Source organism: Burkholderia vietnamiensis LMG 10929, assembly GCF_000959445.1.
GTDB classification, from domain to species: domain Bacteria; phylum Pseudomonadota; class Gammaproteobacteria; order Burkholderiales; family Burkholderiaceae; genus Burkholderia; species Burkholderia vietnamiensis.
Genome location: NZ_CP009632.1, coordinates 57,672 through 172,741, shown reverse-complemented (window position 1 = coordinate 172,741; position 115,070 = coordinate 57,672). Strand labels below are relative to the sequence as shown.

The 115,070-nt window shown below is 68.1% G+C and carries 98 protein-coding genes, 5 pseudogenes and 2 riboswitches (2 of these 105 cut by a window edge); of the genes and pseudogenes, 31 read left to right on the top strand and 72 right to left on the bottom strand.

The window, feature by feature from the left end; translation table 11 throughout:
* The 3 genes from AK36_RS25670 to AK36_RS25660 form a co-directional block, all read left to right on the top strand.
* Positions 1-760, top strand: the 3' portion of a protein-coding gene (locus AK36_RS25670) for a hypothetical protein (RefSeq protein ID WP_011879800.1). 647 nt of this gene lie to the left of the window's left edge; the window shows 760 of its 1,407 coding nt (coding positions 648-1,407); its start codon lies beyond the left edge, outside the window; it ends in the stop codon at positions 758-760.
* 433 nt (positions 761-1,193) lie between these two features.
* Entirely contained in the window at positions 1,194-3,362 is a 2,169-nt protein-coding gene (locus AK36_RS25665) for a PA5441 family protein (protein WP_011879799.1), read from the top strand.
* 7 nt (positions 3,363-3,369) lie between these two features.
* Positions 3,370-4,077, top strand: a complete 708-nt coding sequence (locus AK36_RS25660; RefSeq protein WP_011879798.1) for a DUF3142 domain-containing protein — start codon at positions 3,370-3,372, stop codon at positions 4,075-4,077.
* 60 nt (positions 4,078-4,137) lie between these two features.
* Here the strand turns inward: AK36_RS25660 and AK36_RS25655 are convergent, their stop codons facing one another.
* Positions 4,138-4,974 carry an alpha/beta fold hydrolase gene (locus AK36_RS25655; RefSeq protein ID WP_011879797.1) on the bottom strand — a complete coding sequence of 279 codons (837 nt, stop codon included), beginning with the start codon at positions 4,972-4,974 and terminating at the stop codon, positions 4,138-4,140.
* Positions 4,975-5,234: 260 nt separating this feature from the next.
* Positions 5,235-6,068, bottom strand: coding sequence for an oxidoreductase (locus AK36_RS25650; RefSeq protein WP_011879796.1), 834 nt, complete (start codon positions 6,066-6,068; stop codon positions 5,235-5,237).
* 94 nt (positions 6,069-6,162) lie between these two features.
* On the opposite strand from AK36_RS25650, the gene AK36_RS25645 reads away from it, so the two are divergent.
* Complete coding sequence (locus tag AK36_RS25645; protein WP_043292581.1) at positions 6,163-7,137, top strand: AraC family transcriptional regulator; 975 nt, start codon at positions 6,163-6,165, stop codon at positions 7,135-7,137.
* Positions 7,138-7,174: 37 nt separating this feature from the next.
* Here AK36_RS25645 and AK36_RS25640 read toward each other — a convergent pair whose 3' ends face one another.
* The 5 genes from AK36_RS25640 to AK36_RS25620 all read right to left on the bottom strand — a co-directional run bounded on the left by AK36_RS25640 (position 7,175) and on the right by AK36_RS25620 (position 14,131).
* Complete coding sequence (locus tag AK36_RS25640; protein WP_011879794.1) at positions 7,175-8,356, bottom strand: aldose epimerase family protein; 1,182 nt, start codon at positions 8,354-8,356, stop codon at positions 7,175-7,177.
* Between the two features lie 140 nt (positions 8,357-8,496).
* Entirely contained in the window at positions 8,497-9,351 is an 855-nt protein-coding gene (locus AK36_RS25635; RefSeq protein ID WP_011879793.1) for a 3-hydroxybutyryl-CoA dehydrogenase, read from the bottom strand.
* A gap of 39 nt (positions 9,352-9,390) precedes the next feature.
* The gene (bktB, locus tag AK36_RS25630; protein ID WP_011879792.1) at positions 9,391-10,584 is read right to left on the bottom strand and encodes a beta-ketothiolase BktB; all 1,194 of its coding nucleotides are present in this window, start codon (positions 10,582-10,584) and stop codon (positions 9,391-9,393) included.
* A gap of 48 nt (positions 10,585-10,632) precedes the next feature.
* Positions 10,633-12,261 (bottom strand): electron transfer flavoprotein-ubiquinone oxidoreductase, encoded by a 1,629-nt coding sequence (locus tag AK36_RS25625; RefSeq protein ID WP_410719677.1) that lies wholly within the window; start codon positions 12,259-12,261, stop codon positions 10,633-10,635.
* Between the two features lie 79 nt (positions 12,262-12,340).
* Complete coding sequence (locus AK36_RS25620; protein WP_045579545.1) at positions 12,341-14,131, bottom strand: acyl-CoA dehydrogenase; 1,791 nt, start codon at positions 14,129-14,131, stop codon at positions 12,341-12,343.
* Between the two features lie 637 nt (positions 14,132-14,768).
* Between AK36_RS25620 and AK36_RS25610 the strand changes: the two genes are divergently transcribed.
* Positions 14,769-16,370, top strand: coding sequence for a Re/Si-specific NAD(P)(+) transhydrogenase subunit alpha (locus AK36_RS25610; RefSeq protein ID WP_011879789.1), 1,602 nt, complete (start codon positions 14,769-14,771; stop codon positions 16,368-16,370).
* Positions 16,371-16,383: 13 nt separating this feature from the next.
* Positions 16,384-17,796 (top strand): Re/Si-specific NAD(P)(+) transhydrogenase subunit beta, encoded by a 1,413-nt coding sequence (gene pntB, locus AK36_RS25605; RefSeq protein WP_011879788.1) that lies wholly within the window; start codon positions 16,384-16,386, stop codon positions 17,794-17,796.
* Between the two features lie 192 nt (positions 17,797-17,988).
* On the opposite strand, the gene AK36_RS25600 is transcribed toward pntB, so the two are convergent.
* Both AK36_RS25600 and AK36_RS25595 read right to left on the bottom strand, forming a co-directional pair.
* Complete coding sequence (locus tag AK36_RS25600) at positions 17,989-19,035, bottom strand: AraC family transcriptional regulator (RefSeq protein ID WP_011879787.1); 1,047 nt, start codon at positions 19,033-19,035, stop codon at positions 17,989-17,991.
* A gap of 113 nt (positions 19,036-19,148) precedes the next feature.
* Positions 19,149-20,783 (bottom strand): AMP-binding protein, encoded by a 1,635-nt coding sequence (locus AK36_RS25595; protein WP_011879786.1) that lies wholly within the window; start codon positions 20,781-20,783, stop codon positions 19,149-19,151.
* Between the two features lie 311 nt (positions 20,784-21,094).
* On the opposite strand from AK36_RS25595, the gene AK36_RS25590 reads away from it, so the two are divergent.
* Positions 21,095-22,195, top strand: coding sequence for an AraC family transcriptional regulator (locus tag AK36_RS25590; protein WP_011879785.1), 1,101 nt, complete (start codon positions 21,095-21,097; stop codon positions 22,193-22,195).
* 51 nt (positions 22,196-22,246) lie between these two features.
* Here the strand turns inward: AK36_RS25590 and AK36_RS25585 are convergent, their stop codons facing one another.
* Entirely contained in the window at positions 22,247-23,740 is a 1,494-nt protein-coding gene (locus tag AK36_RS25585) for a sensor histidine kinase (RefSeq protein WP_045579544.1), read from the bottom strand.
* Positions 23,740-24,459, bottom strand: coding sequence for a response regulator transcription factor (locus AK36_RS25580; protein ID WP_011879783.1), 720 nt, complete (start codon positions 24,457-24,459; stop codon positions 23,740-23,742). The genes AK36_RS25585 and AK36_RS25580 overlap by 1 nt, the downstream gene beginning before the upstream one ends.
* Positions 24,460-25,016: 557 nt before the next feature.
* Between AK36_RS25580 and AK36_RS25575 the strand changes: the two genes are divergently transcribed.
* On the top strand, positions 25,017-25,271 hold the full coding sequence (locus AK36_RS25575; RefSeq protein ID WP_043292576.1) for an energy transducer TonB family protein: 255 nt from the start codon (positions 25,017-25,019) through the stop codon (positions 25,269-25,271).
* A gap of 114 nt (positions 25,272-25,385) precedes the next feature.
* Positions 25,386-25,634: a hypothetical protein gene (locus AK36_RS25570; RefSeq protein ID WP_043292574.1), complete on the top strand. Its 249-nt coding sequence runs from the start codon at positions 25,386-25,388 to the stop codon at positions 25,632-25,634.
* A 54-nt stretch (positions 25,635-25,688) separates the two neighbouring features.
* On the opposite strand, the gene AK36_RS25565 is transcribed toward AK36_RS25570, so the two are convergent.
* Complete coding sequence (locus tag AK36_RS25565; protein WP_011879779.1) at positions 25,689-26,726, bottom strand: AraC family transcriptional regulator; 1,038 nt, start codon at positions 26,724-26,726, stop codon at positions 25,689-25,691.
* A gap of 72 nt (positions 26,727-26,798) precedes the next feature.
* On the opposite strand from AK36_RS25565, the gene AK36_RS25560 reads away from it, so the two are divergent.
* On the top strand, positions 26,799-27,335 hold the full coding sequence (locus AK36_RS25560) for a carboxymuconolactone decarboxylase family protein (RefSeq protein WP_011879778.1): 537 nt from the start codon (positions 26,799-26,801) through the stop codon (positions 27,333-27,335).
* Between the two features lie 358 nt (positions 27,336-27,693).
* Here the strand turns inward: AK36_RS25560 and AK36_RS25555 are convergent, their stop codons facing one another.
* From AK36_RS25555 to AK36_RS25545, 3 genes are read right to left on the bottom strand one after another with little or no spacing between them, the layout of a single operon-like run.
* Entirely contained in the window at positions 27,694-28,311 is a 618-nt protein-coding gene (locus tag AK36_RS25555; RefSeq protein ID WP_011879777.1) for a PqiC family protein, read from the bottom strand.
* A complete protein-coding gene (locus tag AK36_RS25550; RefSeq protein ID WP_011879776.1) occupies positions 28,308-29,603 on the bottom strand; it encodes an MlaD family protein in 1,296 nt (431 codons plus the stop codon). The genes AK36_RS25555 and AK36_RS25550 overlap by 4 nt, the downstream gene beginning before the upstream one ends.
* On the bottom strand, positions 29,600-30,808 hold the full coding sequence (locus tag AK36_RS25545; protein ID WP_011879775.1) for a paraquat-inducible protein A: 1,209 nt from the start codon (positions 30,806-30,808) through the stop codon (positions 29,600-29,602). The genes AK36_RS25550 and AK36_RS25545 overlap by 4 nt, the downstream gene beginning before the upstream one ends.
* Before the next feature lie 657 nt (positions 30,809-31,465).
* Here AK36_RS25545 and AK36_RS31920 point away from each other — a divergent pair.
* Positions 31,466-32,283 (top strand): IS5-like element ISBvi5 family transposase gene (locus tag AK36_RS31920; RefSeq protein ID WP_106919368.1). Its coding sequence is split into 2 segments (ribosomal slippage): positions 31,466-31,814 and positions 31,814-32,283, totalling 819 coding nucleotides; the frame shifts between segments, so codons are not numbered across the junction.
* Positions 32,284-32,292: 9 nt separating this feature from the next.
* On the opposite strand, the gene AK36_RS34420 is transcribed toward AK36_RS31920, so the two are convergent.
* The 19 genes from AK36_RS34420 to AK36_RS33390 form a co-directional block, all read right to left on the bottom strand.
* Complete coding sequence (locus tag AK36_RS34420) at positions 32,293-32,499, bottom strand: hypothetical protein (protein WP_224383402.1); 207 nt, start codon at positions 32,497-32,499, stop codon at positions 32,293-32,295.
* 175 nt (positions 32,500-32,674) lie between these two features.
* Positions 32,675-33,148, bottom strand: a complete 474-nt coding sequence (locus AK36_RS25535) for an RES family NAD+ phosphorylase (RefSeq protein WP_011879773.1) — start codon at positions 33,146-33,148, stop codon at positions 32,675-32,677.
* A complete protein-coding gene (locus AK36_RS25530; protein ID WP_011879772.1) occupies positions 33,145-33,573 on the bottom strand; it encodes an antitoxin Xre/MbcA/ParS toxin-binding domain-containing protein in 429 nt (142 codons plus the stop codon). Before AK36_RS25530 ends, AK36_RS25535 begins: the two co-directional genes overlap by 4 nt.
* A 504-nt stretch (positions 33,574-34,077) precedes the next feature.
* A complete protein-coding gene (locus tag AK36_RS25525) occupies positions 34,078-34,935 on the bottom strand; it encodes an IclR family transcriptional regulator (protein WP_011879771.1) in 858 nt (285 codons plus the stop codon).
* Positions 34,936-35,019: 84 nt separating this feature from the next.
* A complete protein-coding gene (locus AK36_RS25520) occupies positions 35,020-35,346 on the bottom strand; it encodes an H-NS histone family protein (protein ID WP_011879770.1) in 327 nt (108 codons plus the stop codon).
* A 1-nt stretch (position 35,347) separates the two neighbouring features.
* On the bottom strand, positions 35,348-37,999 hold the full coding sequence (locus tag AK36_RS25515) for a polysaccharide pyruvyl transferase family protein (RefSeq protein WP_045579543.1): 2,652 nt from the start codon (positions 37,997-37,999) through the stop codon (positions 35,348-35,350).
* Positions 37,996-40,311, bottom strand: a complete 2,316-nt coding sequence (locus AK36_RS25510; protein WP_045579542.1) for a DUF4838 domain-containing protein — start codon at positions 40,309-40,311, stop codon at positions 37,996-37,998. The genes AK36_RS25515 and AK36_RS25510 overlap by 4 nt, the downstream gene beginning before the upstream one ends.
* Positions 40,308-41,138 (bottom strand): glycosyltransferase family 2 protein, encoded by an 831-nt coding sequence (locus AK36_RS25505; protein ID WP_011879767.1) that lies wholly within the window; start codon positions 41,136-41,138, stop codon positions 40,308-40,310. The genes AK36_RS25510 and AK36_RS25505 overlap by 4 nt, the downstream gene beginning before the upstream one ends.
* Positions 41,139-41,204: 66 nt before the next feature.
* Positions 41,205-42,308, bottom strand: coding sequence for a glycosyltransferase family 4 protein (locus AK36_RS25500; protein WP_045579541.1), 1,104 nt, complete (start codon positions 42,306-42,308; stop codon positions 41,205-41,207).
* 3 nt (positions 42,309-42,311) lie between these two features.
* Positions 42,312-43,148 carry a glycosyltransferase family 2 protein gene (locus AK36_RS25495; RefSeq protein WP_011879765.1) on the bottom strand — a complete coding sequence of 279 codons (837 nt, stop codon included), beginning with the start codon at positions 43,146-43,148 and terminating at the stop codon, positions 42,312-42,314.
* Positions 43,145-44,356: a hypothetical protein gene (locus tag AK36_RS25490; protein WP_011879764.1), complete on the bottom strand. Its 1,212-nt coding sequence runs from the start codon at positions 44,354-44,356 to the stop codon at positions 43,145-43,147. The genes AK36_RS25495 and AK36_RS25490 overlap by 4 nt, the downstream gene beginning before the upstream one ends.
* The gene (locus AK36_RS25485; protein WP_011879763.1) at positions 44,353-45,888 is read right to left on the bottom strand and encodes an oligosaccharide flippase family protein; all 1,536 of its coding nucleotides are present in this window, start codon (positions 45,886-45,888) and stop codon (positions 44,353-44,355) included. Before AK36_RS25485 ends, AK36_RS25490 begins: the two co-directional genes overlap by 4 nt.
* Entirely contained in the window at positions 45,872-48,103 is a 2,232-nt protein-coding gene (locus AK36_RS25480) for a polysaccharide biosynthesis tyrosine autokinase (protein ID WP_011879762.1), read from the bottom strand. Before AK36_RS25480 ends, AK36_RS25485 begins: the two co-directional genes overlap by 17 nt.
* Before the next feature lie 54 nt (positions 48,104-48,157).
* Positions 48,158-49,360, bottom strand: a complete 1,203-nt coding sequence (locus tag AK36_RS25475; RefSeq protein ID WP_045579540.1) for a polysaccharide biosynthesis/export family protein — start codon at positions 49,358-49,360, stop codon at positions 48,158-48,160.
* Between the two features lie 118 nt (positions 49,361-49,478).
* Complete coding sequence (locus AK36_RS25470) at positions 49,479-49,871, bottom strand: hypothetical protein (RefSeq protein ID WP_011879760.1); 393 nt, start codon at positions 49,869-49,871, stop codon at positions 49,479-49,481.
* Positions 49,871-50,323 carry an arsenate reductase/protein-tyrosine-phosphatase family protein gene (locus AK36_RS25465; RefSeq protein WP_011879759.1) on the bottom strand — a complete coding sequence of 151 codons (453 nt, stop codon included), beginning with the start codon at positions 50,321-50,323 and terminating at the stop codon, positions 49,871-49,873. Before AK36_RS25465 ends, AK36_RS25470 begins: the two co-directional genes overlap by 1 nt.
* 8 nt (positions 50,324-50,331) lie before the next feature.
* Positions 50,332-51,702: an undecaprenyl-phosphate glucose phosphotransferase gene (locus tag AK36_RS25460; RefSeq protein WP_045579926.1), complete on the bottom strand. Its 1,371-nt coding sequence runs from the start codon at positions 51,700-51,702 to the stop codon at positions 50,332-50,334.
* Positions 51,703-51,743: 41 nt separating this feature from the next.
* Positions 51,744-53,270 (bottom strand): mannose-1-phosphate guanylyltransferase/mannose-6-phosphate isomerase, encoded by a 1,527-nt coding sequence (locus AK36_RS25455; RefSeq protein ID WP_011879757.1) that lies wholly within the window; start codon positions 53,268-53,270, stop codon positions 51,744-51,746.
* A 652-nt stretch (positions 53,271-53,922) separates the two neighbouring features.
* On the bottom strand, positions 53,923-54,204 hold the full coding sequence (locus tag AK36_RS33390; RefSeq protein ID WP_124259724.1) for a hypothetical protein: 282 nt from the start codon (positions 54,202-54,204) through the stop codon (positions 53,923-53,925).
* Positions 54,205-54,206: 2 nt separating this feature from the next.
* On the opposite strand from AK36_RS33390, the gene AK36_RS25450 reads away from it, so the two are divergent.
* The 4 genes from AK36_RS25450 to tcuC all read left to right on the top strand — a co-directional run bounded on the left by AK36_RS25450 (position 54,207) and on the right by tcuC (position 59,220).
* Positions 54,207-55,130: a LysR family transcriptional regulator gene (locus tag AK36_RS25450; RefSeq protein ID WP_011879756.1), complete on the top strand. Its 924-nt coding sequence runs from the start codon at positions 54,207-54,209 to the stop codon at positions 55,128-55,130.
* A 97-nt stretch (positions 55,131-55,227) separates the two neighbouring features.
* Positions 55,228-56,634, top strand: a complete 1,407-nt coding sequence (gene tcuA / locus AK36_RS25445) for an FAD-dependent tricarballylate dehydrogenase TcuA (RefSeq protein WP_011879755.1) — start codon at positions 55,228-55,230, stop codon at positions 56,632-56,634.
* Positions 56,621-57,838 carry a tricarballylate utilization 4Fe-4S protein TcuB gene (gene tcuB / locus AK36_RS25440; RefSeq protein ID WP_045579539.1) on the top strand — a complete coding sequence of 406 codons (1,218 nt, stop codon included), beginning with the start codon at positions 56,621-56,623 and terminating at the stop codon, positions 57,836-57,838. Before tcuA ends, tcuB begins: the two co-directional genes overlap by 14 nt.
* 65 nt (positions 57,839-57,903) lie before the next feature.
* Positions 57,904-59,220: an MFS transporter gene (tcuC, locus tag AK36_RS25435; RefSeq protein WP_011879753.1), complete on the top strand. Its 1,317-nt coding sequence runs from the start codon at positions 57,904-57,906 to the stop codon at positions 59,218-59,220.
* A 69-nt stretch (positions 59,221-59,289) separates the two neighbouring features.
* On the opposite strand, the gene AK36_RS25430 is transcribed toward tcuC, so the two are convergent.
* Positions 59,290-60,636, bottom strand: a complete 1,347-nt coding sequence (locus AK36_RS25430; RefSeq protein ID WP_011879752.1) for an MFS transporter — start codon at positions 60,634-60,636, stop codon at positions 59,290-59,292.
* A 298-nt stretch (positions 60,637-60,934) separates the two neighbouring features.
* Between AK36_RS25430 and AK36_RS25425 the strand changes: the two genes are divergently transcribed.
* The 3 genes from AK36_RS25425 to AK36_RS25415 all read left to right on the top strand — a co-directional run bounded on the left by AK36_RS25425 (position 60,935) and on the right by AK36_RS25415 (position 65,230).
* On the top strand, positions 60,935-61,972 hold the full coding sequence (locus AK36_RS25425; protein WP_043292734.1) for a LacI family DNA-binding transcriptional regulator: 1,038 nt from the start codon (positions 60,935-60,937) through the stop codon (positions 61,970-61,972).
* 253 nt (positions 61,973-62,225) lie between these two features.
* Entirely contained in the window at positions 62,226-64,007 is a 1,782-nt protein-coding gene (locus AK36_RS25420) for an IlvD/Edd family dehydratase (RefSeq protein WP_011879750.1), read from the top strand.
* A 32-nt stretch (positions 64,008-64,039) separates the two neighbouring features.
* Positions 64,040-65,230 carry a fumarylacetoacetate hydrolase family protein gene (locus tag AK36_RS25415; protein WP_011879749.1) on the top strand — a complete coding sequence of 397 codons (1,191 nt, stop codon included), beginning with the start codon at positions 64,040-64,042 and terminating at the stop codon, positions 65,228-65,230.
* A 30-nt stretch (positions 65,231-65,260) separates the two neighbouring features.
* Here the strand turns inward: AK36_RS25415 and AK36_RS25410 are convergent, their stop codons facing one another.
* Positions 65,261-66,574, bottom strand: a complete 1,314-nt coding sequence (locus AK36_RS25410) for an MFS transporter (protein WP_043292570.1) — start codon at positions 66,572-66,574, stop codon at positions 65,261-65,263.
* Between the two features lie 851 nt (positions 66,575-67,425).
* Between AK36_RS25410 and AK36_RS25405 the strand changes: the two genes are divergently transcribed.
* The 6 genes from AK36_RS25405 (at position 67,426) to AK36_RS25380 (ending at position 75,339) form a co-directional block, all read left to right on the top strand.
* Positions 67,426-68,370: a helix-turn-helix domain-containing protein gene (locus tag AK36_RS25405; protein WP_041494420.1), complete on the top strand. Its 945-nt coding sequence runs from the start codon at positions 67,426-67,428 to the stop codon at positions 68,368-68,370.
* Between the two features lie 288 nt (positions 68,371-68,658).
* Positions 68,659-70,098, top strand: a complete 1,440-nt coding sequence (locus AK36_RS25400) for an APC family permease (protein WP_011879746.1) — start codon at positions 68,659-68,661, stop codon at positions 70,096-70,098.
* A 288-nt stretch (positions 70,099-70,386) separates the two neighbouring features.
* Positions 70,387-71,850 (top strand): aldehyde dehydrogenase family protein, encoded by a 1,464-nt coding sequence (locus AK36_RS25395; protein ID WP_045579538.1) that lies wholly within the window; start codon positions 70,387-70,389, stop codon positions 71,848-71,850.
* Between the two features lie 55 nt (positions 71,851-71,905).
* The gene (locus AK36_RS25390; RefSeq protein WP_011879744.1) at positions 71,906-73,270 is read left to right on the top strand and encodes an aspartate aminotransferase family protein; all 1,365 of its coding nucleotides are present in this window, start codon (positions 71,906-71,908) and stop codon (positions 73,268-73,270) included.
* A 163-nt stretch (positions 73,271-73,433) separates the two neighbouring features.
* Entirely contained in the window at positions 73,434-73,997 is a 564-nt protein-coding gene (locus tag AK36_RS25385) for a cytochrome b (protein ID WP_011879743.1), read from the top strand.
* A 184-nt stretch (positions 73,998-74,181) separates the two neighbouring features.
* Positions 74,182-75,339: a porin gene (locus AK36_RS25380; RefSeq protein ID WP_011879742.1), complete on the top strand. Its 1,158-nt coding sequence runs from the start codon at positions 74,182-74,184 to the stop codon at positions 75,337-75,339.
* Between the two features lie 60 nt (positions 75,340-75,399).
* Here AK36_RS25380 and AK36_RS25375 read toward each other — a convergent pair whose 3' ends face one another.
* Complete coding sequence (locus AK36_RS25375; RefSeq protein ID WP_045579537.1) at positions 75,400-76,455, bottom strand: porin; 1,056 nt, start codon at positions 76,453-76,455, stop codon at positions 75,400-75,402.
* A gap of 211 nt (positions 76,456-76,666) precedes the next feature.
* Here AK36_RS25375 and AK36_RS25370 point away from each other — a divergent pair, with 211 nt between their 5' ends.
* Positions 76,667-77,395, top strand: a complete 729-nt coding sequence (locus AK36_RS25370) for an IclR family transcriptional regulator (protein ID WP_011879740.1) — start codon at positions 76,667-76,669, stop codon at positions 77,393-77,395.
* Between the two features lie 43 nt (positions 77,396-77,438).
* Here AK36_RS25370 and AK36_RS25365 read toward each other — a convergent pair whose 3' ends face one another.
* From AK36_RS25365 to AK36_RS25295, 16 genes are all read right to left on the bottom strand, one after another.
* Positions 77,439-78,890, bottom strand: a complete 1,452-nt coding sequence (locus tag AK36_RS25365) for an NAD-dependent succinate-semialdehyde dehydrogenase (RefSeq protein ID WP_011879739.1) — start codon at positions 78,888-78,890, stop codon at positions 77,439-77,441.
* A gap of 106 nt (positions 78,891-78,996) precedes the next feature.
* A complete protein-coding gene (locus AK36_RS25360) occupies positions 78,997-79,329 on the bottom strand; it encodes an NIPSNAP family protein (RefSeq protein WP_011879738.1) in 333 nt (110 codons plus the stop codon).
* Positions 79,319-80,959: a bifunctional 3-(3-hydroxy-phenyl)propionate/3-hydroxycinnamic acid hydroxylase gene (locus tag AK36_RS25355; RefSeq protein WP_045579925.1), complete on the bottom strand. Its 1,641-nt coding sequence runs from the start codon at positions 80,957-80,959 to the stop codon at positions 79,319-79,321. Before AK36_RS25355 ends, AK36_RS25360 begins: the two co-directional genes overlap by 11 nt.
* Positions 80,956-81,843, bottom strand: a complete 888-nt coding sequence (locus AK36_RS25350; protein WP_045579924.1) for an alpha/beta fold hydrolase — start codon at positions 81,841-81,843, stop codon at positions 80,956-80,958. The genes AK36_RS25355 and AK36_RS25350 overlap by 4 nt, the downstream gene beginning before the upstream one ends.
* A gap of 27 nt (positions 81,844-81,870) precedes the next feature.
* Complete coding sequence (locus AK36_RS25345) at positions 81,871-82,476, bottom strand: amino acid synthesis family protein (RefSeq protein WP_011879735.1); 606 nt, start codon at positions 82,474-82,476, stop codon at positions 81,871-81,873.
* 63 nt (positions 82,477-82,539) lie between these two features.
* Positions 82,540-83,055, bottom strand: a complete 516-nt coding sequence (locus AK36_RS25340; RefSeq protein ID WP_011879734.1) for a VOC family protein — start codon at positions 83,053-83,055, stop codon at positions 82,540-82,542.
* 12 nt (positions 83,056-83,067) lie between these two features.
* Positions 83,068-84,105, bottom strand: a complete 1,038-nt coding sequence (locus tag AK36_RS25335; protein ID WP_011879733.1) for a WD40/YVTN/BNR-like repeat-containing protein — start codon at positions 84,103-84,105, stop codon at positions 83,068-83,070.
* Positions 84,106-84,146: 41 nt separating this feature from the next.
* Positions 84,147-84,959, bottom strand: coding sequence for an SDR family NAD(P)-dependent oxidoreductase (locus tag AK36_RS25330; RefSeq protein WP_011879732.1), 813 nt, complete (start codon positions 84,957-84,959; stop codon positions 84,147-84,149).
* 48 nt (positions 84,960-85,007) lie between these two features.
* Entirely contained in the window at positions 85,008-86,600 is a 1,593-nt protein-coding gene (locus AK36_RS25325) for an acetolactate synthase large subunit (protein ID WP_045579536.1), read from the bottom strand.
* Between the two features lie 133 nt (positions 86,601-86,733).
* On the bottom strand, positions 86,734-86,868 hold the full coding sequence (locus AK36_RS34580) for a hypothetical protein (RefSeq protein ID WP_257785818.1): 135 nt from the start codon (positions 86,866-86,868) through the stop codon (positions 86,734-86,736).
* A 687-nt stretch (positions 86,869-87,555) separates the two neighbouring features.
* Entirely contained in the window at positions 87,556-88,467 is a 912-nt protein-coding gene (locus AK36_RS25320) for an ABC transporter ATP-binding protein (RefSeq protein ID WP_011879729.1), read from the bottom strand.
* A 45-nt stretch (positions 88,468-88,512) separates the two neighbouring features.
* Positions 88,513-89,487 carry an ABC transporter permease gene (locus AK36_RS25315; RefSeq protein WP_011879728.1) on the bottom strand — a complete coding sequence of 325 codons (975 nt, stop codon included), beginning with the start codon at positions 89,485-89,487 and terminating at the stop codon, positions 88,513-88,515.
* A gap of 63 nt (positions 89,488-89,550) precedes the next feature.
* Positions 89,551-91,443, bottom strand: coding sequence for an allophanate hydrolase (gene atzF / locus AK36_RS25310; protein WP_045579535.1), 1,893 nt, complete (start codon positions 91,441-91,443; stop codon positions 89,551-89,553).
* A complete protein-coding gene (gene uca, locus AK36_RS25305; RefSeq protein ID WP_045579534.1) occupies positions 91,440-95,153 on the bottom strand; it encodes an urea carboxylase in 3,714 nt (1,237 codons plus the stop codon). The genes atzF and uca overlap by 4 nt, the downstream gene beginning before the upstream one ends.
* Positions 95,154-95,280: 127 nt before the next feature.
* Entirely contained in the window at positions 95,281-95,937 is a 657-nt protein-coding gene (locus AK36_RS25300) for an urea amidolyase associated protein UAAP2 (protein WP_045579533.1), read from the bottom strand.
* 11 nt (positions 95,938-95,948) lie between these two features.
* A complete protein-coding gene (locus AK36_RS25295) occupies positions 95,949-96,704 on the bottom strand; it encodes an urea amidolyase associated protein UAAP1 (RefSeq protein WP_045579532.1) in 756 nt (251 codons plus the stop codon).
* A 57-nt stretch (positions 96,705-96,761) separates the two neighbouring features.
* Positions 96,762-96,897: riboswitch (guanidine-I (ykkC/yxkD leader) on the bottom strand.
* A gap of 232 nt (positions 96,898-97,129) precedes the next feature.
* Here AK36_RS25295 and AK36_RS33740 point away from each other — a divergent pair.
* Together AK36_RS33740 and AK36_RS25290 are read left to right on the top strand one after the other, a co-directional pair.
* Complete coding sequence (locus AK36_RS33740) at positions 97,130-97,273, top strand: hypothetical protein (RefSeq protein ID WP_155625165.1); 144 nt, start codon at positions 97,130-97,132, stop codon at positions 97,271-97,273.
* Positions 97,274-97,372: 99 nt separating this feature from the next.
* Positions 97,373-97,494, top strand: a riboswitch (guanidine-I (ykkC/yxkD leader).
* Positions 97,495-97,633: 139 nt separating this feature from the next.
* Complete coding sequence (locus AK36_RS25290) at positions 97,634-98,656, top strand: ABC transporter substrate-binding protein (RefSeq protein WP_011879723.1); 1,023 nt, start codon at positions 97,634-97,636, stop codon at positions 98,654-98,656.
* A gap of 111 nt (positions 98,657-98,767) precedes the next feature.
* On the opposite strand, the gene hutC is transcribed toward AK36_RS25290, so the two are convergent.
* From hutC to AK36_RS25255, 7 genes and pseudogenes are all read right to left on the bottom strand, one after another.
* Positions 98,768-99,523, bottom strand: a complete 756-nt coding sequence (gene hutC / locus AK36_RS25285; protein ID WP_011879722.1) for a histidine utilization repressor — start codon at positions 99,521-99,523, stop codon at positions 98,768-98,770.
* Between the two features lie 44 nt (positions 99,524-99,567).
* Positions 99,568-101,061: an aromatic amino acid ammonia-lyase gene (locus tag AK36_RS25280; RefSeq protein ID WP_011879721.1), complete on the bottom strand. Its 1,494-nt coding sequence runs from the start codon at positions 101,059-101,061 to the stop codon at positions 99,568-99,570.
* 7 nt (positions 101,062-101,068) lie between these two features.
* Positions 101,069-101,860 carry an ABC transporter ATP-binding protein gene (locus AK36_RS25275; protein WP_011879720.1) on the bottom strand — a complete coding sequence of 264 codons (792 nt, stop codon included), beginning with the start codon at positions 101,858-101,860 and terminating at the stop codon, positions 101,069-101,071.
* Between the two features lie 27 nt (positions 101,861-101,887).
* Complete coding sequence (locus tag AK36_RS25270; RefSeq protein ID WP_011879719.1) at positions 101,888-102,634, bottom strand: ABC transporter permease; 747 nt, start codon at positions 102,632-102,634, stop codon at positions 101,888-101,890.
* Between the two features lie 12 nt (positions 102,635-102,646).
* A complete protein-coding gene (locus AK36_RS25265) occupies positions 102,647-103,369 on the bottom strand; it encodes an ABC transporter permease (RefSeq protein WP_011879718.1) in 723 nt (240 codons plus the stop codon).
* Between the two features lie 92 nt (positions 103,370-103,461).
* Entirely contained in the window at positions 103,462-104,322 is an 861-nt protein-coding gene (locus AK36_RS25260) for a transporter substrate-binding domain-containing protein (protein WP_045579531.1), read from the bottom strand.
* Positions 104,323-104,631: 309 nt separating this feature from the next.
* Positions 104,632-104,841, bottom strand: a pseudogene (locus tag AK36_RS25255) (PDDEXK nuclease domain-containing protein); the annotation flags it as partial.
* Positions 104,842-104,854: 13 nt separating this feature from the next.
* Here AK36_RS25255 and AK36_RS34415 point away from each other — a divergent pair.
* Positions 104,855-105,013 (top strand): annotated as a pseudogene (locus AK36_RS34415) (IS3 family transposase); the annotation flags it as partial.
* Here AK36_RS34415 and AK36_RS33385 read toward each other — a convergent pair.
* From AK36_RS33385 to AK36_RS25235, 6 genes are all read right to left on the bottom strand, one after another.
* Complete coding sequence (locus AK36_RS33385) at positions 105,006-105,197, bottom strand: hypothetical protein (protein ID WP_124259719.1); 192 nt, start codon at positions 105,195-105,197, stop codon at positions 105,006-105,008. The pseudogene AK36_RS34415 and the gene AK36_RS33385 sit on opposite strands and share 8 nt — an antisense overlap.
* Positions 105,198-105,281: 84 nt before the next feature.
* Complete coding sequence (locus AK36_RS25250; RefSeq protein WP_043292729.1) at positions 105,282-105,467, bottom strand: hypothetical protein; 186 nt, start codon at positions 105,465-105,467, stop codon at positions 105,282-105,284.
* Positions 105,468-105,508: 41 nt separating this feature from the next.
* Positions 105,509-106,399, bottom strand: a complete 891-nt coding sequence (locus tag AK36_RS25245) for a hypothetical protein (RefSeq protein WP_144410678.1) — start codon at positions 106,397-106,399, stop codon at positions 105,509-105,511.
* Positions 106,371-106,616 (bottom strand): hypothetical protein, encoded by a 246-nt coding sequence (locus AK36_RS33380; protein ID WP_131754457.1) that lies wholly within the window; start codon positions 106,614-106,616, stop codon positions 106,371-106,373. Before AK36_RS33380 ends, AK36_RS25245 begins: the two co-directional genes overlap by 29 nt.
* A 527-nt stretch (positions 106,617-107,143) precedes the next feature.
* Entirely contained in the window at positions 107,144-107,464 is a 321-nt protein-coding gene (locus tag AK36_RS25240) for a type II toxin-antitoxin system PemK/MazF family toxin (RefSeq protein WP_011879712.1), read from the bottom strand.
* On the bottom strand, positions 107,458-107,706 hold the full coding sequence (locus AK36_RS25235) for an AbrB/MazE/SpoVT family DNA-binding domain-containing protein (RefSeq protein ID WP_045579168.1): 249 nt from the start codon (positions 107,704-107,706) through the stop codon (positions 107,458-107,460). Before AK36_RS25235 ends, AK36_RS25240 begins: the two co-directional genes overlap by 7 nt.
* A 207-nt stretch (positions 107,707-107,913) precedes the next feature.
* On the opposite strand from AK36_RS25235, the gene AK36_RS25225 reads away from it, so the two are divergent.
* A protein-coding gene (locus AK36_RS25225; RefSeq protein ID WP_155744937.1) for an IS3 family transposase occupies positions 107,914-109,103 on the top strand; the annotation gives its coding sequence in 2 pieces (ribosomal slippage) (positions 107,914-108,223 and positions 108,223-109,103; 1,191 coding nt in all).
* Positions 109,104-109,250: 147 nt separating this feature from the next.
* On the opposite strand, the gene AK36_RS25220 is transcribed toward AK36_RS25225, so the two are convergent.
* The 5 genes and pseudogenes from AK36_RS25220 to AK36_RS31905 form a co-directional block, all read right to left on the bottom strand.
* Positions 109,251-110,360 (bottom strand): ArsO family NAD(P)H-dependent flavin-containing monooxygenase, encoded by a 1,110-nt coding sequence (locus AK36_RS25220; RefSeq protein WP_011879708.1) that lies wholly within the window; start codon positions 110,358-110,360, stop codon positions 109,251-109,253.
* Positions 110,361-110,397: 37 nt separating this feature from the next.
* Positions 110,398-110,790, bottom strand: a complete 393-nt coding sequence (locus AK36_RS25215) for a DUF2703 domain-containing protein (protein ID WP_011879707.1) — start codon at positions 110,788-110,790, stop codon at positions 110,398-110,400.
* A gap of 20 nt (positions 110,791-110,810) precedes the next feature.
* The gene (locus AK36_RS25210) at positions 110,811-111,143 is read right to left on the bottom strand and encodes an ArsA-related P-loop ATPase (RefSeq protein ID WP_230459693.1); all 333 of its coding nucleotides are present in this window, start codon (positions 111,141-111,143) and stop codon (positions 110,811-110,813) included.
* A 222-nt stretch (positions 111,144-111,365) separates the two neighbouring features.
* A pseudogene (locus AK36_RS31910) lies at positions 111,366-111,509 on the bottom strand (helix-turn-helix domain-containing protein); the annotation flags it as partial.
* Complete coding sequence (locus tag AK36_RS31905; RefSeq protein WP_043292565.1) at positions 111,510-111,953, bottom strand: hypothetical protein; 444 nt, start codon at positions 111,951-111,953, stop codon at positions 111,510-111,512. It abuts the pseudogene before it with no gap.
* 230 nt (positions 111,954-112,183) lie between these two features.
* On the opposite strand from AK36_RS31905, the pseudogene AK36_RS25205 reads away from it, so the two are divergent.
* Positions 112,184-113,163: pseudogene (locus AK36_RS25205) on the top strand (IS5 family transposase).
* Positions 113,164-113,502: 339 nt separating this feature from the next.
* Here the strand turns inward: AK36_RS25205 and AK36_RS25200 are convergent.
* A pseudogene (locus AK36_RS25200) lies at positions 113,503-114,726 on the bottom strand (methyl-accepting chemotaxis protein); the annotation flags it as partial.
* An 86-nt stretch (positions 114,727-114,812) separates the two neighbouring features.
* Here AK36_RS25200 and AK36_RS25195 point away from each other — a divergent pair.
* Positions 114,813-115,070: the start of an IS5 family transposase gene (locus tag AK36_RS25195; RefSeq protein ID WP_080938796.1), read on the top strand. 837 nt of this gene lie beyond the right edge of the window; only the first 258 of its 1,095 coding nucleotides appear in the window; it begins with the start codon at positions 114,813-114,815; its stop codon lies off the right edge, out of view.

Below are 115,070 nucleotides of genomic sequence, written 5' to 3'. Positions count from 1 at the left end.
GCCCGAAGGCAGCGCGCTGGCCGTCGCGCAAGGCGCGACGTCGCAACGGCGCGGCGCGGCGGTCGAAGCGCTGGCCGCGCTGGCCCTCGGGACGCTGGCCGACCAGCTCGACGCGATCGACGCGCAGCGCACGTATCGGGTCGTCACGTCGATGCGCGTGCCGGCGTCGATTCCGGGCAAGCACGACCGCGCGAAGACCGAATGGGACGCGGTGCTGCTCGAGCGCGCGCGCGGCGGCGATCCGTCGACCGCGTGGAACATGCGGTTCCTCGTCGAGGCGAAGGCATCCGCGGATGCGGCCACGTCCGATCTGCCGCGCCTGCTGCGCGGGCTGAGCCTGCTCGCGCAAGCCGATCCGCATACCGTCTACGCGTTCGACACGCGTGAAGGCTCGATACGCGTGCACGGCGCGTCGCTGCACGCGCTGACGATCGACGATGCGGCATTGCAGCGCGAGGTGCTGTACTGCTGCGATGCGTCGGCCGACCCGACGCCGCGGCTGCTCGGCGCGGCCAGCCGGATGCAGCTGCTGTCGACGCCGGCGAGCCTCGCGTATGCGAGCGCGCTGGCGCAGCACGGGGACGCCGACACGGCCATCCTGCAGGCCGTCTGGGAAGCGTTGCTGACGCAACCGTCGTGGCGGCCGGTGCTGCACCAGTACGAATCGCTACGGCAGGTGCGCGCGCTGATGGTCGGCGTCGACGATCTGCTGGCCGCGATCGACGGCGACCAGGCCGACAACGCCGTGAACGATGCGTGACGCGTTACTCGACGCATCGCGTCGCGCGTTGATGCGCGCCGCATAAGCGGTCGGCAGGCTCAACGAGCCTGTGCGGCTCCAGCGCGGCGCGGTCGTCCCAGCCCACGCGCGATTGCGCCGTCCGTCTGCGCTTCGTCTACAACGCTCAAGAGCTTCATCGACCATTCGACGGTCGACGCCATTCGCGCTGCCAGCCGCGCCATCCAATGCGCGGCCGGCAGCGGGTACACGGTTCGGACCGTCGCGACGCGCGGTGTCCGGCCGAGCCCGACATCGCCGTCACTTTCGGCATCGGCATCGGCATCGTTCTCACCGCAGGCACCAGCGCCCCGCGAAGTCCCCAACTCCCCGCCACACGTGATGTACGATACGCGCCGAGGCGAAATCCTCCTGAGAGAACCGGCCGTCGCGCCCCCATCCAAGCACAAGAAAAATGCCAATCACCCTGACGCTGCACCGCAACCTGCTCGCCGCGCTGACGGCCAGCCTGCTTTGCGTTCCCGCCGCCCATGCCAGCTCCGACGACACCTGCGACGTGCAGCTCACGCTGCGGCAGGGCGCCTACTCGTGCGGCAACGTGCCGATGCTGAGCCCCGGCAACGACACGCGGATCAACGCGCTGCTGATGATGGTCGAAAGCCGCAAGGTCGCGCAGGTATTCCCGGACCCGAAGACGATCCCGGCGAAGGAGCGGATCAACCAGATCGTCGTGCCGTTCCCGATGGATTTTTCCGGCTGGATCGATATCGGCCAGAAGTCGCCCGACAAGACCGGCGACGGACAGGACGCCGATCCATCGTCGAACCGCTACGCCGACGGCGAAGGCAGCATCTGCCGCAGCATGGAGTCGGGCGCGCAAGCGTTCAACGACGCCCTGAGCGGAGCGGCCGGCCTTCCCGCCGACGAAGCCGCGCGCCTGCGCGCCGCCCGCGCCGACATCGCGCAGAAGACCTGCGCCGCGGGCGGCGCGACCGCTTCCTGGACGCGACCGCCGGTCAAATCGGCGCTCGCCCGCGACTTCGCGACCTACCTCGACGGCACCAACGCGTTCTATCGCGCCGACTTCCTCACCGCGACGCGCGCGTTCGCGAGCGCGTCGCACGGCGCGAACCCGTGGCTGAAGGAAACCGCGCTCTACATGACCGGGCGCGCGCAGCTGAACGCCGCGCAGGCCAACGCATTCGACAACGACAACCCGGCGCCGTCGCGCGCACGCGTGACGAAGGTGTCGCTCGACGCCGCCGACACCGTGTTTCGCACCTACCTGAAGATCTATCCGCAGGGCGACTACGCGGTGTCCGCGACCGGGCTGTTGCGGCGCATCGCGTGGCTCGGCGGCAACGTCACGCAACAGGCCGACCTGTACGGTCACGCGCTCGCGCGCTGGTCGCCCGCGACGTCGAACGTGCCGCTGATACAGCTCGCAAACGAACTCGACAGCAAGCTGCTGTTCGGGCCAGAATTCGACGCGAGCCGGATCCAGTCGCCGACCGTGCTCGCGACCGTCGACCTGCTGCGCATGCGCACGTCGGACAGCACGGACCCGAGCCGCAACAAGCCGCTGACGCTGGACGATCTGCAGGCGCAGAAGCCGCGCTTCGCGAACGCGCCGGCGCTGTACGACTATCTGGTCGCGACCTGGTATCTGCAGATCGGGCACAAGCCCGATGCCGCGCTCGCACTGCTGCCGCAGGCGCCGGCCGCGCCGCTCGACTACTTCGGACTGAGCCAGCAGGCGCTGCGCGGCTTCGCGCTGGAGGACAGCGGCAAGGCCGATCAGGCGCGGCAGCTGTGGCGCGACCTGATCCCGCTCGCGACCCTGCGCTTCCAGCGCGAGGCGCTCGAACTCGCGCTCGCGATCAATCTCGAACAGGCCGGGCGCGTCGACGACGCGTTCGCCGCCGATTCGCCGGTGCAGAATGCGGCGATCCGCGCCGTGCTGTTGCAGCGTACGGCCGGGGCGGCGCTGCTGCGCACGCAGGCGCAGAACCCAGCGACCAGCGCGGCGCTGCGCGACACTGCGCTGTACACGCTGCTGTACAAGGAGCTCACGCGCGGCCGCTACGCCGACTTCGTCGCCGATACCGCGCTGGTGTCCGGTGCGCCGGCCGAGCCGCTGAAGCCGTTCGTCGCGTCCGGCGCGCGCAATGCGGACGGCTACGTGTGCCCGTCCGCGCGCGACATCGCCGCGGCGCTGCAGCAAAACCCCGCCGACGCACCAGCGCTCAACTGCCTTGCGGACTTCGTGCGCCTTCATCCGCCCGCAGCCGGCATCGAAAGCTATGCGACCCCGGCGTGGCTGCGCAGCGCGCCGGCCGCCGCCACGCGCGTGCCGCCGACGCTCGGTGACGCGCCGTCGCAGTTCGCGGGCAAGCCGTACGAGCGGATGTCGAGCTACGTGACGGTGATCGCCGATGCGCAGGCGAACCCGAACGATCGCGCGTATGCGCTGTACCGGGCGATCAACTGCTATGCGCCGGCCGGCTCCAACGAATGCGGCGGCAAGGACGTACCGAAGAGCGCGCGCAAGCGCTGGTTCGACACGCTGAAGACCAGCTATGCGGGCACGCCTTGGGCGCGCAAGCTGCGCTACTACTGGTGAGCGCCGCATGAGGCGGCTCGCGTGCGTCGCGCTGCTGCTGGCGGCCCGCGCGGCGCTGGGCGGCACCGTCGATGCGCGCGACTACGACGCGTTCTGGCTGTGGGCCGGCGTGAAGCCGCAGCCGGTGGTGAGTGGCGCGCGCACCGTGTACGTGCTGCTCGGGCAGATCGAAGCGTCGCCGCGCGACGACTCGCAGGTGCGCGTCATCGCGCAGGGCGTCGCGCTGCCGCGCGCGCCGAACGCGCGCGTGTGGCTCGTCTACCGCGCACACACGCTGCGCTGGACGCCGCGCGTGTCGCAGATCATGCTCGCGCAGCTCGAACGCTGGCGCGCGTCGGGCCGCACCATCGCCGGCATCCAGATCGACTTCGACGCACGCACGCGCCATCTGCAGGACTACGTCGAATTTCTGCGGACGCTGCGCCAAACGCTGCCCGCCGAATGCCAGCTCAGCATCACCGGGCTGCTCGACTGGAGCAGCCGCATCGATACCGATCAGGTCAACCAGCTTAGGGGAATCGTCGACGAGGTGGTCGTGCAGACGTATCAGAGGCGCAGCACGATCCCCGATTACGCCGCATACCTGCCGCGCGTCGCGCGGCTCGCGCTGCCGTTTCGCATCGGCGTGATCCAGGGCGGCGAGTGGGACGCGCCGCCGTACCTCGCGGCCAATCCGTGGTTCCGCGGCTACGTCGTGTTTCTGCGCAACGGCTAACGCGCGGCTATGCGGCGGTGGCGCCGCCCGCGTGGGCAGTGCCGCGCCGCCGCTAGCTGATTACGCCTGGACGAACGCCAGCAGGTCGGCGTTGAGGACGTCCGCGTTGACCGTCAGCATCCCGTGCGAATAGCCGGGATAGGTTTTCAGCGTGCCGTTCTTCAGCAGCTTGATCGACTTCAGTGCGGCATCCGCGATCGGCACGATCTGGTCGTCCTCGCCATGCAGCACCAGCGTCGGCACCGAGATCGACCGCAGGTCTTCCGTCTGGTCGGTTTCGGAGAACGCCTTGATCCCGTCGTAGTGCGCCTTCGCGCTGCCGATCATCCCCTGACGCCACCAGTTCTGGATCACGCCCTGATGCACCGTCGCCCCGGGCCGGTTGAAGCCGTAGAACGGGCCGGACGGCACGTCGAGGTAGAACTGCGCGCGGTTGTCGGCGAGCGCCTTGCGGAAGCCGTCGAAGACCTCGAGCGGCAGCCCCGCCGGATTCGCGTCGGTCTTGAGCATCAGCGGCGGCACCGCGCTGACCAGCACCGCCTTCGCGACGCGGCCGGCCGGCTCGCCGTGCCGCGCCACATAGCGCGCGACCTCGCCGCCGCCGGTCGAGTGGCCGACGTGCACCGCGTTGCGCAGGTCGAGCGCTTCGACCACCGCGAACGCATCGGCCGCGTAGTGATCCATGTCGTGGCCGTCCGACACCTGCGTCGAGCGGCCGTGGCCACGGCGGTCGTGCGCGATCACGCGAAAGCCGCGTTGCACGAAGAACAGCATCTGCGCATCCCAGTCGTCGGAAGACAGCGGCCAGCCGTGGTGGAACATGATCGGCTGGGCGTCCCTCGCGCCCCAGTCCTTGTAGAAGATGTCGACGTGGTCCTTCGTAGTGATGTACGGCATGGCTGCAGGCTCCTTTGGGGTAGGTGGACGTCGCATGCCGGCGGGCCATCCTGGCGGATGGCGGGATCGAGTTGCGGCGCGGCGCCAGCATGCCGCGCCGCTCGATTCGGCACCTCTTCGTTGTAGCGGAAAACTGCGACCGCGTCATGAAGCCAAATACATGAGCGCACGCAGCGGCGCCCGACAGCGCGCCAGCGCACACTCTTTTGCGCAACTAACCGTGTGAATTCGCGACGCTCGCGCGGCGGCGTGCCCGCGCATCAGCCGTCGGTCGACACGGTCAGCGGCTCCCATGCGCGGATGTCGTCCTGCAACGCCGCCCATTTGGCGCGCACGAGGCGCAGCGCGTCGCTGCCGAGCAGCAGATGGGCCGGCGGAGCATCGGCTTCGATGACGGCGAGCATCGCCTGCGCGGCCTTCACGGGATCGCCCAATTGCCGGCCGCTGTTGCGTTCGCGCGCCTGCCGGACCGGATCGAACAGCGCGTCGTAATCGGCGATCGAGCGCGGCGTCCGCGTCATCGAACGGCCGGCCCAGTCGGTGCGGAACGAGCCCGGTGCGACGGCCGTCACCGCGACGCCGAACGGCGCGAGTTCCTTGCCGAGCGCTTCGGAGATGCCTTCGAGCGCGAACTTGCTGCCGCAGTAGTAGGCGATGCCCGGCATCGTGATGTGCCCGCCCATCGACGTGATGTTCAGGATGCGGCCGCGCCGGCGGGTGCGCATGAACGGCACGACGGCCTTCATCATCGCGACGGCGCCGAACACATTCACGTCGAATTGCCGGCGCAGCTCCGCCAGCGGCGACTCCTCCACGATGCCTTCGTGTCCGTAGCCGGCATTGTTGACCAGCACGTCGACGGGCCCGACGCTCGCCTCGAGCTCCGCGACCACGCGGTCGATGCGCTCGAAGTCGGTCACGTCGAGCACGCGGCCGATGGCCGCCTGCGGGGACAGCGCTTCGAACGCGCGCCGCGCATCGTCGCTTCTCACGGTGCCGACCACCGTGTACCCCGCCGCCAACGCCTGCTGCGCCAACGCCCGGCCGAAGCCGCTGCTCACGCCGGTGATGAGCATGATGGTGCCTGATGCCATGTGAAGTTCTCCAGAAAGTCGATCACGGCATGCATGCTAGTCTGAGGGCCTGCGACGAATAATGCCGATTCCGCTGAGATTCTTGCCTAAAGCTATGAGCGCCATCATCACGTCACTGCCATCGCCGTCGTCGCCGCCGGCGCAGCGCCGCGCGCGGCTGATCGCGCTGCTGCGCGCGCTGGCGCCGCACGAAGGCTACAACGCGACCGCGCTGCCGAGCGTGCGCATCCTGCGCTCGGACCGTGCGCTGTCGCGTACGCCGGTGCTGTACGATCCTGGCATCGTGATCGTGTGCCAGGGCCGCAAGCGCGGCTACTTCGGCGGCGAATGCTATCTGTACGACGAGGACCATTACCTGGCCGTGTCGGTGCCCGTGCCGTTCAGCATGGAAACCGACGCCACCGTAGAGCGCCCGCTGCTCGCGCTGTACCTGCACGTCGATTTGACGATAGCCGCCGAGCTGGCGGCGCAGATCGATCGCGAAGGCGGCGCGGCGCCCGTAGAGGCGCCCAGGAGCATGATGTCGACGCCGATGGACGAAGCGATGCACGCGAGCGTGCTGCGTTTCGTCGACGCGATGCACCGGCCGCTCGAAGCGGCGGTGCTCGGGCCGGCGCTGCTGCGCGAGCTGTACTTCCGCGTGCTGACCGGCGCGCAGGGCGGCGCGCTGAGAAGCGCGCTGGCGATGCGCGGACAGTTCGGCCGCATCGGCCGATCGCTGCATGTAATTCACGCCGACTATGCGCGCGCGCTCGACGTGCGGCGGCTTGCGGCCAAGGCCGGCATGAGCGTGCCGAGCTTTCACAGCCACTTCAAGGCGATCACACATGCGTCGCCGATGCAGTACCTGAAATCGACGCGGCTGCATCAGGCGCGTCTGCTGATGGTGCGTCAGGACCTGACGGCGGAAGCGGCGGCCTATGCGGTCGGTTATACGAGCCCGTCGCAGTTCAGCCGCGAGTTCAAACGGCTGTTCGGACTGACGCCCGCGCAGGAAGCGAAGCGCATGCGCGCGAGCTTCGCGCTGCCCGAGCCGTTCGACGGTGCGGTGTTCGTGGCGTCGCATTGAGCAACGCATGCGACGCAGCTGCCCGATCGCCGCCCCTTCACCGCGCCCCCACCCTCCACACCGTCACCTCATGCAGCGTCTCGCCGGGTTTGAGCACGGTCGTCGGGAACGCCGGCCGGTTCGGCGAATCGGGAAAATGCTCGGCCTCCAGCGCGAACGCGTCGGTCTGCCGGTAAAGCGTGCCGCCCTTGCCGGCGACGCTGCCGTTCAACCCGTTGGACGTATAGAACTGCAGCCCCGGCTGCGTCGTGTAGACCTCCAGAAACCGTCCCGATGCCGGATCGTACGCACGCGCGGCGAACGCCGGCGCGGGCTGGCCGCCGTGGTCGAGCACCCAGTTCTGGTCGTACCCGTGCGCAATGGCGAGCTGCGGATCACGATCGCGCAGACGCGCGCCGATCGGCGTCAGCTGGCGCAGGTCCATCGGCGTGCCGGCCACGCTCGCCAGCGCGCCGGTCGGAATCGACGTCGCATCGGTCGGCGTGAAGCGCGCCGCGGCGATCTCGATCAGTTGCCGTTCGACACTGCCGCCGTCGTGCCCCGCGAGATTGAAATAGCTGTGGTTGGTCAGGTTGACGACCGTGTCCCGGTTCGTCGTCGCGCGATAGTCGATGCGGATCAGGTCGTCGCGCGTCAGCGTGTAGGTCACGTCGGTGGTCAGCGTGCCGGGAAAGCCGTTTTCGCCATCGGGGCTCACGTAACGCAGCGTCACGCTCGAACCGTCGGCGTCGCTGCGCGTGCCCGTCACCGTCCACACCTTCGCGTCGAAACTATTGGGGCCGCCATGCAGCGTATTCGGCGGATCGTTGACCGGCAGCGTCCAGGTCTTGCCGTCGAGCACGAAGCGCCCGCGTGCGATGCGGTTCGCATAGCGGCCGATCAACGCACCGAAATGGATGTTGCCGTTGTGCGCCTCGTAGTCGCGCAGCGAATCGAAGCCGAGCACGATATCGGCGGGCTTGCCGTTGCGGTCCGGCACGTCGAGCGCCGTCACGATGCCGCCGTACGTGATGATCTTCAGCGTCACGCCGTGCGCGTTCGCGAGCGTGTACTGGCTGACCGGCTGGCCGGCCGCGGTGGTGCCGTAATGCGCACGGCTGACGGACACGTCGGGCGCGGCCGCTGCGGCCGATGCCGTCGACGCAGCGTTCGAGCCGAGAGCAAACGTTGCGCATGCACAGATCGCGAGCACCGGCCGCCGTGTCGAGAGCGGGTTCATGGACGACCTCCGAAACGGTTGTGTCCATCGCGCCGCGCAATCCGCATGCCTGCCGGGCGCGCGACGATCGCGCGCGACCACCGCCGCAAACGAAAACGGCCGCCCGAAGGCGGCCGCATCGATCAACCTTAGCGCAGCGCTTACTTGCTGTAGTCGTACACGCCGCGGCCGGTCTTGCGTCCGAGGCGTCCGGCCGACACCATCTCGCGCAGCAGCGGGCACGCGCGATACTTGGTGTCGCCGAAGTCCTTCAGGAACACGTCCATCACCGCGAGGCAGACGTCGAGCCCGACCAGATCGGCCAGCGCGAGCGGCCCGATCGGATGGCTCGCGCCGAGCTTCATGCCGGCGTCGATCTCCTCGGCCGTCGCGATGCCTTCGGCCAGCACGAAGAACGCTTCGTTGATCATCGGCACCAGGATCCGGTTCACGACGAAGCCCGGCGAGTTGCGCACGCCGATCGGCGACTTGTCGAAACGCTCGGTCAGCGCGCGCACCGCGCTCGCGGTCGCGTCGCTCGTCTGCAGCCCGCGGATGATCTCGACGAGCGGCATCAGCGGCACCGGGTTGAAGAAGTGCATGCCGATGAAGCGCGACGAATCGGCGAGCAGCGCGGCGAGCGAGGTGATCGAGATCGACGACGTGTTGGTCGCGATGATCGCGTCGGGCCGTGCGACCGACTCGATCTGCTTCAGGATGCGGCCCTTCAGCTCGACGTTCTCGGTCGCGGCTTCGATCACGATGTCGACCGCAGCCAGCTTCGCGTAATCGGTCGACGTCGTGATGCGCGCGAGCGCCGCGTCGCGCGCGCCGGCCTCGAGCTTGTCCTTCGACACGAGCCGCTCGAGGCTGCCCTTCAGTGTCGCGAGGCCCTTGTCGAGCGCCGCGTCGCTGACGTCGATCATCACGACGTTGAGTCCTGCAACGGCCGCGGTTTGCGCAATGCCGTTGCCCATGGTTCCGGCGCCCACGACGCCGACGGTTTCGATGGTCATGACGATTCCTGTGTGTTCGGGTGCTGTGCGCCCCGATTATCAAATATTCTCGAAGATCGCGGCAATGCCCTGACCGCCGCCGATACACATCGTCACGAGCGCGTAACGGCCGCCGATGCGCTTGAGTTCATACAGCGCCTTGACGGTGATCAATGCGCCGGTCGCGCCGATCGGGTGACCGAGCGAGATGCCCGAGCCGTTCGGGTTCACCTTGGCGGGATCGAGCCCGAGTTCCTGCGTCACCGCGCACGCCTGCGCGGCGAACGCCTCGTTCGCCTCGATCACGTCGAGATCGGCGACCGTCAGGCCGGCGCGCTGGAGCACCTTCTGCGTGGCCGGTACCGGCCCGATGCCCATGTAGGCCGGATCGACGCCCGCATGCGCATACGCAACCAGGCGCGCGAGCGGTTTCGCGCCCTGCGCGCGTGCAGCGTCGGCGCTCATCATCAGCACCGCGGCGGCCGCATCGTTGATGCCCGACGCGTTACCGGCCGTCACCGTGCCCTCTTCCTTGACGAACACCGGCTTGAGCTTCGTGAAATCGTCAGGGCCGGCGTCGTGGCGCACGTGCTCGTCGGTGTCGAACGCGACTTCGCCCTTCTTCGTGCGGATCGAGATCGGCAGGATCTGATCCTTGAAGCGGCCTTCCGCGATCGCGCGCGCCGCGCGGCGATGCGATTCGAGCGCGAGCGCATCCTGCGCGTCGCGCGAGATGCCGTACTTGCGTGCGACGTTCTCGGCCGTCACGCCCATGTGGATCGTCTGGAACGGGTCGTGCAGCGCGCCGAGCATCATGTCGATCAGCTTCGCATCGCCCATGCGCTGCCCGAACCGCGCGGACGGCACGGTGTACGGCGCGCGGCTCATGTTTTCCGAGCCGCCGGCGATCGCGACCTCGGCATCGCCGAGCATGATCGTCTGCGCCGCCGACACGATCGCCTGCAGGCCCGAGCCGCACAGACGGTTCACGGTCAGCGCGGGCGTGTGCTGCGCCACGCCGCCGTTGACCGCCGCCACCCGCGCCAGATACATGTCCTTCGGCTCGGTGTTCACGACGTGGCCGAACACCACGTGGCCGACCGCATCGCCCGGCACGTTGGCGCGCGCCAGCACTTCGCCGACGACCTTCGCGCCGAGATCGGTCGGCGAGAAGTCCTTCAGGCTCCCGCCGAAATCGCCGATCGCGGTACGGACCGCGCTCACCACCACGACTTCCTTCGCTGCATTGCTCATCGTCTCACTCCGGTTCGGTCGCGCCTGCGGGCGCGACCATGAATTGCATTACATGTTCGGATAATTCGGCCCGCCACCGCCTTCCGGCGTGACCCACACGATGTTCTGCGTCGGGTCCTTGATGTCGCAGGTCTTGCAGTGCACGCAGTTCTGCGCGTTGATCACGAGCCGGTCGCTGCCGTCGTCGTTCTTCACGAACTCGTATACCGCCGCCGGGCAGAACCGTCCCTCCGGTCCTGCGTAGGTGCGCAGGTTCACGTTCACCGGCACGCTCGCGTCCTTCAGCGTCAGGTGCGCCGGCTGGTTCTCCTCGTGGTTCGTGTTCGAGATGAACACCGACGACAGCCGGTCGAACGTCAGTTTGCCGTCCGGCTTCGGATACTCGATCGGCGTGCATTGCGATGCCGGCTTCAGCATCTCGTGGTCCGCGTGCTTGTGGTGCAGCGTCCACGGCACGTTGCCGCCCATCACCTTCTGCTCGAGCCCGACCATCAGCGTGCCCAGGTACAGCCCCTTCGCCATCCACTGCTTGAAGTTGCGCGCGCGGTACAGCTCGGTGTACAGCCACGACTGCCGGAATGCGTCCGGGTAGGCGTGCAGCTCGTCCGACTGGCGGCCGGCCTGCACCGCATCGAACGCCGCGTCGGCGGCCAGCATGCCGGTCTTGATCGCCGCGTGGCTGCCCTTGATCCGCGACGCGTTCAAAAAGCCCGCGTCGTCGCCGATCAGCGCGCCGCCCGGGAACACAGTCTTCGGCAGCGACAGCAGCCCGCCCGCGGTGATCGCGCGTGCACCGTACGACACGCGCTTGCCGCCTTCGAGGAATGCGCGGATCGACGGATGCGTCTTGTAGCGCTGGAACTCCTCGAACGGCGACAGGTACGGGTTCGTGTAGCCAAGCCCAACCACGAAGCCGACCACGACCTGGTTGTTGTCCATGTGGTACAGGAACGAACCGCCGTAGGTGTCCGACTTCAGCGGCCAGCCGGCCGTGTGGATCACGAGGCCCGGCTTGTGCTTCGCCGGATCGATCTCCCACAGCTCCTTGATGCCGATCCCATACGCCTGCGGATCGGCGTTCGCGTCGAGCTTGAACTTCGAGATCAGTTGGCGGCCCAGATGGCCGCGGCAGCCTTCGGCGAACAGCGTGTACTTCGCGTGCAGTTCCATGCCGAGCTGGAAGTTCTCGGTCGGCTCGCCGTCCTTGCCCACGCCCATGTTGCCGGTGGCGACGCCCTTCACCGAGCCGTCGTCGTTGTAGAGGATCTCCGCGGCCGGAAAGCCGGGGAAGATCTCGACGCCGAGCGCTTCGGCCTGCGTGCCGAGCCAGCGCGTGACGTTGCCCAGCGAAATCACGTAGTTGCCGTGATTCTTGAAGTTGTCGGGCAACGCCCAGTTCGGCGTCGTGACCGCGCTCTGCTCGGACAGGAACAGGAAGCGGTCCTCGGTCACCTCGACGGTGAGCGGCGCGCCGCGTTCCTTCCAGTCGGGGAACAGCTCGGTGATCGCGCGCGGGTCCATCACCGCGCCCGACAGGATGTGCGCGCCGATCTCGGAACCCTTCTCGAGCACGCACACGCCGATCTCGGTGCCTTTCTCGGCGGCCAGCTGCTTGAGCCGGATCGCCGCCGACAGCCCGGCGGGGCCGCCGCCGACGATCACGACGTCGTATTCCATCGATTCGCGCGGGCCGTATTGCGCGAGCAAGTCCTGGGTGGTCAAAATACTGTCTCCTCCTGCGCTCCGACCGTGGCGGTCAGAACTGGTCTTCCGTCAGCGCGAGCACGCTCTGGTTACCCTTCGCGCCGACGATCGACGCTTCGAGCGCACCGGCCTGCACGAGCACGTGTTCCGCATAGCATTGGGCGATCGCGATCTTCGCGTCGTAGAACGTCACGTCGCTCGCGCGGTTCGCGTCGGCCGCGAGCAGCGCACGCGCCATCTGCCATCCGCACAGCACGACGCCCGCCAGCTTCAGGTAAGGCACGCTGCCCGCGAACACCGCGTTCGGGTCCTGCTTCGCATTGGCGAGCACGTAGTCCACCACCGCCGACAGCGCGCGCGCGCCCTTCTCGAGCTGCGCCTTCATCGATGCGGCGGCCGCGCCGCCGACCTTGCCGAGCGCCGCGACGGTTGCGTCGATCTCCGCGATCAGCGCCTTCGCGACCGCACCGCCGTCGCGCAGCGTCTTGCGGCCGACCAGGTCGTTCGCCTGGATCGCGGTCGTGCCTTCGTAGATCGCGAGGATCCGCCCATCGCGGTAATACTGCGCCGCGCCGGTTTCCTCGATGAAGCCCATCCCGCCGTGCACCTGCACGCCGAGGCTCGCGACGTCGTTGACCATCTCGGTGCTCCAGCCCTTCACGATCGGCACCAGATATTCGTAGATCGCCTGATGGCGCGTGCGCGTCGCGTCGTCCGCATGGCGGTGCGCAATGTCGCTGTGCGCGGCCGCGACGTACGCGAGCGCGCGCGCGCCTTCGGTCAGCGCGCGCATCGTGCCGAGCATCCGGCGCACGTCCGGGTGGTGGATGATGGTCACCGACTGCTTCGCCGATCCGTCGACCGGGCGGCTCTGCACGCGCTCCTTCGCGAAGGCCGCGGCCTTCTGGTACGCGCGGTCGGCCACGCCGATCCCCTGCATGCCGACGCCGAAGCGCGCCGCGTTCATCATGATGAACATGTATTCGAGGCCGCGGTTCTCCTCGCCGACGAGATAACCGATCGCGCCGCCGTGGTCGCCGTATTGCAGCACCGCGGTCGGGCTCGCCTTGATGCCGAGCTTGTGCTCGATCGACACGCAGTGCACGTCGTTGCGGGCGCCGAGCGAGCCGTCTTCGTTGACCAGGAACTTCGGCACGATGAACAGCGAGATGCCCTTCACGCCCTCCGGCGCGTTCGGCGTACGCGCGAGCACCAGGTGGACGATGTTGTCCGCCATGTCGTGCTCGCCCCACGTGATGAAGATCTTGGTGCCGAACACCTTGTACGTGCCGTCGCCCTGCGGCTCGGCGCGCGAGCGCACCAGCGCGAGGTCCGAACCGGCCTGCGGCTCGGTCAGGTTCATCGTGCCCGTCCACTCGCCCGAAATCAGCTTCGGCACGTAGCGCTGCTTCTGCTCGTCGGTGCCGGCCGTCAGCAGCGCTTCAATCGCGCCGTCGGTGAGCAGCGGGCACAACGCGAACGACAGGTTCGCCGCGTTCAGCATCTCGATGCACGGCGTCGCGATCAGCTTCGGCAGCCCCTGACCGTCGTACTCGACCGGGTGTTGCAGGCCCTGCCAGCCGCCTTCGACGAACTGGCGGAACGCGGCGCCGAAACCGGGCGTCGCCGTCACGGCGCCGTCCTTCCAGCTGCTCGGGTTGCGGTCGCCGTCGACGTTCAGCGGCGCCAGCACCTCGCCGCAGAATTTCGCGGACTCGTCCAGCACGGCCTGCGCGGTGTCGTAGCCGGCGTCCTCGAAGCCGGGCAGCTGCGCAACGGTGTCGATGCCCGCGAGTTCCTTCAGCACGAACAGCATGTCCTTGACGGGGGCGTTATAGCTCATGGTCGTTGTTCCAAATCAGGCAGTGAATGAAGCGCGCGGCCCGCGCGGCTGCGGCAAAACCGGCCAGCACCAGGCGACGTCGTGGCCCATCGTAATGCCGACGCGGCCGTTTCCCACTGTCATATCCGGCCCAGATAGTGACAAAACCGGCCACACGATGCGCGCATGCCGACACCCGAACCCGGCCCTTGCGCAGCGTGTGCCGACGCGGATTTCCACGGGGCCGACGCGGCCACGGCACGCCGATCGGGCGGCCGGGGCGGCGCGCCGGTCATCGCGATGGACGCCTTCTATGGGAAAACCCTAGGGCCTGCGCGCGCTGCGCATTTCGCATGCCGGTGCCGCGCTGCACGATGCGCGGCAGACTGGCCGCGTCGGCCGCCGATCCGGATGCCGCGCCGAGACGCGCGCGTCGACGAAACACAGCGGCGCGGCAAAAGACAGCCGCGATGCGACCGCGTGCTGCCCTTGTCCGACGCAGGCGCGCGGCGCCCGGACCGCGTCGGCGCCGCACCGCGAACGACCGTTCATCCTGTGATGCAATCTCGCAACCGGTCCACGAAACACAGGCATGATTCTGGTAACTTGACGCACCGGCCCGAGCGCTTCGCGACGGCCATCACCCATCTTTCATACCATGACACTACAGATTGGGATTCCTCTGGAGACAGCCACCGGCGAACGGCGCGTTGCGACCGTGCCCGAGGTGGTCGAGAAACTGATCAAGCTGGGGTTTGCGGTGGCCGTCCAAAGCGGCGCCGGTGCCGGCGCGAACTTCGACGACGACGCCTATCGCGCGGCCGGCGCGAGCATCGCCGCCACGGCAGCCGAGCTGTGGTCCGGCAGCGACATCGTGTTCAAGGTGCGCCCGCCGAGCGCCGACGAAGTCGCGCTGATGCGCGAAGGCGGCATGCTGATCGGTTTCGTGTGGCCGGCGCAGAACCCCGACCTGATGCAGCAGCTCGCGGCGAAGCGCGCGACCGTGCTCGCGATCGATTCGCTGCCGCGCACGCTGTCGCGCGCGCAGAAGATGGACGCGCTGACGTCGATGGCCGGCATCAGCGGCTACCGCGCGGTGATCGAGGCCGCGCATGCGTTCGGCCGCTTCCTGAACGGGCAGGTCACGGCGGCCGGCAAGATCCCGCCGGCGAAGGTCTTCATCGCCGGCGCGGGCGTGGCCGGCCTCGCCGCGATCGGCACGGCCGCGAGCCTCGGCGCGATCGTGCGTGCGAACGACACGCGCGCCGAAGTGGCCGATCAGGTGAAGTCGCTGGGCGGCGAATTCGTCAAGGTCAACTACGAAGAGGAAGGCTCGGGCGGCGGCGGCTACGCGAAGGTGATGAGCGAAGGCTTCCAGCAGGCGCAGCGCGCGATGTATGCGCAGCAGGCGAAAGACGCCGACATCATCATCACGACCGCGCTGATCCCCGGCAAGCCGGCGCCGAAGCTGATCACCGCCGAGATGGTGCAGTCGATGAAGCCCGGCAGCGTGATCGTCGACATGGCCGCCGAACAGGGCGGCAACTGCGAGCTGACGGTGCCCGGCGAGGCGGTCGTGCGCCACGGCGTGACGATCGTCGGCTATACCGATCTCGCGTCGCGCCTGTCGCGGCAGTCGTCCACGCTGTATGCGACCAACCTGCTGCGCGTGCTCGAGGAGCTGTGCAAGGGCAAGGACGGCACGATCGACGTCGACTTCGACGACGACGCGATCCGCGGCCTGACCGTCATCAAGGAAGGCACCGTCACCTGGCCGGCACCGCCGCTCAAGCAGCCGGCCGTCGCGCCCAAGCCCGCGGCCGGCGCACCCGCCGCGGCCGCGCCGGCGAAGTCCAAGAGCCACGGCCACAGCAGCGAGCCGATGTCGGCCAAGGCGCTCGCGATCGTGTTCGCGGTCGGCGCGCTCGCGTTCCTGCTGGTCGGCCAGTTCGCGCCGGCCAGCTTCCTGTCGCACTTCACGGTGTTCGTGCTCGCGTGCTTCGTCGGCTACATGGTGATCTGGAACGTCACGCCGTCGCTGCACACGCCGCTGATGAGCGTGACCAACGCGATCTCGTCGATCATCGCGATCGGCGCGCTCGTGCAGGTCGCGCCGCCGACGGCCGAGCTGGCCAATGCCGGCGATCGTCCGTCGGGGCTGATCCTCGGCCTCGCGGTCGGCGCGCTGACGCTCACCGCCGTCAACATGTTCGGCGGCTTCGCGGTCACGCGCCGCATGCTCGCGATGTTCCGCAAATAAGGGGACGACAACCATGACTTCCAATCTGACCACCGTCTCCTATATCGGCGCCGCGATCCTGTTCATCCTGAGCCTCGGCGGGCTCGCCAACCCTGAAACCGCGCGCCGCGGCAACCTGCTCGGGATGATCGGCATGCTGATCGCGGTGCTGGCCACCGTCGCCGGGCCGCGCGTGTCGGCAGCGGGCATTCCGTACGTGATCGCCGCGCTTGTCGTCGGCGGCGCGGTCGGCCTCTATGCCGCGAAGAAAGTGCAGATGACGCAGATGCCGGAGCTGGTCGCGCTGATGCACAGCCTGGTCGGCCTCGCCGCATGCCTGGTCGGCTTCGCGAGCTACGTCGACACGTCGCTGCAGTTTGTCGGCGCCGAGAAGGCGATCCACGAGGTGGAGATCTACGTCGGCATCCTGATCGGCGCGATCACCTTCGCGGGCTCGATCGTCGCGTTCGGCAAGCTGTCGGGCAAGATCGGCGGCAAGCCGCTGCTGCTGCCGGCACGGCACTGGCTGAACCTCGCCGCGCTGCTGGTGGTGATCTATTACGGCCGCGCGTTCCTGCATGCGGAAACCATCCAGGACGGCATGCTGCCGCTCGTCGTGATGACGGTGATCGCACTGCTGTTCGGCGTGCACATGGTGATGGCGATCGGCGGCGCCGACATGCCCGTCGTCGTGTCGATGCTCAACAGCTACTCGGGATGGGCCGCGGCCGCGACCGGCTTCATGTTGGGCAACGACCTGCTGATCGTGATCGGCGCGCTGGTCGGCTCGTCCGGTGCGATCCTGTCGTACATCATGTGCCGCGCGATGAACCGCAATTTCATCAGCGTGATCGCGGGCGGCTTCGGCAGCGCCGCGGGCGCACCGGCGGCCGCCGGCGGCGCCGCGCAACCGGCCGGCGAAGCCGTCGCGGTGAGCGCGACGGAGACGGCCGAGCTGCTGCGCGAAGCGAAGCGCGTGATCATCGTACCCGGCTATGGGATGGCGGTGGCGCAGGCGCAGCACACGGTGTTCGAGCTGACCAAGCTGCTGCGCGAGAAGGGCGTCGACGTGCGCTTCGCGATTCACCCGGTCGCGGGCCGCATGCCCGGCCACATGAACGTGCTGCTCGCCGAAGCGAAAGTGCCGTACGACATCGTGCTCGAGATGGACGAGATCAACGACGACTTCCCCGACGCCGACGTGTCGATGGTGATCGGCGCGAACGACATCGTGAACCCGGCCGCGCAGGACGACCCGACGAGCCCGATCGCGGGCATGCCGGTGCTCGAGGTGTGGAAGGCGAAGACGTCGATCGTGATGAAGCGCAGCATGGCGTCCGGCTATGCCGGCGTCGACAATCCGCTGTTCTACAAGGACAACAACCGCATGTTGTTCGGCGACGCGAAGTCGATGCTCAACGAAATCTTCGGCGCGTTGAAAGCCTGATCGCGGCGGCGCGCGCGGCCGGCGGCACGCCGGCTTGCGCCGCGCACGAATGCGATGACCGTCGGCCCGTCCCGCAGCGATGCGCGACGGGCCGACGCGCATGTGCGCCATCGGTACGGGGCCGGCAAGATAGCGGCCCGGCTGGGATGCCGTCCATGGGAGCGCGGCAAGGATGCCGGTTATGGGAAAGCGCTACGCGCGCCGCCGGTACGTGCCCGGCGTACTGCCGGTCCAGTGGCGAAACGCGCGATGGAACGCGCTCGGATCGTCGAAGCCGAGATCGGTGCCGATCGCCGCGATCGTGTCGAGCGTATCGGTGAGCCGCTGGATCGCGATGTCGCGTCGCAGCTCGTCCTTGAGCGCCTGGAACGTCGTGCCTTCGGCGGCCAGATGGCGGCTCAGCGTGCGCACCGAGCAATGCAGATGTTCGGCCGCCCGCTCGATCACCGGCAGCTCGGGCAGCGCCGCCGACAGGTACTGCCGCACGCGGTGGCAGACGAGCTGCTCGCTGAACGATTCGAAGATCCAGTCGCCCGGCGCACGCGCGAGGAACTTGCGCAGGTTGCGTTTGCTCTGCCGGATCGGCACGTCGAGCAGGTCGGCGCTGAAGCGCATCAGCGTGCGCTCGCAGTCGAACTGCACGGAGCCGGAGAAGAAGTACAGATGGTCGATCGCATGCCGCGGACGCGGGCACGCGAATTCGATCCGCAGCAGCGGGATCTTCTGCCCGATCAGCCAGGAACACACGCCGTGCACGAGCTTGAGCATCAGCTCCTGGCCGAGCGCGCCGATCGGGCCGATCGCCGGGTTCGGGCGCAGCAGCACCTGCGCGACCAGGCCGTCGCGCGACGATTCGACGAAGAAGTCGTCGAGCAGCAGATGAAAGAACTGGCCGAAACGATACAGCGCCGTGCCGAGGTTGCGCGCATCGAGCAAGCTCAGGCACAGGTACTTCAGCGTGCCGCGGCGCAGCGGGCGCGAGAAGATGCCGGGCATCTCGTCGTCGAGGTCGATCGCGAGCGTGCGGTACAGCGTCGAGAACTGATCTTCGGTCACGCGCGCATGCGGCTCGCCGAGCAGTTCGAGCGGAATGCCGGCGCCGCGCAGGTAGCGCTCGACCACGTCGCGCTGCGCGCCCGCGCTCGCGAGAAAGCCGTTGACGAGCGAAATCGGCACCGTCGCGCTGGGCGACGGCAGCGCACGCCCAGGCTGGGCGGGAGGTGAATCTGTACCGGTCATCGCGTCCCCGTCGGTCGAACCGCTCGCATTGTACTTGAGCGGCCCATGGCGGGCTTGCGGGGCTTTCCGGTGTTTCGGGGCTTTCGGGACGACCGCGCGGCGCATGCGCACCATCACTGCGCGTGGCTGAGTTCCCGGCGCAGGATCTTGCCGACCGTCGACTTCGGCAGCCGCTCGACCACGCGGATCTGCTTCGGCACCTTGTAGCCGGCGAGGTTCGCACGGCAATGCGCGACGATCTCGGCCTCGCCGACGGTCGCGTCGGGCGCGAGCACCACGAACAGCTTCGGCGCCTCGCCGGTGCGCTCGTCCGGCACGCCGATGCACGCGCATTCGGCCACGCCCGGCAGCGCGGTCACCACCGCTTCGACTTCGTTCGGATACACGTTGAAGCCCGACACGATGATCATGTCCTTCTTGCGGTCGACGATCTTCAGGAAGCCGGCCGCGTCGAACACGCCGATGTCGCCGGTGCGGAAATAGCCGTCCTCGGTGAACGCGGCCGCGTTCGCTTCGGGCTTCTGCCAGTAGCCGCCCATCACCTGCGGCCCGCGCACGCAGATCTCGCCCGCGCCGCCGATCGCGACCTCGCGGTTTTCGTCGTCGAGCAGCTTCACGTCGGTCGACGGCAGCGGCAGGCCGGTCGTGCCCGTGAACCGGTCGACCGACTGCGGATTGAACGTGACGACCGGCGACGTTTCCGACAGCCCGTAGCCTTCGCGGATGAAATTGCCCGTCACCGCCTGCCAGCGCGCGGAGATCACGTCGATCACGGCCGCGCCGCCGCCGGCCGACAGCTTCAGCCGCGACCAGTCGACTTCCTTCAGCCGCGGATGGCCCGCGAGCCCCGCATACAGCGTGTTGACGCCGACGAACACCGACGGCCGCGCGGCCTTCAGCACGTCGATCAGGCCGTCCATGTCGCGCGGATTGGCGACGAGCCAGTTCTGCGCGCCGATCGCGAAGTAGGACAGGAAGTTCACCGTCAGCGCGAAGATGTGGTACAGCGGAATCGCCGTGACGACGACCTCCTCGCCCGGCCGCCGCGCGGCCGGCACGATCGCCGCGAATTGCTCGACGTTCGCGATCAGGTTGCGGTGCGACAGCGCGGCGCCCTTCGACAGCCCGGTCGTGCCGCCCGTGTATTGCAGCAGCAAGAGGTCGCTGCCGTCGAGCGCAACCGGCGCGCGTTGCAGCGCCGCGCCGGCCGCGAACGCGTCGGCGAGCGCGAGCGAGCCGGGCGGCAGCGCCGCGCACGCGCCGGCCGGCGCATCGACGACGCCGAGATCGTCGCGGCCCACGGTCAGCACCGTGCGCACGCGCGTCTTGCCGACCACGTCGGCAAACGTGGCCATCGACCCGCCGCACACGACCGCCACTTCGACGCCCGCGTCGTTGAGCTGATGTTCGAGTTCGTGCGGCGTATAGAGCGGATTCACGTTGACCTGGACCGCGCCGATCCGCGCGAGCGCGACGAACACCACCGGAAACGCCAGCACGTTGGGCAGCATCACGGCCACGCGGTCGCCCTTGCGCACCTGCGCGACCTGCTGCAGGTACGCGGCGAGCGCGGCCGACAGGCGGTCGACGTCCGCATAGGTCAGCGTGCGGTCGGACGCGCGGAACGCCGGATGGCCGGCGAAGCGGCGCATCGCGTCGTCCAGCAGCGCGGTTACGGATGGAAAGCGATCGGGATCGATCTCGGCGGGGATCGAGCCATACGACCCGATCCAGTGTCTCTTCGTCATGTCCTGCTCCTCGGGGGACGGCGCCACGCGGCGCCGTTCGCACGGCGGCCCGCGCATCGGATGCACGCGGGCCGTCGCCTGACCGACGAATATCGCGCGCGCGGCCCGCTTTGAAAATGATTCGCGCGGCCGAAAACATGATCGAAACGGACACACCGGCACGCCAGTCCGTAAACCGCAAACCCGCCTGCCCGGGCAGCGACACAATGCGCACGCAGGCGCCGGATCAGGGTGAACCCTATGGCGCGGCCGCGCGTTCGGGGGCAGAATCGCCAACCCGGAACGGTATCGAATCGGACGTACACCCAGCCATGCCGCGCACCGCGCACCTCACCCCGACGGCCGCCCGCGCGGCGGCGCTGCCCGAGACCCTGCCCGCCCATGCGTTGCGCGACAAGCGCTTTTCGCCGGCGAAGCTCGCCGTGCTCGTCGACGTCGCGCGCGAGCTCGGCCTCGATTCGTCGGCGGTGCTCGCCGGCACGGGCCTGTCGCCGGAGGCCGTCGCCGATCCGTTCACGCTCACGTCGCCGCTGCAGTTCCTGAGCGCCGCGCGCAACGCGCTCGAGCGCTACGACGGCTCCGATCTCGGCGTGCGCGTCGGCCGCCGGCTGCATGCATCGAGCTACGGGATGTACGGCTACGCGATGCTGTGCTCCGAGTCGCTCGCGCGCGCGTTCGATTCGGCCGTCAAATATCACCGGCTCGCGAACGGGATGCTAACGATCCGCTGGATCGAACAGGGCGACACCGCGTCGTGGCTGTTTCCCGACCCGCACGAAGCCGCGCTGGCCGGCCCCGATCTGCCGCTGTACCGCTTTCTGATCGACATGCAGTTCGCGCTGCACGTGACGGTCATCAAGGACGTGATGGGCGCGTGGTGCGTGCCGGCGCGCGCGCAGTTCGCGCAGCCGCGGCCCGCGCACGCGGCGCTGCTCGCCGAGGCGCTCGAATGCCCGATCGCGTTCGACCAGCCGCACCATGTGTTGAGCTACCCGGCTGCCTGGCTCGCCCGCGCGCCACAGCTCGCGAACCCGATCACCGCCGCGCAGGTGTCGTCGCACTGCGCGCATCTGCTCGACGAATTGCGCAGCCAGGCCGACGTCACGCGGCGCGTCTACCAGGAGCTCACGCGCACGCCCGGGCAGTTTCCGGACATCGTCGCGATCGCCGGCACGCTGTGCATGACGTCCCGCACGCTGCGCCGCAAGCTCGACGCCGAAGGCACGTCGTACAGCGAATTGCTGACGAGCGTGCGCAAGGCGCTCGCGATCGACTACCTGAGCACCACCACGCTTAGCACCGAGGACATCGCGCTGACGCTCGGCTTCAGCGACGCGGTCGGGTTCCGCCACGCGTTCAAGCGCTGGACCGGCACGACGCCGACCGAAGTACGGCGCAAGCGCGGCACGTGACGCGCGGGACATGACTCGTGCGCCGCGCCCGTGCGGGCCGCGCATGCACGGTCATTGCGGATCGCCGGGCGCCGGCTGCGCGATCGTGAGCGCGAACTCGAACATCGCGCCGCGCCCGTCCCGGTCGACGAGCCGGATGTCGCTGCCGTTGAGCGCCAGCATCCGGTGCACGATCAGCAGGCCGAGGCCGCCGTTCGTCGCCATGCCGCCGCTGGCGGGCCGCTGCGGTCGCTGGAACAATCCTGCGCGGCGCGCCAGCGGGATCCCTGCGCCGGTGTCCGACACGGTCACCACCACGCGGTCGTCGCGCGGCGTCAGCGCGACTTCGATTGCGCCGTGCTGCGGCGTGTGCCGCAATGCGTTGTCGAGCAGATTGGTCAGCACGCGCTCGATCATCGCGAGATCGGCCGACACGGCCGGCACGCGCGGCGGGATGCGCGCCTGCAACGCGATGCCGCGCGACTGGGCCGCGAGTTCGAACTTCTGGAACACGTCCTGCACGAGATCGACGAGCGAGAACGGCTCGCGCTCGGCCTGCACACTGCCCGACTCGAGCCGCGCGAGCTCGAACAGCGCCTGCGCCAGCCGCCCGACCTTGGTGCTCTGCGCGAGCGCGATCGACAGGTAGCGGCGGCGCTCGGCGTCGGCGAGCGTGTCGGCCTTCAGCGACAGCGTTTCCAGATAGCCGTGCAGCGAGGTCAGCGGCGTGCGCAGATCGTGCGAGATGTTCGTGATCAGCTCGCGCCGCTGCTGGTCCTGACGCGTCAGCGCGCGCCACTGCTCGCCGATCCGGTCGGCCATCTGGGCGAACGCGGACTCGAGCACCGCGAGGTCGTCGCCGCGGCGTCCCGGCGCGGGGCGCGGCACCGGCGGCTGCGTGTCGGGCGCGCCGTTCGCGTCGAAGCGACGCATCGCGTCGGTCAGCCGGCGCAGCGGCCGCGTGATGAAGCTGAACGCGATCAGGCCGGCCACCAGCCCGAGCAGCGCGACGACCGCCATCGACCACAGCGTCGTGCGCAGCACGTTGCCGGCGTCGACGCGCGCGGCCAGCCGGTCGTGCGCTTCGCCGAGCAGCACCACGTAGATGTAGCCGGACGGCGGCTGCCCGGCGCGCTGCAGCGGCGCGGCGCTGAACACCTTGCGCGCGTCGATGCTGCGCGGATCGTCGCCGAGGATCGGCAGCGGCTCGCCTGCGATGAAGCGCTGCACCGGCGCGAGATCGACGCGGGTGCGCTTCACGTGCCCGGGCGGCGCGTCGTCGCCCTCGATGCGCCCCGCGTTGTCGAGCAGGTAGACCTCGACGCTCGGGTTCACGCCCATCAGCTGACCGAACAGCCGGCGCACGGCATCCGGGCGCAGGCCGTTCGCGTCCATCAGCGGCGTGCTGCTGGCGATGTGCGCGGCGAGATCGCGCGACAGCGCCTGCACGACTTCCTTCTCGCGCATGTCGTTCGCGCGGATCTGCAGCCACGCGGACGCGCCCGAACACGCGAGCAGCAGCACCGCGAACACGCACGACAGCCGCTGGGTCAGATTCAGCTTCATCACGCGTCCCGCTGGCCCGGTGCGGCCAGCTTGTAGCCGCGCCCCCACACCGTGAGGATCCGCACGGGCTCGGCGGGATCGGCCTCGATCTTCGCGCGCAGCCGGTTGATGTGCGTGTTCACCGTATGTTCGTAGCCTTCGTGCCGGTAGCCCCATACGGCGTTCAGCAGGTCCATCCGCGAGAACACCTTGCCCGGATGCCGGGCGAAGAAGTACAACAGGTCGAATTCGCGCGGCGTGAGGTCGATGCGCGTGCCGTCGACGCTCGCCTCGCGCGCGATCGGATCGATCGACAGGCCGGCGACGTCGAGCGTGCCGGCGTCGAGGCGCGAGTCGCGCGCGAGCGCGTCGACGCGCCGCAGCAGCGCCTTCACGCGCGCGACCAGCTCCAGCACCGAGAACGGCTTCGCGAGGTAATCGTCGGCGCCGAGTTCGAGGCCGAGAATCCGGTGCACCTCGCTCGAGCGCGCGCTCGTGATGATGATCGGCGTGTAGCGCGTCATCGCGCGGGCGCGCCGGCAGATTTCGAGGCCGTCGACGCCGGGCAGCATCAGATCGAGAATCAGCGCGTCCCAGTTTCCCTGCTCGAGCAGGCGCAGGCCTTCGGCGCCGTCCGCACTGTGGACGACTTCGTAGCGCTCGTCGCGCAGATGCAGGCTCAACACGTCGGCGATGTCGGCGTCGTCTTCGACGATCAGGATGCGTTTGGCGTGATCCATGGCGAACGAGGCAGTGCGTCGGTAAGGGTGTCGGGCGCGCGAGCGCGGTAGTGGCCGCGGGCTGTGGCGGAGCGGCCGAGCGGCGGCGGCCGACACATCGTGCGGCCGCGATGCCGTCATTGTGCAGAATTTTGCGGCGGCGAGGGATCACAAATCGTTTAACTCTGGGGCGGGCCTGGGCCGGCAAGTCGTTCTTCCTTTCGTCCAGGCGCCGGACAGGCGGCAGCGCATGGCGCGATTACGTCGAACACGAGCGATACGCGTCGCGGTTACTGAGGAACCCGATGTCAACACTCTGCCGAAGCGGCATCGTCGATGCGTCTTGTTCGTACCCACAAACGAGCGCGGAAAATCGCAACCGGTTTTGATTCCCGACGCCAAATACCTCCCGGGAGTGCCGATCGTACGTGTACGCTGTTCAGCTATACATCGAGATCGGAAAATCCCGCACCGATCGCGTCGTTCAAGCCCGTACCACGGCCCGTTGGATCAGTCGACTCTCGGTCGACTGGCCGCCGGCTCAAGTCCGGCCGGCCCTATCAATGCAGAGGAATTACATGTCGCTTCTTGACCGCATGCTATCGCGTGCAACACCGCAAACCGGCAACGGCCGCCGAAGGGTCTTGGTGCGCGTCTGGCTCGACGACGAAGGTCGGGTGCGCGACCTGAAGGTCCGCCGAAGTTGTGGCGACCCGGTCGGCGACGAGCGCGCCCTCCATGCAATCGCCGTCATGCGCTTTCCACGCGGTCAGCTGGGTTCAGGAGGCGGCACGTCGCAGCGGTGGCACGATCTCAACTACGACGTCGACTGAGGTGCCGACGTTGCGCGGCATGCTCGTAAGCAGTCGATAAGTATCGTCCGGTCGTGGCCGGATGCGTTTGGCGGCGGTTCATCACGTCAATGCGCCTGGTACTCGCCCTGCCGAATGGACCATACAATTGCGCGCTTCACTGATGGCACTGAGCTTTACCAGGACTTCGTCGTAATTCAGTACGGTATCGATCGCCAGGACGTGACGCAGTTTGCGAATCTGCTTGATGGTCTTGTTGCCGAGCCGGATCGGAGCGGGGCCGCCGTCATCGACTTCGACTGGCCGCGCGCGCTCGACTGCGATGCCGCAGGTTCGCGCGATCGAATCAAGGAGGACCTCCAAGCGTTGCGAGCAGTCGCCTGACTCGATGCTTCCAGCGCGTTCGCCCACGTTATGGATGGATGGTTGCACCGTCCGTCAGGACGACCGCGCTTCCGGCGCCGCGATTCTCGTCGCTTGCATGCGCCACTTCGCCGGCGTCATCCCCACCTGCCGTTTGAACACGCGTTGGAACGCAGCCTCCGACCGATATCCGACCGTCTCGCCGATCTCCGCGACGGACATCGTCGTTTGCGCCAGCTTGCGCCCGGCAAGCGCCATGCGGATTTCCGTCAGCACATCGGTCGCCGAGCGGCTGATCGCCTCGTCGAAGTGGCGTGCGAACGTCGCGCGCGACATGTGGCAGCGCTCCGCCAGCTGCGCCAGCGTCCAGGGCTTTTCCGGCTCGTCGAACATCGCGGTGAGCGCCGGCTGCAGCCGATGGCGTTGCGCCAGCGCGAGCAGCCCACGCGGCGCGTGACCGGACTCGGACGCACTGCGCAGCGTCAACGCGAACAGCGCGCCGGACAGATGATCGACCACCGCCGCGCTGCCGGCACGTTGCTCCAGCGCTTCCTCACGCATCAATTCGATGACCCGCGCAAGCCGCGTGGCGGCAAACGCGGCGTCGCGCGTCTGTCCATCGCCGGCGGCGACGCTGCTCACGATCAGACGCCGAGGCAGATGGTCGCGCAGCAACTGCTGCGGGACGGCCGGCAGCACGAAGCGCCCGCACAGCACGTCGATGCTCGCGTCGGCGCCGCCGTTCGTCGTAATGGTCAGGCCGTTGCGGTGCCGCTCTTGCACCGCGCGCGGCGCGTCGCCGCTGCCGTCGTGCAGCCGGTGCGCACTGCCGGACGGGAACACCACGATGTCGCCGGCCTTCATTCGGAGCGTCGGTTCGTCCGCGCCGCCCGTCTCGCCTTCGACGACAGCCTCGCCGCGCAACAGGATGTGATACGGAAGCTCCCGCTCGTTCGACTCGGGATGGTCGATGCGCCACGGCGAACCGAAATGGCACCGTACGTCCAGCCGGCCGGTGACCGGCATCATCGACAGCAATCGGTCCAGCATGTCCATATGAGACGTTTGAGCATGAATTTGCACAAGTATGGCATTAAAAAACTCGGCCTGCATCCCTACACTGACTCCCATGCCATACGACATGGCTAAGCAGTTCAACCACTCAACTGAACGAAGGAGTCGATCATGTCCCGTCTCACCACCATTCGCCCTGAAGAAGCCACCGGCGCGGCAGCGGAAGTGTTCGCGAAGATCAAGAAGGCCGTCGGCAAGGTGCCCAATGCGTACGCCACCATCGGCACGCACAGCCCCGAAGCCCTCGGCGCGGCGCTCGCGTTCGACGCGGTCGTGGCTGCCGGCACGCTCGGCAAGGCCGACATCGAAGTCATCAAGCTGGCGGTCAGCGAACACGTGGGCTGTGACTATTGTGTCGCCGCGCATACGCTGATGGGCAAGCTGGCCGGACTGTCGAGCGACGCCATGAAGCAGGTGCGCGTCGGCGCGGCCACCGGCGACGCCAAGCGCGACGCGCTGGTGACCTATGTGCGTACGCTGGTCGGCACGCGCGGCACGGTGCCCGAGGCGGCCGTCGACGCCGTGCGCGCCGCCGGTTACACGGAGCGCCAGCTGATCGAGATCAGCCTGGCGATCGCGTCGATCACGTTCACGAACCTGGTCAATCGCGTCAACGATACGACGCTCGATTTCCCGGCCGTGGCGTAATGGCGCGTCGGTGTGCAGGCGCGGCGGTCGAACGCAGTCGATCCGACTGCGTTCGATCGTGAGGCCCGTGTCGCCGGCGGAATGTGCTGGCTGGCGGCGCCGCACTTCGATACCGCCTCTGTCACGCGCTGCGGATCACACAGGTCGATCCGCAAAGTCTCAAACGCCAGTAACGATCAAGACGGGGAACGCTTTCGATCGACGCGCACTGAATTTGCCGCGTGCGTCCCCTGCTGACCGGCCGCCGCAAGCCGATCGTCGCTGCGTGGCGAGCGGCACCGGTGCGGATGTGATCGTTCGATCGGTGTCGGCCCGTCCACCAATGGTCGGGCCACCGTGCAGGCCGGCTCGCGTCCGCTCAGCGTGGCGGCAGCCCGGCCGCGATCTGGTCCGCGAGGCGCCCCAGAATCGCGCTCAGCGCGGCGGCCTGCGCGGCCGCGCCGTGCTGCGTCAACGATGCGGTCAAGGTCGTCTCGCGGCTCGCGCTCACGCGCTCGGGCCGGCCCGCCAACACCGTCCATGCGGCCTCCAACGTCAACGTGCCGCCGTCGTCCGCATGCACGTCCAGCACCGTGACGACGAGCGTGCGCGTGTCGGGCGGCCGCGGCGCATCCGGCAGGACGACGGCTCCCGGCGGCAGGCGCGTCAGCAGGTCCTGCGCGAGCGTGCGCCGCATCATCCGGTCGAGCGGCCCGGCCCAGCGCGCGCCTTCGTCGATCCAGACACGGTTCGCCGAGCGCTGCACGACGACCTCGGGCCGGTCGAGCTCCGCCGGCACGTGCACGGCAGTCAGTTGTACCGGCTCGATGGGCTCGTCCGCGCGGATCGATGTAGCCGGCGTCGCACTCAACGCCACATAGCGCGTCGGCGGGCTGTGCCCGCATCCGGCGAGCACGGCGGCCAGCGCAACGACCGCCCATTTCATCGGGGCCGGCGCCGCTGCGTCGCCGGCCCGTCGCTTCGATCGACGGATCATGGCTTCTCCTTCGCTCTGCCGCGCACGAGCGCTTCGGGATGTCGGTCGAGATAGTCGGCCAGCGCACGCACCGAACGGGCGGTATCGGCGAGTTCGCGCAACACTGCGGGCACGCCGGTCTGCGTGGTGGCGTCGTCGCCGAGCGTCCGGCTGGCTGCGGCTGCGGCCTGGTCGGCGCTGTTCGCGGCGTCGCGCAGCTGCGCGACGAGCGGACCGATCTGCGGCGACACCTGCTGCAGCGTGCGGTCGATCTGCGCGACCGATCGGTCGAGATGCGCGAGGCTGTCGCGGATCTGCGGCGATGCGGTCAGCGCATTGAGCCGCGCCGCGATCGCGCGCACGTCGTCGCCGGTCTCCTTGATCGGCAGCGCGTCGAGCTTGCCGGCGATCGCGTTGGCGCGCGCGGCGATCGCACCGAAGTCGGCCGACGCGACGCTCGGAATCTCCGCCGGGCCGGCGCCACCGGAAAACGCGGCCGCCGAAGCGCCGGCGACGAAATCGAGGCTGACCATGCGCGGGCCGACGAGCGGCGGATCCTGCACCAGCCGCGCGCGCAGCCCGCGGGCGACGAGCCGTTCGAGCATGCCGTCGACGATGGGCCGCCAGTTGCCGTCGGCCGGCGGATGCACGCCGGTGATGCCGAGCGCCGACGGTTCGAGCGCGATCTGCACCGGCGTGCCGAGCTGCCCGGTGGCGGCGTCGTAACTCAGCCGCACGCGCGTGACCGTGCCGACCTGGAAGCCGCGCAGTTTCACCGGCGCGCCGTCCTTCAGCTCGCCGGCCGCACCGGCGAACCGAATCAAGTACGGCACCACCGGCCCATGCTCGGGCGCGAGCGCCGGGCGGCGCTCGGTGCCGTCGAAGTGCCGCGCCGGGGCGCCGGCGCCCGGCTCCATCACGATTTCCGGCCCGACGACGAGCGCGCGCAGCGAGGTCGGGTCGCTCATGTCCGGCTGCGCACCGCGCAGGAAAAAGCGCGTGCCGCTGAGCAGATACTTCTGCTGCGCGCGATCGATCTTCAACTCGACCTCCACATGCCGGCCGTCGGGCGACAACGCGATGCCCGCGACCTTGCCGACCTTCACGCCGCGCAGCGTCACGTCGGTATCGTCGACTTTCATTCCGTGCGCGTCGGAAAACATCACGGTGACGCTTTCCCCGCCCTGCGCGAGCGCCCGTATCCCGAGCCATCCGACCACGGCCAGCGTGGCGACGGGTACCGCCCAGATCAATCCCGGCCAACGACTGTGCCGCACCTCGGCGCGCGAGCGACGGATGCGCGGCGGGTTCATCGAGTCCTCCGGTCGGGGCGGTCCCACATCAGGCGCGGATCGAAGGCGCGCGACGCGAGCATGGTCAGGAACACCACGAGCGCGAATGCGGTGGCGCCGGTAGCCGGCTGCGCGGACGCGACGCCGTCGAAGCGGATCAACGGAACGAACGCCGCGATCGTGAAGACGTCGACGTTCGACCACCGGCCGAGTTCGTCGATCCAGCGGTAGAGGCGCACCTTCAAGCGCAAATGCCGGCGCGATCGCCGCAGCACGGACGCGACGAACCAGCCCATGCCGACGATCTTCGCGACCGGGATCACGATGCTCGTGATGAACGTCAAGATGCCGAACGGCCATAGGCCGACGTGAAAGAGCTGCATGACGCCGTCGACGATGCGGTGCGTGTGCACGCGTCCGAGCTGGATCGACGTTGTCATCGGCAACAGGTTGGCCGGCACGGTCAGCACGAGCGCCGCCAGCGAGAGCGCGCTCGCGCGCGAAAGCGCCGCGACCCGGCGCGCGCGCAGCGTCAGCCCGCAACGCGAACACGACCGCCCGGCGCACGCGTATGGCTGCACCATGTCGCAACCGGCACACGACAGCACGGCCTCGCCGCGCGACGGACGCCGATCGGCTTCGATGGCCCGCCACACGGTGCGCCGGTCGAGCGACGCGCGCGTGAGCATCGACATCAGGCCGACCGCGATCAGGCAATAGCCGCCTGCGCCGATCGAGCCGGTGACACTGTGCGTGACGCGCACGTAGCCGATGATGCAGCCGACGAGGTACACGTCCGGCATTGCCCAAGCGTCGAGTGCGAGCGACCAACGGAACACCGCGCCGATACCGGAGAACCGCCAGCCGAAGCCAATCGCGGCCAGCACCAGCATCAGGCCGCCGAAGCGCGCGAACGGCAGCACGATGCCGAACATCCCGAGCAACACGGCCAGGATCACCCAGCCGTCGTTCCACATCGACACGATGCCCGACGCGAGCACCGAGGAATGCGACGCGCCCAGCATCGTGACCGTCATCAGCGGTGCGAGGTTGGCGGGAAACAACAGCACGAAGGTCGCCGTCGTACAGGCGAGCGCGGCCTCCACGCTGCGGCCGCGGCGGCGTTCGAGCGTCGCGTGGCAACGTCTGCAGCGCGCCAGCGCGTGTGCGTCGATCGGCGGGATATGGTCGAGCGTCCCGCACGTAGGGCAACCGATCGTGGTCATGCGACGGCAGCGCCGGTGGGCGCGCGATGCGCGCAATGACACGCCCGGTGGCAAAACCTGCACGACGCGGGCAGGCGGTCGCGCGTGATGATCGTCGTCATGCGTTCTCCCGTTCGATTAGGTTGCAACAGCGCCGCGGAACCGCGGCGGGTGCGCGTGCCGAGCTCTACCCGTGCGGCGCGAAAATACACGGCGGGCAACGCTGCATGCGCGCCTGCCGTCATTGGGGTGTAGGGCAGCAAGGTATGTACCTGGGGCGTGGCGGTAACCGGTAACCGCTTGCTGGTTGGCGGTGGCGGTGGCGGTGGCGGTGGCGGTGGCGGTGGCTATTACAATCGAACAAGCACGGAGATTTGAACCGAATATGCGTCGTTATGTGGACATGAACCGACTTCAGCACCAACCCGTCGATTGACGTGGACCCGTCGTTGATGAACTCGCTGGCCGCGCCCGCGACGCCGGGCATCGCCCACGACCCTGTCGTCATTTCTAGGCGCAACGATTCATGCGCACGGTCACGCGCCGCTCAATCGATCCAGCCGCGGTCGACCAATCAAGTATTCCGCTAAGAGGCCAGTTCAAAAAGACTCTCGAGGCGCTGTTAACTTCACCGGCGACCTGTTAACCTCAAGCATCTGAGCAACAGGATCATGAGGGATGCAAGCGCCGATCGTTGATGACGAATTGTGGATACTCATCGAGCCATTACTCCCGCCGCCGAAACCGCGGCGAACGAAGAATCCAGGACAGTTTCCGGTTCCGAATCGGGCGACATTGAACGGCATCCTGTTCGTGCTCAAGACCGGCATTCGATGGAACCATCTGCCAACCCAGCTCGGCTTCGGTTCGGGGGCAACCTGTTGGCGCCGACTTCGCGACTGGCACGAAGCCGGTGTGTGGAATCGCCTCCACGAACTATTGCTCGCCAAACTGCAGGCGGCCGGCCAGATCGATTTTTCACGTGCCGCCGTCGATTCATCATCGGTACGGGCTGTTGGGGCGGGCCAAAAACTGGCCCGAACCCCACTGATCGTGCGCGACCCGGCTCCAAGCACCACATCGTCACCGACGCCAACCGCACACCTCTCGCCGCGATCCTGACTGGCGCCAACGTCAACGATGTTACGCAGTTGCTGCCGCTGATCGACGCGATTCCATCGATTCGCGGCCTGCGCGGCCACCCGATTCAACGGCCTCGCGTGGTCTACGCCAATCGCAGATACGACTCCGAGCGGCATCGGCGAGCCCTGCGCAATCGCGGTATCCAGCCAGTGATCGCGAAGCGCCGGACCCGACACGGCAGCGGACTCGGCAAGTATCGTTGGGTGGTCGAACGCACTCACTCCTGGCTCCACAGTTTTCGTCGCCTACGCACTCGCTTCGAGCGGCGGCCTGACATTCACGAAGCATTCCTGAAACTCGGTTGCTCGCTTGTCTGTTGGAACATCTTCAGGCGCATCGAGCAGTCTTTTTGAACTGGCCTCTTAGAAAAGACTCATCTGCCGCGGATCCCGCTCCGGCACCTTGATCGGCATCACATCTTTCGCAGCTATGCGCATGCGTGCAATGAGCGGTACGCCTACCCCGTCAATCGTGAGCCCGAAGCCGTACGCCTCGATGTCGTCTCGCTTCAGCTTCGGGATCGGCTCCCAACTCGGCTTCCAACCGAGCCGTGCGGTGCGAGCCAGCAACTGCCGCTTCGTTAATCCCGGCACGCAATTCGCCACGAATTGCGCGAGCGGCTTAGGAACCCACTCGGGCGGCAAACTGGGTTGGAGTGCGAATGAAACCAGCGGCAACGTCGTAGTCGTTCCTGTCTCCAGGAGAAAGGCGTCGAGGTAAGGTTAGCAGACTGCCATCGTGAATCTAAGACTGCCCGGCCGGTGGCATCACAAAGAGGCGTTCGTCCCACACCACGGGCTGCGGATCAGTCACAACGATTCGCGTTGCATCCGGGTGCGCGGGATTCACCAGCACGTTGAACTCTGCACGGACCACGACCGACGGGACAATCAGGAGCGCGGTACGCATCTCGGTCATCCATGCGTCGCCAAACTGACGTGCTGCCTGAAGTGCCGCCGCGTCCCATCCGTCCGGCAACGTTTCGGCCGTATGGCGTTCGATGCTGACGTCGTCGGGAACACTTGCTTCGACCCATCCGTGTGTTTTCGGCACCTTGCCGATGCGCGCATGCACCAGCACCTCGAGCATCGCACCCGCAAAAGTCGACGCCGCATAGATGACGGGCCGGCCCGGACTGTTGAAGCGGCCACCGACCAGCATCGCGCCGGTGCCGCTCCAGATCGTGCGTCGCGTGTCTGCGATACGGAACAACTTCATGCAGGCAGCCCGTAGAACAGTTTCCAGAGCAGTTCTTCGACCCGGCGCGCACCGAGCTCGGTGAGCGCGACATCGAGCGGCGCCCGCCCTTCAAGTTCAGGGTGCGGCGTCGACAGGAATTCCCGCGCGTCCTCTTCGTCGTTCCAGACGTAGGTGGTCGTCGCGACGATCCGGGCCAGACGCTCCGTCTTCTCCGATTCATCTTGCGTTAGCCGATCGCGGCGGCGCTTGTAGGTCGCTTCGGGGATGATGCGGGCGAGGAGTGCCCGGCGAGCGTCGGCGCCTTGCGTCGCGTGCTCGACGCCGGCGCGCAGCGCGGACTTCGGCAGGCCACCACGCACAAGCGCTTCCAGCTCCGCCAGCGTATGCGGGAGCGGCCGCAGTTCCATGACCGCAGCCACGGCTTCAGGGGTAACAAGTGACATGGCGACTCCCCAACAGGTATCAGTTGATACCCGATTGTAGCGCAAATGATACCTTTTGCAAGATGTTCTTGATCGTCGGGAGGCGCCGCCCCCTCGCCGGTCGCCACGTTGATACGGATCAGTGCTGCTCATTTACCAAAAAATTGGCCGAAAAAATCGTATAAACCCTTGATATATATTCATTTCATCATTCATATCGTCAAATACTGATTCCTAGAATACCGGACGGGAGATGTGCGAGACTTCAGCCATCGACGTATCGGGAGCATTCGATGAACAGCTTGGTCCTCTATGCGAAACGTCAATCTCCGCATCGCCCGATTTCTGTCGAACCAATGAAGCACCACACCCGCATGCTATCGACGGCGAACGCGTGTAGATATCGTAGAACTCTGATTTATGCGGGCCGTCGTGGCGAGCGGCCGCTTGCCGACGATCGTGTCGCCCACGACGGGAAGCCGGCGATCGCGCGCGACCGCCGGCGCACTGCATGTCACGCCGGCATCATGCGCACGTCGCGCGCCGCGCGGGCGTCTCGACCGCCGATTGCATGAACCGCTGGTCGACCGTCGCGGCAATCCGCCGCGCCGTCTCGTACAGTGCGACGCCCACCTGCTCGACCGGCATGGCGCCGGCATCGTCAGGATGCGTCAAGTACGGACATGCGAGGATCGCGATGGCCGCACCGGTCTTGTCGACGATCGGCGTCGCGATATCCGTGACGCCCGCAATGCGCGCGTTCGGGCGGCGGATGCATCCGTCCGCCCAACGCGATGCCGCCGCCTCATCGTGGCCCGACGCGCCCGGCAAGCCGACTGCTCGCGCGCCCGCCCGCAGCAAGCGGGACCGCGCATCATCACCCTGCAGCGCCCCGTACATCTCGCCGGCCGCGCTGCCCTGCAACGGCACGCGCGTGCCGACGCGAACCGCGATGTTCCACTCCGTCTCGGCGTCGGCGGCGGCAATGACGATCATCGTGTCGCCGTCGAACACCGTCAGGTAGCACGACTGCACGGTCTGCAGCGTGAACTCCTGCATTGCCGGCGTGACGAGGGCGCCGAGCGAGCGCGTCGGCGCGTGATGCTGGCCGAGAAAATACAGCTTCATCGTCAGCGCATAGCGGTCGTGGCGATCGATCCGGTAGATGTAGCCGCGCTCCTCGAGCACCTGCATCATCCGGTACAGCTCGCTGCGGCTGCGCTTGAGCGCGCGGCAGATGTCCGCCTGCGCCATGCCGTACTGCCGATCGATCAGCAATTCGAGGATATCGAGCCCCTTCTCGAGCGCCGGCGCGCGATAGTTCACCTTCTTCCGGCGCACCGGATTGCCCGAATCGCTCGGGTCCGTCTCTGGATTGCGCATGTCAGCCATTACCCTTTAAGGTGGTCGTTCGATTCGCACGGCGCGCGGCCGCGCGATACCCGGACATCGGCAGCGGGAGCGCGCTCAAGGCGTTTCCGGCCACCACGGCTGTGGGGTCGTCCTGATCAGGTAGTCGTCGAGATTCTTGCCGGCCAGCCAGCCGGGGCGCGCGCCCTTGCCCGACCACGCGCGGCCGGTGTCGGGATCGTAGTATTTCGCCGGCGCCTTCTGCTTCCCCGCCTTGACGAAACCGGCCGCACGCAGTAGTTCGATTTCGGTGATGCCGAACTCACGCACGTGCGCCGCAATTTCGTTCAGCCGCGCCTGCTTCTCCTTTTGCCGCGCTTCTTCGACGATCAGGTTCAATTGACCGAGCTGCCGCTGCAGCTCGCGTATGGTCGGATGCGTCATGTCATGCGTTCCGGGAAAACTCGACAGGTTGAGGGGCGAGCGCGCCGGTGCTCGTGCGCGGCTTGGAATGGAGACCAACGGGCAAGGCCGCCGCGCACGACGGCTCGATCGCGTCGATCTCGTCGACCTCGCCGATCATGCCGCGCAGATTGCGCAGCGACGCGTCCTTCACGCGCGGCAGCGCGGCACGCACCTGCTCGCGCAGTTGCGGCAGCGCCGCCACGAACCGCTCCAGCACCGCCGCGAGACGCGTCGCGCGCATCGCATCGGCGGGCTTCAGCAGGAAGGCGTCGGACAAGCCGAAATGGCGGAACAGCCCCTGGAACTTGTCCTGATAGGTGAGCGCCGCGACCGGCACGCCCATCCCGAGGCTCGCGATCGCCAGATGCATGCGGCCCGTCACCACGCCGTCTACCTGCCCCGCGATCGCCTTCAGCTGGGCCGCCGACATGCGCGCGCGCGGATAGCAAAGCCGCTCGCCCAACGCCGCGGCCAACGCGCGATGCAGCGGCTCGAGGCACGTGTCGTCGCCGTCGCGGCCGCGATAGTCGTGCGACAGCAGCACGACGCCGAGCCCTCGTTGCGCCGCGATCGCGCGAAGCGCGTGCTGCGCCGCCGCGACCAGCGCGGCGATGTCGGCGTCGCTGGCGCCACGGATCAGCATCGGATGCAGATTGAACGCGATCACGACATCGCCGACCGCGCGCCGTGCGTCGATCCATGCGGCGGTGTCCCGCACGCTGTCCGAAGCGTGATCCGGCTCCAGCATGAACGCCGAATCCGCGACGAGCGTCGCGGGCGCCGAGCTGAAACGCCTGAATCGGTCGAGCGACACGTCGTCACGAACGTTGACCAGCAGCCGCGCGTCGAGGCAATCGAACGCGTGCCGCAACGGCCGGTACGGCCGGGCGTTGAAGCTGAAGCCGAGAATCGTGCCGCGCACGCCGCGCCGAACCAGCAGATCGGCCGTCGCGAGCAGACGCAGCGACGTCATCGGCGAGTAGTAGCCGTCCATCACGTCGGCGCCGATGATGACCAGCGCGCTCGGGCGCAGCGCCGCGAGCCGTTCGACCGTGTCGGTGAGCCGCCACGGCTCGCGCCATGCGTCGACCGCGCGAAAGCCCATCCGCGTCGCGGCCTGCGCGGCCTGCGGCGTGGCCGTGACGACCGAGACCCGCAACGCGCGGTTGGCTGCCCGCAACCGTTCGACCACCGCGCTCAGCATCGCCTCGTCGCCTTTCGAGCCGACCAGCGTCCACGGATCGCACGGCAGTATCAGCAGATGCGCGCCGGCCGCCGCATCGTCGCGCGCGACGCAGCGTGCGGCCTCGCGGCGCCATTGCGCGGTCAATCGCTTCACGTACAGCCACACGCGCAGCCGCTGCTTCAGATCCGCCAGTTTCGACATGTCCGGTTTCCTCTGGATGGTGGAAGGTGCAAGCGCACGCGCGCACGCGCGATGTGCGAGCGTTTCGCGCAGCACGCGCAACTGCGCGTCGTGCCATGCGCGCGCGGCATCGCGCGCCGCCGCGCCCTGTGCGACGCGATGAGCGCGATCCGTCGCGAGACGGACGAGCGCATCGGCGAAAGCGCGCGGGTCCGCATCGGGCACGATCGTGACGCCGCCCGCCGCGTGCTCGCCGAGGCCGCGCGCGCCCGTTTGCGTGCTGACGGTCGGCACGCCGAGCGCCATGCTTTCGAGCAGCTTGATGTTGATGCCGGTGCCGAGCAGCATCGGGTTGATCGAGATCGGCGCGCACGCGAACGCATCGCCGAGCTCGGCGACCGGGCCGCGCTTGACGACGTGCGCGCCGTCGGGCACGGCCGCGGCGATCGTGCCGGCCAGATGCACGCGAAACGCCGGCAGCCGCGCGACAACGTGCGGCAGGATCTCGTCGACGAAATACTGCATGGCGTCGCGATTCGGCTGGTTGTCGCTGCCGACGAAGGTCGCGTCGGCATGCGGCGCGCAGTCCACCTGCGGCGGGAACGCCAGCAAGTGGCTCAGTACCGCGACCGACGGCGCGCCATCGCTGCCCAGGCGCGCGGCCAGCGCGTCGCCTTCGTCGGCTTGGATCGCCAGCGCGACGTGCGCGCGACGCAAGCCTTCGCATTCGCGCTCCGGCGGAATCGAAAACATGTAGCGCTTCGCGCCCGCGCGACCGATAAACGGCACGTGCCGGTCCGCGAAGATGTCGTGCGTGTCGAGCACTTTCACGACCGTGTCGGGGAACGCGTCGAGCGCACGCGAATAAAACACGTATTCGACGAACACGGCGTCGAATGCATGACGGCGCTGCAACGCGCGCAGCTGCGACGAGAAGCTGTCGCTGAACAGTTCGTCGAGCCCCGTGTAGTACGCGTGACGGCTGCCGACCGCCTGCGCCGCCAGCCGACGCACGAGCCATGCGACGCGCTTGAGCCGATAGCACGCGAGCGCGACGCCCGTGCGATGCAGTACCTGCACGTGGTCGGCGCCGAATTCGTCGCGATGCGCGTCGAGGTCCATGCCGCCGGTCTGCCGCGACTCCAGGTAGACGAAGTGCACGTCGCAGCCGAGCGACCGCACCGCGCGCGCCAGATTGAGGATGCGGCTGCGGTTGCCGGCGTTGACCGGAAACAGCGGAACGGGTGAAACGATCGCGACTTTCATGAAGCACTTCCTTTGGGTGGCGCCGGCGGCTGCGCGCCGTCGGGCGCACGATGACGAATGGCGACGAACGCGCCGACCCGCACGGACTGCCCGCGCGCGAAGCCGACGCCATGAACGTAGATGCCGCGTTCGTGATCGACGTCGTGAACGAACGGGCCGCCGAGGACGGGCAGCCAGCGGAACTGCGCGTCGTCGAGCATGCCGGCCGGCGTGTCGGTGTACAGCGTCATCGGCGGATACGCGCCGACGCGCACGGCAGCCGCCGACGCCCCGCGTTCCGGCAGCCGCACCGACGCGTAGAGATCCCAGCGCCCGTCGCGCGGCAGCGTGTCGAGCTTCAGCTGGACCGCCCAGACGCCCGAATCGCCACGAATCGCGATCGCCGCACCCTCGGGCGCAGCGGCGTCGGCCACCAGCCGCGCGCTGTCGTACAGATTCACGCGCGACACCTCGATCGCCCGCCAGTCGGCGGCGGCGACGCCGGCCGCGATCGACGGCGCGACGACCGGATGGCGGTCGATGTCGAGCAATGCATCGAGTGCGGCGAGATCGCCGCTTTGCCGGTACTGGCGCAGGCCGGCCGCCTGAATCGCCGCGTCGAGGCGCGCGCGCCGCGCGCCGAGTGCGAGATCCCAGCCGTCCTGCGCCGCGCGCGCCGCATAACGATCGCGCAGTGCGAGGATCACAAAATCGACGGGCATGCGCGCGGCCCGCACGCGCGCGCCGTGCAGCGCATCGCCGTCGACCACGCGGGCGGCCGCGTCGAAATCGCGTTCCGAGTCGCGCACGAACTCGTACGTGTACATCGACATGCCGAGCGGCGTCTGCTCGGCGAGCACGTCGCCGCTCGCGCGCAGCGCGGCGTGCATGCGGTCGATGTAGCGCACGATGGCGGGGCCGGCCGCGCCGTAATACGCGTCGCAGTATTCGCGCACGAGCGCGCGCGCGTCGGCCGTCGGCGTCCACAGCAGCCGCGCGATCAGCCACACGCGCAGGCTCGCGAACTCGCCGCCGCGCGACTGCCAGTCGCCCTCCGCGAAGTAGCCGTCGACGTGCTGCAACGTCGCGAGCCACGCGATGCTGCGGCCGATCGGATAAAGATTCGGCGTCGGCTGCAGATAGCCGCCGAAGTCCACGACGTGGTCCCACACGGTCACGTGCTGCGCGATCTCGTTCCATCGCACGAGCCCGTCGCGCAGCCGCGCGTTGCGCGCGTCGTTCAGTGCGGCGCTGTAGTCGACCTGGATCGTCATCGGGTACACGCGCACGTGGTCCGGGACGAGCATGCCGTCGGGCGGCGCGAAGCCCCAGTGATAGGCCGGCATCGCGAAGCGCGCGCCGGGCACCTCGGCGCGCACGCGCTCCGACACGTCGCGCACCAGGTCGACGAACGCCGCCGACGGCGCATCGCCATGCGCGTGCGCAAACGCACGGCTCGCGTCGTCGGGGTCCCAGCCCCAGTCCATCGCGTGGATGCCGAACCAGATGCGCGTCGGGTCGGCGCGACGCTTCAGGCGCTTGACGATCTCCGCGGCCATCGTCGCGCGGACCTCGTCCGACATCATCGCGAGTTGCCCGCCGGCATACCACGACGGGTGAGCCGACGCATGACGGTCGCGCGGCACCAGCGTCCAGAAATCGGCCTCGCCGTCGCGCGCGAGCCAGCTGTGATCCCAGATGTCGATACCGGGTGGCGACGGGCGATACGACGGCCCGTGCGATTCGCCGTTCAGCAGATTGTGCGCACGGAACGCCTTGTCCTCGCCCTCGGCGCTCAGCACCTCGCGATACGCGAAGCGCGGGATCTGCAGCACGGGCGTGGTCTCGACCTGCAGCTCGGGCTGCCGCGGCACTTCGGTCGCATCGGGCGCGAGCCATTTCACGCCCAGTCTGCGGTCGAGCCACCAGTACGCGCCGAACAGCGTGCCGCGCACGGTGTCGCCGGCGATCACGAGATCGCTGCCGCTGCGGCAGATCACGAAGCCGTCGCTGCCGAGCGCCGCGTCGCCGCAGCGGCGCGCCGCATGCTCGCCGCCGACGACGATGGCCGGCGTGCGGCCCGGCGCATCGTTCGACACGGCGAACGACGCGCCGCTGATTCGCGACAGGTAATCGGCGATCTCGTCCGCCGCATGACGCGTGACGGCATCCGCCGCGCCGGCGCGCACGACGTAGCGCGCGACGCCGTGCTGCGCGAGCCGGACGTGCGACGCGGGCGCGCGCTGCGCGTGGGCGCTGCCCGACGCGACGCTGCCGCATAGCGCGGCCAGCGCGATGCACGCCGCGATCGCGGCGAACGGCAGGCGCGTCATTGCCGCGCGATCCGCGACACGCCGGGCGGCAACGCGAGCGGCACGTGGAACTTGCGATAGAACCGCCACAGGCTGCGCAGATGATGCCGTCCGGCGCGCGATACGGGGCTCGCGGCCGATTGCCGCTGATGCTCGTGCACGAGCGTGACGCCCGGCATCCCGAGCACGCGATAGCCGGCGAGCCAGGTTCGCGCGCAGAGGTCGACGTCCTCCATGTAGAGGAAATACGCTTCGTCCATCCCGCCGAGCGATTCGAACAGTTCGCGGCGCACCACGAAGCCCGTTCCCATCACCCACTCGGCATCGAACGGATTGCCGCACGCCCACGCGTCGATCATCAGATGCCGGTCGACGCGCGCACGAAAGCGGTCGGAGCGGCCCAGCGCGGTGCGCCGCGCGAGGATGTCGAGCCAGCTGTAGAAGCGGCGCGCCGAATACTGGCGGCGGCCGTCGGGATACTGCAGGTCGAGCCCGACGAGGCCGGCCTGCGGGCACGCGTCGAACAGGTCGAGCACCTTCGCGAGCCCGTTCTCGTCGAAGCGCGTGTCGGGGTTCACGACCAGCACGTAGTCGCGCCGGCACGCGGCCATCCCGAAGTTCACGCCGGAGCCGAAGCCGCGATTACACGCCGCGCGCAGCAGCCGGACGCCGCCCGGCAGTTCGCCGCGCAAGCGCGCGTACGAGTCGTCCGGCGACGCGTTCTCGACGACGACGATGTCGCCGGCATGCGCGACGCGCAACGCGATCAAGGACGCCACGCATCGCAGCGTCATGTCGGGCGTGCCGTAGTTGACGACGATGACGCTGATTCTTCCTTCGGTTTCCATCGTGATACCCCGCGCGTTGGTTGAATGTGCTGGCCGGTGGTCCGGCTCTGTGCGTTGCCGCACGCGTCATCCCGACGCGCCGACCTGCTCGATCAGTTTCCAGAAGCGGCACGCCGAGTCGTCCCAGTTGAAGCGGCGAAGCTGCGCGCGGCCGCGTGCGACGAGCGCCTCGCGGCAGCCGGCATCGGTGCCGAGCCGCCGCATCGCGGCCGCGATGTCGGCGACTGACGCCGGATCGACGAGCATCGCCGCGCTGCCGGCCACCTCGGGCATCGCCGACACGCGCGACGTCAGCACCGGTACGTCCGACGCCATCGCCTCGAGAATCGGCAACCCGAAGCCCTCGTACTGCGACACGAACGCGACGAACAACGCACCGCGATACAGCTTCGGCATCGCATCGTTCGGCACGACGCCGGCGAACGTGAGGGCGTCGGCGCAGCGATGCCGCGCCGCGTGCTCGAGCAGCGCCGGATCGGGTGCGCCGGTCAGCATCAGCCGCACGCCGAGCGCGACGAGCCCGCTCGCGCCGAACGCCTCGATCAGCCGGTGCAGGTTCTTGTAGTTGCGCCGGTTGCCCGGATACAGCACGTACGGAAACGGATGGCCGAGCTTGTCGCGGTTGTGCGCGTACGCGTCGTCGGCGCCGTTGTGGATCACGTGCACGCGCTCGGGCGGCATGCCCGACCACGCGAGGAATTCGTCGCGCGTGAACGCCGACACGCAGACGATGGCCGAGCAGCGGCGGTACAGCGGACGCAGCACGGTGTCGTAGTACAGCCGATGCGCACGCGTATAGAAGTGGCGATGCGTGAGATCGTGCACGACGACGACCGACGGCAGGCCCGGCCACGCGGCCGGTACGAAGCCGGGATTCCAGAACACTGCATTGCGCGCCGGCAGCTTGCGCAGCGCGCGGCTCAGCGCGAGCGGCGACAGCGGATGCGCGACGCCGCCGCCGACCGGCAACGGGGCGATGCGGATGTTGGACGGCGCGCGCGCCGCGTAAGCGGCCATCACGTTGTGGATGCCGGTGGCGGCCGGCCAGCGCGTATCCGTATAGACGGTAACGGGTACGCGGGCGGCGTGATCGGCGCAATCGCTGCGATCCGCGCACGGGGCAACCGCATCGGCCGCCGTCGTCGTCGCAATGGAGAAGGGCGTGCTCATCGCTCAATCCATCCAGCCGAGCAGCCGATGCGACGCCGCGATCCAGTAGTACTTCGCGCGCTGCGGATTGCGGCGCGCGAACGCCAGCGCGCAACCGGCGACGGGCCGCGCGATCATGTACAGCACGTAAGCGAGCGGATAGCGATTGATGCGCAGCACGTGGCCGAAGCCGCGGTTGTAGCGTCGGCCGCGCGCATACGCGTGCTCGTCGAGCACGGCGAGCGGCTCGGGATGATGTACGCGCAACTGCGGGTCGTAGCCGATCCGGCACCCGGCGCGCAACGCACGGACGAGAAAATCCACTTCCTCGCCCGCGCCCCAGCGGCTCGTCGCACCGACGCCCAGCTCGACGTCGAACTGCCCTGCCGCGCTCACCGCCGAGCGGCGCAGGAAGATCGTGTAGGACGTCGCGCAGACCCACACGTTGAAGCGGTTCACGGGCTGCGCCGCGGTGGCCCACCGTCCCTGCGACGGCCGCCCCGCGGCATCGATGCTCATGCCGGTCACGCCGTCGAGCATGCGGTCGGCGGACAGCAGCGCGGCGACCGCGTGGAGCGTGCCGGGCCGATACCAGCAGTCGTCGTCGGGGAACGCGACCACGTCGCCCGTCACCGCCTGCAGCCCGACGTTGGTCGCCCGCGACTTGCCCTTCTCCGAACGCAGATGGACGATGCACAGCCGCTCGCGATACCGCTCGACGATGCGTGCGACGCGCGCGTCCGGGTTCTGGTCGACGACGATGACTTCGAGGTCGGCGTAGGCCTGCTGCAGCAGCGAATCGAGCATGCGTTCGATCTCGTCGCTGCGGCCGAGCGTCGCCATGATCAGGGAGAATTTCATCGGATGGGCACGGAAGGGAACGGGGATCGGAGCCGCGCGGCGGGCGGTGCGGCGCGCACCGTCCGGCGGACCGCGCGCGGCGCGCGGGCGAACGACGCGAGATAGCCGAGGAACAGGAACGACGTTTCGCTCTGGTGCATCGGATTGATCAGCGACCAGGCAGCGATCGGCGCGAGCAGCAGCATCGCGCGCCGCCCCTGGCCGAGGCCGCCGAAGAACACGGCCCACGCGAGCAGCCCGATCGGACCGGCGACCAGCAGCAGGTCCAGCGGCGCGCAAAACACCGCGCTCGTGCCCTCGCCGAGCCCGCGCACGGCGACCGCCGAATGCGAGAAGTAATGCTCGACGAAGCCGAAGCCGTGGCCGATCCAGTCGCGGCCGACGAGTTTGACCGACTCGACGAACGCAAGGCCGCGCTCCTGCTGCAGCCGCACCTGCAGCTGGTCGCCGGTCAGCTCGCGCGTGAACATGTACAGATAGAACGCCGCGCCGGCGGCCATCGTCAGCACCTTCGCGAACAGATGGCCGCGCACCTGCAGCAGGATCACGAGCGCGCACGCGATCAGCACCGTCTTCGATTCGCTCAGCAGCGTCACGACCAGCGCGAGCGCGACGAACTTCGCGACGTCGGACACGCGGCGCGGCGACTGCAGGAAGCACGCGTACGCGCTCAGGAAGAAGAACGCCGCGAACCAGTTGCGCTCCTTGAACGACCCGTGAACGGCGTTCTGCATGAAATCGACTTTCTCGTACAGCACGGGCACGTCGAAGTACTGCAGCGCGTACTGGATCGCGACGAATGCCGCGATCGCGACATAGCCGAATGGCAGCGGCCGCCGGCACGCGCGCGCGCCGTAGTAGCGGCCGATCAGATAGAACGCCGGCATCACGAAGATGAATTTCACGATCTGCTCGGCGGCCTTGAAGCGCGGATAGCCGGACAGGAAGGTGGTCGACAGCGCGGCGCCCGCGAACAGCGCGAACGCCCACACTTCCCATGCGCCGACGTGGATGCGCCGACGCACCAGCAGCACCGGCAGCACCAGCACCGCGAACAGCTGTCCGAGCTGCGCGCCGCCGATCTTCAGGAACTGGATCGAATTCAGCAGCAGCAGCGCCAGCAGGACGGCGTCGGCGACGTCGAAGCGCGCGCGCCGCGCGGGCGTCGGCGCGGCGGAATGCGACAACGGACCAACGACGGCGCTCATGTCGCGCTCCTCGCCGCGCGCAGTGCGATCAGCATCGACACGGTGCGGCGCGCGGTGTCGCGGCGCAGCATCCACGTCGCGCCGACGTACGCGCTCGCGAAGCAGACGATCAGCAGCGGCAACCGGACCAGGACCGGCACGCCGCCGAGATGCGCGCCCGCCTGCCGCACGATCGCCGCGCAGCCGAGGGCGATCAGATACGGCGGCACGAGCCGGCCCAGCAGCCGCGCGCGGTCCACGGCCAGCTCGACGACGACCGCGCCGAAACTGAGCGGCGTGATGCACAGCACCGCGCCGACGTACAGCCATGCGAGCTGCGCGACGCGCTGCGACGGCACGGCCACCATCGTCGCGAGCACCAGCGCGAGCTTGACGAGCGTCAGCCACATCGTCACGTGCGGGCGGCCGCGCGCCGCGAGGAACGCGCCGTTGACGAACTGCACGGTCTGCACCGCTCCGAGCGCCATCAGCGGCGTCATGACCGCGGCGCTGGCGGCCCAGCGCACGCCGAACAGCACGATCGTGATGTCGTGGCTCAACACGGCCATCAGCACGAACAGCGGCGCCGCCGTCATCGCCGCGAGGCCCGTGACGTCGACGTAGGTGGCCGCCATCCGCTCGGCGTCGTGTGCGACGCGCGACAGCACGGCGAGCGCGACGTCGGTCGCCGCGCGGCACAGCAGCTCGAGCGCCGTCTGATAGAGCCGCGCGCCGATCGCATAGATGCCGAGGCCGGCCGCGCCGTACAGCGCGACGACGATCAGGTCGACGGTGCGCGTCGCCCACCAGTCGATCAGCCGCGCGGCGACGACATGCGCGCCGAAGCGCGCGAGCGGCGCGAACGTCGACACGTTGCGGCGGCCGCGCGGACGCCACACCGGCCGGCGCCACAGCCACGCCGCAGACACCGTCATGAAGGTCGCCGCCTGCGCGATCAGGCTCCACGCGCCGGCGCCGGCCACCGCGAGCGCAACGGCCACCGCGCCCGCGACGCTCACCGACACGAGCTGGCGCATCGCGAGCGTCCGGAAATCGAGCCGCCGCTTGTACAGCGCCTCCTGAAACGAGCCGGCCGAGCCGATCGGCACGAACGCGGCGGCCACGCGCAGATACGGCGCGAGCCCCGGCACGCCGAACCATGCTTCGACGCGCGCGGCGAGCGCGAACAGCACGGCCGCGAGCACGACGGCCATGCCGATCGAGAACGCGAACGGCCATTCGAGATCGTCGTCGGCGAGCGCCGCGCGCTGGACCACCGCATCGCCGAGGCCGCCCTCGGCGATCATCAGCACCAGCGACAGCGACAACGTGACCGCCGCGGTAAGGCCGACGTCGGCCGGACCGAGCCAGCGCGCGACCAGCAGATACGTGACGAGCGTGACGAGCTTGCCGCCCCAGGCCTGCACCAGCGCCCACGCGAGGCCGCGCACGGTGCGCGCACCGAGCCGCTCGCCGCCGGGCGACGCGTGCGCATGAGCGGGCACGGGCGCAGGCGCGAACTCGCGCAGCGCCGGCTCAGTGCTCGGTTTCATATGCGTAATTCCGTTCGCCGTACGTGCCGTAGACGGCCTGCCGGCGCGGCACGTCGTTCAGCACCACGCCGCTGATCGCGATGCCCGCGTTGCGCAGGCGTCGCTCCGCCTCGCGGATCTCCGGCATCGAACTGCGGCCGTGCCGCACGCACAGCAGCGTCGTCGCGCCGTGACGGCCGATGGTCGCCGCGTCGTGCAGCGCGAGGATCGGCGCGGTGTCGACGATGACGATGTCGTAGCGCCGCGACGCGGCGTCGAGCACCGTCTTGAAGCGGCCGTCGTTGAACAGCTCGGACGTGCGCGCGACCGCGCCGCGCGGCAGCACGTCGACGCCGGCGATCGACGTGCGCTGCACGCCGCGCTCGAGCGCGCCGCTCGCGATCACGTCGGGCAGCCCCGGCGCGGCCGGCAGGCCGAAGTGCCGATGCGCCTGACCGCGGCGAATGTCCGCGTCGATCAGCAGCACGCGCTTGCCGCCCGACGCGAACAGCGACGCGAGGTTCGCGCACAGGAACGACTTGCCGGCGTTCGGCTGCGGGCTCGTGACCATGATCACGTGGTGGCCCGTCTCGGACAGCGTGAACTGCAGCGTCGTGCGCAGGCTGCGGATTGCGTCGACGGTGACGTCCTCCGGGATCTCGGAGGCGAGCACGTGCGGGCCCTGCGCCGCGCGCTGTTGGCTGCGCACGAGGCGCCGCTGCGCGCGGCTGTGCGGCACCACCGCATAGACCGGCACGCCGAGCGCCTGCTCCAGATGCTCCGAGTGTTCGACGCGGCCCCACACGGCGCGCTGCGCGAACGGCGCGGCCACGCCGAGCGCGATGCCGACGCACAGCGACAGCGCGATCACGAGCAAGCGCTTGGGCTTGACCGGCTTCACCGGCAGCACCGGCTGGTCGACCGCGCGGACGTTGCCGATCTCGCTCTGCTTCGCGATGTTCAGCTGCTGCGCGGTGTTGAGCAGGTTGGTGTACAGCTCGGTGTTCACGCGCACGTCGCGCAGCACCGCGAGGCCCTCGCGCTCCGTATCGGGCAGCCTCGCTTCGCGCGTGCGCAGTTCCGCCGCCTTGCCCGCGAGTTCGGCGAGGTTCGCATCGAGCGCCTGCACGGCCGGATGACCGTCGGCGAAGCGCGCGATCAGGTCGACGCGCCTTTGCTTGAGTTCGAGCATGCGCGTGTCGATGTCGACTTCCTGGCCGAGCAGCAGCTTGCCCTGCTCGTCGAGATCGACCGTGCGCGTGCGCGCGCGGAACTTCGCGTAGCGCTCCTCGGCGTCCTTCAGCGTCTGCTCGACCGCCGGCATGCTGATCTTCAGCGACTCGAGCGTGGCGGCCGCCTCCTTGCTCCGGTAGTCGCGGTTCTGCGCGACGTAGCCGTCCACCACCGCCTTCAGGATCTCCCTGATGCGCACCTTGTCGTCGCCCTCGAGCGTGACCGACAGGATCCCCGACTGCTTCGCCTTTTCCTCGACGCTCAGATCGTCCTGCAGTTGCGCGACGGCCTCGATCTGCGGGATGCGCTTGAGCCGGAACGTCGTGCCGGGGCGCGCGTCGAGCGCCGCGACCAGCAGCGTCAGCGGCTTGCCCTGGTACTCGCCATGCGCCGGTGCGCCGACCGCGCCGCTCAGCACGATGGCGTCGTCGTCGTCCCGCAGCATGTAGCGGCCGCCGTCCAGCGCGGTCACGGTGAACCACAGCCCGTCCAGCGCATCGACGCCGTCGTGGCTCGTCGCGCCGGCCGTCTCGAACGTCGCGACGTCGAACCGCTCGCCGCCCCACGCGAAGCGCGACAGGCCCCACAGCGGCGGCGCGATGCCTTCGCCGCGATAGCGGCGCGCGACCCAGCGGCCGATCAGCGGGACATAGCGCGGCTCGGCGACGAGGTTCAGATGCTGCTTGGTGACGACCGCGTCGATCACCATGCGCGCACGCACGAGCTCGAGTTCGGCGGCGGTCGTGCTGCCGTTGTCGAGCAGCGCCGCGATGTCGTGCAGCGGCGAGTTGCCGGCGGCGGTCGATTCGTTGACCTGGATCGTCGCGTCGACCCGATACACCGGCGTCGCGAACACCGCGTACAGCAGGCCCAGCAGGAACACGCCGGCCGCGATGCCGAGCACGAGGCGCCAGCGCGCCAGCACGATGTCGACGTAGGACGAGAGCGGCGCATCGTCGTACAACGCCGCGTCGTAGAGCCGTGCTTCGGAGAGGTCGTTCATGGCGAATCCAGTGTCTATCGGGTTACAGCGCGGTCGCTGCGACGCGGCGGGCGCTCATTTCGCGACAAGCGCGCCGGTCATGCCGGCATTGATCGCGGGCAGCAGCAGCGACAGCACGCGGCTGAAGCGCACGAGGCCGTTGCCGTCGACATAGACGACGTCCTTCGGCGCGAGCCTGAAGTCGTTCGCGAGGACCATCGCGACCGGCGACTTCGCGTCGAGATGGAACACGTCCGGCGTACGCGAGCCGCGCGCGCGGATCACGTACACCTGCGCGGTGTCGGCCGTGCCGCTGTTGAAGCTGCCGGCCTGCTGCAACGCGTCGCCGAGCGTGAGCGACCCGTCGCGCAGCGGTAGCGCGAGCGTCGGCTTCGTGACCTCGCCCATCACGTATGCGCCGCTGTCCTCGCGCGACTGCACGCGCAGCACGTCGCGATTGCGCAGCAGGATGCGCGCCGGGTCGATCCGCCGCGCGACGAGCCGCGACAGGTCGAGCACGTAGCGCGCGTCGCCGCGCAGCAGCTCGATCCGGCTGCGGTCGGCGGTGGGCTGCAGGCCGCCCGCACGATCGAGCGCCTCGATGAGCGTCATCGGCACGTCGTTGATCGGCTGGTTGCCGGGATTGCGCACCTCGCCTTCGACGTAGACCTGCTGGCTCCGGTACGACGTGACGCGCACGGTGACCTGCGGATCGCGGAACGTTTTCGCGAGCGAGACGCGGAACGCATCGCGCACCTCGGTCGTCGTCCTGCCTGTAACCGCGACCGTGCCGACATACGGAAACTGCACGCTGCCGTTCTCGTCGACGACGAAGCCACCGACCGGGTCGCTCGGCCGTTGCGTCGACGACGTCTGGGTGGTCGGCGCCGCCGCGGACAGCTCCGGGTGGTCCCACACCGTGATCTGCAGCACGTCGCCCGCGCCGATGCGGTAACCGCCCTTCCCACGCTCGGCCAGCAGCGCATCGACGTTCGCCGACCGGTCGCCGGCGTCGCCGCCGTCGCCGTCGCGCATCCGCTGCAGCAGGTCGACGTCGATCTCGCGGATCGGCACGTCGAGCGCCCGCGCCGGCTCGCCGTTGCGCGCACTGCTCAGCTGAAGGGCCGGCGCGTCGTTCATCCGCATGCCCGGTGCGACCGCGCAGCCGGCCACGACAACGGACAGCGCGAGCGGCGCCAGCGCGCGGCCCCAACGGCCCGGTCGGCCTCGGCGGCCCCAACGGCCTGCGGTCGATACAACGTCTGATGCTCGATTCATTGCGGCCTCGTATGTCGGGCTGTCGTTGCGTCCGTCGCGGCAGCAGGCGCACGGCGGCTCTCGTTTCGTTGCGCGACGGCGAGCGTCCGTGCGCGCCGCTCGCATGCGTTGCGGTCGGTCACCATGGCGAGCGAGCCCACGGTGGCGCGAGGCCGGGCCAGTCGTCGCGCGCACCGTCCTGCGCGCCGCGAGTCGGAACCGCGACGCGGCGCGCGTGGCCGGCGCGCGGCACGCCCGGCAGGTCGGGCGCGTCGAGCGAGAACGCACGCATGCGCCGCTCGATCGGCAGCAGCGCGTAATCGCCGGCTGCCGGCACGGCAACGCCGGACGCGGCCGCCGGCTTTGCACGCGCGCCACGCAGGCCATCCGCGCGCGACGGCGCGACGTTCGCGAGGCCGGCGAGCCCACGCGCGGACACCGTCAGCGCAGCGGCCGCACACGCACCGCCGTGCGGCGCCGCTGCGCCGATCGCGCACGCGAGCATCGCGAACCGCAGCGCGCGCCGTCGCATCACGCGCCTCCATGTGCGGCGGCGGCCGGAATGCGTGCGATCCACTGCGCGACCGCGCGCTCGATATGGGCGGCCACGGCGTCGAACACGTCCGCCGACTTGCCGACCGGATCCTCGATATCGCGCTTGGTCGCGTGGTCGAGCTGGAACACGCGGCCGCGCGCAAACGGATAGCGGCGTTCGATTTCGCGGCACTGGACGAGCGTCATCGCGAGAATCAGCTGCGAGGCGCGCACGTGGCCCAGATGCACGGGCTGCGCGATATGCGGCGTGAGGTCGAAGCCACGCGCGCGCATCGCGTCGATCGCGGCCTGCGCGGCGGGCCGCCCGGCCAGCGCGATCAGTCCCGCGCTGCGCACCTGGATGAACGGCAGCGCCCGCGCGAGCATCGCGCTCGCCATCGGGCTGCGGCACGCGTTGCCGTCGCAAACGATCAGAATGCGTTCGATCATGGGCGGCCTCAGTACGCGTTCGGATGCACGAAGCCCTTCAGCACCGTGGCCGCGACGATTCGCATGTCGAGCCCGAAGGACCAGTTGCGCAGGTAATAGAGGTCGTGCTGGACGCGCCCGACCATCTTGTCGAGTTGGTCGGTTTCGCCGCGATAGCCGTTGACCTGCGCCCAGCCGGTGATACCGGGCTTGATCCGGTAGCGATGGATGTAGCCGTCGACGAGCGGCCGGTACAGATCGTCGTGCTCGATCGCATGCGGCCGCGGCCCGACGACCGACATGTCGCCGCGCAGCACGTTGAAGAACTGCGGCAGTTCGTCGAGGCTCGTGCGGCGCAGGAATGCGCCGACCCGCGTGATGCGCGCATCGCCGCGCGTGGCCTGACGCACGACGCCGGCCGGGTCGGCGTGTACGCGCATGGTGCGGAACTTGTAGATGCGGAAGACGCGGCCGTCCGCGCCTTTCCGATACTGCATAAACAGCACCGGGCCCGGCGACGACAGCTTCACCGCGACGGCGATCGCGCCAAGCAGCGGCGCGAGCGCGACGAGCGCCGCCGCCGCGAACACGCGGTCGAACAGCGCCTTCTGCAGCAGCGCGCGATGCGACATCGGCGACGCGACCAGATTGATCGCGGGCATCCCGACCAGATCCATCATCGTGCCGCCGAGCCACGCAATGCTGCGCATGTCCGGCATGAAGCGGATGTTGACGAGGTCGTCGCCGAACGCCTTCAACACGCGCCGGATCGTGCGCTCCTCGCAGATCGGCACGGCGAGCCAGATTTCGGTGGCCGCTTCGGCGCGCACGGCCGCGGCGAACGCGGCGAAGTCGGTGATCGCCGGAAGCACGCCGTTGGACGCGCCGGCCGGATCGTGGAACAGCACCGGGCGAAAGCCGCTCGCGGGCGACAGCGCGAGCGTCTCGATCACGCGCACCGCATAGGCGCCGCTGCCGACGATCGCCACCTTGCGCAGGTTCAGGCCCGCATGCCTGACGCGCGCGAGCATCGCATACGCGAGCATGCGCATCGCGATGAATCCACATCCGGCGATGCCGGTCCAGTACGCGAACCACAGGCGCGACACCTGATCGGCCCGATGCAGCGCGAACAGCAGCACCAGGTTGCAGGCCTGCACCGCGATCCACGCGGCGCTGATGCGGCTGATCATCGCGATCCACGAGCGCCCGCGCCACGACTGATACACCTGCAAGGCTGGAAACACGGCGAGCGTCAGCATCACGACGAACGGCACGACCATCGCGTCGGATCGGCCGAGCGGGTCATCGGCGAAGCGCACATGCGACGCGACGGCCGCCGCGGCCACCACGACCACCGCGTCGAGCACGCGCGCCACCATCGACTGAACTCCAAACATGGGCTTTCTCCACGCGGCGCACGAGCGCGCCGCAATCGCGGTCACACGCGTCCGTAGGCGTCGTCGAAGCGGACGATGTCGTCTTCGCCGAGATAGCTGCCGGTCTGCACTTCGATGATTTCCAGCGGCAGCCGCCCCGGGTTTTCGAGCCGGTGGCGCACGCCCATCGGGATGTACATCGATTCGTTCTCGCCGAGCAGGAACTGCTCGTCGCCGCGCGTGACGGCCGCGGTGCCTTTCACGACGGTCCAGTGTTCGGCGCGATGGTGATGCATCTGCAACGACAGACGCGCGCCCGGATCGACGACGATCCGCTTCACCTGAAAGCGCTCGCCGCGATCGACCGAGTCGTAACAGCCCCACGGACGCCGCACCAGCCGATGCGTGTCGGCTTCCGCGCCGCGTTCGGCCTTGATCCGTGCCACCAGCGACTTGACGCCCTGAACCTGCTCGCGGTTCACCACCAGCACCGCATCGGGCGTCTCGACCACCGCCACGTTGCTGACGCCGACGCACGCGACGAGCCGGCCCTCGGAATGCGCGTAGCACGCGGCTGCGTCCTCGAACATCACGCGCCCGCGTCCGGCGTTGCCGTTCGCGTCCTTGTCGAGCGCGGCCCACACGGCGTCCCACGAACCGAGATCGGACCAGCCGGCGTCGAGCGGCACCGCGACGGCCGCCGGCGGTTCGGCGAGCGACGAGAGCCGCTCCATCACCGCGTAGTCGATCGAGTTCGACGGACACGCGGCGAACGGCTGCGCGGCCGGATGGAAGCAGTCCGCCGCGGCGGCGCCGTCGCGGATCGCGGCGACGCACGCGTGATGAATCTCCGGCGCAAGCGCGGCGATCGCACGCAGCCACACGCTGGCGCGCACGACGTAGATCCCGCTGTTCCACCAGTGCGACCCGGACGCGACGTAATGCGCGGCGATTTCCGGCGCGGGCTTCTCGACGAACGCATCGAGCGCGAACGCGCCCGCGGCGCCGTCCAGCGCCACCGGCATGCCGGTGCGCAGATAGCCGAAGCCCGAATCGGCATGCGTCGGCCGCACGCCGAGCGTCGCGAGGCAACCGAGCTGCGCGTAGCGCAACGCCGTCTCCATCGCGCGCTCGAACGCGGCCGTATCGGCGATCGCGTGATCGGCCGGCATCACCGCCAGCACCGCATCGCCGTGCCGCACGCGCGCAAGTTCGGCCGCGAGCGTCATGGCGGGCGCCGTGTCGCGCCGCGCCGGCTCGACGATCACCTGCGCGCGCAGCTCGCTCGCCGCGAGCTGGCGCACCGTGATGTGCCGATGCGCGTCGCCGCACACCACCTGCGCAGCGGCCAGCTCGAAGGTCGCGGACAGACCGCGCACGCGACGCAGCGTCGATTCCAGCAACGATTCGTCGCCGACGAGCTGCGTCAGCTGCTTCGGATGCTGCTCGCGCGACATCGGCCACAGCCGCGTGCCCGCGCCGCCGGCCAGGATCACCGGCACGACCGCGGCGGCGGCGCCGCCGCGGCCGGGTTCGTGCAGATCCGAATCGGCAATGCGCGCATTACCGATGGAAGCGAGTTCGCCCATTTTTGCGCTCCTCAATGCAAGCTGTTTTCGCATGCACGGAAATGCCGGACGCGTTAAGCCCTCGGTATCCCGATGCATCGCACATTCGCCGCGAATGCGATTCATTCGCGCGAACCAATCAATTAATTCGAATGCCCTTATGAAATCGAATTCGCGACTAGCGGACCCACGCCACGATTCGCGAGGGCCATGCGGACGTTGAACGCACTGCAGCCTGCTCGAAAGCGCGCATCGCACCGTTATGTGCAGGCGCGGAAAACGGCTCGGTAACACGAAATGGGGCGACGGACATGCCGTGCCGCAGCAATCCGCAACGGACGCGCGAGCGGACCTGCTCCGTCGATTGAAGGCCCAGCCCCGGCCGCCTTGCCCCCACGGCGCGGCCGGTGATCGGAATGCTTGTGTAATTCATGGTTGGTCTAACGTTATGGTATTAACTACTGCGGCACGGGGCATTTAATGCAGGTTCCATGCCACCGCTGCGCATTCTGATGCTGCAGCGCGGAAAACCATCGATAAACCAATGACCTAGGTGTGCGGGCCAATAATCTGAATAAATCGAAACAGGCCAGTGTAACGTTTGCGCGAATGCCGCGTTCTCGGCCGTTACGTAACGACACGCCGTAACGCAGATACGTTACGGATTGCGAGATCACACGCGGCGGGCGATTTTCTGCGCGAGCAAATCATTCGCCCGTTTCATCCATGAATAATCGAATATCGCAATAGCGCGGCGCGGTTCATCCATGAATCGATGCGCGCTTGAGCGCATGCGAATAACGACAAAAAGAGAACCGCTCCGCTGCGGGATTCGAGTCGCGACGTTCATGCGCACCGGCGATCCGGTAGCGATCCGGTGGCGATCGGAAAGCGATTCCCGCGACGCATCGCGCGTCGGCTGCGACAATGTCGCCGTCGCATCAATTCGAGGCATCGATGGAACTCAGGCAACTGCGCTATTTCGTCTGCGTGGTCGAGCACGGCAGCATGGGCAAGGCGGCGCTGGAGCTCGGCGTCGTGACGTCGGCGCTGAGCCAGCAGATCAGCCGGCTCGAGAGCGAGTTGTCCACGCGCCTGCTGCAGCGAACCTCCACGGGCGTCGTGCCGACCGACGCGGGGCTCGCCTTCTGGCGACAGGCGCAGCTCGCGTTGCGCCACATCGACGATGCGGCGCTCGCCGCCCGTCAGGCGCGCCTGTCCGGGCACGTCAGCGTGGGGCTCGCGCCGAGCACCACGGGCGTGCTCGGCCTCGCGTTCATGAAGGCGATGCGGCAGCGCTATCCCGAGGTGCGGCTGCGCATGGTCGAGAGCCTGTCCGGCTACCTCGGCGCGATGCTGAGCGCGCGGCAGATCGACCTGGCCGTGCTGTTCCGCGAGGAGCCCGCGCAGCGCTGGAGCGTCATGCCGCTGCTCGACGAGCATCTGTTCGTGATCGGCTGCGCCGGCCAGCCCGGCATGCCCGAAGGGTCGCCCGTGGGTCTCGCGCAGCTCGGCGCGCTGCCGCTGATCCTGCCCAGCGGCCCGCATGGCTTGCGCGCGCTGCTCGATGCCGCGTTCGCGCGCACCGGCTTTACGCCGCACATCACCGCCGAAGTCGACGGCCTCGCGATGCTGATGGACGCGGTGCGCGGCGGCCTCGGCGCGACCATCCAGCCGGGCGCGGCGCTCGCGCGGCTCGAGAATGCGGCGCTCGCGAGCGTTCCGATTGCCGACGCACATGCGACGCGGCCCAACCTGATCGCGAGCGTGTCCGACGACGAGCTGTCGCCGGCCGGGCTGGCCGCGCGCGTCGTACTCGCCGACGTGGCGCGCGAAATCGTCGCGGCCGGCCGCTGGCCGGGCGCCACGCTGCGCACGTAGCCCTTCCCTTCACGAAAACTGAAGACGTGTTGCCGTCCGCGTGATGGCGGCGTGTCGCGTCGATCCGTAGAGTCGCGTCTCAAAGGAGACAACTCAGATGGTCGACGTACTCGTGATCGGCGGCGGCAATGCCGCGCTCTGCGCCGCGCTGATGGCGCGCGAAGCAGGCGCTTCGGTGCTGCTGCTCGAATCGGCCCCGCGCGAATGGCGCGGCGGCAACTCGCAGCACACCCGCAATCTGCGTTGCATGCACGACGCGCCGCAGGACGTGCTGATCGGCGCCTATCCCGAAGAGGAATACTGGCAGGACCTGCTGAAGGTGACCGGCGGCATCACCGACGAGGCGCTGGCGCGGCTCGTGATCCGCGCGTCGTCGACCTGTCGTCCGTGGATGCAGGCGCATGGCGTGCGCTTTCAGCCGCCGCTGTCCGGCGCGCTGCACGTCGCGCGCACCAACGCCTTCTTCATGGGCGGCGGCAAGGCGCTCGTGAACGCCTATTACCGCAGCGCCGAAGCGCTCGGCGTGCAGATCCGCTACGACACGCCGGTCGACGCGATCGAGCTCGACGGCACGCGCTTCGTGGCCGCGCGCAGCGGCGCGCAACGCTTCGAGGCACGCAGCTGCGTGCTCGCGGCAGGCGGCTTCGAATCCAATCGCGCATGGTTGCGCGAAGCGTGGGGACAAGACGAGCGCGGCGAGTGGCCCGCCGACAACTTCCTGATCCGCGGCACGCGCTTCAATCAGGGCGTGCTGCTGCGCTACATGATCGACGCCGGCGCGGACGCGATCGGCGATCCGTCACAATCGCATTGCGTCGCGATCGACGCCCGCGCGCCGCTGTACGACGGCGGCATCTGCACGCGCATCGACTGCGTGTCGCTGGGCGTCGTCGTCAACCGCGACGCAGAGCGCTTCTATGACGAAGGGGAAGACTTCTGGCCGAAGCGCTATGCGATCTGGGGCCGGCTCGTCGCGCGGCAGCCGGGCCAGATCGCCTACTCGATCATCGACGCAAAGGCGCTCGGACGCTTCATGCCGCCGGTGTTTCCCGGCGTCCGGGCCGATTCGCTGCCGGAACTCGCGCGCGGCCTGAAGCTGCCCGAGCACGCGTTCGTCGCCACGCTGAACGCCTACAACGCGGCCTGCCGCGGCGGCACCTTCGACCACACGACGCTCGACGACTGCCGCACCGAAGGGCTCACGCCGGCGAAAACCCACTGGGCGCGCCCGCTCGACACCCCGCCGTTCTTCGGCTACGCGCTGCGACCGGGCATCACGTTCACGTACCTGGGGCTCAAGGTCAACGAGCGCGCACAAGTCCATTTCGGCGGGCAACCGAGCGACAACCTGTTCGTCGCGGGCGAAATGATGGCCGGCAACGTGCTCGGCAAGGGCTATACGGCCGGCGTCGGCATGTCGATCGGCACCGCGTTCGGACGTATCGCCGGCACTCAGGCGGCGAAGGCCGCGCAATCGACTGGAGTTCAACGTGCAGAATCTTGAAGAACGCATTCACGACGCGCCGCCGGCCGCGCGCGTCGCTCGCACCGAGCGCGCCGAACCCGCCGCGCACGCCGCCGGCCGGCCGGTCATTCGCCTGCAGCCCGTCACCGACAACGAGGCCGAAGTCGCGCGGCAGATGAGCATCTGCAATGCGTGCCGCTATTGCGAGGGATTCTGCGCGGTCTTCCCCGCCATGACGCGCCGGATGGCGTTCGCCAAGGCGGACGTCAACTACCTCGCGAACCTGTGCCACAACTGCGGCGCGTGCTATCACGCATGCCAGTACGCGCCGCCGCACGCGTTCGCCGTCAACGTGCCGAAGGCGATGGCGCAGGTCCGCTTCGATACCTACGTCGAGTACGCGTGGCCGGCGCCGATGGGCAAGCTCTATCAGCGCAACGGACTCACCATCGCGCTCGCGCTCGCCGTCGGGCTCGCGCTGTTCCTGATACTCGGCGCCGCGCTGAACGGGTCGCTGCTGAGCGACGCGGCGCACGGCAACTTCTATGCGGTGTTTCCGCACAACCTGCTGGCGGCGATGTTCGGCGGCGTGTTCGGCCTCGCGATGCTCGCGCTCGGCAACGGCGTGAAACGGTTCTGGCGCGACGTGTCGGCCGGCACGGCGAGCGTCCCGGCCGTGGCGGAAGCGGCGCAGCACGCGCTCGCGCTGACCTATCTCGGCGGCGGCCACGGCGACGGCTGCAACGAGGCGGACGATGCGTTCACGCTTGCGCGACGCCGCTTCCATCACTTCACGTTCTACGGCTTCATGCTGTGCTTCGCGGCCACCGTGACGGCCACCTTCTATCACTACGCGCTGAACCTGCATGCGCCGTATGCGTTCGCGAGCGTCCCCGTGCTGCTCGGGACGGCGGGCGGAATCGGCCTGCTGATCGGCCCGGCCGGCCTGCTCTGGCTCAACCTGCGGCGCGACCCGGCGCGGACCGATCCGAAGCAGCGCCCGATGGATCGCGGCTTCATCGCGCTGCTGATGCTCGTGAGCACTTCGGGGCTGGCGCTGCTCGCGTGGCGTGACAGCGGCGCGATGGCGTGCCTGCTTGCCGTCCACCTCGGCATCGTGATGGCGCTGTTCGTCACGTTGCCGTACGGAAAATTCGCGCACGGCGTCTTTCGCTGCGCCGCACTGCTCAAGGCGTCGATCGAGAAGCGGCAGGCCGCTCGCCTGCAACCGAGCCCGGACTGATCCGGGCCATGCGAGGCGGATCGGCATCGCGCCAGATCCGCCCACCACACCATAGGAGACAACTCATGCATCGCTTACCGTCAGACGCGCCGGTTCGCGCCGCCGCCCGCCCGTCGAAGCTCGGCGCGGTCCTGCGCGTGACCAGCGGCAATTTTCTCGAGCAATTCGACTTCTTCCTGTTCGGCTTCTACGCGACCACGATCTCGCGGGTCTTCTTTCCGACGGCGAGCGAATTCGCGTCGCTGCTGCTGACGTTCGCCGTATTCGGCGCCGGCTTCCTGATGCGTCCGCTCGGCGCGATCGTGCTCGGCGCCTACATCGACGAAGTGGGACGGCGCAAAGGCCTGATCGTCACGCTGTCGATCATGGCGAGCGGGACGGTGCTCATCGCATGCGTGCCGGGCTATGCGACGATCGGCGTCGCCGCGCCCGTGCTGGTGCTGCTCGGGCGGCTGCTGCAGGGCTTCTCCGCGGGCGCGGAACTGGGCGGCGTGTCCGTCTATCTGGCGGAAATGGCGACGCCGGGCCACAAGGGCTTCTACACGAGCTGGCAGTCCGCGAGCCAGCAGGTCGCGATCGTCGTCGCGGCGGCCATCGGCTATCTGCTCAATCATCTGCTGACGAGCCAGGAGATCGGCGCATGGGGCTGGCGCATTCCGTTCTTCATCGGTTGCGCGATCGTGCCGGCGATCTTCCTGCTGCGCCGCTCGCTGCAGGAAACCGCAGAGTTCACCGCGCGCACCCACCGGCCGCGGGCGCGCGAAGTCTTCGCGACGATGCTGAAGAACTGGCGGACCGTGTTCGCCGGCATGCTGCTCGTCGCAATGACCACGACCACGTTCTACCTGATCACGGTCTACACGCCGACGTTCGGCAAGGCGGTTCTCAAGCTCTCCACCGCCGACAGCCTGATCGTCACGTTGTGCGTCGGCCTGTCGAATTTCGTGTGGCTGCCGGTCGGCGGCGCGCTGTCGGACCGCATCGGCCGCAAGCCGATTCTCGTCGCCGTGACGGTCCTGGCGATCGCGACGTCATACCCGGCGCTCGCGTGGCTCGCCGGCGCACCGAGCTTCGGCCGCATGCTGGCCGTGCTGTTATGGCTGTCGTTCTTCTTCGGCATGTACAACGGCGCGATGGTCGCCGCACTCACCGAAATCATGCCCGCCAACGTTCGGGTGGCCGGCTTCTCGCTGGCGTTCAGCCTCGCCACCGCGGTGTTCGGCGGCTTCACGCCCGCGGTGTCGACCTATCTGATCGAGCTGACCGGCGACAAGGCGGCGCCCGGCTACTGGCTCAGTTTCGCCGCGTGCTGCGGGCTGTGCGCGACGCTTGCGCTGTATCGCAGCGGAGGCGCCGCCGAACGCGCCGCTTCGCCTGCGTGAGGGTGGTCGGGCGGCGGCGCGCCGGGAATACGGCAGGTCGCCCGCCGCGCCGCATGCGACCACGCCGTGCTACCGCTCGGCCGGCGGCACCAGGATGCTGCGCGGAATCGACAGGATCAGCACGCAGCTGATCAGCAGGCACGCACCGAGCGCATAGGTGCCGTTGTTGATGTTGCCGGTCATTTCCTTTGCGATGCCGGTGATCATCGAGCCCGTGAAGCCGGACAGGTTGCCCACCGAATTGATCAGCGCGATGCCGGCGGCCGCCGCCGTGCCCGACAGGATCTGGCCGGGGAACGTCCAGTAGATCGGCATCAGCGCGAGGATCGCGCAGGTCGCGATGGTCAGGAACACGATCGACAGCGCCACGTTCTGCGCGCACGCGGCGCTCGCGATCAGGCCGACGCCGCCGATCAACGCGGGAATCGCCGCATGCAGCCGGCGCTCGCCGGTCTTGCGCGAGTGCGATGCGTTCCACAGCATCGCGAAAATGGCCGTCAGATACGGAATCGCGGTGAGCAGCCCGATATGCAGCGGGCTGCGCACGCCGGACGCGCGGATGATCGACGGCAGCCAGAACGCCAGCCCGTAGAAGCCGGTGTTGAACGTGAGCAGGATGAAGGTCAGCAGCCACACGCGCGGGCTGCGCAGCGCGACGCCGACACGGTGCGACTTGTGCGCGGCCTCGCGTTCGAGGTTGCGCGCGAGCAGCGCCTTCTCGTCGGCGGACAGCCATTTCGCCGACTGCGGACCGTCGCCGAGGAATGCCAGCACGACGAACGCGACCACGATCGACGGCAGGCCCTCGAGCAGCAGCATCCACTGCCAGCCGCTCATACCCGACAGCCCGTGCGTCTGCTCCATCAGCCAGCCGGACACCACGCTGCCGAGCGTCAGGCTCAGCGGAATCGCGACCAGGAAGCCCGACATCGCGACGCTCTGGCGACGCGCCGGGAACCAGTAGTTCATGTACAGGATGACGCCCGGGAAAAAGCCGGCTTCGCACAGGCCGAGCAGGAAGCGCAGCGCGTAGAACATCGTCGACGTCTGCACGTGGAAGAACTGCGCGAGCGGCACGATGAACGCCATCGACGACGACACGATGCCCCACGTGATCATGATCCGCGCGATCCAGAAGCGCGCACCGTAGCGATGCAGCAGCAGGTTGCTGGGCATCTCGAACAGGAAATAGCCCCAGAAAAAGATGCTGGCGCCGAGCGCATAGACGCCGTCGCTCAGGCTCAGGTCGTCGAGCATCTGCAGCTTCGCGAAGCCCACGTTGACGCGGTCCAGATACGCGACGACGTAGCACAGCAGCAGCAAGGGCAGGATGCGCCGCATCACCCTGCGATAGACGGCGTCTTCGGACAAGTCGGCCGCGGCCGGCGCAGCCGCGGTCTGTGTGATGGTTGGCATCCGTTCGTCTCCTGATTGTGTAGGTCTTCTTCGCATCGGCACGCTCGCCGGGCCGGCGATGTTACCGATAACATCCTGCGGCAAAAAAATCCGCCGACGGGGCGACGGATGCCACCGGCGCTCTGATACCGGTAACGCCCAGCAACGTAGCACGCCGGGACCGGCCAGTTCAAGCGCCGGCCGCCGAGTGGTTTCCCTAGTACGCGCGCGGCGGCAACGGGCGCGCGGGCGCCGCTCGGCACGCGATCCGGCACCGGTATGATGTAGCCTTCACATGCTTCTTCCGCTCGCAATTCCGATGCCCAGTCCCACCGCCGTCCGGCCCGCCGGGCCGCCCCGCATGTCCGACGTAGCGCGCCTGGCCGGCGTATCGAAGATGACCGTGTCGCGCGTGCTCGCCGGCCACAGCGTGGCCGCCGATACGCGTGAACGGGTGTGCCGCGCCATCGACCAGCTCGGCTACGTCGCCGATGCCGCGGCCGGCGCGCTATCGTCGGGCCGTTCGGAATTCGTCGCGGTGCTGGTGCCGTCGCTGTCGAGCTCCAACTTCTCGGACACCGTGCGCGGCCTCACCGATGCGCTCGAACCGCACGGGCTGCAACTGCTGCTCGGCGATACCGACTACGACCTCGAACGCGAAGAACGGCTGGTGCGCTCGATGCTGCGCCACCAGCCGCGCTGCGTCGCGCTGACCGGCGCGCAGCACACCGACGCGACGCGCAAGCTGCTGGCGCGCTCGGCCATTCCGGTGGTCGAGATGTGGGATCTGCCCACGCGCCCGATCGACACCGCGGTCGGGTTCTCGAACGTGCGCGCGGCGCGCGCGATGGTGCGGCATCTGGCCGAGCGTGGCTATCGGCGCATCGGCTTTCTCGGCGGCGCGAGCGAACTGGACCGCCGCGGCCTGGACCGGCTCAAGGGCTATCAGGCCGAAATCAAGGCGCTCGCACTGGGCGAACCGCGCGTCGTGCGGCTCGGCGATTCGCCGATCACGATGAGCCACGGCGGCCCCGCGATGGCCGCGCTGCTGGACAAATGGCCGGACACCGATGCGGTGATGTGCGTGAGCGACATGTCGGCGTTCGGCGCGATCATGGAGTGTCACCGGCGCGGGCTGGCCGTGCCGGCCGACATCGCCGTGGCCGGTTTCGGCAACTTCGAAGTGGCGACCTGCTGCCATCCGACCATCACGACGGTGTCGGTCGATGCGTACGGCATCGGCCTGCACACGGGCGAGGCGCTGCTGGCCGCGCTGCACGCGCGCGACGGCGGCGAGCCGCTCGAATCGCGCAGCATCCGGATCGACTACACGATCGTCGCGCGCGAAAGCGCGTGACGCGCTGACCGCCGCGGCGCGCCGGCAGCCCGCCGCCCGGCCGCCGTCGGTCGACACGAGCGCGCCGCCGGCCCGCTCCGCCACGCGCGAACGCGCGACGCCCTGCCACGAACGCCCCGCCGCCTTCCGCGCAAATTCCCTTCCGCAACGCAAAACCACCGTGCTAACATCCGCTCGATGTTACCGGTAACTATCCGGCACGCACAACGCACGACTGTCCCGCACGACAGTCCTATTCGGAGACAGCCTCGCCATGGCAAACACCCCACGCCGCCTGCGCAGCCAGGAGTGGTTCGACGATCCCGCGCATGCGGACATGACGGCGCTCTATGTCGAGCGCTTCATGAACTACGGGTTGACGCGCGACGAGCTGCAGTCGGGTCGCCCGATCATCGGCATCGCGCAGACCGGCAGCGACCTCGCGCCGTGCAACCGCCACCATCTCGAACTGGCCGAGCGCGTGCGCGCCGGCATTCGCGACGCGGGCGGCATTCCGATGGAGTTCCCGGTGCACCCGCTCGCCGAGCAGAGCCGCCGGCCCACCGCCGCGCTCGACCGCAACCTCGCTTACCTAGGGCTGGTGGAAGTGCTGCACGGCTTTCCGCTGGACGGCGTGGTGCTGACCACCGGCTGCGACAAGACCACCCCCGCCTGCCTGATGGCCGCGGCCACCGTCGACATGCCGGCCATCGTGCTGTCGGGCGGGCCGATGCTCGACGGCTGGCACGACGGCAAGCGCGTCGGCTCAGGCACGGTGATCTGGCACGCGCGCAACCTGCTCGCGGCAGGCGAGATCGACTACGAAGGATTCATGGCGCTGACCACCGCGGCGTCGCCGTCGATCGGGCACTGCAACACGATGGGCACCGCGCTGTCGATGAACAGCCTCGCCGAGGCGCTCGGCATGTCGCTGCCGGGCTGCGCGAGCATTCCGGCCGCCTACCGCGAGCGCGGCCAGATGGCCTACGCGACCGGCAAGCGCGCGGTCGAGCTGGTGCGCGACGACGTGCGTCCGTCGCAGATCATGACGCGCGCCGCGTTCGAGAACGCGATCGTCGTCGCGTCCGCGCTCGGTGCGTCGACCAACTGCCCGCCGCACCTGATCGCGATCGCGCGCCACATGGGCGTCGAGCTGAGCCTCGACGACTGGCAGCGCTTCGGCGAAGCCGTGCCGCTGCTCGTCAACTGCATGCCGGCCGGCGAATATCTCGGCGAGAGCTTCCATCGCGCCGGCGGCGTGCCCGCGGTGCTGCGCCAGCTCGATGCGGCCGGCCTGCTGCGGCGCGATTGCATGACGGTGTCCGGCCGGCCGATCGGCGCGATCGCCGATGCCGCGCCGCCCGCCGATCGCGACGTGATCCGCACGCCCGATGCGCCGCTCAAGCACGGCGCGGGCTTCATCGTGCTGTCGGGCAACTTCTTCGACAGCGCGATCATGAAGATGTCGGTGGTGGGCGACGCGTTCCGTCAGACCTACCTCGCCGAGCCGGGTGCCGAGAACACCTTCGACGCACGCGCGATCGTGTTCGATGGCCCCGAGGACTACCGCGCGCGCATCGACGATCCGCAACTGAACATCGACGAGCGCTGCATCCTGGTGATCCGCGGCTGCGGCACGGTCGGCTACCCGGGCAGTGCGGAGGTCGTCAACATGGCGCCGCCCGCAGCGCTGGTGAAGCGCGGCGTGACGTCGCTGCCGTGCATGGGCGACGGACGCCAGAGCGGCACGTCGGCCAGCCCGTCGATCCTGAACATGTCGCCGGAAGCGGCGGTGGGCGGCGGCCTCGCGCTGCTGCGCACCGACGACCGCATCCGCGTCGACCTGAACCGCCGGACCGTCGACGTGCTCGTCGACGAAGCGGAACTCGCGCGGCGCCGCGAAACCGCGACGTTCGCCGCGCCGCCGGCGCAAACGCCGTGGCAGGAGCTGTATCGCCGCTTCGTGGGCCAGCTGTCCACCGGCGGCTGCCTCGAGCCGGCCACGCTGTATCTCAAGGTGATCGAACGGCACGGCAATCCGCGCCATTCGCATTGATCCAACGTCCCACGACTCCAACCGAGCTCATCATGCGTACTCTTTCCGTCTCCGACTGCCTGCCGCACGATCTCGCGCAGGCGCTGCTGATCGGCCGCGTATGGCGGCACGACGGCGCCCAAGCGGGCCCGAGCGTCGTCGCCGTGCGCGGCGGCGAACTGATCGACATCACGCGCACCGTGCCGACCACCGCGGACCTGTTCGACCGCGCCGACGCCGCCGACCTCGCACGCAGCGCGCCGGGCGAATCGCTCGGCCGCGTCGAGCCGCTGCTGCAGGCCGCGCTCGACGGCACGCCCGGCGCGTCCGGTGCGGCGCAGCTGCTCGCGCCGTGCGACGTGCAGGCCATCAAGGCCTGCGGCGTCACGTTCGCCGTCAGCCTGATCGAGCGCGTGATCGAGGAACAGGCCGGCGGCGATCCCGCGCGAGCGCGCGAGGTGCGCGAAGCGATCACCGCGACGCTCGGCACCGATCTGTCGAAAATCGTGCCCGGCTCGGACGCCGCGCTGCGCCTGAAGGCGGAACTCGAGCGGCGCGGCGCGTGGTCGCAATACATGGAGGTCGGCATCGGCCCCGACGCCGAGGTGTTCTCCAAGGCGCAGCCGATGTCGGCGGTGGGTTTCGGCGCGGACGTCGGCTTGCTGCCGGCATCGGTATGGAACAACCCGGAACCGGAGATCGTGCTGGCCGTCGCCAGCGACGGCCGGCCGGTCGGCGCGACGCTCGGCAACGACGTCAACCTGCGCGACATCGAAGGCCGCTCGGCGCTGCTGCTCGGCAAATGCAAGGACAACAACGGCTCGTGCGCGATCGGCCCGTTCGTGCGGCTGTTCGCCGACGGCTTCACGCTCGACGGCGTGCGGCAGGCCAGCGTGTCGCTGCGCGTCGAAGGCGCCGATGACGGTTTCGTGCTCGACGGCATCAGCCACATGCGCGAGATCAGCCGCGACCCGACCGATCTCGTCGCCCAGACCTGCGGCGCGCATCACCAGTACCCGGACGGTTTCATGCTGTTCCTCGGCACGATGTTCTCGCCGATCCAGGATCGCGACGCGCCGGGCGCCGGCTTTACGCACCACCTCGGCGACCGCGTGACGATCGCGACGCCCGCGCTCGGCGCGCTCGTGAACACCGTGCGGCTGTGCACGGAGATCGCGCCATGGAGCTTCGGCGTGCGCGCGCTGTATGCGAACCTCGCGGCGCGCGGCCTGCTCGGCAAGTGAGGCTGCCTGCCGCGCAGCGTCATGCCGCGGCTACGCTGCGCGCTCGCCGCTCACGCGCGGCGACCGCAGTGTGCGCGGCACCAGGTTCGTCACCAGCAGCGCGCCGAGCATCAGCAGCATCGCAACCACCGCCAGCCCCGCATACGGCGCGCCGGTGCGCGTGAACAGCACGCCGACGAGCCACGAACTGAACGCGCCGCCGAGCGAGCCGAGCATGCTGATCGCCGCGATGCCCGCCGCCGCGGCGCGGCCGGTGAGCTGCGCCGCCGGAATCGTCCAGAACACGATCGGCACGGTGAACGCGCACAGCTGCGCGACGGCCAGCAGCGTCACGGTCATCCAGACGTGCCCGGCCGCGAACCGCAGGAGCAGCAGGCTGCACGCGGTGACGAGCATGCACGCGACCGTATGCCAGCGCCGCTCGCCGTGCCGGTCCGAACTCCACGCGATCGCGACGTTGCCGATCATCGTGAAGACCGAAATCAGCCCGGACAGCCAGCCGACGCCGGACACGGTCGCCACCCCGGACGCCTTCAACACCGACGGCGACCAGAACGTCACCGCGCCCATCCCGACGTAGACGCAGAAATAGATCGCCGCGAGCCCGAGCACGCGCCCGTTGCGGAGAACGTCGAGCACGCCGGCCCCGTCGTGCCCGACGACGGCAGCGGCCCGCTCGGCCTGCAGGTCGCGCGACAGCGCGTGCCGGTCCGCGGCCGACAGCCACGCCGCCTGTTCCGGCCGGTCGCTCAGCATCAGCGGCGCGATCAGGCCCAGCGCGATGGCCGGCAGACCTTCGATCAGAAACAGCCACTGCCAGCCGCGCAACCCGAGCGCGTCCTGCAGGTGCGCCATGATCCAGCCGGACAACGGCCCGCCGATCATTCCGGCCACTGGCACGGCGAGCAGCAGCACGCTGTTCACGCGCGCGCGCACGGCATCCGGAAACCAGTACGACAGATACAGGATGAGGCCCGGAAAGAAGCCGGCCTCGGCCGCGCCGAGCAGAAAGCGCACGACGTACAGCGACACGCTGCCCGTCGCGAACATCTGCGCGATCGTGCACAGCCCCCACAGCACCATGATGCGCATCAGCGTCCGGCTCGCGCCGATCCGCGCCAGCACCAGATTGCTCGGTACCTCGAACGCCGCGTAGCTGATGAAAAAGATGGCCGTCGCGGCACCGAACGCGGCCTCGCTCAGGCCGAGGTCCTGCAGGAACTGCAGCTTGGCGAAGCCGATGTTCACGCGGTCGATGAAGTTGACCACGTAGCAGACGAACAGAAACGGAAGCACGCGCAGCGCGACCCGGCGATACAGGAACGCAGAGGATGACTCGGACATCGACGGCTCCCGGAAGATGAACGTCGCTCGCGGCAGCCGCTCGCCGCCGCATGGCAGGGGGCGAGGCCGTCGTCCTGGCGTCCGGACGGCTGCCCCGATGAAGCCGCGCCCCGGCATGCCGAAACGCGTCGAGCGAACGGGCACCGATGCCAGGCCGCATGAACTGATTATATGAATCCCGTAATTTGGTACTAATAGGTGGTTTACATGAGATTCAATCCCCACCTCATTCATCAATGTCCCGGAATCGGGAATCTGGCTTCAGTCATCAACCAAGCCGGCGAGACGAGCAGCTTGCTTCACGCCGCCTACGGCCCGCGCGCGGCGGCGGAGCACGGGCGACGCGAGATTCGGGCCGGCGGCGCTCTGCCCGGCGCCCGGTAACGGGTGGGGCCCCGAGGCGGTCGGCGCGGAGAACGGCGCGATTTGCCGTCCGCGCGCGTCTACCCCCACTCGAAGGCGACGCCTTCCGCCCTGTCTTCGATCCGCGCTCTCGCCCGTCGCGGCGGCGCCAGCACTACCCGGCGACACCATGCGTAAACCCGCTCTCGACATTAAATTGAATCCTCTATAATGGGATTCACCGACACGACGTGGACGATTACGGCAGCCAGCACCCGCGGTCGGTCCCGTTTCCAGCGGTCGCTTCACTTCATTACGGTCCCCGCAGACCGCGTCACCCCGCGGTTTTTTTCTGGATATGATCGTCTGCACGACCGGTCCTGTGACCGGCCGCCTTCAGCGCAACGCCGCGGCGGGCCGCGCATTGCGCGATTCCCGTGACCCGCGACGGGCAGCATGAGCCGGCTTCGGCCGGCATTGAATTTGAGATGGGGCGCCTCAGCGACACCATGAACCTGCATGCCGAATCCCGCTGCTTCTCGGACGTCTTCCTCCATTCGCAGGCCATCGTGAACTGGTCGCAGCACTACGACCAGATCAGTCCGGGCATCGCCACGACGACGCTGCGCCAGGTCGCCGGCCAGCGCTTTCACGTGTTCCGCGAACGGATCAACCAGCGTGTCATGCAGCACGGCCTCGCGCCGCGCGGCCGCCTCTGCTTCGCGCTGCCGATCGCGAACACGGCCGCACCGATCGTGCAGGGGCGCACCGTCGCGCGTCCGAGCCTGCTCACGCTGCGCGGCGGCGAAGAGTTCGTCGCGCATCTTCCGTGCGACACCGAAGTGCTCGCCTTCACGATCGACCGCACGCTCACGGCCGATCACGCGCTCGACGAACTGGCGAACCTGCCCGCGCGCGTACTCCGGCAACCGGTGCTGCCGATCTCGCCGGTGCGCTACCGCACGGCGCTGGACGGCCTCGAGCGCGTGCTATGCCAGGCGCTCGACCACGGTTCGCTCACGGCCCGCGACGCGTTCGACGAACGCGTGCTCGCCCATAACGTGGTCGGCATCCTGCTCGACCTCGTACAGTCGGACGAAGCGGATGCGGGCGCGCTGCCGTCGGCGTCGACGCAAAGCTACATCGTGCGGCGCAGCCAGGAAATCGCACTGGAATGCGACGACGTGCCGACGGTGATCGATCTCTGCCATCACCTCCGAATCAGCCGCCGCACGCTGCAATACAGCTTTCAGAACGTCGTCGGCACCACGCCGACCGCCTACCTGCGCTCGATCCGGCTCAACGCGGTGCGCCGCTTCCTGATGACGACACCCGAGACGATGCGGATCGGCGACGCGGCGGCGCAATTCGGCTTTTGCCATTTCGGGCGCTTCTCCGCGTACTACCAGCAACATTTCCACGAGCTGCCGTCGCACACGCCGCGCCTGAGCTGAACCGTCGCGCCGCCGCGCGCCGTATCCGGGTAATTCCCTGCCGCACGGCGCGCGCGGATTGCCGATAGCGGACAACGTCCCGGATTTCGGCACCCTAAATTCTGGCGTCGGCCCGTTCGCACGCATGCACCAGATGCGTGACCGGGCGGCCGTCGAAGCACACACCTGTGTCGTCGCCGCACGGCAGCACCCGTTGCCGGATCGTCAGGATGGTCCCGCGGCGCACGGACATTGATCAGGCATGCCGTGGTCGCTTCCTGACGGACGATCCGGCCAGCGGGACTACTCATGAACGAATCGTCATCCCGGTCCGACGCGGGGCTCAGCAGGAACGCGGTCGGACTCTCACACATCGTCTTCTTCGTCGTCGCCGCGGCCGCGCCGCTCACCGCGATGGTCGGCGCGACACCGGCGGCGTTCTCGCTCGGCAACGGCCCCGGCGTGCCCGGCGTCTTCGTGCTGGCCGGCGTGATGTACCTGATCTTCAGCATCGGATACGCGGCGATGAGCCGGCATATCTCCAACGCGGGCGCCTTCTATGCGTACATCGCGAACGGGCTCGGGCGGCCCGTCGGCGTGGGCGGCGCATTCGTCGCGATCGTCGCGTACAACGCGGTGCAGATCGCGATCTACAGCATGTTCGGCTTCTTTCTCAACAACGCCGTCCAGCAGCATTACGGCGTCGACGTGCCGTGGTGGGCGTTCGCGCTGGCCTGCGTCGCCGCCGTGCATCTCTGCGGCGCGCGACACATCGAGTTCAGCGGACGGCTGCTCGGCCTGCTGATGCTCGGCGAGATCGCGATCGTGATGCTGCTCGACGTCGCGATCGTCGCGCACGGCGCGACTGCCGGCGGCTTCAGCGCGAGGCCGTTCATGCCCGCGGCGGTGTTCGTGCCGGGCCTCGGCACCGCGCTCGTGTTCGTCCTCGGCTCGTACATGGGCTTCGAGGCCACTGCCATCTTCTCCGAGGAAGCGCGCGACCCGAAGCGCACGATCCCGCGCGCGACGTACCTGGCCGTGATCCTCATCATGGTGTTCTACGCGCTGTCGTCATGGGCGATCGTCGAGGCGTGGGGCGAAGGCCACATCGCCGCGCAAGCGGCCCGCGATCCGGCCAATCTGTGGTTCGCCGTCAGCAGCCGGCTGCTCGGCAACATCGCCACCGATGCGATGAACGTGCTGCTCGTCACGAGCCTGTTCGCGGCCATCCTGTCGTTCCACAACACGATCACGCGCTATTTCTACGCGATGGGGCGGGAACGCGTGCTGTGGCGCAAGCTCGGCCATACGTGTCCCGTGCATCGCTGCCCCGACGTCGCGGGCAAGGTGCAGACGGTGATCGCGCTCGCGGCGATCGTCGGCTCGGCCGCGTTCCGGCTCGACCCGTTCGCCATCGTGTTCTCGTGGATGAGCGCGCTCGCGACGATCGGCATCATCGCCGTGCAGATCCTCGTGGCGACGTCGGTGATCGCCTTCTTCGCGCGCGACCATCGGGACGCCTCGATCGTGCACCGCCTGATCGCGCCGCTCGTCAGCGTGGTCGCGCTCGGCGCATGTCTCGTGCTGGTGGTGCGCAACCTGTCGGTGCTGAGCGGATCGGACTCCGCGTTCGTCGCGATGTTTCCGTATTTCCTGCTCGCCATCGGCGCGCTCGGCATTCGCGCCGCATTGCGATTGAAGCGCAGCGATCCCGACCTGTACCGCGAACTCGGGCGCGCCGCCCAGTAAGCGCGGCCCGGCGCGCGCAGCGCTGCCCGCTGCCGCCGGCGCTGCCGCCGCGCCGCAATCCCACCGCAATCCCACCGCGGGCGCGTCTATGCGTCTATGCATAGACGCGTCGCGCCGCCGTCGGCACGGGTATTCCCTGACCGATACGCGCGGCAGCGATTGCCGATAGCGGACAACGCGCGCCGTTTCATCGACATACAGTGAATCCGACGTTGGACCGCGGCCGTGGCAGCCGTCATCGCCCCGCCCGATCGGCCCGACGCTTCGTACCTGTGACACACGGACACCATGATGAAAATCCAGAACCTGATCGGCGGCCGGCATTGCGATGCCTCCACCGGCCGCACCTTCGACAAGCTGGCGCCCGCGACCGGAGACCGCATCTGCACCGTTCCCGCCTCGAGCGCCGACGACGTCGATCGCGCCGTGCGCGCCGCCCACGACGCATTGCACGACGACGCATGGGCCCGCGCCGGCGGCGCGGCCCGCGCCGGCGGCGCGGCCCGCGCCCGCTGGCTGTATCGGCTGGCGGACCTCGTCGAGCGCGAAAGCGAAGCGCTGGAGAGCCTGCTCGCCGTCGAACAAGGGCGGCCGCCGGCCGAGATGCGCATGATGGACCTGCCGATGACCATCGACACGCTGCGCTATTTCGCCGGATGGGCCGACAAGCTCGAGGGCCGGACGATCCCGACCGACGGCTTCATGGGCCGCCCGACGCTCAGTTACACGCGGCGCGCGCCGGTCGGCGTCGCCGGCCAGATCGTGCCGTGGAACGCGCCGCTGATGATCGCCGTATGGAAGCTCGCACCGGCACTCGCGGCCGGCTGCCCGGTGGTGATCAAGCCGTCCGAGGATGCGCCGCTCGCCGTGGCGCGGCTCGGCAAGCTCGCGTGCGAAGCCGGCCTGCCGGCCGGCGTCGTCAACATCGTGCACGGCATGGGCGCCGAGGTCGGCGCTGCGCTCGTCGCGCATCCGCTCGTCAGCAAGATCAGTTTCACCGGCAGTACCGAAGTCGGCCGCACGATCGCCTGCGATGCGGCGCGCACCTTCAAGCGCGTCACGCTCGAGCTCGGCGGCAAGGCCGCGCAGATCGTCTTCGCGGATGCCGATCTCGACCGCGCGATCCCGTCGCTGGTGGCCGGCATGTTCGCGAACCAGGGGCAGACGTGTGCGGCCGGCTCGCGCGTGCTCGCGCACCGGTCGATCGCGGACGCACTCGAAGCGCGGCTCGCCGACGCGGCACGCACCATCCGCGTCGGGCCGCCGACCGAGGCCGGCGTGCAGATGGGCGCGCTCATCAACCCGCGGCATCTCGCACGCGTGCGGGCGCACGTCGCGGCGGCGCTGGCCGAAGGCGCGGTCATGCTCGCCGGCGACGAACAGGTGCCGCCGCGCGGCTGCTTCATGCGCCCGACGATACTCGGCGGCGTGCATCCGGGCATGCGCATCGCGCGCGAAGAAGTGTTCGGCCCGGTCGGCATGGTGATGCCGTTCGAGACCGAGGACGATGCGATCCGGATCGCCAACGACACGCCGTTCGGCCTGTCCGCCTCGGTCTGGACGCAGGATGTCGGCACCGCGCACCGCGTCGCCGAACGGCTCGACGTCGGTGCGGTCGCCATCAACGCATGGAGCCCGATCGATGCGCGCCTGCCGTGGGGCGGCACCCGGCAAAGCGGAATCGGGCGTGACCTGTCGAAGGCCGCGCTCGATTCGTACCTCGAGGAAAAGATCGTCACGGCCGCGCTGTGATGTCGCGGCGCACGCCGCGCCGCACCGTGTTCACGCACTTGAAGAGAGATACCTCATGGACTACCAAAAGCGACAAAAGCGATTCTGGCACCCGATGAGCTCGGCCGCGGCCGGGCATACGACCCCGACGGTCATCATCGCCCGCGGCGACGGCAACTACGTGTACGACGTCGAAGGCCACCGCATGCTCGACGGCGTCGGCGGCCTGTGGAACGTCAACGTCGGCCACAACCGGCCGGAAGTGAAGGCCGCGATCGCGCGCCAGATGGACGAGCTGTCCTACTATCAGACCTTCGACGGCGTGGCCCACCCGCGCGTCTACGATCTGGCCGACCGCCTGTGCGCGATGTTCGAGCAGGAGGACATGCAGCGCGTCATGTTCGGCAGCGGCGGCTCCGACGCGATCGAGACCGCGCTGAAGATGGCGCGCCAGTACTGGGTCGCCGCGGGCGAGCCGTCGCGCACGAAGTTCCTGTCGCTGCGCAACGGCTATCACGGCGTGCACATGGGCGGCACGTCGATCGGCGGCAACGGCGTCTACCACTACAATCACGGTCCGTTGCTGCCCGGCTGCGTGCTGCTGGATACCCCGTGGCTGTATCGCAATCCGTGGAACTGCGATGATCCGGACCAGCTGGTCGAACACTGCATCCGGCAACTGGAGGACACGATCGCCTTTCATGGCCAGCAGACCATCGCGGCGTTCGTCGCGGAGCCGGTGCAGGGCGCCGGCGGCCTGATCGTCCCGCCGGCCAGCTACTGGGCGCGCGTGCGGAACGTATGCGACCGGCACGGCATCCTGCTGATCGCCGACGAAGTGGTGACCGGCTTCGGTCGCACCGGCAGCATGCTCGGCAGCCGCGGCTGGGGCGTCGCCGCCGACATCCTGTGCGTCGCCAAGGGGATTTCGGCCGGCTACGTGCCGCTCGGCGCGACGCTGTACAACGGCCGGATCGCGCAAGCGATCGAGCACGGCGCGGGCTTCTCGCACGTCGTCATGCACGGCTATACGTACAGCGGCCATCCGCTCGCCTGCGCCGCGTCGCTCGCCGTACTCGACATCGTCGAAGCCGAGGATCTTCCGGGCAACGCGGCGCGCATGGGCCAACGCCTGCTCGAGCAGTTGCTGCCGTTGACGCGCGACTTCGAAACGGTCGGCGACGTGCGCGGCAAGGGGCTGATGCTGGCGCTCGATCTCGTGACCGACAAGGCGAGCCGCACGCCGCTCGATCCCGGCAAGGGGTTCGCGGCGCGCGTGGCGGATGCCGCACGCAAGCGCGGCGTGCTGGTCCGGGCGATCGCCAACAAGATCGTGATGTCGCCGCCGTTGACGCTGCAGCCGAAGGAGACCGACCTCATCGCGCATGCGCTGCGCGACGCGCTGCAGGAATGCTGCGCGGACGCGCGAGCGATCGCCTGACGACGCGGCGCATCGGCCGCACGCGCGTCGTCTCGACGGCGCGTGCGCCGCGCGGCGGTCGGGGCATCGGCCCGGCGCGGGTTGTCCCATACGGCGCGGGATGTCGAAGCAGGCGTTCGACATCCCGCCCTTCGCAGTTGTGCCTACACGAGAGACCATCCAGATGAACGACCAGGCTATTGCAATCCCGGCGCACAAGTATCCGCTCACGCTTCGGCTTCTTCACTGGCTCAGGGCGATCCTGATCGGTGCGCAGCTGTGGACCGGCTGGACGATGGTCCGGCTCGACGACAACCTGCCCGCCAAATTCGACTGGTACTACCCGACCCACAAGGAATTCGGCGTGCTCACGCTGCTGGTGGTCCTGACCCAACTGGCGATCCGCTCGACGCAGACGTTGCCGCCGCTGCCGGCGAGCCTGCCGAAACTCGACCGCAAGCTCGCCAAGCTCGCCCATTACCTGCTGTACGCGCTGGCCGTCGTCGTGCCGTTGATGGGCTATTCGATGTCGAGCACCTATACGCAGAGCGACGGCGTGCCGTTCTTCGGTCTGCGCGTGCCCGAGCTGCTGGCGAAGAACGACCACTGGTTCGTCGCGTTCCAGTGGCTGCACAGGACGCTCGCCTACACGCTGCTCGCGCTCGTCGTGCTGCACGTGCTCGCCGCGCTGAAGCACCGCTTCTTCGATCCGAACCGCGAGAACGACGTGTTGCGACGCATGCTGTAACGCCGTCGCCGCGCGCCTGCGCGCACCACCCGACGCTTCACCACCGGGCCGCTCGTCGCGGCCCGGCTCGTTCCACGTCACGTCTTTCGTCTTACTAACCGATGGCGGGTCTTGATCCGGCGGGAGGCGCGTGCGTGCCCGTCGCGACGCGGGCTGCCATTCCTGCGTCACCCGGAGATCGACAATGAAAAAGAGGATTGCGGCCGTAGCGGCCGTCACGGCGGCCTGCGCGATGGGGTTCAACCTGGGCGCTCACGCGCAGAGCAGCGTGACGCTTTACGGATCGATTGACCAAGGCATCAATTTCACGAGCAACGCGGCCGGAAGCCGCGCCTACCAGATGGTCAGCGGCGACACCGTCGGCAGCAACTGGGGGCTGAAGGGGACGGAAGATCTCGGCGGCGGCCTGCGAGCGATCTTCCAGCTCGAGAACGGTTTCAACGCGAGCACCGGCGCGCTCGGCGTCGCGTCACGGATGTTCGGCCGGCAGGCCTACGTCGGGCTCGATTCCGATCGCTTCGGCACACTCACGCTGGGCCGTCAGTACGACCCCACGCTCGACATGTGGAGCCCGTTCGCGGCCGCCGGCAACTGGCTCGGCGACTTCGGCGCCCACCCGTACGACAACGACAACGCCGACTGGGACTACCGCATCCAGAACAGCGTCAAGTACGTGTCGCCGGCGTACGGCGGCTTCAAGGGCGAAGTGCTCTACGGGCTCTCGAATCAGGCGGGCGGCTTCGCCCGCAACCGCGTCTACAGCGCCGCGATGCAGTACCAGGCCGGTGCGTTCTCCGCCGCCGTCGCGTATCTGAAGGCCAACAACGGCGGCGCGACGACGGCCGGCGCGTTGTCGAGCGACGATACGGTTTTCAGCGGCCGTTCGCAGCAGAACATCGACGTCGGCACGTCGTACAAGTTCAATGACAAGCTGACGCTGTCCGCCGCCTATTCGCACGTCGACGTCTACAGCCCCGAGGCGAACGTCTACTTCACGAACCAGCCTGCGACGGGCTCGCAGAACGCGTGGAAGTTCGACAATTTCGAGGTCAACGGCCAGTATTTCCTGCTGCCCGACGTGTGGTTCGGCGCCGCCTACACCTATACGCACGCGCGCGTCGCGACGGCGGCGGGCGACGCCTCGCCGAGCTGGCACCAGCTGTCGATGATGCTCGACTACGACCTCAGCAAGCGGACCTCCACGTACATCCAGGGTGCGTACCAGCATGCGACCGGCAACACCGGCACCGACTTCGACCATGCGCACGTGCTCGGCACCGCCGGACAGTCGTCGGGCCGCAACCAGCTCGCGTTGCGCATCGGGATGATGCATCGCTTCTGACATGCGCGCGGCGCGACGGCGGCCGCGCGTTGCGCGTGCCGGCCGTCGCGCGCCGCACCGTCAGAACTGGTGGCGCAGGCCCACGCGGACCGCGCTCTGGGTCGACCCCGACGCCGCGCCGCCGAGCGCGGCCTCGACCTGTGCGCCGTACGCGCTGTCGTGCCCGCGCGCGAATACCGCATACAGGCCGGTCCGTTTCGACAGCGAATAGTCGGCCGTCAGCGTGAGCTGGTTGGCCGAGCCCGTATCGCCGCCGCGTTGCTGGAACTGGAAGCCGCCGCCAAGTTGCAGCGACGGCGTCACTGCATAGGTCAGCCCGGCATCGTAGGTCGTGGCCCGCAGCGGTGCGGCCGCGCTGATCCGCACGTCCGACACCATGCCGAACACACGCAGCCGGCCGACGTCGTAGCCGGCGCCGCCCGAGAAGTTGCGGAGATTGCCGCCGGAGGTCACGTCGTGCTGGCCGAAATACACCAGCGCGGCGCTGAACGCACCATGCGTGTACGACACCATCGCGCTCTGCACGCTGCTGCGCGCGACCGTGCCCGGTACGTTGCCGAACCCCCACATGCCGCCGAACGACACGCCGCCGAAGGTCGGACTCACGTACTTCACCGCGTTGTTCACCTGCACGCCCCAGACGCGGTTGTCGAGCGCGCCGCCGGCCGACGCATTCGCCGGCAAGCCCCATGCAAGCAGGCCGGCCGGCGTATTCGCGCCGATCGCGAAGGCCGGCATCAGATCGCCGACGAAATCGAACTGGCGGCCGAGCGTCACGGTTCCCCAGTCCCCGCCGAGCCCGACGTACGCTTGCGAACTGAACGCGGCGCCCGGCACGGTGAGCGTGCCGTCGGAGGTCTGGAACTGGCTTTCGAGCCGGAAGACCGCAACGCTCGCGCCGCCGAGATCCTCCCGGCCCGTCAGCCCCCACACGTCGTTGCGCGCCACGCCGGCCTGCAACGCGAGCTGGCGGCCGCCGCGCGGCGCCGACGCCACATTGCTCGTATAGGTGACGCCGGTGTCCAGCGAACCATAGAGCGTCACGCTCGATTGCGCGAACGCCGGCACGGCGCTGCCGCATCCGTAGATTGCCAGCACGCGGATCCACGTCTTCATCTTCACTCTCCTCTTCATGTAGGGATGCCTATCGAAATCCGTCGTTGCTGGTCGGTGCTGCGCGCCCTGCGGTCGGGCGCCGCGCGACCGACTTCAGTTAGACTACGGCCCTGTCGCCGGCGCAGCGGCAGCGTGCGCCGGCCCGCTTGCGCTGCAACGCCGTCGCGCCGCTCGTTCGGTTGCCGCAACCCGTCTGAACCCGGATCACGTCATGTCGAGCCTGACCAAAATGCTGTCCATCCTTGACGTCTTCTCGTCGTCCGCGACGTCGATGACCGCCGAGGAGATCGCCGAACACATGGGCTTCTCGCGCACCACGTGCTACCGCTACGTGAAGGAACTGGCGTCCGTCGGCCTGCTCGTCGGCAGCAATGGCCGCTATACGCTCGGGCCGCGCATCATCCATCTCGACTACAACATGCGGCAGTCCGACCCGACGCTGAATGCCGCGAAACCGGTGATTCAGCATCTGGTCCAGGTCACCGGCGGCGACGCGCTGGTGTCGACGCTATTCGACGAGCAGATCATCAACGTGATGCACGAGTCCGGCGCCGAAAACCTGCAGCTGGGCTTCGGGCGCGGCCGCATCATGCCGCTGTTCGTCGGCGCCTCGTCGAAGGTGATCGTCGCCGCGATGTCGCGCGCGCGCCTGAAGCGCCTGCACGAACGACACAACGCGGAGCTCGGCGAATTCGCGACCGACTGGACCGCGTTCTGGCGCCACTGCCAGCAGATCGTCGAGTCCGGCTACTGGATTTCGCGCGGCGAACTCGACGCGGGTTTCGTCGGTATCGCCGCACCGATCCGCACGGCCAGCAGCGGCGAAATCAACAGCAGCCTGTCGCTCGTGTTCCGCGCCGAGCACTTCGCGCTGTTCGACGAGCAGGTGCTCGGCAAACTGCTGATCGACGCCACCGCGCAGATCGGCGCAGCCACCTGAACACGCGCCGCGCCGCGCACGATCGGCGGCAGGCGTCCGTCGGTCAATTCATCTGCGTGACGAATTTCGTGACGAGATAGCCGTCGAACGCTTCCATGCCGCCTTCGCTGCCGAAGCCGCTGTCCTTCACGCCGCCGAACGGGATTTCCGCCGGCCCCATGCCGAAGTGATTGATGTTGACCATGCCGGCCTCGAGCGCGCGGCTGATCCGGTGCGCGTTGCGCGCCGACGTCGTGAACGCGTACGACGCGAGCCCGAACGGCAGGCGGTTGGCTTCGGCGAGCGCATCGTCGAGATCGTCGAACGGCACGATGCCCACGATCGGGCCAAACGGCTCGTCGTTCATCAGCCGCGTATCGCGCGTCGGGCCGAGCACGACCGTCGGCGCGAAATAGTGGCCGGGCCCCGGCAGGCGCATGCCGCCCGTGGCGATCTGCGCGCCTTTGGCCGTTGCGTCGGCCACGAAGGCGTCGATCTCGTCCACGCGCCGCGCATGCGCGAGCGGCCCCATCGTCACGCCCGCGTCCAGCCCGTAGCCGACGCGGATCGTGCCCACCGCGTCGAGATAGGCGCAGACGAACCGGTCGAACGCCGCGCGCTGCACGAAGAACCGCGTCGGCGATACGCACACCTGCCCGGCGTTGCGAAACTTGTACGCGGCCAGCATTGCCGCGGCGCGCTCGACGTCGGCGTCCGCGCAGACGAGCACCGGCGCATGACCGCCCAGCTCCATCGTCATGCGCTTCATCAGCGACGCGGCGAGCGCCGCCAGTTGCTTGCCGACGGGCACCGATCCGGTGAACGAAATCTTGCGCACCTGCGGCGCTTCGATCAGCTGCTTCGATACGTCGCCCGGCACGCCCCAGACGATGTTCAGGCAGCCAGGCGGCAAGCCGGCATCGTGAAACAGCTGCGCGAGCGCGACGATCGCGCTCGGCGATTCCTCCGGCCCTTTCAGCACCAGCGTGCATCCCGACGCCAGCGCGGCCGCGATCTTGTGCATCGCCTGGCTGAACGGGAAATTCCACGGCGAGAACGCCGCGCATACGCCGATCGGCTCGCGCAGCACCGTCTGCATGACGTCCGGGGAACGGGCCGGCACGACCCGCCCGTAGGTGCGGCGTCCCTCCTCCGCATGCCATTCGAGCTGCTCGGCCGCCGACACGACCTCGGCGATCGCCTCGCGAAGCGGCTTGCCCTGGTCCATCGTGATGTGCCGGCCGATGGTCTCGGCGCGCTCGCGCGCGAGCGCGGCGGCGCGACGCAGGAGGTCGGAACGCACGAGCGGCGACTCGTGCCGCCACGTGACGAATGCGCGATGCGCGGCCTGCACCGCGGCGTCGATGTCGTGCGCCGTCGCATGCGGCAGCTCGCCGAGCACGCGTGTGGTCCCGGGATCGACGACCGGTTGCGTGCGCCGGCCGTCGGCATCGTGGAACCTGCCGTCGATGTACAGCCGAAGCGGCGCGTAGTCGTGTCGGACGCCGGAGCTCATCCGGGAAGTCAGCGGAGTAAACGGAATCAACGCGGGTGCCTCACGTGGAATTGCATGAAGGGCGCCGGCGCGGCGCGTGACCGCCGCCGGCACGACGACCGGCAGGTCACGCCGCCGGTTGCGGCCGGGCCAGCAAACCGCCGATTTCCTGCCGGAGAATCCGGTTCTCCTGCCGGACCAGCAGATGCCGCACCTTGCCGCGGAACACGCCGAACGCCGGATCGGCCATCAGCGCCGCGCGACGCCGTGCGCGCTCGTCGAGCGAATCGAAGGCCCACAGATACACGAGCTGGTTCAGCGGCCCGACTTCGGTCGTGAAGCAGCCGACCATCGTGCCGAGCGCCTGCTCCTGCGGCGCGCGACCGCACTCCGCATAGAGCCGCAGATACTCGGCGACGCCGCCGGGCACCAGCGTATAGATGCGTTGCTCAACAAACATGCGCGGCCTCCGCTTGCTGCTGCGGCGCGAATGCGCGGAACGCGGCCGTCACGCCGGCGATGCCGACCGCGTCGGTCTGCGCGGCGACGTACCGGTCCGGACGGACGACGACCAGCGGCCCCGCATGCCGGTCGAACCAGTCGGCCATCGCGTTGTCGACGTCTTCGACGCACTCGCTGCCGTGCGCGCTCGCGATGCGCTGCTCGCGGCACGTGCCGCTGCGCGACCGGACGATCTGCACGAACTTCGCGCCCAGCGCGGTCCAGAACGCGCGATCGTCGTCGCTCAGGCTCGCTTGCGGATCGCATTGCCAGCCGATGATCGAAAACCACGGGCCGAGCACGTCGTCGAGCTTGCGGCGCACACCGTCGGCCGTTTCGACGTCGGGCTGGACGATCATCCGGCCGATCGCGCCCGACGCATCCGATGCGCCCGTCACCACGACCCCGCGCGTATAGCTCGGCATCGGCTTGAAACGCATTTGCAGCACGTAGTCCTTCAGGCCCGGCGCAAACCGCGCGGCCGCGAGCAGCCGATCGCGCAGGAATGCGACCGGACGGCTGGTCGGCATCAGCATCGCGCCGAACGTGTCCGCGAGGTCGATCATCGCCTTCGCATGGGCGCGGCGCTCCGATTCGTAGGTCGCGAGCACGCCGGGGTTCAACCTACCGTGGACGATCCCGGCCAGCTTCCACGCGAGGTTGCCCACGTCGCGCAGGCCCGCATTCAGCCCTTGCCCGATCCACGGCGGGCTCAGGTGCGCGGCATCGCCGACGAGCGCTATGCGGCCCGCGACGAAGCGCTCCGCCACGCGCGAGTGATGCGTGTAGGTGCGCGCCCGGACGATCTCCAGCCGCTCGACGTCTTCGACGTACGGTGCGATCAGTGCGCGTATCGACTCCGGTTGCGCGATCGCCTGTTCGTCCTCGTGCGGAAACACGAGAAATTCCCAGCGCCGGTAGTTGAACGGCAGATAGATGCACACGTTCGGGCGGCGCGGGTCGCAGTTCAGCGCGGTGCAGGGCTGGTCGAGGCCGGCGTTCTTCACGTCGACCACGACCCACTTCATCGGATGCGTCGTGCCGGCGAGCGGGATGCCGAGCATCTCGCGCAGCGGACTGCGCCCGCCGTCGGCCGCCACCACGTAATCGGCGTCGAGCGCGTAGTGCTGCCCGTCGGCGCCCTGCACCCGCAGCGTCACGTGCGCGTCGTCCTGCTCCAGCCCGACGACTTCCTCGCCGGTGCGCAGCGACACGTGCGGATAGCGCGCCAGCGCGTCGCGCAACGTGCGCTCGGCCAGGTGCTGCATGAAGATGTTGCGTCGCCACCAGCCGAACTCGCGGACCGACGGACGCACGTCGGCGAAGCATTCGCCGCGCGCATTGAACATCCGCAACGGCACGTTCTGGATGATGTCGCGACTCAGCTCGTCGGCCACGCCGGCGGTCTGGAACAGCCGCAGCGCTTCGTCGTCGATGCCGACCGCGCGCGGGAAGTCGACGATCTGCGGCGCCCGCTCGACCACGACCGTATCGACGCCATACAGGCCGAGCAGGTTCGCCAGCGCCGCGCCGTTCGGCCCCGCGCCGACGATCGCGACCGAGGTCCGGTTCCGGTTGTCCGCTTTCATGCGCCCCGCTCCCCCGCGCGCCATGCCGGATCGTCGAGACGGTCGAGCCATTCGCGCAATGCGCCGTTGAACGCCGCGGGCCGATCGTCATGCACGTAGTGCGTCGCGCCCGCGATATCGACCCGCTCGATCACGGCGTTGGCCGCGCTCATGTCGGCCGCGACCTGCGCGGATAGAAAGTCCGAATCGCCGCCGCGCAGCAGCAGCGTCGGCACCCGCAGGCTCCGTATCAGCGGCCACAGGTCGACCAGTTGCTCGGGCGTCGCGGCGAGCCGCGCGGCCGCGATTCCCGCGGCGTCGTGCCGCCAGACGATGCGTCCGGGCGCGTCCTCCCGCAGCGAATGCGCGACGCGGGAATCGAGCGCCGCCTCCGGCAGGTTCGGCCGCTGGCGGCACCAGAACGCGCGCGCGTCGGCCCACGTCGCGAACCCGTCGGGCGTTTCCAGCAGCTCGCGCTTGATGCGCGCCGATCCGTGCGAGCCGACGGACGCACCGGGGCCCATGTCTTCGATCACGAGGCCGGCGAGCCGCTCCGGATCGCGGCCCGCATAGACGAACGCGTTGGCGCCGCCCATCGAATGGCCCACGAGCACGAAGCGCCGCAGGCCGAGCGCCCGTACCAGCGCGTCGAGATCGCGCACATAGGCCGCCGCGTAGTATTCGCGCCGCGGATCCCAGTCGCTCGCGCCGCGCCCGCGCTGATCGAGCGCGACGACGCGGTAGCGGTCGGTCAGCGCACGCGCCGCGTCGGCCCACGTCTGCGCGTAGCTGCGCAGGCCATGCAGCATCACCACGGCCGGCGCATCGTCGCGTCCCCAGCTGACGTAGTGCAGCCGCAAGCCGTCGCTGACGATCCATCCATCGGTTCCGGATGCCCGGTTCATCGTTCGCCCTCCGCGCCGCGCCAGCATTCAGACCAGACCGTCGCGGCCGACGATCTCGCTCGCCTTCAGCCCGCCGAGCCGCGCATGCAGGCGGCCGCGCGTCGCGAACGCGAAGATCACCAGCACTTCGTCGTCGTTCGGCGCATCGGGGAACAGGCAGGTGACGGTGTCGTAGTGCGAGCGCACGTACAGCGCGTCCTTGTGCGCGAGCGGCACGTCGATCACCGTGTTGATCGGGCCGCGCTTGCCGCTCGACGGCACCCACGCCTTGCCGCCGCCGAGCGCCGCGCGGATCGGTTCGGCGAAGATCGACGTGAGGAACGCGTTGCCGTGCTCGTACTCGCCCGCCGAGCCGACGAGACACGCCTTGCCGTAGCTCTCGATCGCGCGCCCCGCCGCGAGCGCTTCGATGCGTCGCGCGAACTCGCGGCCGAGCGCGGGCGACGGACGCACGAGGTCGTCGAGGTTCTCGCTGAAACGCCCGGCGTACGGATTGTGGACGGCCGCCGCGATCACGATCTTGCGCAGCGGTTCGCCGTCGGCCAGCTGGCCGGTCTCGTTCGCGAGCGAATCCTCGATCTGCGTGTACCACTTGCGGATATGAAAACCTTCGAAATTGGCGGTCTTGCTCATCGGGATTCCCTGGTCAATGGTGTGGATATGCGGTGGTTCGGAGCGGCAACGGCGGCGGCGACGCTAGTCGAACAGCGGTTCGAGCTGCGTCGGATCGCTCGGCGCGTGGTAGCGGTTGAGCACGCGCTTGCCTTCCTCGTCGTCGGTGACGGTCTCGCAGAAGAACTCGAGGCGGTTGCCGTCCGGATCGTTGAAGTACACGCCGATGCCCACCTTGTGATCGGTGATCTTGACGATCGGCACGTGGCGGCGGATCAGCATGCCGTACAGGCGGCGCAGCTCGGTCAGCCCGCCCGCGATTTCGAGGCCGTAGTGCTGCAGCCCGATCGTGCCGAGCTCCGCATCGGACGCCGCGCGGATCAGCGCGATGTCGTGATGCTTCTGTCCGAACGACATGAACACCCACTGATCGCCGCGCGCGGTTTCCTTCATGCCGAGCACGTCGGCGTACCAGGTGCTCGAGCGCACCGGATCGCGCACGAACAGCGACAGGTGGGTGCGCTGGACGTGCGGCGTCGGCATCGGCCGGCCGCTCGCGTTCGCGCGTTCGGCCTGCTGCCGGAAGTCGGATGACGTCATCGCGGGCTCCGGTCAGTGCGTGGATTGCGCATGGGCCACGAGCGGCGCTTCGAACGGCGTCCATGCGACCGCCGTGATCTCGCTGAAATCGCGCCATTCCTTGGTCCAGTTCCGGCCGCCGTCGCGCGAGCGGAACAGGTGGCCGTACTTGGTGCCCGCATAGACGAGCTCCGGGCGCGCGCCGTGGACGCCGAACGCCCAGAACGTCGAGTTCGGCGGCGTCTGCAGGTCCGTCTCGCGCCAGGCGCGGCCGCGGTCGGTCGAGCGGTAGATGCGGCTTTGCGTGCCCGGCGTGCCGTCGCCGATCGCCATCAGCAGTGCGCCGTCGGGCGTCGCCAGCGGCACGACCGTGCGGGTGTAGTACAGCCCGTCGAAACGCTCGCGCGACAGCTCGCCGTCCCACGTCCGTCCGTCGTCATCGCTCACGTACACGGCGTTCACCGTCAGCAGCAGCGTGGTCTTCGCGGTATCGGCCGTCGCGGGCAACACGGCGATCGCGTGAATGTCGCTGTTGCGGATCGCGGTGCCGGGGCCGTCCACCCGCGCCCAGGTCGCGCCGGCGTCGCGGCTGCGCCATGCACCGCCTTCCTCGACGCCGTACCACACATTGCGGCTCTCGCTCGGGTCGACGCAGATCGTCAGCAGGCGCGGCCGGTTGACGCCGGAGCAGAACTCGGGGAATACGGGCGCCGTCGGCGTCCAGCTCATGCCGGCGTCGGTCGACTTGTAAAGCGCGGCCCGCGACGGCGCGCCGGTGCCCGCGTAGAGCACCGCCGGGTTCGCCGGATCGATCGCGATGGACCAGACGGTCTGCCCGTTCAGCGCGTTCGCGGGGCGATACCAGTGCGCGCCGCCGTCGTCGCTGATGCACAGTCCCGCATCGGCGCCGGCATACACGCGCGACGGCGTGGCCGGGTCCACGGCGAGCGCGCGCACGATGCCGTCGAACTCGATCGGCTCGGTCAGGCCGAGGCGATGCCAGGTCTTGCCGTCGTCGTTCGAGCGCAGGATGCCTTGTCCGGCCGTGGCGACCAGTACGGTTGCGGTCATGGGAAGCTCCTTGTGTCGGGAAGTCGGGGAAGTCGGGGAAATCAGAGGAAGATGCCGCGGGTGAGCCCGCCGTCGCAGCCGATCGACTCGCCGGTGATCGAGCCGGCTTTCGGCGACGCGAGAAACGCGACGATCCAGCCCATCTCCTCGGGCTGCAGCACGCGCCGGATCGGCGTCGCCTTGACGTAGTTGGCCTCGACCTCGGCGGCCGTCAGCCCCTGCTTGTGCGCTTCCTTCTCGTAGAGTTCGTGGATGTGCGGCGTCTCGACCACGCCCGGATGAATCGTGTTCACCGTGATGCCGAACGGCCCGAGCTGATCGGACAGCGTCTTGGTCAGATGCACGATCGCCACGTTGCGCATGCCGGACAGCTGCTTGCTGCCGCGGCCCGTCAGGCCGCCGACGTTCACGATCCGGCCGAAGCCGTTGCGGCGCATGTACGGCGCGGCCGCCTTCGCGCAGCGCAGGTAGCCGATCACCTTGATGTCGATGTCCTGCAGCAGGCCTTGCGGGTCCGCATGCTCCAGCTCCGCGCGCACCAGCCCGCCCGGATGCGCGGCGCCGTTGAGCAGGACGTCGAGGCGTCCGAAGCGTTCGACGCTGGCCGCCATCGCCGCTTCGATGGAGCGCATGTCGGTCGTGTCGAGCGTGACCGGCAGGATCGCGCCCGCGGCGCTGCCGAGCGGTTCGAGCGCCGTGCGAAGCTCGGCGGCGGCGGCCTCCAGGTGTTCCATGCGCCGCGCCGCGATCGTGACGTTGACGCCTTCGCGGGCCAGCTCCAGCGCAACGGCCTTGCCGATGCCCATGCTGCCGCCGGTGATGAACGCGGCCTTTCCGTTGAGTTGCAGATCCATGGCGAGAAATGATGAGAGTCGGGATTGATGGAGCGGGCAAGCGCCCGCTTAGGCGAGGCACATCTCGATGAGGCGCGGCCCGTCGGTGTGCGCGAGCGCGTCGTCCAGCGCGCGCGACAGCGCCTGCGTCGTGCTCACGCGCTCGGCCGGCACGCCGTAGCCGGCCGACAGCGCGAGCCAGTCGATCGGCGGATCGTCCAGCAGCGTCAGCCGGCTCGCGTGCGGCGTGTCGGCCGGCTGGCCGTTGCGCGCGAGTTCCGTCTGCAGGATCGCGTAGCGCCGGTTCGATGCGATCAGCATCACGATCGGCAGACGCTCGCGCGCCATCGTCCACAGCGCCTGGATCGTGTACTGCGCGCTGCCGTCGGATTGCAGCGCGAACACGCGGCGCGCCGGGCATGCGACGGCGGCGCCGAGCGCGACCGGCAGCCCCTGGCCGATCGCCCCGCCGGTGTTCGTGAGGATCGTGTGCCGGCGCGCGCGCGCCGACGCCGTCACGAACGGATACCCGCAGGTGCCGCCTTCGATCGACACGATCGCGTCGTCCGGCAGCGCGTCGGCCAGCACGCGCCCGGCCGTCTGCGGCGTCAGCGGCCCGGCTTCGACGTTCCAGCGTGCGACGCGCACGCCGTCGACGTCGGCCGTCGCGCCGACGGCTTCGGCGAGCGCTTCCAGCGCCGCGTCGGCCGCCTCGCCCGGATCGGCCAGCGTGACGAGGTCCTCGGGCGGCGCGAGCTCGCCCGGGATGCCTTCGTATGCGAAGTACGTGACGGGCGCGAGCGCGCCGGCGAGCACGACCTTGCGCCCGGCGAGGGCCGCGCGCGCCGGCTCGGGAAAGTACGGCAGCCGGTCGATGTCCGGCAGGCCGCCGCCGCGCTCCGCGCGGGCGGGAAAGGTTTCGCCGAAACAAGCCGCGCCGGTGGCCGCCGCAATCCGCGCTGCCGCCTTCTGGCCGCGCGCGGACAGCGCTCGGGCGCCCAGCAGCAGCACCGCGGGCACGCCGGTGCGCAACAGGTCCGCGACCCGTGCGAGCCGGGCCGCGTCGAATGCGGGTGCGGCAGGGGCCGGTGCGGCCTGCGCACGCGGCTGCGATGCGGTTTCGTTCACGGCCGCCGACTGCAGATCGACCGGCAGCACCAGCGTCGCGACGCCCGAGGCCGCCGCGGTCGCTGCCGCGATCGCGGCGGCGGTGTCGCGCGCCAGATCGTCGGCATGCGCGACGCTGCGATACCAGACCGACACCGGCCGCGCGAGCGATTCGATGTCGGAGGTGAGCGGCGCGTCGTATTTCAGATGCGCGCGCGCGTGATCGCCGACGATGTTCAGGATCGGCGTGCGGGCACGGCGGGCGTTGTGAAGGTTGGCGATGCCGTTCGCGTGGCCCGGCCCGAGGTGCAGCAGCGTCATCGCGGGCTTGCCGGCCATCCGGCCGTAACCGTCCGCGGCGCCGGTGCAGACGCCCTCGAACAGCCCCAGGATCGGACGCACGCCCGCCACGCGATCGAGCGCGACGACGAACGGCATTTCCGTCGTGCCTGGATTCGCGAAACAGACGTCGACGCCGCGCTCGCGCGCCGTTTCGAGCACGATGCTAGCGCCATCGCGGGTTCGGGCATCGGTGTCCAGGTGTGGGATTTCCATTCGGCGGCTCTGGGTGGGTGACGAAGTGGAATTCACTTTAATCCCGAAATACGGGATTTGTCAAACTATCGCTATTGACAACGGCGGCTGAACGGATTCACGTTTACCCGGTGAAATTGCGAATTCCTGTGGTTCAGATTGCTGTCCCGCCGCCGCCCGTCAGGCTGCGATACATCGCGAATTCCCGTATTTCGGTATTCATGGAAATGGCGTCGCGTTCGACCCGGCGCCGCTTGCCGGCGTGTTCGCGCGCGCTGAGGAGGCTCATTGATGGACGGACACGTGGGCCGCGCCAGGGGTGAAGACGAATCGCGACCGATCGAACGATGGAGAGAGGGAAGCCCGCACTCGCATCAGCGTGCGCTGGAAGGGCAATGTGAGCGGCGCCGAGCACTTGGCACGCGCCCGCGCTGGGGCGAACGTTCGGCTTGTTGACGGCAACAGCTACGGCGTGCGGCCGACGCCGTAGCTTGCGCCGGCCGCACGCGCGACGGTGGACGACTCGCAATCTCTGAGGCGAAGTCATCGACCCGTCGCATCGGTGTTCGCCGTTCGCGGTGTTGGCTCAACGCGCGCGGCGCGCCTGCGGTGCCCGTGCCGCTCGTTGTATTGGGGCGGGCGCGGCTTGTCGATCGGCGACCGTCTCGCGGCCGCGTTCGGCGCGGGCGCAACTCGAACACGCCGCCCGGTGGGCGGCTCGCGTTGCGCCTGTCAGCGTGCCGCCATCGGCATCGCGACCGCCGCGATAGCACGCGTCGCGCCGAGCGCGCGACGGTGCACCGTCGAGCAGCACGAGACACACGGCCATCGCCTGGCGGACGACCCGGCCATTTCGACGCGACGACGCGTTGCTATCCGAACCCGCCCGCGTTCATCGCGAAAGCGTGATCGTCCCCGCCGTGTGTACAAACCACGCCCGCAAGCCGACGCCACGCACTCGCCACGAATCGAACCGCTACTCGACGTTATCCGCCACGTCGGTCATCCGAATCATGTGCGGCCTGACGCCGTCGTCGTCCGCCGGTGCGGCTTCCTTCGGATGGATCAGCGCGTCGAGCCGCGCCTTCGTCGCGATGAACTCCGGCGCATTGACCTGCGAGCCGTCGCGCGGCCGCGGCACCGGCACCTCGATCAACTCGTGCACCGAGCCCGGATTCGCCTTCAGCACCAGAATCCGGTCCGCCAGCAGGATCGCCTCGTCGAGATCGTGCGTGATGAACAGGATCGTCACGTCGATGTTGCGCCAGATGTCGAGCAGGTGCGCCTGCATCTTCGCGCGCGTCTGCGCGTCGAGCGCGCCGAACGGCTCGTCCATCAGCAGGATGCGCGGGCGGTTCGCGAGCGAGCGCGCGATCGCGACGCGCTGCTTCATCCCGCCCGACAGCTGGTGCGGATACACGTCGGCGAAGCGCGTGAGCCCGACCAGATCGAGCCACTGCAGCGCCTCGCGCTCGGCCTCGCCGCTGCTGCTGCCGTTCATCCGCAGGCCGAACATCACGTTCTTCTTCACGGTGAGCCACGGAAACAGCGTGTAGCCCTGAAACACCATCCCGCGATCGGCGCCCGGCCCCTGCACCGGCTTGCCGTCGAGCAGCACCTCACCGCTCGTCTGCGTGTCGAGCCCGGCCAGGATGCGGATCAACGTCGACTTGCCGCAGCCCGACGGGCCGATCACGCAGACGAACTCGCGCCGGTGCGTGCGGAAGCTGATGTCGTCGAGCGCGGCGCACTCGCCCTGCGGCGTCGCGAAACGCTTGCCGACGTGCCGCACGTCGAGGATCACGTCGCGGGCCTTGAGCCGCGCGAAGCGCTCGCGCACCGCGTCGGATTGAATCAGGTAATCGGGAACGGCTTGCGGGTTCTGCATGATGGCCTCTGCAACGATCGGTCGATGGGTATGCGCGAGCGGGCGTCACGCTTTGAGCGTGCGGTCCCACGGAAACAGCCGGCGGCCGAGCGCGCCGAGCGCGAGATCGGTGCCGACGCCGATGATCCCGATCATCAGGATCGCCGCGTAGACGTTGTCGAAATGCTGGTAGCGCGCCTGCTGGCTGATGTACCAGGTGATGCCCGAGCTGGTGCCGACGAGCTCCGCGACGATCAGGTAGGTCCATGCCCAGCCGAGCAGGATGCGCTGGTCGCGATACAGGTCGGGCAGCACGCCCGGAATCACGACGTGCGTGAGCAGCTTCAGCTTGTTGGTGCCGAGCGTCATCGCGGCCTCGAACAGCCCGTATTCGAGCTTGCGCGTGGTGTTCGCGACGATCAGCACCTGCTGGAACAGCGTACCGATCACGATGATGGCGATCTTCGGCGCGTCGTAGATGCCGAGGATCGCGACCATCAGCGCGCCGAACGCCGGGGCCGGCAGGTAGCGGAAGAATTCGAGGAACGGCTCCTGCAGCCGCGCGAGCGCGCTGAACGTGCCGCACACGATGCCGAGCGGCACGCCGATCGCGGACGAAATCACGAAGCCCCAGAAGATGATCCGGATGCTGTGCCACAGGCTCTCGTGCAGCCACACGCCGTCGCGCGACGCGGGCGGCGTCGTGAACGCGGTATAGAACGCGCGCAGCACCTGATGCGGCGCCGGCAGGTACACCGGATTCGCGCGCACGCCCTCCGGCACGGCCGCGTGCGTGGCGCGCGCATGCGCGAGCTCGTCGTCGAACACGTCGCGGTCGATCTGCATGCCGGTCTGGAAATAGTCGACGCTGCCGGGATTCGTGATGCGCATTTGCGGATGCCAAATGAACGGCACGTAGCTGACCAGGCACCAGACGGCGAACGGCAGTAAGAAGGACGCGATGCCGAGCGTCCACTTGCCGCGCGTCGTCAGTTCGCGGCGCACGGCGAGCCATCCGGTCGTATTGCGGGTCGTTGACATGGAAATCTCCGTATCGTTTGGGTGCCGGTCGCGCGCAGGCCGCAGCCCCGCGCGACCGGACGTTCATTGCAGCGCGCGGCTCGCGGCCTGCGCGCGATAAGCGCGCCAGCCGCCGAAGCGCGTGATGTCCTGCGCATCGTCGAGCGCCGCGCTTTCGCAGACGAAGCCCTGCACCGTCGCGCCGTCCGCGAGCGTCAGCGTGCCGATGCCGAGCGGCGCCGCGATGCCGGCGACGAAGCTGCCGTACGCGTCGACCGGCATTTCCCAGACCTCCACCGCGATCGGCGCGCCGCCGGCCGGCACGCGCACGAGGCCCGGTTTCGCGACGCCGCCGCTGGTCGCGGCGGACAGCGCGTACAGGCGATAGGCGGGCGCGGTCGTGGTCTCGGCGACGAAGCGCGCGCCGCGCTGCGTGAGCTCGCCGTTCAACGGTTCGCCGCGCAGATGCGCACCGACGACGGCCACGCGCACGAAGCCGGCGCAGGCGCGATTTGCGGCCATCGACGCGGCTATCGACGCGGCCGCCGACGTCGCAGCGACCGCACCGTCGGCGTGACCGACGCCGTCGCCCCACGCCTGCGCGAGATCGAGCAGGCGCGCGTCGTCGTGCGCGCGGCCGACGAACGTGATCCCGAACGGCAGGCCCGCATGCGGCCCGGTTTCGCAGGTGCCGGCAGGCACCGCGATCGCCGACAGATCGAGCAGGTTCACGAAGTTCGTGTAGTAGCCGAAGCGCGAGTTGATCGCGATCGGATCGGCTTCGAGCGCGTCGACGGTCGCGGTCGTCGGCGAGGTCGGCATCGCGATCGCGTCGAGCCCTTCCCACGCGGCAGCCGCGTCGACGCGCAGCGTCGCGAGCTGGTCGAACGCCGCGAACGCATCGGCCGCGCTGAAGCGCGAGGCGCCGCCGAGGATTTCGCGGATCACCGGATGCAGCGCATCGGGCTGCCGCGCGGCAAACGCGCCGATCGCGGCGACGCGTTCGGCCACCCACGGGCCGCCGTACAGCAGCCGCGCGGCGGACAGAAACGGGCCGAAGTCGATCTCGACGACTCGCGCGCCGGTCGCGCGCAATCGGACGAGCGCCGCGTCCCATGCAGCGCGATACGACGCGTCGCCGTAGAACTCGAGCTGATCGGCGCGCGGCACGCCGAAGCGCAGTTGCCCGAGCGGCGGCGCCGGCCGCGCGCGCACGCCATGGGCGTCGAGCAGCGGCTGCCATGCGCGCCCATACGGATCGCGTTCGGCGACGCCCTGCGCGACGTCGAACACCGCGCGCGCATCGGCCGGCGAACGGGCGAACACCGATACGCAATCGAGCGAGCGGCACGCCGGCACGACGCCGAGCGTGCTCAACACGCCGCGCGTCGGCTTGAGCCCGACGAGCCCGTGGAACGCGGCCGGCACGCGGCCCGAGCCGGCCGTGTCGGTGCCGAGCGAGAACGTTGCGACGCCGAGCGCGACGGCCACCGCCGAGCCGGAGCTCGAGCCGCCCGACGCGTAGCGCGGGTCGAGCGCATTGCGGCACGCGCCGTAAGGCGAGCGCTGCCCCGACAACCCCGTCGCGAACTGGTCGAGATTGGTCTTGCCGATCGGAATCGCGCCGGCCGCGATCAGCCGCGCGACGACCGGCGCGCTGCGTTCGGGCGTATACGCATAGGCCGGACAGCCGGCCGTGGTCGGGATGCCGGCGAGGTCGATGTTGTCCTTGATCGCGAACGGCACGCCGTAAAGCGGCAACGATGCGGGGTCGCGCGCGGCGAGCGCGTGCGCATACTCGCTCATCTCCGCGAGCGTGAGCGGCCTGATCCACGCATGGTGCGGATCGCCCGCGTCGAAATGCGCGGCGATCGCCTCGACGAGCGCATGCGGCGTCAGCTCGCCCGCCGCATAGCGCGCGCGCAGTTCGGCGATCGAATGCAGCCCCGGCAGAATCGAAGGTTGCGTCGTGCTCATGCGACCTCCTCGGCGGCGCCCGCCTTCATCACCATCAGCCGCTGCCCGGCCACCACCGCCGCGCCCGGCGCGCAATCGATCGTCTCGATCGTGCCGCTTTCCGTTGCCGTCACCGCCACCTCCATCTTCATCGACTCGACGATCGCGACGACCTGACCTTCGGTCACGCGCTCGCCGGCTTCGACCAGCACCTTCCAGACGCTGCCCGACACGTCCGCCGCAATCGCGCGCTGCGTAGCGTCGAGCGCGCCCGCGACGCGCGCCGCTTGCGCGTCGCCCGGCTCGGCGTCGCCGACGTATTCCGCATGCCCGGCCGCGCGCCAGCGCTCGCGCTCCGCGTCGAACGCGGCCTGCTGCGAGGCCTTGAACGCGGCGATCGAATCGGCCTCGTCGCGCAGGAAGCCGTTGTATGCGCGCAGGTCGAATACCGATTCCTCGATCTTCAGCGCCGCGCGGCCCGCGATGAAATCCGCGCGCAGCGCGCTCAGCTCCGCTTCGCTCACTTCGTAGAAGCGAATCTCATCGAAGAAGCGCAGCAGCCACGGCTTGCCGGCTTCGAATTCGCGCGTGGTCCGATGACGGTTCCACATCTGCACCGTGCGGCCGACGAACTGGTAGCCGCCCGGCCCTTCCATCCCGTACACGCACAGGTACGCGCCGCCGATGCCGACCGCATTCTCGGGCGTCCACGTGCGGGCGGGGTTGTATTTGGTGGTCACGAGCCGGTGCCGCGGATCGATCGGCGTCGCGACGGGCGCGCCGAGATAGACGTCGCCGAGCCCCATCACCAGATAGCGCGCGTCGAACACGATGCGCTTCACGTCGTCGATGTGGGCGAGGCCGTTGATGCGGCGGATGAACTCGATGTTGCTCGGGCACCACGGCGCATCGGGCCGCACCGATTGCATGTAGCGCTCGATCGCGACGCGGGTCGACGGATCGTCCCACGACAGCGGCAGATGCACGATGCGGTTCGGCACGCGCATGTCGGTTACGTCGGGCAGTTCGCGCTCGGCGGCCTGCAGATGCACGAGCAGCGCATCGAGCGGCAGCGTGCGCGGGTCGAACTGCACCTGCAGCGAACGGATGCCCGGCGTCAGGTCGAGCATGCCGGGCAGACGATGCGCGTCGAGCCAGCACATCAGCGCATGCACGCGAAAACGCAGGTTCAGGTCGAGCACGAGCGGCCCGTATTCGACGAGCACGTTGCGATCGCCGGAGCGCCGGTAGACGACGCCGATGCCGCCGCCGGCCGATGCGTCGCGCGCCAGTATGCAGTCGCCGGGCTCGCTGGGCTCGGCGGTCGAGCCGGTTATGACGGCCGGCGCGGCGGGCGCGAGCGCGGCGGCCGGGGCCGTGACGAAGGTTTGCGTCGCACTACTCGCGGCCGCATCTGTTTCGGCGGTATTCGAGGCTATAGCGCCGTCGGCCGCCCCACCCGGCAACGCCGACACCACGTCCGCCGCCACGCGCACGAACTGCACGGTATCGCCCGGCCGCAGCTGGCCGAGCTTCCACAGCTCGTCGCGCACGACCGTGACCGGACACACGAAGCCGCCGAGGCTCGGCCCGTCCGGGCCGAGGATCACCGGCATGTCGCCGGTGAAATCGACGGCGCCGATCGCGTATGCGTTGTCGTGGATGTTCGACGGATGCAGGCCGGCCTCGCCGCCGTCGGCCCGCGCCCATTGCGGCTTCGGGCCGATCAGCCGCACGCCCGTGCGGCTAGAGTTGTAGTGAACCGTCCATTGCGTGCCGTAGAGCATCGCGATGTCGTCCGGCGTGAAGAAGTCCGGCGCACCGTGCGGACCGTCGAGCACGCCGAGCGTCCACGCATGCGTGAGCGCGGGAATCTCGGCCGCGGGCAGCGTCGCACCGGCGTCGCCGCGCGCGGCGACGGCGTGCAGGTGCAGCACGTCGCCGCGGCGCAGCGCGCGCCCCGCGTGGCCGCCGAACTGGCCGAGCGTGAAGGTCGCCTTGCTGCCGAGATAGTCGGGCACCTGCAGCCCGCCTTTCACCGCGAGGCATGCGCGCACGCCCGCGCCGGTCACGCCGCCGAGCTTCAGCACCGCGCCCGGCCGCGCGCGCAACACCTGCCAGAACGGCGCAGGCTCGCCGTCGAGGGTCGCCGCGAGCGGCGCGCCGCCGAGCACGAACAGCGTCGCCGTGTTGAAGCGCAGCGTCGCGCCGACCATCGTGAATTCGAGCCCGGCCGCGTCGCGCGGGTTGCCGAGCAGCGCGTTCGCGAGGTCGAACGCGCGGTCGTCCATCGGCCCCGACGGCGGCACGCCGACGCTCCAGTAGCCGACGCGCCCCGGCGCCTGCTGCACGGTGGTCTGCATGCCGCCGTCGAGCACGTCGATCGTATGCGGCGCGAACGCGAAGCGCGACAGGAACGCGGTGGTCGGCGCGCCGTGCGCGAACGTGTCCGAGCCGGCGATCGCGCGCAGGTAGTCGAGGTTGGTCTCGATCCCGTACAGCTCGGTGCGCGCCAGCGCGGCCTGCAGCGCGGCCAGCGCATCGCGGCGCGTGTCGCCGCGCACGATCAGTTTCGCGAGCAGCGGATCGTAATGCGCGCTGATCTCCGTGCCCGCCTCGATCCAGCCGTCGACGCGCACGTCGTCGGGAAACGCGACGTGCGTGAGCAGCCCCGCGCTCGGCTGGAACTGCTTGTTCGGGTCCTCCGCGTAGAGCCGCACCTGGATGCTCGCGCCGCGCGGCGCGACGGCGAGCGCGTCGAGCGGCGGCAGATCGCCTTCGGCCTGCAGGATCATCCATTCGACGAGATCGATGCCCGTCACCGCTTCGGTCACGCAATGCTCGACCTGCAAGCGCGTGTTGACCTCGAGAAAATAGAAGTGCCGCGCGCTCGCGTCGAACACGAACTCGACCGTGCCGGCCGACGCGTAGCCGACCGCGCGCGCGAGCCGCACCGCGCTCGCGTGCAGCGCGTCGCGTTCGGCGGCGGTCAAGTCGGGCGCGGGCGTTTCCTCGATCACCTTCTGGTTGCGCCGCTGCACCGAGCAATCGCGCTCGCCGAGCGCGATCGCGCCGCCGCGGCCGTCGCCGAAAATCTGCACTTCGATGTGCCGCGCATGCTCGACGAACTTCTCCAGATAGACGCCCGCATGCGCGAAGTTCACGTTGCCGAGCCTCACGACGGAGTCAAACGCCGCGTCGAGCTGCGCCGCATCGCGGCACAGCGACATGCCGATGCCGCCGCCGCCGGCCGTGCTCTTGAGCATCACCGGATAGCCGATCGCATCGGCTGCGGCAAGCGCCGCCGCGACGTCGCCGAGCAGCCCGGTGCCGGGCAGCAGCGCGACGCCGTGCGCGGCGGCAAGCTCGCGCGCGGTGTGCTTGAGGCCGAACGCGCGCATGTGCTCGCCGCGCGGGCCGATGAAACGCAGGCCGGCCGCCTCGCATGCGTCGGCGAAGCCCGCATGCTCGGACAGGAAGCCGTAGCCGGGATGCACGGCCTGCGCGCCGGTTGCGTGCGCGGCCGCGAGGATCGCCGCGACGTTCAGATAGCTGTCGGCGGCCGGCGCGGGGCCGACGCGTATCGCTTCGTCGGCGAGCGCCACGTGGCGCGCGTCGCGATCGGCATCGGAATAGATCGCGACGGACGCGATGCCGAGGCGCTTCAGCGTCCGGATCACGCGGCACGCGATTTCGCCGCGGTTCGCGACGAGGACTTTGGCGAATCTCATGCTGCCTCCCGCGCGGCGGCGCCGATGGGCGTAGCGCGGCATGCGCCGCGCATCGCTGCGCGCGCAACTATCCGGGCGGCGTGGCGGAGGCGGCCGCGCGTCGAACGATCGTGAGCGTGCAGGCCGTTCATCGGGCCTCCCAGACGAGCAGGCGCACCGGCGTCGGGTTGTAGCCGTTGCACGGATTGTTCAGCTGCGGGCAGTTCGAGATCAGCACCGTGACGTCCATCTCCGCGCGCATCTCGACGTACTTGCCGGGCGCCGAGATGCCGTCCTCGAACGTGAGCCCGCCGCTCGGCGTGACGGGCACGTTCATGAAGAAGTTGACGTTGCCGACGAGGTCGCGCTTCGTGAGCCCTGCGCCGGCACCGCACGCGCAGTGCGTGATCGCGTTGAGGAAGCTGTCGCGGCAGTTGTGCATGTAGCGCTTGTCGAGCGCGTAGCGCACGCTGTTGCTCTCAGCCGCGCACGCGCCGCCGAGCGTGTCATGACGCCCGCAGGTGTCGGCGACGATCGTCGCCATCGGGTTGCCGCGGCTCGACAGCAGCACGCTGCCGGCGCTCAGGTACAGGTTGCGCTGCGCGCGGATCGTGTCCTGCGCGCTATAGCGTTCGTCGGTGTCGTCGGTGCGGTAGAACAGCGTGTCGACGGCCTGGTTGCCTTCGAGGTCGAGGATCCGGAAGATCTGGCCGCGCTTCAGGTCGTGCAGCCACGGTTCGCCCGCGGGCAGCGTGGTGTCGTGGATCGCGTCGCGCGGGTCGAGACGGCTTTCGATGATCGGCATGGCGGCGCTCCTTAGGCGAACAGACGGTCGGTGTTGGCGAAGCCGCGCGTGTTTTCCGCGCAGGCGCACCGGCACGGGTCGTCGTCGGGTGCCGCGCCGTCGGCCGGATACGCGCGGTAGGCGATCAGCTTCACGGGCTTCGGCGCATAGTCGGCGCGCGGGTCGAGCGGATGCGGCGCGGTCGAGAACGCCGCGAGCGTGTTCATCTCGAAGCGCAGGTCGAGCGTGCTGCCGGCCGGCGAATGTCCGACGACGAAATCGAGCGCGCCGTCGTCGCCGGTGTCGAGCCTGCTGAAGAAGTTGACGTTCGCCGCGAGGTCGCGCGCCGACAAGCCGTATTTCGCGAGCTCGAGCACGAGGCTGTCGCGGCCGTTGCGGACCATCGCGTTGCGCACGGCCTGATACGACGTCGTGCCGTACTTGCTCGCAAAGAGCCGCGCATCGCCGACGCCGCCGAGCGGGTCGTGCCAGCCCAGCGTGTCGGCCGTGATCGACGCGATCACGCGACCCATGTCCGTGTACAGCGCATGACCGCGCGTCAGATGCGCGGTGTGCTGCGCCTTCAGCGTATCGGCCATGTTGTAGCGTTCGAGCAGATCTTCCTGGCGATGAAAGACGGCGGACAGGTTCGCGCCGCCTTCGATATCGACGATGCGCAGCGCGAGGCCGCGGCGCAGGATGCCGGACCAGTGGGTTCCGGCGGGAATCAAGGCTTCCCACCCGATGTGTGGCGGCGGGGCGAGAACGGCTTGGGGGCTCGGCGACATGACGGCTCCGGGGTCGGTTGGACAAAGGGCGTGAGAGGGCGACCGAACGACATCGCGACCTCCCGGGCTTTTATCCCTCCGTGGAGCCTCGCCGTTTCCTCTCGTCGAGGCGAAGGCAAGACCGGATTGCTCTCGGACCAGACATCGCGCGGCGCGCCTGCGCCACACGACCGGAACCCTAGCGATCCTGAAGATGATGCAAATTGCTTCGCACCTCTCGGGGGTCGATGAAGCGAGTTGCGTGCCAGCCGACGCATGAAGACTGCCCGGCGCCCGCACGACAACCCGCGACGGCGCGGCATGCTCGAGCAGCCCGGCAGACGCTTGCCCTCGCGGCGGGCGTGCGGCGCACCATGCGCACGCGCCGGCGCACCGGCTCAGTGCGCCCCACCTGGGCTTCACGTGCGCGGGCCGCGCGATACCCGATGGCATGGGCATTGCTGAAAATCGCAGCGACGCCACTCGCCATCCGCTCCTTCATGAACAAGCTCGACCTGCTCCGGCGCGCCCTGAGCGCGCTGTTCGCCGCACGCTTCATCGAACTTCAGCGCAGCGCACGACGCCGTTGAGTCGCACGGCCGAGTGCGACCGCGCGCGACCGACACCGATCGGCATCGATTGGCACGCTTCTCGCTCGACATGACGCCGAGAGGTGCGGCGGTGTCGCATCTTAGGGTCGCTAGGGTTCCGGTTCATCGAACGTCTGGTCCGAGAGCAGCCCGGCGCGCGGGCGTCCGATCACGAAAACGGACGCCCGCGCGCTACACGGCGGGACAAAAGCCCGGGAGATTGGCGATGGCAACGGCCGTCGCGCCTCTCCGTGGCCGCCCGTCCGTTCCGCATCCGCAGGAACCGGTCACGCAGCCGGACCGTGTGCTCGCACACGATCCGTATCGACGATCCCGATCCCGGTCTCCTGGAGAACAACGATGACCCGTCCCGCCTCGGCGTTGCGCCGCCTGCCGTCCTTCCGTCTCATCCGTCATGCATTGGGGGCCGCCGCCGCGGCCGCCGCGCTGTGGGCCGCACCCGCCGCGCACGCGGCCGCGCCGCTGAAGATCGGCTACAGCGACTGGCCGGGCTGGGTCGCCTTCCAGGTCGCGCTCGACAAGGGCTGGTTCAAGGAAGCCGGCGTCGACGTCGATTTCGAATGGTTCGATTATTCGGCGTCGCTCGATGCGTTCTCCGCGGGCAAGCTCGACGCGGTCGCCGCGACCAACGGCGACGCGCTCGTGACCGGCGCGTCCGGCGCGAAGAACGTGATGGTGCTGCTGACCGACTATTCGGCCGGCAACGACATGATCGTCGCGAAGCCGCCGGTGCGCACCGTCGAGGCGCTGAAAGGCAAGAAGGTCGGCGTCGAGCTGGGCCTCGTCGATCATCTGCTGCTCGAAACCGCGCTGCAGAAGCACGGGCTCAAGGACGGCGACGTCACGCTCGTGAACGCGAAGACCAACGAACTGCCGCAGGTGCTCGGTTCGTCGTCCGACATCGCCGCGGTGGCCGCATGGCAGCCGAACGCCGGCGAGGCGTTGAAGCGCGCACCGGGCGCGCGGGCGATCTTCACGTCGGCCGATGCGCCGGGGCTGATCTACGATGCGATCACGGTCGCGCCGGCGAGCCTCGCCGCGCGTCGCGCCGACTGGGCGAAGATCGTCAAGGTCTGGTATCGCTGCGTCGCCTACATCAACGATCCGAAGACGCAGGCCGATGCGGTCAAGATCATGTCGGCGCGCGTCGGCCTCAAGCCGGAGCAATATCTGCCACTGCTGAAGGGCACCCACCTGCTCGACGAGGCGGCCGCGAAGCGCGCGTTCCGCAAGGGCGACGGGCTCGATTCGATCTACGGCTCGACGCGTAACGCCAACGCGTTCAACGTGCGCAACGCGGTGTACAAGCAGGCGCAGGACGTCGACACGTATATCGATCCGCGCTTGGTCGACGCGCACTGACCGTCGCGCGCTGTGCGCGACGCGAACCGGACCGGCACGCCGCCGCTCCGGTTCGATGTGCGCGCGGCGAAGTGACGACGCCGCCACGCCGCGCGCGCGGCAGGCCGATCGCTACATCGTCCCGGCGAGATGAAACCGCGACGCCGGATGCCACAGCGTGACCGACGTGGCGACGTGCTCGCCGACCCACGTGCGGCGCTTCAACAGCAGGCACGGTTCGCCGATTTCCATGACGAGATGGCGACGCACCTGCGCGTTCGGCTTCTCCGCGTAGATGCGGAACTCGGCGTGCTGGATCGGCGCGAGCCGCACCATGTAATGGTTCGGCGTGTCGACCGTGAAGTCCTGCTCGAGGTAGTCGGGAAACAAGGCCGGGTTCACGTAGCGATCTTCGAACTGGATCGGCTCGTCTTCCTCGTAATGCACGATGCGCGAATGGAACACCGGCCCCGAGCGCAGCCCCAGCGCGTCGATCGCTTCCGGCTCGACGCTGCGCTCGATCAGCAGCACGCGCGCGCTGTGCCGATGGCCGCGCTCCGCGATCTCGTCCGCGATGTTGCGGATTTCCAGCACCGTCGATTCGTAGTGCCGCCGCTCGACGAACGTGCCCGCGCCCTGGATGCGCGTCAGCACGCGCTCGGCGGTCAGCTCGCGCAGCGCGCGCGACACCGTCATCCGCGCCACGCCGAATTCCTTGACGAGCTCGGCCTCCGTCGGAATCGCGCCGCCGGGCTTCCAGTCGCCGTTCGCGATCCGCTCCACGACGTAGCGCTTGATCTGCTGGTACGCCGGCAGCGCGCGTGCCGGCACGTCGTCGCGCGGCGCAGCCGCTCGGCGTGCCGATGCGTGTCGTTCCGTTTCGTTCATGCGCCCTCGACCTAAGGAAAGTTGAATGCCGCTGCGCGTCGCCGCTAGCGCACGGGTAACGGCGGCCCCGCGACGATCGCGGCCGCGATCGCGATGTCGTCGGCCAGCGGCCGATCGTCGCGATACGCCCGCACCTGCTCGCGCACATGGCGCCACAGCGCATCGGTCGACGCGGCGCGCCCGGTGTTGCCCGCCTGCAGATCGTATGCCTGCGCGGCGGCCAGCAACTCGATCGCGAGCACGCGCGTCGCGTTCTCGATGATGTCGAGCGCCTTCAGCGCGGCAGGCGTCGCGTGGCACAGGTGATCTTCCTGCAGCCCGGACGTGATGCCGCCGTCGAGGCTCGCCGGCGCCGCCAGCCGCTGGTTCTGCGCGACCAGCGCGACCGCCGTGTACTGCGCGATCATGAAGCCCGAGCACGTGCCGCCGGGCGCGGCGAGGAACGCCGGCAGCCCGCTCACGAGCGGATTCACGAGACGGTCGAGCCGCCGCTCGGCGATGGCCGCGACCTGCGCCATCGCGGCCGCGAGGCTGTCCATCGCCAGCGCGATGCCCGCGCCGACCGCATGGGCCTGCGAATGAACGACCGGCGCGTCGCGCGTGCCGGCGACGATCGGGTTGTCGGTCACGGACGCGAGCTCGCGATCGACGACTTCCGCCGTCACGGCGAACACGTCGCGCGCCGCGCCGTGCACGTGCGGGATCGTGCGCAGGCTCAACGGATCCTGCGTGCGCCGCCCGCTCGCAGCGGCGAGCAGCGGGCTGTCGGCGAGCATCGCCCGCAGGCGCGTGCCGACCTGCGCGATGCCGGGCGAGATCCGCAGCGCGAGCGACGCCGGGTCGAATGCGGCCAGTTGGCCGCCGAGATTCTCGAAGCTCGCCGCCGCGATCCAGTCGGCCCAGTCGAGCAGGCGCTCCGCGCGCGCCAGCGCGAGCGCGGCGAGCCCGGTCACGCACGGCGTGCCGTTGACGAGGCTCAGCCCTTCCTTCGCGCCGAGCGCGAGCGGCTCGCGCCCGACGCGCCGCAGCGCGTCGCCGCCGCCGATGCGCTCGCCTCGATGGCGCGCGTGGCCGTGGCCGATGCACACGAGCGCCACGTGCGCCATGTGGGTCAGATAGCCGACCGAGCCGTGCGCCGGCACTTCCGGCAGGCAATCGTGCTCCAGCAACGCGACGAGCTGATCGACCACCTCCGGACGCACGCCCGAATGCCCATGTGCGAAGTTGTTGATCGCCGCCGCGATGATCGCGCGCGTTTCGGCCGGGCCGAGCGGCATGCCGACACCCACGGCGTGGCTCATCACGATGTTGTGCGACAGCGTGCTCTGCTGGGCCGGCGACACGATCACGTCGCACAGCGCACCCACGCCGGTATTGACGCCGTACGCGCGAATGCCGCGCGCGACGATCTCGTCGACGAGCCCGCGCGCCGCCGCGACGCGCCCGCGCGCCTCGTCGGTCAACGCCAGCGACGCGCCGGCCGCGACGGCCGCAATCTGCCGCCAGTCGAGCGGCCGTGCAGAACGGAAGACGGTCATGATGGGCTCAGTTCGCGGCGCGGTCGTGGTGGCTCGACACGAACTGCCCGAAGCGCGCGGAACACTCGCCGCCGAACAGCGCGGCGGGCGGCCCGTCGCAATCGACTTCGCCCTGATGCAGGAACATCACGCGATTCGACACGTGCCGCGCGAAGCCCATTTCATGCGTGACGACCAGCATGGTGCGCCCTTCCTCCGCGAGCGAGCGCATCACGCGCAGCACCTCGCCGACCAGCTCCGGATCGAGCGCCGACGTCGGCTCGTCGAACAGCATCACCTTCGGATGCATCGCGAGCGCGCGCGCGATCGCGACGCGCTGCTGCTGACCGCCGGACAGATGCGCGGGATAGTAGCCGCGCTTGTCGGCGAGGCCGACACGCGCCAGCAGCGCCTCGGCTTCCTCGACCGCTTCCGCGCGGCTGCGCTTCAGCACGCGCAGCGGACCTTCGACCAGATTGTCGAGCACGGTCATGTGCGACCACAGGTTGAAGTTCTGAAACACCATCCCGAGCTGCGAGCGGATGCGATCGACCTGGCGACGGTCGCCCGGCTGCAGCTTGCCGTCGCGCGTGCGCTTCATCTTCAGTTCCTCGCCGGCGAGCGCGACGGAGCCGTCGTCGGGCGTCTCCAGCAGGTTCAGGCAGCGCAGGAAGGTGCTCTTGCCCGAGCCGCTCGCGCCGAGGATCGAGATGACGTCGCCTTCGTGCGCGTCGAGCGAAATACCCTTCAGCACGTGGTGATCGCCGAACGACTTGTGGATGTTCTTGACCGACAGCGCAACGGGAGCAGCGGTGTTCATCGGATTCTCCTGGAAATGGCGGGGCGCTCAGGACGCCGCGCGCCGCGGATTGTGCGTCGTCGCTGCGGACGGGCCGGACGGCTTCGGCGCGCGCAAGTGCGCGGAGAGCCGCCATTCGAGTGCGCCGAGCACGCGCACGATGATGAAGTTCAGGCCCAGATAGATGAGGGCCGCACAAACGAACACCTCGGTCGTGCGGTAGGTTTGCTGGATGATCTGCTGCGCGACGCCCGTGACCTCCCACACCGTCACGAGGCTCGCGAGCGCGGTCGATTTGACCAGCAGCACGGCCTCGGTCGAATAAGCGGGCAAACACTGGCGCAATGCGATCGGCCCTATCACGCGGCGCAGCAGCGCGAAGCCCGACAGCCCGATCGAATAACCGGCCTCGATCTGCCCGACCGGCACGGCCATCAGCCCGCCGCGCACGATCTCGGCCGTATAGCCGGCCGTGCACAACGCGAGCGACAGCACCGCGCATGCGTAGGGATCGCGCAGCAGCGGCCACACGAAGCTTTCGCGGATCACGCCGAACTGACCGAGCCCGTAGTAGACGAGAAACATCTGGATCAGCAGCGGCGAGCCGCGAAACACGAGGATGTAGGCGCGCGCGAAGCGGTTCGGCAGCCAGTGCGGCGACACGCGCATCGCGACGATCACGAGCGACAGCAGGCCGCCGAGCACGAGCGACGCGAAGAACAGGCCCAGCGTGGTCGGCACGGCCGCGAGCAACTGGCGCAGCGTGTCGGCGAGGAAGTCGAAATCGAAGGTCATGCGGGCGCTCCGTCAGTTGCGTGCGAAGTTGCGGCGGAACGAGCGGCCGACGAGCGCTTCGGCGCGGTTGAACACGCGGTTCGACAAGGCCGTCATCAGCAGATACAGCGCGCCGCCCGCGACGAAGAAGAGGAAATACTGGTGCGTCGAATTCGCCGCGACCTGGCTCGTGCGCAGCAGCTCCGCGAGCCCGGTGACCGAGATCAGCGCCGAGTCCTTCAGGCTCAGTTGCCAGACGTTGCCGATGCCGGGCAACGCGAAGCGCAGCACCTGCGGAACGAGGATCCGGCGCAACACCATGCCGCGCGGCATGCCGATCGAGCGCGCCGCTTCGAGCTCGCCCTTCGCTACCGCCAGCACGGCCGCGCGATACACCTCGGCCTGATACGCGCCGGAAATCATCCCGACCGCGAGCGCGCCGATCACGAACGGCGGCACGCCGATGAAGCCGTCCGCGCCGAACCACTGGCCGACGGCCGTGACGAGCGTCGAGCCGCCGAAATAGAACAGGTAGATCACGAGCAGTTCGGGCACGCCGCGAAACACGGTGGTGTACAGGTCGCCGAGCAGGCGGGCGCTGCGGTGACGCGACAGCTTGGCTGCCGCGATCACCGCGCCGATCGCGGCGCCCACCGCCAGCGCGGCGAGCGTCAGCGCGACCGTCATCAGCGCGGCGAGCAACAGCACACCGCCCCAGCCGTCGGTTCCGAAGCCGAGCATTTCAAGAATCGCCATGCGTGCCTCCCGGCATACGTTGAAGGACTTCCGATGATGCGTGCCGCCGCGCGCCGGCCGGGCCGGTCACGCGACGGCAGACGGACACGCGCTTACGGCGTGACGTCGGTCTTGAACCACTTGTCGGCGAGCTTCTTGACGGTGCCGTCCGCGAGTGCGGCGCCGATCGCCGTATCGAACTTCGTCTTCAGGTCGGCATCCTGCTTGCGGAACGCGAGCCCTTCGCCGGGCCCCCAGATCGGGCCGCCGAGCTTCGGGCCTGCCAGCACGATCGATGCGTTGTCCTTCTTCGCGATGTTCGCCGCGTAGTACGTGACGTCGTCGAACGACGCGTCGATACGGCCGGCGACGAGATCGAGGTCGCGCTCCGGCGAGGTCTTGTACACGCGGATCGACGCGATGTCCTTGAAGCTGTCATTGATGAACTTGGTGTAGACGGTGCCCGACTGGATGCCGATCGTCTTGCCCTTCAGCTGCTTGCGCAGCGCATCGACGGTCGGCTTGTCCGCGTTCGCGTCACCGGTCAGCTTCACGACCGGCGCGGCGGGCGACGCCTTCGGCAGGATCTTCGTATCGGTGACGGCGAAGGTCGCCGGCGTGGCCGCATACGGGCGCGAAAACAGCAGGATCTTCTCGCGCTCCGGCGTGATCGAGATCGCATCCATCAGCACATCGAACTTGCCGGCCTGCAGGCCCGGAATCATGCCGTCCCAGTCCTGCGCGACCATGTTGCATTGCACCTTGATGCGCTCGCACACGTTCGCGAGCAGTTCCGGCTCGAAACCGCCGAGCTTGCCGCCCGGCAGCGTGAGGTTCCACGGCGCATAGCCGCCTTCGAGCGCGACCGTCACCGTCTTCCATTCCTTCGCCTGCACCGGCGCGGCGAGTGTGGCCGCCGCAGCCGCGATGATGCCGATCGTCCTGACTGCCCAGTTGATGCGCTTGCCGTTCACGGGGTTTCTCCTTGCGTTGAGGTTCGCAATCCCCTCGGTGCAGCAAGCGCCTCAGGAATTTGTCTATACAAGCATGCAAGAAGAAAAATGGAGAGACAAGCGGCGATCAAAAAAAAACGGGGAAACGCGGGAAATCCCCTAAGTTCAGGCGCGTAGCGCACTTCATCGTGGTGAATCGGGGCACGGAATTGGTGCGGTTTTCACGGTCGAATCGGCAGGATGACTAGACAAATTTTGAATTTGATCGCGGGGAGCCGATGGGGTGGCGTCCGATGTCGGGGCGACATCGAAAGATCACGGTTCATTTAACTCCTCGAGATCGCGCTCGAGATAGCGATCGTCGAGGCCAAGAAAATCGAGGATGTACGGATCTTTCAGCACGAGGTCAGGCGTCATCTGCTGCGCGTCGCGGAGGTGCGCCACTTCGCGCCGAATCACTTCGTCGGGTTGCCGCGACAGCGCACTGCGCTCGAACAGCATCGACTGCATCCGCTCCTGCAACTGCCGCGACGATCGTCGCGGAGGCGCTAGCAAAAAAAGACTGAGGCCATCTACCCGCCGCGAGATGGCCAGAGAAGCAGTAGCGAGCCGGGGTGTGTCGATCCGGCTTGCATGCGAGGCATTTGGCATAAGCCAAACGTGCTACCGCTATGAGCGGCAGCGCAATGCGGAGAACGAACAGATTACCGACCGACCCAACCTTGACGCTTCAATTTCTCGTACAAAGCTGCGGCGAGTGCGTATGCTTCGTCCGCAACTTCGTCTTTTTTAATCGTTCGGCCATTGGCCGCATATCCCGAAACCAATGCAGCCATGGCCTGCTTGGATGCTTCGACCAAGAATTCACCTTGTTGCTTGAGGGTATCAACAGCCATTTTCTTATCTCTCTTTCGGCGTCCAGCCGGTCGGGGCGCTTTGGCGCCTATTGTGTTTCGAAACCGCGTCGTTACCGTTTTCCGTTACAGGTCGTACTTGCCGCGCAGTTCTACAATCCGCTCCAACCGCGCATGGTGTGTCGAACGGGCGTCAATTGAAACTTCCGCGAGATTCACCTTCCCGCACGCGACCGACGTCTCCCATTCGGTCGTTCGCCGAACAAGATCGACCAGCTCGCGCAGTTCGCACTTCATCATGTCGAACACCATCGCGTCCTCCGTTTCCCATTTCGTAGACAGACCGGCCCCGATCACGGGCCGGCGATCTTTCGCGGGCGTACGGCCCATGCCGCGAGCGTAAGTCCGGTGATACCTAGAAGGACGGTCAGCAGAAGACCGTTAGGCCAGCCAAGCGGGCGCATCAAAGCGGGACTCCAGGCATGTACCGTGAAAAAGGCGGTGACCTGCAGACTTGCCAGGGTGACAGTCACGGCCAGCAATGCCGCAGAGATTTCACGGGCGGAACGCCGCAGGTCCCAACGGGCAAGCGCACTCAACACTAGTGCCGGTAACAGAAAGACGGCAGAGCTGCCCCACGTGGCCCAGGCGTCCACTTTTTTCCACAAGGTTGCATAGCCGATGCTGTGGGCCGTAAAGGTTGCGAAAATTAGCAAGGTCGAGCTAACCGCCCCCCGCAACGTGAAGGCCCGCTCGGGCTGGGTCGAGCGTGAAAAATAGACCGTCGCGCTTGGTGCGAAGAAGAGCAGCACGTAGACTGCAAGATTCAAAGCCACCACGAACACATACGCTGGTACTGCCAACACGTCCCGCAGCGGAGCTGAGATTGCGCACGTAACTGCAAACACTGTGAGCGCAAACCATCTCACCCAGCGCCATCCACGAAACAGTCCAACGGCAATAACCGCGGTCAGCGGGATCTGAATGCAGTTCCACGCCCATTGAGTTGCGACGGTAGACGCGCTGCCCGGATAGAGCGGGAACTTGCCGATGTAAGCCTCCGCGTCGTACGCGCGAAACATAGTCATCACGGAGGTCAGGAACAGGTATGCCACGCCTGTAACGATCGCCGGCCGTCTTACGGACCTTGCTACATTAATCGATGTCATTTCATTGTTGCCGAGCCCCTGCGGACGCCAGCGTTTTCCTATCTCGTTACGCGGGGTAATCAGGCGGAACGACAATGCCCGCGTCCGTCGCACACCGAACAAACAAAGAAGGATCCAAGTCCGTTCCTCGTGCGATCGCGTCGGGCACTTCGTGAAAAGCATCCGCAATTGCATAAATGCGTTCTACTTGCTCGTCGGCGACATTTGATCTCATCATCGCAGCTGCCAGCAAGCGAATCTGGATCAGCGCTCGATGGGTCGCTATCAACTCGGCCTGCTGCTTTTTATTCACCTGTTTTCCCGTATTGCCCGCGCATCGAGCGCGAGCGTTTTCGTCACGATGTTTTCCGATTTTCCTTGGTGTCGGCCGGGCCGACACTTACCCTTGCTGTCTAGTCGGCTCTATCCAATGCCGCGCACGAGCTAATTCACCAACGTTTGATCGCACGTAGGTTCGAAGGCTCCCGACTGGATCGGCATCGTCCCACGCCGAAAGCTCTTGTCGAAATGGCAATCTGTCATCGCTATCGACGCTCGGCCTCCAAAGCTTAGGCTGCGCTCCCGAGTGAGCCTCTGTTACTTCGATTTTCGCCACAGCGTATCCCGGCCCAAGATGCACAACGATGGACTTCAATCGTCCCGACACCGCCAAGATTTGAGCCAGGACTAGATCGAGTTGGTAACCGGCCAACTCGGAAATCGGCACGAGCTTCGAATTTTCGATCGGCGGCCCGCCTGCAATGGCTTCCCAATGTAGCGGATGTGATACCGCTACGTGGTAATCCATATTGCTACTCTTGTCGGTCATATATGCCTCTTTTATTCCGCAAAGACTTCCTGCAAGGTCCGCAGGGTATCCAACAACGTTTTATCGGCAACTGCACCCTCTTTCTTAACCAAGCGCACCTTGTCCACTGCGCGAATCTGATCCAGAAGGATCAAACCATGTTTGCGCTTGAACGTAACCGGAATCCGAAACGGCACTGGACGCCCCTTGGAAGTCATCGGCGCGACGATGACAGTGCGCAAGTGGTCGTGCATTTCGGGAGGTGAAACGACCACACAGGGGCGCGTCTTTTGAATCTCGCTACCAAGCGTCGGATCGAGTGCGACCAACCAGACTTCCCCGCGCATCACCATGCAAGCTCCGCGTCATCGGCGTTCGAAAACTCGCCCATAACCAGCGCATCGTCGCCGCTCTCGGCCAGAGCCTTGCTTGCTTCCGCCCACCCCTCACGGGCTTTGTGCTTCGGGCGGCGCAGAACAATCGCGTCGTTCTCGACCTCCATTTCCACTTCGCTCTCCAGCCCGAGTTGCGCAAGGACGGGCTTCGGAATCAGCACGCCCTGCGAGTTACCCATTCTGCGAATCGTCGTCTTCATGACATACCCCTAAAGTAATAACAATGTTACACCGTGCGTTCGCAGCAGTCAACACAATGTTATTACAGTGGGCGTACGTTGCCCCGTCCGCCACACAGCGCCGCGATGGCGTGTGGAGCGGCCCCACGTATCAGAGGACACGAGGACTCTCTTAAAATAAGGGATAGTCTTGTGCCTATCAGTAAGCCTAGTCATTACGTGGAAAGCATCGAAATTCTGACCGAGCCGGAGCGCCGTCGTCGGCGCACGGCGCAAGAAAAAATCGCCATCGTGCAGGAAACATTGGAGCCGGGAGCGTCGGTGTCGGCCGTTGCACGTCGGCACGGCGTCAACGCCAACCAAGTGTTCGGCTGGCGCAAGCAATACCAGGAAGGCAGTCTGGCGGCGGTGAAGGCAGGCGAAACCGTTGTGCCGGCATCTGAGCTGGCCGCCGCCATCAAGGAACTGCAACGGCTACTCGGGAAGAAGACGCTGGAGGTCGAAATCCTGAAAGAAGCCGTGGAATGGGGCCGTTCATAAAACCTGATTGCGCGCTCGCCCTTGCTGCCGGGGGACGACCGATGAAGACGGTCTGCGAAGTTCTCGGCGTGGCGCGCTCTGCCGTGGCGGTGAAGCGAGTTCGCTCGTCCGACTGGCGCGATGGTCGCCGTGCCCGCGTGACCAACGATGCCGGGCTGGTCGAGGAGATTCAGGCCCATGTGGCGCACCTTCCCACCTACGGCTACCGCCGTGTCTGGGCGCTGCTGCGCCGCAGTCGGGAGCAGAGCGGTGCGCCGTGCATCAACGTCAAGCGCGTGTATCGGGTCATGCGGGAGCATCAGTTGCTACTGCGCCGCCCCGGCGTGCGGCAAGACAAGCGGCGGCATGACGGTCGCGTTGCCGTGGACCGCAGCAACACCCGCTGGTGCTCCGATGGCTTCGAGTTCCGGTGCGACGATGGTACGCCGCTGCGCGTGACGTTTGCGCTGGACTGCTGCGACCGCGAGGCGATTAGCTGGGCAGCAACGACCGGCGGGCATAGCGGTGATGTGGTGCGCGACGTGATGCTGGCCGCCGTCGAACAGCGCTTCGGCACCACGCAGGCCGCGCAGTCCATCGAATGGCTGACGGACAACGGCTCGGCCTACATCGACCACCGCACGCGCAGCTTCGCTCGCGAACTGGGTCTTGAGCCGCTGACCACACCGGTCCGTTCGCCGCAGAGCAATGGCATGGCGGAATCGTTCGTGAAGACCATGAAGCACAATTACGTCGCCTATATGGACAAGCCCGACGCACCAACGGCGCTCTCGCGTCTGGCTATCGCGTTCGAACACTACAATGAGCGCCACCCGCACAAAGCCCTGAAATACCGCTCGCCTCGCGAGTTCAGGCGTAATGCGGTGTCATCAACCTAACGGTGTCCGTGTGTCCTCAGTTACAGGGGCAACTCCAGCGAGGCCGTTGACGCGCACGTTGCAGAACTGGTTTGTCGTGGCGTCGATCAAGCGTTTATGGACGAGTATTTCGCGTCCCTGAACGCGTTGTTGCCAGTACACCTGCGGTCAACGGACGCCTCCTCCTGACACGGGGCGAGGTGCTGAGGCGTCTTGCTCGTGAGTCGAACGCAGGTATTCCGCAATTTCTCGAGCCGTGTCACGTGCACTGCGCATCACACCAATGAGCGTGGCCGAAGCAGCACCGCACCATTCGCCATAGCCGACCAGCCACAAGCGCGGCTCGTCTTTGGCGCGCGTTCCATCCGTCCTCACCAGCCCATCAGCGTCGCGGATCTGCAGTGCATCGAGATGGCCAAGCGAGGGACGGAAACCAGTGCACCAGATCACGGCGTCGACGTGGGAGCGTGAACCATCTGCCCATACGACTCCGTCTGCATCGAAGTGCGAGAACGGCCGCACAGTGTGCAGCACGCCTCGCGTACGTGCGTCTCGTACCGGTGGCACCATGACGACATCGCCCAAGCCGCCCACCGGAACCCCCGTCGCCTGACCGTCACGGAGTGCTTTCCATTTGGCGGTCGCGCGTTCGAACAGGATCCGGCCGTCGACATCATCGGGCAGAAACACCGGCTCGTGCAATGTCACCCATGTGGCGCTGCACACCGTCGATACCTCCGCCAGGATTTGCGCACCGGAGTTGCCGCCGCCGACGACCAGCACGGCAAGTCCGCTTAAATCGTCCGGATTGCGATACTGCGCCGAATGAATCTGGCGACCGCGAAACATTTCGCGTCCGGGATAGTCCGGGATATAGGGGGCGCTCCAGGTGCCGGTCGCGCTCACGACTGCTTGGGCCAGCCACTCACCGCGATCCGTGGTGACAAGCAAACCCTCGCTGGTGCGAGAAACGGCTTCGACATGAACGGGGCGCTGAACCGGGAGGTGGTAACGACGCTCGTAATTCGCCAGATAGTCGACGACGTGGTTGCGCGACGGGTACGTGCTATGCGAGATCGGCATCTGCCAGCCCGGAAGTGAACTCCATTCCGCTGGCGAGAACAGGTGCAGGGACTCCCACGTATGTCGCCAAGCGCCGCCGGGTGCGCTCTGGTCATCTAGCACGACGTAGTCGATCCCCGCGCGGCGCAGGAAGTATGCGGTGGCGAGTCCGGCTTGACCGCCACCGATCACCACGACGTCAACGTACATTCGCATGTGTTTCCTTCCTATTTTCTAGCTCGGATCCTGCGTGCTACCGTGGGCATTGAGCATCAATGCCGCAATCAGCCCCGCCCTTCACTAGCAGCGCTTCCGGGATCACCTCGTAGCTCGCGCCTTCGACCTCCACAGTGCGGCATTCCGCATCGCCGCAGACTGCGCAGCAACGGCTACTGCCGACTGTGCCGTTCAGCCATGCTTCCATCGGCTTTCCGGCGATCCAGATACGATTGGACTCCGCAGGGTTGGTCTTGAAGGCCGCTTCGTCGATCTCACGCGTTTCCAGGACGGGTTCGATGCCGACCGGCGCCAGGATCTCGCGGAGTTGTCGGGTTGCCCAGTTCACTTCGTCGCCGGTGCCGGCGCAACGCGGGCAGGTCTTGCCGCTGGTGACGAGTCGTTGCCACAGAATCGGAAGCGCTTTCATCGCGTTGCTCCTTCGGGATGCTACGTGATTACCCGTTCCAGGTCGGCTGCCCCGACCGGGGCCTCGGCGAGCCACGGGATCAGCGCGGTTCGCGGCGCCAGGTTGTCCGCTACTCGGCGCACGAACGGCACCTCGTACGTACCGCGCTGACATAGCAGTGGATCGGCCGTGCCACCGGCCAGCAGCGACTGGTTGATGACCCACGCGTACGGCGCAATACCTGCGCGCGCACGGTCGGCGCTCAGGCGTTCCGCTTCGTGAACCGGGGTGGCTTCCGGCAGCGTGACAATCAGGATTCGGGTGTAGTCCGGATCCCGCAAGCGGGGCAGCAACTGACGAAACGGCTCCGGCATGTCGCCCTGCGTGCGCATCACTCGCGGTGATAGGCCTCGGCCGCATCGAGCAGCAGAATGGTGTGGCCGGCCGCGTCACGCGCTTCTTGCCCGCACTTTCCGCTTCCGCAAAGATCATTTGCCGTTTCATCGTCGTGGACTCGTTCCGTGAACTTTGTTCTACAACGTCCTCGGCTGCGTCAGCGATGACCACCGAGGCGGAGAAATCAGTGTTTCCATATGACTTGGGTAGCCAACGTCCAATGCGACCTGGGTCACAGGGTGCCCTCCACTCAAACGCTCGATGGCTGTGAGCAGGCAGACCTGCTGGCGCCACTCGGCAAAGCTCACTCCGGTCTGCGCACGGAAAAGCCGGGTATCCGTGCGTCAGGTCTCGCAGACAATGGCCGAAAGCATCATTGGTATGACTTGCTGAACGACTGCCGTGCTGCCTGCTTGCCGTAATTGTGCTTCGACAGACTCGCTCGAACCGAACACCACCGCGCCATAGATGGGACTCGAAGAAGTCTTACCATTCCCGTGTCTGAAGGTCGGGTCGCCAGGTTGGTATCCGAATACTGCGCGAACGCGTAGGCCATATACAGTTAGATTCGTCCCGTGCGTGGGGCGAAACGCATTGACTGAGTTCGCCTCGACGCGAATCGGGGTGGGGTCGATCAAATGACTATTGATGAGATTGGCGATAAACGTGTGCGCATTGGATTTGCAGGCAAACTGCTCATCAATCGTGCTCGCGAACCCTGACGTCGGGAAAACTCCGGCGCTCAGTACGACGGCCGAAATCAAGTGGATGAGAAGGGAGTTTTTCATGGCGTCAACGGGAAAAACATTCGGCTTGATACCGGAACTTCGCAACGCGTATAAATTACCACATACGTTGATGAAATAATGCCGCGTTCTTCGCTGTATTGCATTTCGTTTCTTGAAAAAATCCGAACTGGCGGGTCACCCAAGGAAACACTGATTTATCCGTCTCGGTGGTCATCGCTGACGCAGCCGAGGACGTTGTAGAACATAGTTCACGGAACGAGTCCATGACGATGAAACGGCAAATGAGCTTTGCGGAAGCGGAAAGTGTGGCCAGCGGCGTCAGCGTTTCCTGGACGAGATGGAGAAGCTGGTGCCGTGGTCGCGGTTGCTGACGGCAATCGAGCCGTATTACCCAAAAGGAGCGCGCGGGCGCCCGCCGATCGGTCTGGAGCGGATGCTTCGAATCTACTTCCTGCAGCAGTGGTACAGCCTGTCGGACGAAGGGCTGGAGGATGCGCTGTACGACAGCATCGCGATGCGGGCGCTTGCCGGGATTGATCTGGCCATCGAGAACGTGCCGGATGCAACCACGCTGCTGAAGTTCCGGCGCCTGCTTCTCGAACATGACCTGACGCGCAAGCTGTTCGACGAGATTGGCGTCTCGTTGTGCGAACGCGGGCTGATGATGAAGGAAGGCACGCTGGTCGATGCAACGATCATCGAAGCGCCGCCGTCGACCAAGAACGACGAGAAGTGTCGCGATCCGGACATGCACCAAACGAAGAAAGGCAACGAGTGGTACTTCGGCGTGAAGGCGCACATCGGCGTCGATGCCAATTCGGGGCTGGTTCACAGCGTGGTCGGCACATCCGCCAACGTGTCGGATGTTTCGCAAGCGCACGCGCTGTTGCACGGCCACGAGCAATAAGCATTCGGCGATGCGGGCTACATCGGCGTGGACAAGCGCGATGAAATGAAGAGCAAGTCGGTGAAGTGGCGCGTGGGGGCCAAGCGAGCAAAAATCAAGGCGATGCGCGACGGTGCGCTGAAGGATCTGGTAATCGCACTGGAGCGAACCAAGGCGCAAATCCGCGCGCGGGTCGAGCATCCGTTTCATGTCGTCAAGAACCTGTTCCGTCATCGCAAGGTGCGCTACAAGGGGCTGTTCAAGAACACCGCGCAACTGTTCAGTCTGTTCGTCTTGGCGAATCTTGTGATCGCGCGAAACCGGCTGCGGTCGATTCATGGGGGCAATCCGTCATGCATGTGAGAAATGCGGGAAATTAAGCACATCTTCGGGTCAAACTTCTCCGAACGGGCGACGCTTCGCTTCGGCATGCAGCCATGCCACGCCTGCGTTACCGACAACCTCGCGTGATCGTCTATTAATCAGTGTTTCCCTAAACGGTGCGTGAATGTAGTTAAGACTCCGGCCGTTCTATCTTTTCAAACCGTCGAAGCCAATCTGCCATTAATCCCATGCCGAAGCAAGCCGATTTATTTCTCGATGCATCAGGGATTGGTTCACATCGACCGGTTCAACGGAAACCACGATTGGCAGGCGCATGCGCCCCCCAACCGTCCATCAAAGATCTCGACGCGTCACAAACTAGAATGACTGCCAGCTCGCAGCGCTTTCATTGGCAACGACTGCGGCCTCGGTTTTGCGTTGAACCGTCTTTCGCACAGCCGGCTTCGGGCGCGGCTGGACCTCTGCCGCGCGCTCCGTTGGGCTGGCCGCGACCGCCATCCCGTCCGGCAGGCGGAAGATCGAAACCAGTTCGCGCAACGCGTTCGACTGTGATGCCATCGACTGCGCCGCAGCGGATGCCTCCTCCACGAGCGCGGCGTTCTGTTGCGTGACCTCGTCCATCTGCATGACCGCCTGGTTGACCTGCTCGATGCCGGTATGCTGCTCGACCGACGCCGACGCAATTTCGCCCATGAGGTCGGTGACGCGCTTTACCGCGACGACGACCTCGTTCATCGTGGCGCCGGCGTTGTCGACGAGAGACGTGCCGGCCTCCACTTTGGCCACCGACTGACTGATCAGCTCCTTGATCTCCTTGGCCGCCGAAGCGCTTCGCTGCGCAAGCGCGCGCACTTCGCTCGCCACCACGGCGAAGCCGCGACCTTGCTCGCCGGCCCGGGCTGCCTCAACGGCCGCGTTCAGTGCGAGGATGTTCGTCTGGAAGGCGATGCCCTCGATGACGGCGATAATTTCAGCGACCTTTGCCGAGCTGTCGGAAATGTCGTGCATCGTGTCGACGACCTTCGCCACCACCTGCCCGCCTCGGACCGCGACCTCAGAAGCATTGCCGGCAAGCGTGTTCCCCTGCCGCGCGTTTTCCGTGTTCTGTTTGACCGTCGCCGTCAACTGCTCCATGCTGGCCGCAGTTTCCTCGAGCGAGGCCGCCTGCTCCTCGGTACGCTGGCTGAGATCGGTGTTGCCGGCAGCAATCTGCGCCGAGCCCGACGCGATGCTTTCGCTGCTCGAGCGCACGCGACTCACCACGTCCAGCAGCCGCGCATTCATATTCCTCATCGCGAGCAGAAGCTGACTCGTCTCGTCGCGACCGGATACTTCGATATTGGACGTCAGATCGCCGCGCGCGACCGTCTCCGCGATGCCGACTGCGCGACCGAGCGGTGTGACGATGGAACGGGTAATCAACCATGCGACAGCGACCGACAGCAGCAGCGCCGTGCCGCACAACACACCGGTCAACAGGAGCGTCGAGTGATAGTTGGTTGCCGCTTCGGCCGTCGCGACGCCAGCGCCCGCGCGATTCAACTTTACTTCTTGCTCGATCAGATCTAGCAGGCTGTTGAAATTGGATACGGTGTAAACGAGCCCTGAGGGCGGTGCGTTAGAGATATCGTGTTCATGATCTTGGGCAGACGAGAGCGATGCGCGGAATGGACGAGATGCAAGAACCGCTGTTCACGACGGTAAAGCTGGAAGATTTTGTTCCGGCCGATCACCCATTGAGGCCGCTTCGACTGCTGGTCAATCAAGCGCTGAAGCGACTCAATGGGCTGTTCAGCACGATCTATGCAGACAGCGGTCGAGCATCGATTGCGCCCGAGAAACTGCTGCGTGCGCTGCTGTTGCAAGTGTTTTACTCGGTGCGTAGCGAGCGCATGCTGATGGAACAAATGCGCTACAACTTGCTG

Bases quoted from the DNA above. Each gene is read 5' to 3' on its own strand.
- AK36_RS25320 (WP_011879729.1), bottom strand. From the start codon at position 88,467: ATGCAGAACCCGCAAGCCGTTCCCGATTACCTGATTCAATCCGACGCG.
- AK36_RS25450 (WP_011879756.1), top strand. From the start codon at position 54,207: ATGGAACTCAGGCAACTGCGCTATTTCGTCTGCGTGGTCGAGCACGGC.
- AK36_RS25370 (WP_011879740.1), top strand. From the start codon at position 76,667: ATGTCGAGCCTGACCAAAATGCTGTCCATCCTTGACGTCTTCTCGTCG.
- AK36_RS25595 (WP_011879786.1), bottom strand. From the start codon at position 20,783: ATGACGAAGAGACACTGGATCGGGTCGTATGGCTCGATCCCCGCCGAG.
- AK36_RS25560 (WP_011879778.1), top strand. From the start codon at position 26,799: ATGTCCCGTCTCACCACCATTCGCCCTGAAGAAGCCACCGGCGCGGCA.
- AK36_RS33385 (WP_124259719.1), bottom strand. From the start codon at position 105,197: ATGGCTGTTGATACCCTCAAGCAACAAGGTGAATTCTTGGTCGAAGCA.
- AK36_RS25340 (WP_011879734.1), bottom strand. From the start codon at position 83,055: ATGACGTCATCCGACTTCCGGCAGCAGGCCGAACGCGCGAACGCGAGC.
- AK36_RS25250 (WP_043292729.1), bottom strand. From the start codon at position 105,467: ATGGTGTTCGACATGATGAAGTGCGAACTGCGCGAGCTGGTCGATCTT.
- atzF (WP_045579535.1), bottom strand. From the start codon at position 91,443: ATGAGCACGACGCAACCTTCGATTCTGCCGGGGCTGCATTCGATCGCC.
- AK36_RS25350 (WP_045579924.1), bottom strand. From the start codon at position 81,843: ATGAACCGGGCATCCGGAACCGATGGATGGATCGTCAGCGACGGCTTG.
- AK36_RS25565 (WP_011879779.1), bottom strand. From the start codon at position 26,726: ATGCAGGCCGAGTTTTTTAATGCCATACTTGTGCAAATTCATGCTCAA.
- AK36_RS25550 (WP_011879776.1), bottom strand. From the start codon at position 29,603: ATGAACCCGCCGCGCATCCGTCGCTCGCGCGCCGAGGTGCGGCACAGT.
- AK36_RS25490 (WP_011879764.1), bottom strand. From the start codon at position 44,356: ATGAGCGCCGTCGTTGGTCCGTTGTCGCATTCCGCCGCGCCGACGCCC.
- AK36_RS25640 (WP_011879794.1), bottom strand. From the start codon at position 8,356: ATGAACCCGCTCTCGACACGGCGGCCGGTGCTCGCGATCTGTGCATGC.
- AK36_RS25495 (WP_011879765.1), bottom strand. From the start codon at position 43,148: ATGAAATTCTCCCTGATCATGGCGACGCTCGGCCGCAGCGACGAGATC.
- AK36_RS25265 (WP_011879718.1), bottom strand. From the start codon at position 103,369: ATGGCGATTCTTGAAATGCTCGGCTTCGGAACCGACGGCTGGGGCGGT.
- tcuC (WP_011879753.1), top strand. From the start codon at position 57,904: ATGCATCGCTTACCGTCAGACGCGCCGGTTCGCGCCGCCGCCCGCCCG.
- AK36_RS33740 (WP_155625165.1), top strand. From the start codon at position 97,130: ATGGCATGGGCATTGCTGAAAATCGCAGCGACGCCACTCGCCATCCGC.
- AK36_RS25315 (WP_011879728.1), bottom strand. From the start codon at position 89,487: ATGTCAACGACCCGCAATACGACCGGATGGCTCGCCGTGCGCCGCGAA.
- pntB (WP_011879788.1), top strand. From the start codon at position 16,384: ATGACTTCCAATCTGACCACCGTCTCCTATATCGGCGCCGCGATCCTG.
- AK36_RS25275 (WP_011879720.1), bottom strand. From the start codon at position 101,860: ATGAACACCGCTGCTCCCGTTGCGCTGTCGGTCAAGAACATCCACAAG.
- AK36_RS34580 (WP_257785818.1), bottom strand. From the start codon at position 86,868: ATGAGCCTCCTCAGCGCGCGCGAACACGCCGGCAAGCGGCGCCGGGTC.
- AK36_RS25505 (WP_011879767.1), bottom strand. From the start codon at position 41,138: ATGGAAACCGAAGGAAGAATCAGCGTCATCGTCGTCAACTACGGCACG.
- AK36_RS25530 (WP_011879772.1), bottom strand. From the start codon at position 33,573: ATGTCACTTGTTACCCCTGAAGCCGTGGCTGCGGTCATGGAACTGCGG.
- AK36_RS25555 (WP_011879777.1), bottom strand. From the start codon at position 28,311: ATGATCCGTCGATCGAAGCGACGGGCCGGCGACGCAGCGGCGCCGGCC.
- AK36_RS25660 (WP_011879798.1), top strand. From the start codon at position 3,370: ATGAGGCGGCTCGCGTGCGTCGCGCTGCTGCTGGCGGCCCGCGCGGCG.
- AK36_RS25295 (WP_045579532.1), bottom strand. From the start codon at position 96,704: ATGTCGCCGAGCCCCCAAGCCGTTCTCGCCCCGCCGCCACACATCGGG.
- AK36_RS25330 (WP_011879732.1), bottom strand. From the start codon at position 84,959: ATGGATCTGCAACTCAACGGAAAGGCCGCGTTCATCACCGGCGGCAGC.
- AK36_RS25395 (WP_045579538.1), top strand. From the start codon at position 70,387: ATGATGAAAATCCAGAACCTGATCGGCGGCCGGCATTGCGATGCCTCC.
- AK36_RS25365 (WP_011879739.1), bottom strand. From the start codon at position 78,890: ATGAGCTCCGGCGTCCGACACGACTACGCGCCGCTTCGGCTGTACATC.
- AK36_RS25390 (WP_011879744.1), top strand. From the start codon at position 71,906: ATGGACTACCAAAAGCGACAAAAGCGATTCTGGCACCCGATGAGCTCG.
- AK36_RS25510 (WP_045579542.1), bottom strand. From the start codon at position 40,311: ATGACGCGCCTGCCGTTCGCCGCGATCGCGGCGTGCATCGCGCTGGCC.
- AK36_RS25355 (WP_045579925.1), bottom strand. From the start codon at position 80,959: ATGAAAGCGGACAACCGGAACCGGACCTCGGTCGCGATCGTCGGCGCG.
- AK36_RS25600 (WP_011879787.1), bottom strand. From the start codon at position 19,035: ATGACCGGTACAGATTCACCTCCCGCCCAGCCTGGGCGTGCGCTGCCG.
- AK36_RS25280 (WP_011879721.1), bottom strand. From the start codon at position 101,061: ATGACCGTCTTCCGTTCTGCACGGCCGCTCGACTGGCGGCAGATTGCG.
- AK36_RS25525 (WP_011879771.1), bottom strand. From the start codon at position 34,935: ATGCGCAATCCAGAGACGGACCCGAGCGATTCGGGCAATCCGGTGCGC.
- AK36_RS25625 (WP_410719677.1), bottom strand. From the start codon at position 12,261: ATGGAATACGACGTCGTGATCGTCGGCGGCGGCCCCGCCGGGCTGTCG.
- AK36_RS25380 (WP_011879742.1), top strand. From the start codon at position 74,182: ATGAAAAAGAGGATTGCGGCCGTAGCGGCCGTCACGGCGGCCTGCGCG.
- tcuA (WP_011879755.1), top strand. From the start codon at position 55,228: ATGGTCGACGTACTCGTGATCGGCGGCGGCAATGCCGCGCTCTGCGCC.
- AK36_RS25500 (WP_045579541.1), bottom strand. From the start codon at position 42,308: ATGAGCACGCCCTTCTCCATTGCGACGACGACGGCGGCCGATGCGGTT.
- AK36_RS25300 (WP_045579533.1), bottom strand. From the start codon at position 95,937: ATGCCGATCATCGAAAGCCGTCTCGACCCGCGCGACGCGATCCACGAC.
- AK36_RS25360 (WP_011879738.1), bottom strand. From the start codon at position 79,329: ATGTTTGTTGAGCAACGCATCTATACGCTGGTGCCCGGCGGCGTCGCC.
- AK36_RS25520 (WP_011879770.1), bottom strand. From the start codon at position 35,346: ATGACGCATCCGACCATACGCGAGCTGCAGCGGCAGCTCGGTCAATTG.
- AK36_RS25455 (WP_011879757.1), bottom strand. From the start codon at position 53,270: ATGGGCGAACTCGCTTCCATCGGTAATGCGCGCATTGCCGATTCGGAT.
- AK36_RS25575 (WP_043292576.1), top strand. From the start codon at position 25,017: ATGTCGCTTCTTGACCGCATGCTATCGCGTGCAACACCGCAAACCGGC.
- AK36_RS25220 (WP_011879708.1), bottom strand. From the start codon at position 110,360: ATGCGAATGTACGTTGACGTCGTGGTGATCGGTGGCGGTCAAGCCGGA.
- AK36_RS25385 (WP_011879743.1), top strand. From the start codon at position 73,434: ATGAACGACCAGGCTATTGCAATCCCGGCGCACAAGTATCCGCTCACG.
- AK36_RS25425 (WP_043292734.1), top strand. From the start codon at position 60,935: ATGCCCAGTCCCACCGCCGTCCGGCCCGCCGGGCCGCCCCGCATGTCC.
- uca (WP_045579534.1), bottom strand. From the start codon at position 95,153: ATGAGATTCGCCAAAGTCCTCGTCGCGAACCGCGGCGAAATCGCGTGC.
- AK36_RS25645 (WP_043292581.1), top strand. From the start codon at position 6,163: ATGAGCGCCATCATCACGTCACTGCCATCGCCGTCGTCGCCGCCGGCG.
- AK36_RS25335 (WP_011879733.1), bottom strand. From the start codon at position 84,105: ATGACCGCAACCGTACTGGTCGCCACGGCCGGACAAGGCATCCTGCGC.
- AK36_RS25210 (WP_230459693.1), bottom strand. From the start codon at position 111,143: ATGCCGGAGCCGTTTCGTCAGTTGCTGCCCCGCTTGCGGGATCCGGAC.
- AK36_RS25345 (WP_011879735.1), bottom strand. From the start codon at position 82,476: ATGAGCAAGACCGCCAATTTCGAAGGTTTTCATATCCGCAAGTGGTAC.
- AK36_RS25420 (WP_011879750.1), top strand. From the start codon at position 62,226: ATGGCAAACACCCCACGCCGCCTGCGCAGCCAGGAGTGGTTCGACGAT.
- AK36_RS25515 (WP_045579543.1), bottom strand. From the start codon at position 37,999: ATGAAAGTCGCGATCGTTTCACCCGTTCCGCTGTTTCCGGTCAACGCC.
- AK36_RS25610 (WP_011879789.1), top strand. From the start codon at position 14,769: ATGACACTACAGATTGGGATTCCTCTGGAGACAGCCACCGGCGAACGG.
- AK36_RS25400 (WP_011879746.1), top strand. From the start codon at position 68,659: ATGAACGAATCGTCATCCCGGTCCGACGCGGGGCTCAGCAGGAACGCG.
- AK36_RS25215 (WP_011879707.1), bottom strand. From the start codon at position 110,790: ATGAAAGCGCTTCCGATTCTGTGGCAACGACTCGTCACCAGCGGCAAG.
- hutC (WP_011879722.1), bottom strand. From the start codon at position 99,523: ATGAACGAAACGGAACGACACGCATCGGCACGCCGAGCGGCTGCGCCG.
- AK36_RS25235 (WP_045579168.1), bottom strand. From the start codon at position 107,706: ATGAAGACGACGATTCGCAGAATGGGTAACTCGCAGGGCGTGCTGATT.
- AK36_RS25580 (WP_011879783.1), bottom strand. From the start codon at position 24,459: ATGGATCACGCCAAACGCATCCTGATCGTCGAAGACGACGCCGACATC.
- AK36_RS25585 (WP_045579544.1), bottom strand. From the start codon at position 23,740: ATGAAGCTGAATCTGACCCAGCGGCTGTCGTGCGTGTTCGCGGTGCTG.
- AK36_RS25535 (WP_011879773.1), bottom strand. From the start codon at position 33,148: ATGAAGTTGTTCCGTATCGCAGACACGCGACGCACGATCTGGAGCGGC.
- AK36_RS25485 (WP_011879763.1), bottom strand. From the start codon at position 45,888: ATGAAACCGAGCACTGAGCCGGCGCTGCGCGAGTTCGCGCCTGCGCCC.
- AK36_RS25415 (WP_011879749.1), top strand. From the start codon at position 64,040: ATGCGTACTCTTTCCGTCTCCGACTGCCTGCCGCACGATCTCGCGCAG.
- AK36_RS25325 (WP_045579536.1), bottom strand. From the start codon at position 86,600: ATGGAAATCCCACACCTGGACACCGATGCCCGAACCCGCGATGGCGCT.
- AK36_RS25665 (WP_011879799.1), top strand. From the start codon at position 1,194: ATGCCAATCACCCTGACGCTGCACCGCAACCTGCTCGCCGCGCTGACG.
- AK36_RS25375 (WP_045579537.1), bottom strand. From the start codon at position 76,455: ATGAAGACGTGGATCCGCGTGCTGGCAATCTACGGATGCGGCAGCGCC.
- AK36_RS25465 (WP_011879759.1), bottom strand. From the start codon at position 50,323: ATGATCGAACGCATTCTGATCGTTTGCGACGGCAACGCGTGCCGCAGC.
- AK36_RS33390 (WP_124259724.1), bottom strand. From the start codon at position 54,204: ATGCCTCGAATTGATGCGACGGCGACATTGTCGCAGCCGACGCGCGAT.
- AK36_RS25290 (WP_011879723.1), top strand. From the start codon at position 97,634: ATGACCCGTCCCGCCTCGGCGTTGCGCCGCCTGCCGTCCTTCCGTCTC.
- AK36_RS25410 (WP_043292570.1), bottom strand. From the start codon at position 66,574: ATGTCCGAGTCATCCTCTGCGTTCCTGTATCGCCGGGTCGCGCTGCGC.
- AK36_RS25545 (WP_011879775.1), bottom strand. From the start codon at position 30,808: ATGACCACGATCGGTTGCCCTACGTGCGGGACGCTCGACCATATCCCG.
- AK36_RS25570 (WP_043292574.1), top strand. From the start codon at position 25,386: ATGGACCATACAATTGCGCGCTTCACTGATGGCACTGAGCTTTACCAG.
- AK36_RS25590 (WP_011879785.1), top strand. From the start codon at position 21,095: ATGCCGCGCACCGCGCACCTCACCCCGACGGCCGCCCGCGCGGCGGCG.
- AK36_RS25650 (WP_011879796.1), bottom strand. From the start codon at position 6,068: ATGGCATCAGGCACCATCATGCTCATCACCGGCGTGAGCAGCGGCTTC.
- AK36_RS25240 (WP_011879712.1), bottom strand. From the start codon at position 107,464: ATGGTGATGCGCGGGGAAGTCTGGTTGGTCGCACTCGATCCGACGCTT.
- AK36_RS25430 (WP_011879752.1), bottom strand. From the start codon at position 60,636: ATGCCAACCATCACACAGACCGCGGCTGCGCCGGCCGCGGCCGACTTG.
- AK36_RS25655 (WP_011879797.1), bottom strand. From the start codon at position 4,974: ATGCCGTACATCACTACGAAGGACCACGTCGACATCTTCTACAAGGAC.
- bktB (WP_011879792.1), bottom strand. From the start codon at position 10,584: ATGAGCAATGCAGCGAAGGAAGTCGTGGTGGTGAGCGCGGTCCGTACC.
- AK36_RS25405 (WP_041494420.1), top strand. From the start codon at position 67,426: ATGAACCTGCATGCCGAATCCCGCTGCTTCTCGGACGTCTTCCTCCAT.
- AK36_RS25475 (WP_045579540.1), bottom strand. From the start codon at position 49,360: ATGAATCGAGCATCAGACGTTGTATCGACCGCAGGCCGTTGGGGCCGC.
- AK36_RS25620 (WP_045579545.1), bottom strand. From the start codon at position 14,131: ATGAGCTATAACGCCCCCGTCAAGGACATGCTGTTCGTGCTGAAGGAA.
- AK36_RS25635 (WP_011879793.1), bottom strand. From the start codon at position 9,351: ATGACCATCGAAACCGTCGGCGTCGTGGGCGCCGGAACCATGGGCAAC.
- AK36_RS25460 (WP_045579926.1), bottom strand. From the start codon at position 51,702: ATGTTTGGAGTTCAGTCGATGGTGGCGCGCGTGCTCGACGCGGTGGTC.
- AK36_RS25480 (WP_011879762.1), bottom strand. From the start codon at position 48,103: ATGAACGACCTCTCCGAAGCACGGCTCTACGACGCGGCGTTGTACGAC.
- AK36_RS25470 (WP_011879760.1), bottom strand. From the start codon at position 49,871: ATGCGACGGCGCGCGCTGCGGTTCGCGATGCTCGCGTGCGCGATCGGC.
- AK36_RS31905 (WP_043292565.1), bottom strand. From the start codon at position 111,953: ATGAAAAACTCCCTTCTCATCCACTTGATTTCGGCCGTCGTACTGAGC.
- AK36_RS25270 (WP_011879719.1), bottom strand. From the start codon at position 102,634: ATGACCTTCGATTTCGACTTCCTCGCCGACACGCTGCGCCAGTTGCTC.